This window comes from Vibrio sp. TH_r3 (assembly GCF_033101115.1).
Lineage (GTDB): Bacteria > Pseudomonadota > Gammaproteobacteria > Enterobacterales > Vibrionaceae > Vibrio.
Map to the genome: position 1 here is coordinate 173,015 of NZ_JAWMPW010000003.1, position 115,343 is coordinate 288,357.

99 protein-coding genes (2 of these 99 running past the window's edge) are annotated in these 115,343 nt (G+C 39.6%); 67 read left to right on the forward strand and 32 right to left on the reverse strand.

Features of this window, described 5'->3' with window-relative positions:
- Positions 1-1,056 carry the 5' portion of an MATE family efflux transporter gene (locus R3X26_RS04870; RefSeq protein ID WP_317716085.1) on the reverse strand. 315 nt of this gene lie to the left of the window's left edge, so 1,056 of the gene's 1,371 nt are visible here — the first part of the coding sequence; its start codon is at positions 1,054-1,056; the stop codon falls past the left edge of the window.
- Between the two features lie 100 nt (positions 1,057-1,156).
- Here R3X26_RS04870 and R3X26_RS04875 point away from each other — a divergent pair, with 100 nt between their 5' ends.
- The 4 genes from R3X26_RS04875 (at position 1,157) to R3X26_RS04890 (ending at position 7,187) form a co-directional block, all read left to right on the forward strand.
- A complete protein-coding gene (locus R3X26_RS04875; protein WP_317716086.1) occupies positions 1,157-2,107 on the forward strand; it encodes a LysR family transcriptional regulator in 951 nt (316 codons plus the stop codon).
- 148 nt (positions 2,108-2,255) lie between these two features.
- Positions 2,256-3,149: a PA4780 family RIO1-like protein kinase gene (locus R3X26_RS04880; protein ID WP_317716087.1), complete on the forward strand. Its 894-nt coding sequence runs from the start codon at positions 2,256-2,258 to the stop codon at positions 3,147-3,149.
- Positions 3,150-3,368: 219 nt separating this feature from the next.
- Positions 3,369-3,728 carry a ribosome hibernation-promoting factor, HPF/YfiA family gene (hpf, locus tag R3X26_RS04885; RefSeq protein ID WP_317716088.1) on the forward strand — a complete coding sequence of 120 codons (360 nt, stop codon included), beginning with the start codon at positions 3,369-3,371 and terminating at the stop codon, positions 3,726-3,728.
- 327 nt (positions 3,729-4,055) lie between these two features.
- The gene (locus R3X26_RS04890) at positions 4,056-7,187 is read left to right on the forward strand and encodes an EAL domain-containing protein (RefSeq protein WP_317716089.1); all 3,132 of its coding nucleotides are present in this window, start codon (positions 4,056-4,058) and stop codon (positions 7,185-7,187) included.
- A gap of 133 nt (positions 7,188-7,320) precedes the next feature.
- Here the strand turns inward: R3X26_RS04890 and R3X26_RS04895 are convergent, their stop codons facing one another.
- From R3X26_RS04895 to R3X26_RS04905, 3 genes are all read right to left on the reverse strand, one after another.
- Positions 7,321-8,400, reverse strand: coding sequence for a glycerol dehydrogenase (locus R3X26_RS04895; RefSeq protein ID WP_317716090.1), 1,080 nt, complete (start codon positions 8,398-8,400; stop codon positions 7,321-7,323).
- A 357-nt stretch (positions 8,401-8,757) separates the two neighbouring features.
- On the reverse strand, positions 8,758-9,141 hold the full coding sequence (locus R3X26_RS04900; protein WP_317716091.1) for a VOC family protein: 384 nt from the start codon (positions 9,139-9,141) through the stop codon (positions 8,758-8,760).
- A gap of 37 nt (positions 9,142-9,178) precedes the next feature.
- Positions 9,179-10,096, reverse strand: coding sequence for a LysR family transcriptional regulator (locus tag R3X26_RS04905; RefSeq protein ID WP_317716092.1), 918 nt, complete (start codon positions 10,094-10,096; stop codon positions 9,179-9,181).
- A 189-nt stretch (positions 10,097-10,285) separates the two neighbouring features.
- Here R3X26_RS04905 and R3X26_RS04910 point away from each other — a divergent pair, with 189 nt between their 5' ends.
- From R3X26_RS04910 to trpS, 4 genes are all read left to right on the forward strand, one after another.
- Complete coding sequence (locus R3X26_RS04910) at positions 10,286-11,479, forward strand: glycine C-acetyltransferase (protein WP_317716093.1); 1,194 nt, start codon at positions 10,286-10,288, stop codon at positions 11,477-11,479.
- Positions 11,479-12,510: an L-threonine 3-dehydrogenase gene (gene tdh / locus R3X26_RS04915; protein WP_317716094.1), complete on the forward strand. Its 1,032-nt coding sequence runs from the start codon at positions 11,479-11,481 to the stop codon at positions 12,508-12,510. Before R3X26_RS04910 ends, tdh begins: the two co-directional genes overlap by 1 nt.
- Before the next feature lie 192 nt (positions 12,511-12,702).
- Positions 12,703-12,948: a hypothetical protein gene (locus R3X26_RS04920; RefSeq protein ID WP_317716095.1), complete on the forward strand. Its 246-nt coding sequence runs from the start codon at positions 12,703-12,705 to the stop codon at positions 12,946-12,948.
- 310 nt (positions 12,949-13,258) lie between these two features.
- Entirely contained in the window at positions 13,259-14,281 is a 1,023-nt protein-coding gene (gene trpS / locus R3X26_RS04925; protein WP_317716096.1) for a tryptophan--tRNA ligase, read from the forward strand.
- 107 nt (positions 14,282-14,388) lie between these two features.
- Here trpS and R3X26_RS04930 read toward each other — a convergent pair whose 3' ends face one another.
- Positions 14,389-15,303, reverse strand: coding sequence for a LysR family transcriptional regulator (locus R3X26_RS04930; RefSeq protein ID WP_317716097.1), 915 nt, complete (start codon positions 15,301-15,303; stop codon positions 14,389-14,391).
- A gap of 117 nt (positions 15,304-15,420) precedes the next feature.
- Between R3X26_RS04930 and R3X26_RS04935 the strand changes: the two genes are divergently transcribed.
- Positions 15,421-16,332, forward strand: coding sequence for a DMT family transporter (locus R3X26_RS04935; protein WP_317716098.1), 912 nt, complete (start codon positions 15,421-15,423; stop codon positions 16,330-16,332).
- Positions 16,333-16,403: 71 nt separating this feature from the next.
- Here the strand turns inward: R3X26_RS04935 and R3X26_RS04940 are convergent, their stop codons facing one another.
- Complete coding sequence (locus R3X26_RS04940) at positions 16,404-17,297, reverse strand: LysR family transcriptional regulator (protein ID WP_317716099.1); 894 nt, start codon at positions 17,295-17,297, stop codon at positions 16,404-16,406.
- A 121-nt stretch (positions 17,298-17,418) separates the two neighbouring features.
- Between R3X26_RS04940 and R3X26_RS04945 the strand changes: the two genes are divergently transcribed.
- From R3X26_RS04945 to R3X26_RS04990, 10 genes are all read left to right on the forward strand, one after another.
- A complete protein-coding gene (locus R3X26_RS04945) occupies positions 17,419-19,443 on the forward strand; it encodes an alkyl/aryl-sulfatase (protein ID WP_317716100.1) in 2,025 nt (674 codons plus the stop codon).
- Positions 19,444-19,604: 161 nt separating this feature from the next.
- The gene (locus tag R3X26_RS04950) at positions 19,605-19,919 is read left to right on the forward strand and encodes a DUF4144 family protein (protein ID WP_317716101.1); all 315 of its coding nucleotides are present in this window, start codon (positions 19,605-19,607) and stop codon (positions 19,917-19,919) included.
- Positions 19,920-20,388: 469 nt separating this feature from the next.
- A complete protein-coding gene (locus R3X26_RS04955; protein ID WP_317716102.1) occupies positions 20,389-21,594 on the forward strand; it encodes an aromatic amino acid transporter in 1,206 nt (401 codons plus the stop codon).
- A 167-nt stretch (positions 21,595-21,761) separates the two neighbouring features.
- Positions 21,762-23,147, forward strand: a complete 1,386-nt coding sequence (gene dbpA / locus R3X26_RS04960; RefSeq protein ID WP_317716103.1) for an ATP-dependent RNA helicase DbpA — start codon at positions 21,762-21,764, stop codon at positions 23,145-23,147.
- 379 nt (positions 23,148-23,526) lie between these two features.
- Entirely contained in the window at positions 23,527-23,946 is a 420-nt protein-coding gene (gene rbsD / locus R3X26_RS04965; RefSeq protein ID WP_317716104.1) for a D-ribose pyranase, read from the forward strand.
- Positions 23,947-23,970: 24 nt separating this feature from the next.
- On the forward strand, positions 23,971-25,476 hold the full coding sequence (gene rbsA / locus R3X26_RS04970; protein ID WP_317716105.1) for a ribose ABC transporter ATP-binding protein RbsA: 1,506 nt from the start codon (positions 23,971-23,973) through the stop codon (positions 25,474-25,476).
- The gene (gene rbsC, locus R3X26_RS04975; RefSeq protein ID WP_317716106.1) at positions 25,473-26,459 is read left to right on the forward strand and encodes a ribose ABC transporter permease; all 987 of its coding nucleotides are present in this window, start codon (positions 25,473-25,475) and stop codon (positions 26,457-26,459) included. The genes rbsA and rbsC overlap by 4 nt, the downstream gene beginning before the upstream one ends.
- Positions 26,460-26,533: 74 nt before the next feature.
- Complete coding sequence (rbsB, locus tag R3X26_RS04980; protein ID WP_317716107.1) at positions 26,534-27,412, forward strand: ribose ABC transporter substrate-binding protein RbsB; 879 nt, start codon at positions 26,534-26,536, stop codon at positions 27,410-27,412.
- Between the two features lie 206 nt (positions 27,413-27,618).
- Positions 27,619-28,539 carry a ribokinase gene (gene rbsK, locus R3X26_RS04985; protein ID WP_317716108.1) on the forward strand — a complete coding sequence of 307 codons (921 nt, stop codon included), beginning with the start codon at positions 27,619-27,621 and terminating at the stop codon, positions 28,537-28,539.
- 101 nt (positions 28,540-28,640) lie between these two features.
- Entirely contained in the window at positions 28,641-29,645 is a 1,005-nt protein-coding gene (locus R3X26_RS04990) for a substrate-binding domain-containing protein (protein WP_317716109.1), read from the forward strand.
- Here R3X26_RS04990 and R3X26_RS04995 read toward each other — a convergent pair.
- The 4 genes from R3X26_RS04995 to R3X26_RS05010 form a co-directional block, all read right to left on the reverse strand.
- The gene (locus R3X26_RS04995; protein WP_411572394.1) at positions 29,634-30,560 is read right to left on the reverse strand and encodes an amino acid ABC transporter permease; all 927 of its coding nucleotides are present in this window, start codon (positions 30,558-30,560) and stop codon (positions 29,634-29,636) included. The two genes, R3X26_RS04990 and R3X26_RS04995, sit on opposite strands and share 12 nt — an antisense overlap.
- 5 nt (positions 30,561-30,565) lie before the next feature.
- Complete coding sequence (locus R3X26_RS05000) at positions 30,566-31,390, reverse strand: transporter substrate-binding domain-containing protein (RefSeq protein WP_317716110.1); 825 nt, start codon at positions 31,388-31,390, stop codon at positions 30,566-30,568.
- Positions 31,391-31,534: 144 nt separating this feature from the next.
- Entirely contained in the window at positions 31,535-32,329 is a 795-nt protein-coding gene (locus tag R3X26_RS05005; protein ID WP_411572395.1) for an amino acid ABC transporter permease, read from the reverse strand.
- 1 nt (position 32,330) lies between these two features.
- Positions 32,331-33,062, reverse strand: a complete 732-nt coding sequence (locus R3X26_RS05010; protein WP_317716111.1) for an amino acid ABC transporter ATP-binding protein — start codon at positions 33,060-33,062, stop codon at positions 32,331-32,333.
- Between the two features lie 303 nt (positions 33,063-33,365).
- Between R3X26_RS05010 and R3X26_RS05015 the strand changes: the two genes are divergently transcribed.
- From R3X26_RS05015 to R3X26_RS05025, 3 genes are all read left to right on the forward strand, one after another.
- Entirely contained in the window at positions 33,366-33,998 is a 633-nt protein-coding gene (locus R3X26_RS05015; RefSeq protein WP_317716112.1) for a DUF2760 domain-containing protein, read from the forward strand.
- Complete coding sequence (locus tag R3X26_RS05020; RefSeq protein WP_317716113.1) at positions 33,998-35,923, forward strand: Hsp70 family protein; 1,926 nt, start codon at positions 33,998-34,000, stop codon at positions 35,921-35,923. Before R3X26_RS05015 ends, R3X26_RS05020 begins: the two co-directional genes overlap by 1 nt.
- A gap of 71 nt (positions 35,924-35,994) precedes the next feature.
- Positions 35,995-38,859, forward strand: a complete 2,865-nt coding sequence (locus R3X26_RS05025; RefSeq protein WP_317716114.1) for an Hsp70 family protein — start codon at positions 35,995-35,997, stop codon at positions 38,857-38,859.
- Positions 38,860-38,871: 12 nt separating this feature from the next.
- Here the strand turns inward: R3X26_RS05025 and R3X26_RS05030 are convergent, their stop codons facing one another.
- The gene (locus tag R3X26_RS05030) at positions 38,872-39,072 is read right to left on the reverse strand and encodes a hypothetical protein (protein WP_317716115.1); all 201 of its coding nucleotides are present in this window, start codon (positions 39,070-39,072) and stop codon (positions 38,872-38,874) included.
- Between the two features lie 252 nt (positions 39,073-39,324).
- Here R3X26_RS05030 and R3X26_RS05035 point away from each other — a divergent pair, with 252 nt between their 5' ends.
- Positions 39,325-39,528: an EF-hand domain-containing protein gene (locus R3X26_RS05035; RefSeq protein ID WP_317716116.1), complete on the forward strand. Its 204-nt coding sequence runs from the start codon at positions 39,325-39,327 to the stop codon at positions 39,526-39,528.
- A 90-nt stretch (positions 39,529-39,618) separates the two neighbouring features.
- Here the strand turns inward: R3X26_RS05035 and R3X26_RS05040 are convergent, their stop codons facing one another.
- The 3 genes from R3X26_RS05040 to R3X26_RS05050 are packed head-to-tail and all read right to left on the reverse strand — an operon-like array spanning position 39,619 to position 42,497.
- Positions 39,619-40,518: a LysR family transcriptional regulator gene (locus R3X26_RS05040; protein WP_317716117.1), complete on the reverse strand. Its 900-nt coding sequence runs from the start codon at positions 40,516-40,518 to the stop codon at positions 39,619-39,621.
- A 21-nt stretch (positions 40,519-40,539) separates the two neighbouring features.
- Positions 40,540-41,544 carry a hypothetical protein gene (locus R3X26_RS05045; RefSeq protein ID WP_317716118.1) on the reverse strand — a complete coding sequence of 335 codons (1,005 nt, stop codon included), beginning with the start codon at positions 41,542-41,544 and terminating at the stop codon, positions 40,540-40,542.
- A 59-nt stretch (positions 41,545-41,603) separates the two neighbouring features.
- Positions 41,604-42,497, reverse strand: coding sequence for a DMT family transporter (locus R3X26_RS05050; RefSeq protein WP_317716119.1), 894 nt, complete (start codon positions 42,495-42,497; stop codon positions 41,604-41,606).
- A gap of 220 nt (positions 42,498-42,717) precedes the next feature.
- Here R3X26_RS05050 and R3X26_RS05055 point away from each other — a divergent pair, with 220 nt between their 5' ends.
- Positions 42,718-42,966 (forward strand): hypothetical protein, encoded by a 249-nt coding sequence (locus R3X26_RS05055; RefSeq protein WP_317716120.1) that lies wholly within the window; start codon positions 42,718-42,720, stop codon positions 42,964-42,966.
- A 234-nt stretch (positions 42,967-43,200) separates the two neighbouring features.
- Here the strand turns inward: R3X26_RS05055 and R3X26_RS05060 are convergent, their stop codons facing one another.
- The 4 genes from R3X26_RS05060 to dgcN form a co-directional block, all read right to left on the reverse strand.
- On the reverse strand, positions 43,201-44,622 hold the full coding sequence (locus tag R3X26_RS05060) for an alanine/glycine:cation symporter family protein (protein WP_317716121.1): 1,422 nt from the start codon (positions 44,620-44,622) through the stop codon (positions 43,201-43,203).
- A 252-nt stretch (positions 44,623-44,874) separates the two neighbouring features.
- Positions 44,875-45,732, reverse strand: a complete 858-nt coding sequence (locus R3X26_RS05065; protein WP_317716122.1) for a D-amino-acid transaminase — start codon at positions 45,730-45,732, stop codon at positions 44,875-44,877.
- 33 nt (positions 45,733-45,765) lie between these two features.
- Positions 45,766-46,746 carry an N-acetyl-D-Glu racemase DgcA gene (dgcA, locus tag R3X26_RS05070; RefSeq protein WP_317716123.1) on the reverse strand — a complete coding sequence of 327 codons (981 nt, stop codon included), beginning with the start codon at positions 46,744-46,746 and terminating at the stop codon, positions 45,766-45,768.
- Positions 46,746-47,750, reverse strand: a complete 1,005-nt coding sequence (dgcN, locus tag R3X26_RS05075; protein ID WP_317716124.1) for an N-acetyltransferase DgcN — start codon at positions 47,748-47,750, stop codon at positions 46,746-46,748. The genes dgcA and dgcN overlap by 1 nt, the downstream gene beginning before the upstream one ends.
- A gap of 914 nt (positions 47,751-48,664) precedes the next feature.
- Here dgcN and R3X26_RS05080 point away from each other — a divergent pair.
- The 3 genes from R3X26_RS05080 (at position 48,665) to R3X26_RS05090 (ending at position 51,420) form a co-directional block, all read left to right on the forward strand.
- Positions 48,665-50,005, forward strand: a complete 1,341-nt coding sequence (locus tag R3X26_RS05080; protein ID WP_317716125.1) for a sodium:alanine symporter family protein — start codon at positions 48,665-48,667, stop codon at positions 50,003-50,005.
- A 76-nt stretch (positions 50,006-50,081) separates the two neighbouring features.
- Positions 50,082-51,161, forward strand: a complete 1,080-nt coding sequence (gene alr / locus R3X26_RS05085; RefSeq protein WP_317716126.1) for an alanine racemase — start codon at positions 50,082-50,084, stop codon at positions 51,159-51,161.
- Positions 51,162-51,204: 43 nt separating this feature from the next.
- Entirely contained in the window at positions 51,205-51,420 is a 216-nt protein-coding gene (locus R3X26_RS05090) for a DUF3820 family protein (RefSeq protein WP_317716127.1), read from the forward strand.
- Between the two features lie 87 nt (positions 51,421-51,507).
- Here R3X26_RS05090 and R3X26_RS05095 read toward each other — a convergent pair whose 3' ends face one another.
- Together R3X26_RS05095 and R3X26_RS05100 are read right to left on the reverse strand one after the other, a co-directional pair.
- Entirely contained in the window at positions 51,508-51,852 is a 345-nt protein-coding gene (locus R3X26_RS05095; protein WP_317716128.1) for a rhodanese-like domain-containing protein, read from the reverse strand.
- 213 nt (positions 51,853-52,065) lie between these two features.
- Positions 52,066-53,052 carry a porin gene (locus R3X26_RS05100; protein WP_317716129.1) on the reverse strand — a complete coding sequence of 329 codons (987 nt, stop codon included), beginning with the start codon at positions 53,050-53,052 and terminating at the stop codon, positions 52,066-52,068.
- Between the two features lie 603 nt (positions 53,053-53,655).
- Here R3X26_RS05100 and R3X26_RS05105 point away from each other — a divergent pair.
- The 3 genes from R3X26_RS05105 (at position 53,656) to R3X26_RS05115 (ending at position 59,099) form a co-directional block, all read left to right on the forward strand.
- Positions 53,656-54,564, forward strand: coding sequence for an aldo/keto reductase family oxidoreductase (locus tag R3X26_RS05105; protein ID WP_317716130.1), 909 nt, complete (start codon positions 53,656-53,658; stop codon positions 54,562-54,564).
- Positions 54,565-54,801: 237 nt separating this feature from the next.
- Positions 54,802-55,947: an efflux RND transporter periplasmic adaptor subunit gene (locus R3X26_RS05110; protein WP_317716131.1), complete on the forward strand. Its 1,146-nt coding sequence runs from the start codon at positions 54,802-54,804 to the stop codon at positions 55,945-55,947.
- Between the two features lie 2 nt (positions 55,948-55,949).
- Positions 55,950-59,099 carry a multidrug efflux RND transporter permease subunit gene (locus R3X26_RS05115; RefSeq protein ID WP_317716132.1) on the forward strand — a complete coding sequence of 1,050 codons (3,150 nt, stop codon included), beginning with the start codon at positions 55,950-55,952 and terminating at the stop codon, positions 59,097-59,099.
- A gap of 151 nt (positions 59,100-59,250) precedes the next feature.
- Here the strand turns inward: R3X26_RS05115 and R3X26_RS05120 are convergent, their stop codons facing one another.
- Entirely contained in the window at positions 59,251-60,153 is a 903-nt protein-coding gene (locus R3X26_RS05120; protein ID WP_317716133.1) for a chemotaxis protein, read from the reverse strand.
- A gap of 193 nt (positions 60,154-60,346) precedes the next feature.
- Between R3X26_RS05120 and ppiC the strand changes: the two genes are divergently transcribed.
- The gene (gene ppiC / locus R3X26_RS05125; RefSeq protein ID WP_317716134.1) at positions 60,347-60,625 is read left to right on the forward strand and encodes a peptidylprolyl isomerase PpiC; all 279 of its coding nucleotides are present in this window, start codon (positions 60,347-60,349) and stop codon (positions 60,623-60,625) included.
- A gap of 184 nt (positions 60,626-60,809) precedes the next feature.
- Here the strand turns inward: ppiC and trmY are convergent, their stop codons facing one another.
- Entirely contained in the window at positions 60,810-61,406 is a 597-nt protein-coding gene (gene trmY / locus R3X26_RS05130; protein ID WP_317716135.1) for a tRNA (pseudouridine(54)-N(1))-methyltransferase TrmY, read from the reverse strand.
- 314 nt (positions 61,407-61,720) lie between these two features.
- Here trmY and R3X26_RS05135 point away from each other — a divergent pair, with 314 nt between their 5' ends.
- From R3X26_RS05135 to R3X26_RS05180, 10 genes are all read left to right on the forward strand, one after another.
- Complete coding sequence (locus tag R3X26_RS05135) at positions 61,721-63,709, forward strand: methyl-accepting chemotaxis protein (protein ID WP_317716136.1); 1,989 nt, start codon at positions 61,721-61,723, stop codon at positions 63,707-63,709.
- An 86-nt stretch (positions 63,710-63,795) separates the two neighbouring features.
- On the forward strand, positions 63,796-64,782 hold the full coding sequence (citG, locus tag R3X26_RS05140; protein WP_411572396.1) for a triphosphoribosyl-dephospho-CoA synthase CitG: 987 nt from the start codon (positions 63,796-63,798) through the stop codon (positions 64,780-64,782).
- A gap of 371 nt (positions 64,783-65,153) precedes the next feature.
- The gene (locus R3X26_RS05145) at positions 65,154-65,942 is read left to right on the forward strand and encodes a DUF3450 domain-containing protein (RefSeq protein ID WP_317716138.1); all 789 of its coding nucleotides are present in this window, start codon (positions 65,154-65,156) and stop codon (positions 65,940-65,942) included.
- Positions 65,929-67,260 (forward strand): MotA/TolQ/ExbB proton channel family protein, encoded by a 1,332-nt coding sequence (locus R3X26_RS05150; protein ID WP_317716139.1) that lies wholly within the window; start codon positions 65,929-65,931, stop codon positions 67,258-67,260. The genes R3X26_RS05145 and R3X26_RS05150 overlap by 14 nt, the downstream gene beginning before the upstream one ends.
- Before the next feature lie 49 nt (positions 67,261-67,309).
- The gene (locus R3X26_RS05155) at positions 67,310-67,807 is read left to right on the forward strand and encodes a MotA/TolQ/ExbB proton channel family protein (RefSeq protein ID WP_317716210.1); all 498 of its coding nucleotides are present in this window, start codon (positions 67,310-67,312) and stop codon (positions 67,805-67,807) included.
- Positions 67,804-68,208, forward strand: a complete 405-nt coding sequence (locus tag R3X26_RS05160; RefSeq protein ID WP_317716140.1) for a biopolymer transporter ExbD — start codon at positions 67,804-67,806, stop codon at positions 68,206-68,208. Before R3X26_RS05155 ends, R3X26_RS05160 begins: the two co-directional genes overlap by 4 nt.
- Positions 68,209-68,886, forward strand: coding sequence for an energy transducer TonB (locus R3X26_RS05165; protein WP_317716141.1), 678 nt, complete (start codon positions 68,209-68,211; stop codon positions 68,884-68,886).
- The gene (locus R3X26_RS05170; RefSeq protein WP_317716142.1) at positions 68,883-70,097 is read left to right on the forward strand and encodes a tetratricopeptide repeat protein; all 1,215 of its coding nucleotides are present in this window, start codon (positions 68,883-68,885) and stop codon (positions 70,095-70,097) included. The genes R3X26_RS05165 and R3X26_RS05170 overlap by 4 nt, the downstream gene beginning before the upstream one ends.
- A gap of 138 nt (positions 70,098-70,235) precedes the next feature.
- On the forward strand, positions 70,236-71,432 hold the full coding sequence (locus R3X26_RS05175; RefSeq protein ID WP_317716143.1) for a DEAD/DEAH box helicase: 1,197 nt from the start codon (positions 70,236-70,238) through the stop codon (positions 71,430-71,432).
- Between the two features lie 117 nt (positions 71,433-71,549).
- Complete coding sequence (locus R3X26_RS05180; RefSeq protein WP_317716144.1) at positions 71,550-73,145, forward strand: ABC-F family ATPase; 1,596 nt, start codon at positions 71,550-71,552, stop codon at positions 73,143-73,145.
- Positions 73,146-73,489: 344 nt separating this feature from the next.
- Here the strand turns inward: R3X26_RS05180 and R3X26_RS05185 are convergent, their stop codons facing one another.
- The 3 genes from R3X26_RS05185 to R3X26_RS05195 form a co-directional block, all read right to left on the reverse strand.
- Positions 73,490-74,449: a transposase gene (locus R3X26_RS05185; protein ID WP_317716145.1), complete on the reverse strand. Its 960-nt coding sequence runs from the start codon at positions 74,447-74,449 to the stop codon at positions 73,490-73,492.
- Between the two features lie 279 nt (positions 74,450-74,728).
- Complete coding sequence (locus tag R3X26_RS05190; RefSeq protein ID WP_317716146.1) at positions 74,729-74,872, reverse strand: hypothetical protein; 144 nt, start codon at positions 74,870-74,872, stop codon at positions 74,729-74,731.
- 283 nt (positions 74,873-75,155) lie between these two features.
- On the reverse strand, positions 75,156-76,529 hold the full coding sequence (locus R3X26_RS05195) for an amidohydrolase family protein (protein WP_317716147.1): 1,374 nt from the start codon (positions 76,527-76,529) through the stop codon (positions 75,156-75,158).
- A gap of 685 nt (positions 76,530-77,214) precedes the next feature.
- Here R3X26_RS05195 and R3X26_RS05200 point away from each other — a divergent pair.
- The 4 genes from R3X26_RS05200 to R3X26_RS05215 all read left to right on the forward strand — a co-directional run bounded on the left by R3X26_RS05200 (position 77,215) and on the right by R3X26_RS05215 (position 80,871).
- Positions 77,215-78,201, forward strand: coding sequence for an ABC transporter substrate-binding protein (locus R3X26_RS05200; protein WP_317716148.1), 987 nt, complete (start codon positions 77,215-77,217; stop codon positions 78,199-78,201).
- Positions 78,201-79,013 carry an ABC transporter ATP-binding protein gene (locus R3X26_RS05205; protein ID WP_317716149.1) on the forward strand — a complete coding sequence of 271 codons (813 nt, stop codon included), beginning with the start codon at positions 78,201-78,203 and terminating at the stop codon, positions 79,011-79,013. The genes R3X26_RS05200 and R3X26_RS05205 overlap by 1 nt, the downstream gene beginning before the upstream one ends.
- 9 nt (positions 79,014-79,022) lie before the next feature.
- The gene (locus R3X26_RS05210; RefSeq protein ID WP_317716150.1) at positions 79,023-79,778 is read left to right on the forward strand and encodes an ABC transporter permease; all 756 of its coding nucleotides are present in this window, start codon (positions 79,023-79,025) and stop codon (positions 79,776-79,778) included.
- Between the two features lie 88 nt (positions 79,779-79,866).
- Positions 79,867-80,871, forward strand: a complete 1,005-nt coding sequence (locus R3X26_RS05215; RefSeq protein WP_317716151.1) for an isopenicillin N synthase family dioxygenase — start codon at positions 79,867-79,869, stop codon at positions 80,869-80,871.
- 9 nt (positions 80,872-80,880) lie between these two features.
- Here the strand turns inward: R3X26_RS05215 and R3X26_RS05220 are convergent, their stop codons facing one another.
- On the reverse strand, positions 80,881-82,374 hold the full coding sequence (locus tag R3X26_RS05220; protein ID WP_317716152.1) for a diguanylate cyclase domain-containing protein: 1,494 nt from the start codon (positions 82,372-82,374) through the stop codon (positions 80,881-80,883).
- A gap of 1,104 nt (positions 82,375-83,478) precedes the next feature.
- Here R3X26_RS05220 and R3X26_RS05225 point away from each other — a divergent pair.
- Positions 83,479-83,697: a hypothetical protein gene (locus tag R3X26_RS05225; RefSeq protein WP_317716153.1), complete on the forward strand. Its 219-nt coding sequence runs from the start codon at positions 83,479-83,481 to the stop codon at positions 83,695-83,697.
- 39 nt (positions 83,698-83,736) lie between these two features.
- Here the strand turns inward: R3X26_RS05225 and R3X26_RS05230 are convergent, their stop codons facing one another.
- Positions 83,737-84,132 carry a DUF413 domain-containing protein gene (locus R3X26_RS05230; RefSeq protein ID WP_317716154.1) on the reverse strand — a complete coding sequence of 132 codons (396 nt, stop codon included), beginning with the start codon at positions 84,130-84,132 and terminating at the stop codon, positions 83,737-83,739.
- A gap of 366 nt (positions 84,133-84,498) precedes the next feature.
- Between R3X26_RS05230 and R3X26_RS05235 the strand changes: the two genes are divergently transcribed.
- A complete protein-coding gene (locus R3X26_RS05235) occupies positions 84,499-85,335 on the forward strand; it encodes a mechanosensitive ion channel family protein (protein ID WP_317716155.1) in 837 nt (278 codons plus the stop codon).
- A gap of 29 nt (positions 85,336-85,364) precedes the next feature.
- On the opposite strand, the gene R3X26_RS05240 is transcribed toward R3X26_RS05235, so the two are convergent.
- Together R3X26_RS05240 and R3X26_RS05245 are read right to left on the reverse strand one after the other, a co-directional pair.
- Positions 85,365-86,180, reverse strand: coding sequence for a RecX family transcriptional regulator (locus tag R3X26_RS05240; protein ID WP_317716156.1), 816 nt, complete (start codon positions 86,178-86,180; stop codon positions 85,365-85,367).
- 24 nt (positions 86,181-86,204) lie between these two features.
- On the reverse strand, positions 86,205-87,263 hold the full coding sequence (locus R3X26_RS05245; RefSeq protein ID WP_317716157.1) for a GGDEF domain-containing protein: 1,059 nt from the start codon (positions 87,261-87,263) through the stop codon (positions 86,205-86,207).
- A 326-nt stretch (positions 87,264-87,589) separates the two neighbouring features.
- Between R3X26_RS05245 and R3X26_RS05250 the strand changes: the two genes are divergently transcribed.
- From R3X26_RS05250 to R3X26_RS05315, 14 genes are all read left to right on the forward strand, one after another.
- The gene (locus R3X26_RS05250; RefSeq protein ID WP_317716158.1) at positions 87,590-88,837 is read left to right on the forward strand and encodes a M20/M25/M40 family metallo-hydrolase; all 1,248 of its coding nucleotides are present in this window, start codon (positions 87,590-87,592) and stop codon (positions 88,835-88,837) included.
- A 132-nt stretch (positions 88,838-88,969) separates the two neighbouring features.
- Positions 88,970-89,653, forward strand: coding sequence for a response regulator transcription factor (locus R3X26_RS05255; RefSeq protein ID WP_317716159.1), 684 nt, complete (start codon positions 88,970-88,972; stop codon positions 89,651-89,653).
- Between the two features lie 9 nt (positions 89,654-89,662).
- Complete coding sequence (locus tag R3X26_RS05260; protein WP_317716160.1) at positions 89,663-91,105, forward strand: ATP-binding protein; 1,443 nt, start codon at positions 89,663-89,665, stop codon at positions 91,103-91,105.
- Between the two features lie 253 nt (positions 91,106-91,358).
- Entirely contained in the window at positions 91,359-92,177 is an 819-nt protein-coding gene (locus tag R3X26_RS05265) for a YbhB/YbcL family Raf kinase inhibitor-like protein (protein WP_317716161.1), read from the forward strand.
- A 60-nt stretch (positions 92,178-92,237) separates the two neighbouring features.
- A complete protein-coding gene (locus R3X26_RS05270) occupies positions 92,238-93,470 on the forward strand; it encodes an efflux RND transporter periplasmic adaptor subunit (protein WP_317716162.1) in 1,233 nt (410 codons plus the stop codon).
- Between the two features lie 3 nt (positions 93,471-93,473).
- Positions 93,474-95,435, forward strand: a complete 1,962-nt coding sequence (locus R3X26_RS05275) for a MacB family efflux pump subunit (protein WP_317716163.1) — start codon at positions 93,474-93,476, stop codon at positions 95,433-95,435.
- A 15-nt stretch (positions 95,436-95,450) separates the two neighbouring features.
- Positions 95,451-96,890 carry a TolC family protein gene (locus tag R3X26_RS05280; RefSeq protein ID WP_317716164.1) on the forward strand — a complete coding sequence of 480 codons (1,440 nt, stop codon included), beginning with the start codon at positions 95,451-95,453 and terminating at the stop codon, positions 96,888-96,890.
- Positions 96,891-96,988: 98 nt separating this feature from the next.
- Positions 96,989-97,207 (forward strand): hypothetical protein, encoded by a 219-nt coding sequence (locus R3X26_RS05285; protein WP_317716165.1) that lies wholly within the window; start codon positions 96,989-96,991, stop codon positions 97,205-97,207.
- Between the two features lie 13 nt (positions 97,208-97,220).
- Positions 97,221-98,981 carry an ABC transporter ATP-binding protein gene (locus R3X26_RS05290; RefSeq protein ID WP_317716166.1) on the forward strand — a complete coding sequence of 587 codons (1,761 nt, stop codon included), beginning with the start codon at positions 97,221-97,223 and terminating at the stop codon, positions 98,979-98,981.
- Complete coding sequence (locus tag R3X26_RS05295; protein ID WP_317716167.1) at positions 98,978-100,738, forward strand: ABC transporter ATP-binding protein; 1,761 nt, start codon at positions 98,978-98,980, stop codon at positions 100,736-100,738. Before R3X26_RS05290 ends, R3X26_RS05295 begins: the two co-directional genes overlap by 4 nt.
- Entirely contained in the window at positions 100,738-101,244 is a 507-nt protein-coding gene (locus R3X26_RS05300) for a GNAT family protein (RefSeq protein WP_317716168.1), read from the forward strand. The genes R3X26_RS05295 and R3X26_RS05300 overlap by 1 nt, the downstream gene beginning before the upstream one ends.
- Complete coding sequence (locus R3X26_RS05305) at positions 101,241-101,750, forward strand: hypothetical protein (RefSeq protein WP_317716169.1); 510 nt, start codon at positions 101,241-101,243, stop codon at positions 101,748-101,750. The genes R3X26_RS05300 and R3X26_RS05305 overlap by 4 nt, the downstream gene beginning before the upstream one ends.
- Positions 101,750-102,490, forward strand: a complete 741-nt coding sequence (locus R3X26_RS05310) for a hypothetical protein (RefSeq protein WP_317716170.1) — start codon at positions 101,750-101,752, stop codon at positions 102,488-102,490. Before R3X26_RS05305 ends, R3X26_RS05310 begins: the two co-directional genes overlap by 1 nt.
- Before the next feature lies 1 nt (position 102,491).
- Positions 102,492-102,830 (forward strand): hypothetical protein, encoded by a 339-nt coding sequence (locus R3X26_RS05315; RefSeq protein WP_317716171.1) that lies wholly within the window; start codon positions 102,492-102,494, stop codon positions 102,828-102,830.
- Positions 102,831-102,962: 132 nt separating this feature from the next.
- Here the strand turns inward: R3X26_RS05315 and gcvP are convergent, their stop codons facing one another.
- Positions 102,963-105,824 carry an aminomethyl-transferring glycine dehydrogenase gene (gene gcvP, locus R3X26_RS05320; protein WP_317716172.1) on the reverse strand — a complete coding sequence of 954 codons (2,862 nt, stop codon included), beginning with the start codon at positions 105,822-105,824 and terminating at the stop codon, positions 102,963-102,965.
- Positions 105,825-105,908: 84 nt separating this feature from the next.
- Positions 105,909-106,289, reverse strand: a complete 381-nt coding sequence (gene gcvH, locus R3X26_RS05325) for a glycine cleavage system protein GcvH (protein WP_317716173.1) — start codon at positions 106,287-106,289, stop codon at positions 105,909-105,911.
- 289 nt (positions 106,290-106,578) lie between these two features.
- On the opposite strand from gcvH, the gene R3X26_RS05330 reads away from it, so the two are divergent.
- From R3X26_RS05330 to R3X26_RS05340, 3 genes are all read left to right on the forward strand, one after another.
- Positions 106,579-107,202, forward strand: coding sequence for an XRE family transcriptional regulator (locus R3X26_RS05330; RefSeq protein WP_317716174.1), 624 nt, complete (start codon positions 106,579-106,581; stop codon positions 107,200-107,202).
- Between the two features lie 178 nt (positions 107,203-107,380).
- On the forward strand, positions 107,381-108,496 hold the full coding sequence (gcvT, locus tag R3X26_RS05335; protein WP_317716175.1) for a glycine cleavage system aminomethyltransferase GcvT: 1,116 nt from the start codon (positions 107,381-107,383) through the stop codon (positions 108,494-108,496).
- A gap of 370 nt (positions 108,497-108,866) precedes the next feature.
- On the forward strand, positions 108,867-109,859 hold the full coding sequence (locus tag R3X26_RS05340) for a serine protease (protein ID WP_317716176.1): 993 nt from the start codon (positions 108,867-108,869) through the stop codon (positions 109,857-109,859).
- Positions 109,860-109,985: 126 nt separating this feature from the next.
- Here R3X26_RS05340 and R3X26_RS05345 read toward each other — a convergent pair whose 3' ends face one another.
- Positions 109,986-111,356, reverse strand: a complete 1,371-nt coding sequence (locus R3X26_RS05345; protein WP_317716177.1) for a YjiH family protein — start codon at positions 111,354-111,356, stop codon at positions 109,986-109,988.
- A 466-nt stretch (positions 111,357-111,822) separates the two neighbouring features.
- Between R3X26_RS05345 and R3X26_RS05350 the strand changes: the two genes are divergently transcribed.
- From R3X26_RS05350 to R3X26_RS05360, 3 genes are all read left to right on the forward strand, one after another.
- On the forward strand, positions 111,823-113,121 hold the full coding sequence (locus tag R3X26_RS05350; RefSeq protein ID WP_411572398.1) for a peptidoglycan DD-metalloendopeptidase family protein: 1,299 nt from the start codon (positions 111,823-111,825) through the stop codon (positions 113,119-113,121).
- Between the two features lie 88 nt (positions 113,122-113,209).
- A complete protein-coding gene (locus tag R3X26_RS05355; protein ID WP_317716179.1) occupies positions 113,210-113,560 on the forward strand; it encodes a hypothetical protein in 351 nt (116 codons plus the stop codon).
- Positions 113,561-113,859: 299 nt separating this feature from the next.
- A protein-coding gene (locus R3X26_RS05360; RefSeq protein ID WP_317716180.1) for a PAS domain-containing methyl-accepting chemotaxis protein crosses the window boundary here: on the forward strand, positions 113,860-115,343 show its 5' portion. It continues 61 nt past the right edge of the window; the window shows 1,484 of its 1,545 coding nt (coding positions 1-1,484); it begins with the start codon at positions 113,860-113,862; the stop codon falls past the right edge of the window.

The window sequence follows — 115,343 nt, forward strand, 5'->3', positions numbered from 1 at the left end:
AGTCAGCTCTATATTAGCGAGTTGGTTATTTTGTTCTAAGCGGAATAATTGGGCGATAGCTTCCGGCCAAAGAATAAATAATGCGGAAAGTATCAAACTGATCGCTGTAACTAATATAAAGCTTTTAAGACAAGTTTGTTTTATTCCGGCTATATTGTTTGAACCGTAGTCTTTACCCACTAAAATTGCCGCAGCTTGAGAGAAACCAAAATTAATATTCCAAGTGAAACTTAAACATTGCAAAAGAATCTGATGTGTTGCTAATGATGCAATACTGATCATTCCTGCCATTAGTGTCCCTCCATAAATTAGTCCGTGTTCTAAAACACTGGCTAAAGCAATCGGTATGCCCATACTCAGTAAAGGTAAAATGAGTTTTAATGAATAGTCGTGCAAATATAGCCAAGGAGCAAAACGTTGGTATTTTTTGCGCTTAAATACCCAATACCCATAACCAAATAAGGCAATAAATGCCGCGAATGACGTCCCTGCACCAAGACCCGCTATTCCATAATCTAAGGTAAAAGCGAGAAAATAACTGATAGGGACGTTCAGCCAAACCGTTGCAATAGACATGACCATTACCGAACGTGCGTCGCCAAAAGTACTGGTTAACCCACGTAAAACTAATAATAAAAGTGTTGGAAGCATTGCCCATTTTAAAGTATGTAAATATTGCATAGCGATTGAAATAACCGCGTCTGATTGGTTGGTATCACGTAAAAAACTTGGGACATAGTAGAAACTAACAGAGAGTAATATGGTGAATAATATTGACAGAATAACGGCACCTTTTACCGCATTTTTTATTTGCTGAGTGCCAAATTCTGGGCGAGATAAACTTTGTCCATAAGCAATAGCAATAAGGTTAGCGCTGCACCCCACTGTACTCGCAGCAATAAGAAAAACAAACGAATACACTGATGCACCCAACCCACCCGCTGCAAGAGATGTCATACTTATACGCGACATCATCCAAATATCGGTCAGTACCAAAGCCATAGAGATAAGCTGAGAAATAATGAGCGGTAGCGCGAGTGAGAATATTTTTTGCATAGCAACCTCTGTGATTTTGAGCTCAAAATATCGATTTTTCTTCTGGAGTTCAATTTACATTTATGTCAATCTGTCATTACATAAACTCATGTGGATGAAAATGAAACCTTATCCAAATTTACCGTATTCTCATAAAGGTCTAAAAGTATTCGAATCAGTCGCAAGGTTGATGAGCTTTACCTCAGCCGCAAAAGAGTTGCATGTAACACAAAGTGCAGTCAGCCGACAGATAAAGCAATTAGAAGATGATCTCAAGGAATCTTTAATTATTCGAAATAATCGTTCGATAGAATTGACCTTAAAAGGACAGTCACTGTTTGCAACGCTACAAAAAAACTATCAGGCTCTAGAGTCGCTCATTGCTATGTGGCAACAAGAACAACCGAAAAAAATAGTCATAAAAGCGGCACTAAGTTATGCAACCCGTTCTCTTATTCCTAAAATCCATCAGTTACACGAAAAATACCCAAACTATGAAATAGTTGTGATCCCAACTATTGATGAAGATGAAAGTATTAACTCTAATGATTATGATCTATTGATATTCAATTCTCGTCGCGGCAGTTTTTACAGCAACCAACCGGATGTTATGTATTTGCGTGACGAATATATGGCGCCAGTTTGCGCGCAGCAGCTAATAACCAGTCAAGCAACAATCGAAACTATCATCCAGTTGCCGAGATTACATCCTACAATGGATCACCATGATTGGAGCACTTGGCTGAATGCCACAGAATATGACACAACTTCTCATGCGCGTAATACCACATTTCTAACACTAGATATGGCCTTAAGTGCCTGTTTATCCGGTCAAGGCGTTACGGTGACTGATTTACTGCTTGTGTTACCTGAGCTAGAGCGTGGTTATTTGGTTTGTCCAGAATTTGCATCCGTTCAGTTCAGTGCATGGAAATATTTTTGTCATTATAGAAATCAATCACCAATCGTAGATGAGCTTATTAATTGGCTAAAAGATGAAACCGACAAAGAAAAACAGATGATTTATCGACTAGCGGAAAAGTATCACTGGCAAGGAGTCGTTTGTGAGTAAGTTAATCAATAGTTATTTTTACCAAATGACATATTGGAATTGAGAATAGTAATTATATTTAGATAGATTATGAATCTAATTCCAACAATATTGGTTCAATTAACGGCTGAATATTACATCTTTCCGTTAACTAAGGTATAACGTTGTTATGAAAATACCCAAGAGAATACAGCCTTTAGTCGACGATGGTCTGGTTGACGAGGTACAAAGCCAACTTATGAGTGGCAAAGAAGCTTCTGTTTACATAGTGCGCTGCGGAGAGAGTATCCGTTGTGCTAAGGTTTACAAAGAGTCGAATCAACGAAGCTTTAAACAAGCGGTCGCTTATCGCGAAGGTCGCAAAGTCCGCAACAGTCGTCGAGCTCGAGCAATGGAAAAAGGTTCGGGGTTTGGTCGCCAACAGCAAGAAAAAGTCTGGCAAAATGCAGAAGTCGATGCGTTGTATAAACTCGCTGCGGCAGGCGTAAGAGTACCAGAACCGTATGGCTGTGTTGATGGCGTACTGTTAATGGAATTGATCACGGATGATGAAGGTTACGTCGCGCCTAGACTTAATGATGTCATGATGTCTGCGGAACAGGCGATTGAAGATCACCAAGAGATGATGTCTTACGTCGTAAAAATGTTATGCGAAGGCATTATTCACGGCGATTTATCTGAGTTTAATGTGCTAGTGGATGAGTATGGGCCGGTTATTATTGACCTACCACAAGCTGTCGATGCTGCGGCAAATAATAATGCAGAGTGGATGCTAGCGCGAGATATTAACAACATTCGTGACTACTATGGCCAGTTTGCTCCAGAATTATTGGCGACAGAATACGCCAAAGAAATATGGGCGCTATACGAGAAAGGTGATTTGAAACCGGATAGCGAACTGACTGGACAATTTGTCGAAGGGGATACTGAAGCAGATATTGCCGCCATCATGCAAGAGATTGATGCTGCTCGTGATGAAGAAAAATTTAGACGAGAGCGAATAAAAGAAGCTAAAGAAGGCATAGATAAAAGTAAATTTAACTGGGCAGATGAAAATAGCTAAGTTTTGTTGCATCTGTAAATCAATGGGTTATATTTAATTTATAAATGAAATAAACATTAAGGAGTAGGTCGCAATTTAACCGTTTTGTGTATTCAAGTGCTCAGAGTCATAAAATTTGATAATACGGAACTCAATCACACATGTGCAAATCTATACTTGGTCAAGGTTCTCTACCTTTGCTAAGTTTAACGAACACAGTAATTGAAAAGGTACAACTATATGAAAGTAAATGTTCAAACACATCATGTATCAATTAATGACGACTCACGTAAAGAAATTGAAAGTAAATTTGAAAAGATATCTGCTCACTTTCCTCAACTCATCAGTAGTGACATCATCATCACCAAAGAACACGGACAACATGAAGTAGAAATATTTACTAATTATGAGGGCGTAAGAGTATCAGCCAAGTCATCCAACGCAATCATGTATCCTGCCATTTCAGCTGCATTGAAAAAATTAGAAGCAGGGTTAAGCAATCGTAAAGGTCAGCTTAAATCGGATCTTCATGCCAAACCAACTAGCACCAAACCAGAGATTGCCTCAGAAATTATTCAAGAAATGAAGTTGGTTAAGTAAAAAGTAACATTATTCTACACTGCTAGCAGGAACGTCCTGCTAGCTTTTTAATATGATATTAGTTGTATTTCTTATGGTTGCTAGAATTCTCAAGTATATAAAACCGTTATATTTAGTCCTTTATATAATTTAATCAGTACGCTATATTGATATTTCTGAAATTAATTATTTCACTTAAACTACAATAATATTTAGTTAGAAGTGCAGCATCAGGATGTCATTGTTTTGGTAAAAATAAACCACACTTCTTCTAAAGAATATTCAATTTTCTTGGCTGTTTTACATGTGGTTAGATTTAAATTTTCCAAAAAAAACAACGTATTGATAATGTTAATTCGTTGCCTTTCGTACTTGTTCCCTATTATCAGTACTTTTAATGTTTCTGCTTCATTTGCCACTGAATCTGAGCAGTTAGACACAGTGAATTTACAGCTACGCTGGCATCATCAATTTCAGTTTGCCGGTTATTATGCTGCATTAGAAAAAGGCTTTTATAGAGATGAAGGCTTGGATGTTAAGATTAGAAGTGGCGATCCTGCACATCAACCGACGAAAGAAGTATTATCAGGAAGAGCACAATATGCCGAAGGCAATAGCGAGATCCTTTATCAAAGATTACTCGGTAAACCATTAGTTGCTTTAGCACCTATTTTCCAACATTCACCATCGGTATTAATTACCCTACAAAGCTCAGGTATTCGTACTGTGCATGATCTTGTTGGTAAGAAGGTCATGTTAACCAGTAAGTCTGAAGATGCTGATTTCCTTACCATGTTTCTTAATGAAGGCATTTCTTTCTCACAGCTCGATATTGTCGCGAGTAGTTATGAGTTGGACGATCTTATTTCTGGCAAAGTAGCGGCGTTTAATTCTTATACAACCAATGAGCCTTATTTATTAGAGCAGAATAATATTGCCTATAATATTATTGATCCGATTTCTTATAGTGTAGATTTCTATAGTGATATATTTTTCACTTCGGAGCATGAAGTAAAAAATAATCCTGAACGTGTTGAAGCAATGTTGCGTGCTACTCTAAAAGGGTGGCGCTACGCATTAGATAATCCCGAAGAAATAATAGAGCTTTTAAAAACCAAATATCACGTGAATAAAACACGTGACCATCTTCGATTTGAAGCGCAACAAATACGTAAGTTGATTATTCCGGACCTTATTCAAATTGGACACACTAATCCAGAACGCTGGCAACACATGGCAGATACATTTATCAAAACAGGTTTGGTTGTTGATGATAAGTATCTTGATGGGTTTATCTATGAAAAAGCATCGAGCCATTTACCTGTTTGGGTGCTTCCTGCACTATTTATGGCGTCTATTTTGGTTATTGTTACTAGTTCGATTACTTTTTATTTGCACCGTTTTAATAAACGAATTGGCGTTGCTCAGAAAACTCTATCTGAGAGCGAAGAACGATTCAAAGCACTCAGTGCTGCAACGTATGGTGGGATACTCATTCATGATAATGGGCAAATTTTAGAATGTAATAGCGGCTTAACCGATATTACCGGATTTAACTATTTTGAATTGATTAGCATGAATGATCTTAGGTTTATTGCCCCAGAATACCTTGAGATTATTTTACATAAAATACCAACACAGAATGAAGATAGTTATGAAATAGAGGGCATTCGTAAAGATGGTTCACGCTTCCCGATTGCCGTAAAGGGCAAACATATTACCTATAAAGGGATTGATGCTCAGGTACTAGAGATTAGAGATATTACTGAGCGGAAAAAAACTGAGGAGCAACTAGAATTAGCGGCGAGTGTATTTACACATGCTAGAGAAGGTATCATCATCACTGACCCATTAGGGCTGATTATTGATGTTAATGACACGTTTAGCCGCATAACAGGTTACAGCAGAGAAGAAGCATTAGGACAGAATCCAAGTTTTTTGAGTTCTAATTTACAGGATAAAGCCTTTTATTCTCAAATGTGGGCCTCTTTAGTCACCGATAAGCAGTGGTCCGGTGAAATTTGGAATAAACGCAAAGACGGTGAATTATTTGCCGAACTCGTTACTATTAGTGCTGTGTTAGACGTTCGTGGAAAAATTAAAAATTACGTGGCACTGTTTTCAGATATTACTCCAATGAAGAAACACCAAAAGCAACTGGAACATATTGCTCTTTATGACACATTAACCAATTTACCTAATAGAATATTGTTGGCTGAGCGATTAAATTTAGCAATGGAAGAAGCAGAAGTAACGGGCCTGTCAACGGCAGTTGCTTATCTTGATTTGGATGGTTTTAAAATTATTAATGATACCTACGGGCATAATGTAGGTGATGATCTTTTGATTCAGCTGTCGACTTCAATGAATGGCTGTTTACGCGAGGGAGATACTTTAGCTCGCATTGGTGGTGATGAATTTGTTGCTGTGCTAACTGGTATTGAAAATATGAAGCAATGCCAAGCAGTTTTAAATCGTTTATTAAAAGCGGCAATGAGCTCGGTGAACATTGGTAATCAAACATTACAGGTTTCAACTAGTATTGGAATTACGTTGTACCCTCAAGACGGTGTCGACGCAGACCAATTATTACGACACGCCGATCATGCAATGTACATCGCTAAGCAATCAGGTAAGAACAAGTACCATTTATTTGATGTACATAAAGATAAGTCAATAAAAACTCAACGCCAAATGATTGAATATATAGAAAACGGCTTAGAATGTTCCGAGTTCGAATTATTTTATCAGCCTAAAGTTAACATGCGCACTGGTGAGGTTGTTGGGGTTGAAGCTTTGATAAGGTGGCACCATCCTGAATTAGGTTTGCTTCTTCCAGATGATTTTTTGCCATTTATAGATTGTCATCAATTAAGTATCACTATAGGCGAATGGGTACTCGACTCGGCATTGTCTCAAATTGAAGCATGGCAGGCTCAAGGCTACGATATTCCTATCAGCGCCAATATTGATGCTTTTCAGATCCAACAGACAGATTTTGTTGATAACCTTTCTGCGTTGCTTGCTAAGTATCCAAAGGTAAAACCGCACTCATTGCAAATTGAAATTTTAGAAACCAGTGCGTTAGGAGATCTAGCTGACGTTATGTCGACGATGAAACAATGTATGGATATAGGTGTTAACTTTGCGTTGGATGATTTTGGCACAGGGTTTTCTTCGTTAACGTACCTTAAACGCTTACCTGCGGACGTACTAAAAATAGATCAAAGTTTTGTCAGAGATATGCTGATTGATCCTGATGATAGAGCGATAGTTAAAGGGGTTATTAATTTAGCAGCAGCCTTTAATCGTGAAGTCACTGCAGAGGGAGTAGAGAGTATTGATCATGGCACTCAGCTTTTATCAATGGGATGCGATTTAGCACAAGGTTATGGTATTGCAAGGCCAATGCCTGCAGGGCAATTTATTGGATGGTTACAGAGTTGGCGTCCAGACAAAGCTTGGCTACCAAAGATTTAAGTAAACGGGCTATGAATGAACGATATCCATATGCCCGTTTGTAAGTTTAAAATTGAGTTCAATTTATTCAAAATAAATTAAAGTTAACCACTTGCTAGCTTGATCATTCTACCGATTGTGGCTTTTGATCTAACTAGTCTAAAGAACCTATTTTATCTGCGGTCAATATTGCTGCTAAGACGCTTTCTGCTGTCACAATAAATGGCATATTGTGAATTGTCTCACCTTCCGCCGTCGCGAGTTTTGCTACTTCGTATAGTTTGTCTTTATCAATTTGTTTTACTCCCATATCCGCAAGACACGTCGGTAATCCCACACTATGGCAGAAGTTCAGCACTTCTTCGATCTCGTCAGTCGGTGCATTTTCTAATATGAGTTGGGTAATAGTACCAAATGCTACTTTTTCGCCATGATAAAGATGGTGGCATTCCTCTAATAAGGTTAAACCATTATGAATCGCATGAGCAGCGGCTAAACCACCACTTTCGAACCCAACTCCACTTAAATAGGTATTGGCTTCAACAATATTTTCTAGAGCTTTAGTTGATACGTCGGCATCTGCTGCTGCTTTAGCAAGATAACCTTGTTCAATTAGAGTGTCATAACATAGACGAGCGAGTGTGAGTGCGGCATTAGTAGTTAAACCACCTAACATGTTCGTTGCTTGAGCTGTTTTTGCTGCTCTTGCTTCAAAATACGTCGCTAGCGCATCGCCCATTCCAGCAACCAATAAACGAGTAGGGGCGTTGGAGATAATATCGGTATCCATTAACACCACATTAGGGTTACTGGGTAATAGAAGATATTGATCAAATACACCATCTTCGGTGTACAAGACAGATAACGCGCTGCATGGCGCATCGGTAGAAGCGATAGTTGGTACAATGACTACTGGAAGACCTTGATAATGAGCCATAGCTTTGGCTGTGTCTAGAGTCTTTCCTCCTCCTATACCGACAATCATTTCGCTGCCGTATTGAGATATTTTGCTTGTTAATCGGTCGATTTCGATTTTTGAACATTCTCCATTGAATAATTCAAAATCAACGTTTACCTGCTGTGACGTATAGCTTTCTAATACCAAATCTTTGGTTATCCCCATAACGAACTCATCAGCGATGACTAGCGAACGCTTATTGGCATATTTTGCAATATTTTTGATTGAACCACTGCCTTGTATGTATTTTCCAGGAGAAACAATAATACTGTCCATGGCACATTCCTTATCTAATAAACGGAGTTGATAATTTACGCATGTGCAGCGGTGTTGTACTTTTGACACATGCCATTGTATTGCTATGAATATAACAACAATGGATATTAAATTTTCATTAGATTAAAGAGAGGCGGATAAGACAAATTTAACCTAAACCAGACTTTTTAACTGATCATGATAAGGCGTAGGCATTACAAGATACAAATATAGGGCGCTGTAACAGTAAAAACATGCTGCACGTACACCATCAAAATGGTATTTATTTGCTGTCAATTTACCCAGATAATGTGATTAAAAGCAGATTGTTGCTGAAAGAGCGACCAATTAAGAACAAATGGAACGGTTGTGTATAAACTACTGCTGATAAATTTCTAATGGCAAATCGTCTGGATCTTTAAAAAAAGTAAACATTTTACCGGTATATTCGTCAACTCGAATTGGCTCTACTTCTACTCCTTTGGCTTCTAATTCTGCTTTGACTTTTTCAACCGAATCAACAACAAAAGCAAGATGCCTTAATCCTTGGGCCTCTGGTGTTGTAGGCCGTTCTGGAGCATTTGGAAAAGAAAATAATTCAATTTGTCCGCCGTCTGGCAGAGCAAGATCCAGTTTGTAGGAATCCCGATGTGTACGATAGTTTTCTGCCACCAGTTTCAAGCCTAGTATTTCGATATAAAACTGCTTTGAAACTTGATAATCGGAACAGATAATCGCGGCATGATGAATTCGTTTCAACATATAATCAATCCTTATACATTTATTTGTTGTAGATAAGTTATTTGCTAATAGATAAATTGTCCATCATGTAGTCAATAAATACCCGAAAACGGGCTGGCATATAGTTAGTTTGTGCAAATTGTAATGCCACCATACCGTGATAGTTGCCTTTGATGGTCCAATCACTAAGGACTTCTTCTACTTGTCCTGATTGTATTGCCTCTTGTACGACAAAATCATGAAATATTCCAATGCCTAACCCATTTTTCACGCCATTTAACCGCATTTGCGAATGGTTTACTGCGTAGCGGCCTGAAACGGTTATTTGATGTAGCTGATCATCTTTAACCAAATTCCATCTGTTGTCGCCTTCTGTTTCTGCCAAATAGAGACAATCGTGATCAAGTAAATGCTTTGGATGAGTAGGATTTCCTCGTTTGCGTAAATATTCAGGGCTAGCACAAAGCATCAATTTTGTTTCACCAATCTCTTTCAATACTAAGTTTTCATCTGGTTTGTCGGTAAGGCGAAAAACAATATCTATGCCGTTTTTAAAAATATCTACCGACCCATCGGCGGCGCGCAGTTTCAACTGAATATCGGGATAACGCTTTAAAAAAGGAATAACAAACGGTTGCAATACTGAGTTTAAAAACGCTTCCGGTGCGGCTACAGTTATGGAACCGCTAGGTTGATTATGATCTTCGTTAGAAATTTCTATTGCTTGCTGTGCCGAATTAACCATGATGATGCATTCATCGTAAATTTTCTTTCCAGCATCAGTAATGATCAAGGTTCGTGTCGTACGTTCAAACAGTTTGACTGATAACGCTTTTTCTAGCCGTGTGATCGTTTTACTTAACGCTGACGGGGTGACATTGAGTTTTTTTGCCGCAGCGGTAAAGCTTTTTTCTTGTTCAACAAGAATAAAAGCCGCTAGATCGGGCAGCAAAGAGAGTAATTGGCTAGAAATCATACTTATTTGTGCCTAAGATTCATTAATGGTTTTCCATAACAGGGGATAATAGTCTTTATCTAGATCAATTAAAATAACTTTACACTGTAAATAGATAAGGCGTGCACATTGTGAACGGTGTAATCGCCTTCTGACAAAACGTCGAGTAGCATTGTAGGCGAATAACCACCTCTTATAAGGAATACAAGCATGTCTTCTGCATTTTATGAGCAAATTAGTCAACAGATTGAACAAGTAAAAGAAGAAGGGCTTTATAAATCTGAACGTATTATTACTTCAGCACAAAAGGCCGCCGTCTCTATTTCAACTGGAGAACAAGTGCTTAATTTTTGTGCAAATAACTATTTGGGGTTGGCTAATCATCCAGCACTAATTCAAGCAGCAAAAGACGGTATGGACCAACACGGTTTTGGTATGGCATCAGTTCGCTTTATTTGTGGAACACAAAATACCCATAAACTGTTAGAACAGAAATTATCCGAATTTTTAGGCAAAGAAGATACTATTCTGTACACGTCGTGCTTTGACGCTAATGCTGGTTTATTCGAAACGATTTTAGGCAAAGAAGACGCCATTATCTCCGATGCTTTAAACCATGCTTCAATTATTGATGGGGTTCGCTTATGCAAAGCCATGCGTTTTCGTTATGCCAATAATAATATGCAACAGCTAGAACAACAGCTGATCGACGCTGACAACGCAGGGGCTCGCCATAAACTGATTGTTACCGACGGTGTATTTTCAATGGATGGCGTGGTGGCCAACCTTCCGGCTATTTGTGATTTGGCGGATAAATACAATGCACTTGTTATGGTTGATGATTCTCATGCTGTTGGTTTTATGGGAGAAAATGGCGCGGGCACACATGAGTATCATGACGTGATCGATCGTATTGATATTATTACTGGTACGCTTGGTAAAGCCATGGGCGGAGCATCAGGTGGTTATACCTCTGGTAAAAAAGAAGTTATCGATTGGTTACGCCAACGTTCTCGTCCGTATTTATTCTCGAACTCTGTTGCGCCGGCCATTGTGTCTGCGTCTATCCGTGTATTGGATTTGTTGAAAGAAAGCGGCGAGTTACGTGATCGTTTATGGGAAAATGCCGCTCATTTCCGTACTCGTATGGAAAGTGCTGGCTTTAATATGGGTGGCGCCGACCATGCGATCATTCCTATTATGTTAGGCGATGCTAAAGTTGCTGCTGAATTTGCCGAACGCGCATTAGAAAAAGGCATTTATGTGGTTGGTTTCTCTTTTCCTGTTGTTCCTAAAGGGCAAGCTCGCATTCGTACGCAAATGTCTGCGGCTCACACTCGTGAAGAACTTGATAAAGCGATTGATGTGTTCATTCAAGTTGGCAAAGATATGGGTATTATTTAATGAAAATCAAAGCACTAGCAAAATTAAAAGCAAAAGAAGGTATTTGGCTCACTGAGGTAGACAAACCTGAAATTGGCCACAATGATCTGTTAATCCGTATCAAAAAAACTGCGATTTGTGGTACAGATATCCATATCTATAATTGGGATGAGTGGGCACAAAATACTATTCCAGTACCAATGGTCGTTGGGCATGAATATGTTGGAGAAGTTGTCGGTATAGGCCAAGAAGTTCGAGGTTTCGAACTTGGGGATCGAGTTTCAGGTGAAGGTCATATAACCTGTGGGCACTGTCGAAACTGTAGAGGGGGTCGAACCCATCTGTGCCGGAATACTGTTGGTGTTGGCGTTAACCGTACTGGTGCATTTTCTGAGTTTTTGGTGATTCCTGCATTTAATGCCTTTAAGATCCCAGACAGTATTTCCGACGATCTAGCTTCTATATTTGACCCATTTGGCAACGCAGTACATACCGCGCTATCGTTTGACCTTGTTGGCGAAGATGTGCTAATTACTGGCGCTGGACCTATCGGTATTATGGCTGCGGCGGTTGCAAAACATGTTGGTGCTCGTAATGTTGTGATAACCGATGTAAATGAGTATCGGCTAGAATTGGCCAAAAAAATGGGCGTTACCCGAGCAGTCAATGTCTCCAATCAGAGCCTTGAACAAGTAATGAACGAATTGCAAATGACAGAAGGCTTTGATGTAGGCTTAGAAATGTCAGGTAATCCGATGGCATTTAACAGCATGCTTAACGCAATGAATCATGGTAGCCGAGTGGCTCTGCTAGGTATTCCGCCTAAAGATATGGGAATTGACTGGAATCAAGTGATATTTAAAGGCATGGTCATCAAAGGTATTTACGGACGTGAAATGTTCGAAACTTGGTATAAAATGGCTAGCCTCATCCAATCGGGCTTAGATCTTACCCCAATTATCACCCATCACTACAAGATTGACGACTTCCAAAAAGGCTTCGACACCATGCGTAGCGGGCAGTCTGGCAAGGTGATCTTGGATTGGGAGTAGAGTATAAGACCGATCTAAACTAGAAATTGTACCACTGGCTAAATACTGTTTTTATTCATAGTGAAATGGAAAATAAAGCCGTATTTAGCCTCACAGAAAGCCCTAGAAATGCTTTATGATACAGGCTGATAAATTATAAAAGCTTGTGGCTTTTGCTATAAAAATTCTCCATTTTAAACGAAAAGACTGATTATGAATTTTGATATTAATGCACTGAGACACCACCAACTGGTTGAAGATGGTCAACTAGAAGGGTGCTATATTCATCAGCCTGTACAAGGCAGTCAACAAAATGATAGGGCGGTTTTAGTTGAACGCCAAGCGTTGGAAAACATGGGATATAAAGTGATACAGGTTCAAGCTAAAGGTGGAACAACAACGTTTGCCGAGGCGATGCAAAAACTTGCGAAGAAGACGGGTTACCAACCCAAGGAGTAACTTACAGATATATCTTCTAGTCAATGTAGGTAACTATTTGAAATTAAATATAAATAGTATTTGTATTGTCATGCTGTTGTAGATTTTAAGTTTTTCTTTAAACCAACACTCAGCAGAGTTGAATTTCAAAAGAATTGTTGCTAGATTATCCCGATGAAATACATTTCAATGCCTACATCATTCTTCTTCTGGTGGCGCTCTAATTAGAGCGGCGCGGAATTTTTACATTCTTAAGCTGCTGGAAGGTAGCTAAGACTGTTATTTCTTTTATATCTCCAGTAGTGATCTATTTTAACCCGGAGATATACTCATGAATACAAAGCAAACTTTTGATAAACCAGAAATTATTTTAACCGGTGATAGAGCGACAGGGCCGTTGCATTTAGGTCATTATGTCGGTTCTTTAAAGCAGCGCGTTGTTTTACAAGCGCGGCATGAACAAACAATTCTTGTTGCTGACATGCAAGGCCTTACTGACAACGCTCATAATCCGAAAAAGGTATCATCCAACATTTTAAATGTCGTTGCAGATTATTTAGCGGTTGGCATCGACCCTTCTAAAACAACTATTTGCCTTCAATCACAACTGCCCGCTCTGGCTGAATTGACAATGTATTACAGTAACCTTGTAACCATCAGTCGATTAGAGCGCAATCCAACCGTTAAAAGTGAAATCCAAAACAAAGGATTTGAACGATCTATTCCAGCTGGTTTTCTTACTTACCCTATATCACAGGCTGCAGATATCACGGGGTTCAAGGCGTCTTTAGTTCCTGTTGGTGATGACCAGTTACCAATGCTTGAACAAACTAATGAGATAGTGAGAAAGATTAACGCACTTGCAGGGCATAATGTTTTGAATGAATGTAGGCCTTTATTGAGTACAGCATCACGCTTACCTAGCACAGATGGCAAAAGTAAGATGTCCAAGTCGATGGGCAACGCCATTAATCTTGGTGCCACTGAGAAGGAAATCTCCGCAGCGGTTAAATCGATGTATACCGACCCTAATCACCTGAGGGTTGACGATCCCGGCAATATCCAAGGAAATATTGTGTTTACCTATCTTGATGCTTTTCATTCAGATAAAGGCTATATCAGTCAACTAAAACAACATTATCAACATGGAGGACTTGGTGACGGAACAACGAAAAAAATACTGGAAGAGTGTTTGCAGGACATGCTCAGGCCAATAAGAGATAGAAGAGCAGAATTTCTAAACGATAAGGCTCAACTTGTTGATATTTTAGTAAAGGGAAGCCGGGTTTCTAGAGAAAAAACAGCGCAAGTACTGTTTGACGTAAAAGGTATTTTTGGACTGAATATTTTCTGATTAACTTATTTTCAACAACCAGCTTCGACAAGCTCATTGGAAGCGTCTGTTGAAGCTGGTTAGGTATTGAATGTTCCAATTTTTAATCATTTTTTGTCGTAGAAATTTTAGAGTAGTAATTGTTCTGCAGCTAGGAAATCAATAAAAGCTTTAAGTTGATTTGGAATGTACCTTGATTGTGGATATTGCGCCATAATGCTGCCTTGATAACCCCCTTTAATGTGCCATTCAGGTAGGACTTGAATTAGATCACCTGACGCGAGGTATTTAGCGACGGTGAAATCTGGAAAAATTGAAATACCTAATCCTTGTAATACCGCTTCTCGTCTTATTTCACTGTGGTTAACTGCCAGAGGGCCTTTAATTTTTAAGGTGTGCTTTTTTGCGCCCAATGTAAGAGTCCATGAATCATCAGCTGGTGTTTCACCATAGCCTATACATTGATGTGAAATGAGATCGCTAGGGTGGGTGGGTAAGCCATATTTATTAATATATTCGGGAGTGGCGCAAGCAATTCGCTTTACTGTACCGAGTGTTTTGGCAACTAAACGCTCAACAGGGTGCGTGGTAATATGAATAACAATATCAACCTCGCCACCTATCGGATCAATGTAATGGTCTGTTACTTTCCATTTTAACTGAACATTTGGATACGCTTTTACAAAGGCAAGAGTTCGTGGCATCAAAATTTGTCGAGCCAGTGCTTTAGGCGCAGCAACGGTAAGTTCACCTACGGCTTCATTTTGACTAGCTTGCGCTGCGTGAACCGCTTGTTTTGCCGATTGAAGCATCGCTAAACAAAGCTGAAAGACTTCTTCCCCAACACTGGTTAAACGAAGACTTCGAGTGGTTCTTTCGATTAACTTTTGTTGTAACGCATTTTCAAGTTTACTGATTGAACGACTGACTGATGAAGGCATTACACCTAACTTTTGTGCAGCTTTAGAAAAACTGCCTTCTTCTATAACACTAACGAATGTGGCCATTTCAGGCATCAAATTCATAATTTTATTTGTGTCCACAGCGCAATTATCCTTTGCATAATCACCTAATTGTTACGTTAAAGTTACTGATTTATATTATGTATGTCAAAGCAGTGAAATCATTCTCTGGCTACATCAGTAAAATAGAGGGACGGTATGAGTAATATTACGCCAGCAAGAAATACTAACAGTACAATTTATTTTCCTACTTTAGAGGCCGCACTTTTACTAGTGGCAATTTTTTGGGGTACAAGTTATGGGCTTACAAAACAATCGCTTATCTACACGTCCGTTATGATGTTTATAGCCATACGATTTTCACTAACTTGTTTAGTGCTGCTGCCAATGACAGTGAGAGACTTAAAAACAGCAAGGAGTTCAGATTGGAAAGTGGCGTTGCCAACAGGATTAATTTTGGCGGCTATTTTCGCATTTGAGGTGATGGGTGTATTTAAAACCACGGCCAGTAATGCTGCATTCTTGATCAGCCTATCTGTCATTTTTACTTTATTTGTTGAAGCGCTCATCAATAAAAGTGCGATTAACAAAACAATGTTGATACTCGTGTTAGCAAGTATTGTTGGGGTTTTCTTATTAACCCGTTCCACTCGATTTGAGATGGAATTAAATTACGGTGATTATTTTATTCTTTCTGCTGCTGTGTTGCGTGCATTGATGGTGACGACAACCAAAAAGCTGACCGATGGTAAAAAAATCACCAATGGAACATTAACTTGTATTCAATCATTTGTAGTTGCAATGTGCGCGTTAGGGATCGTGTTGATTGATTCTGACTTAAATTTTGAGCTTCCAACACATTATCTGTTTTGGGGAATGATGTGTTACTTGGTGGTTTGCTGTACTTTGTACGCGTTTTTTGTACAGAATCATGCAGTAAGGAAGTTATCACCAACCAAGGTTTCATTACTTATGGGCAGTGAACCTCTGTTTGGCGCACTGTTTGCGGTAGTTTGGTTAAATGAGAGCTTATCTATTATACAAATTATCGGTGGTTGTATAATTTTTGTTTGTGTGATTATGGCTTCATTGCTTAAAACAACCGATTGACCTGAACTGGCAGTAGAATTGGCCATCTTCAATTAACAAAACATGTTCCGCTTATTCTTCCAATAACCGCTCTACTTAAAATAGGATTTAATTTTGTTTCTTAACCATATACTTGACGGACTTTTCTTATCGCGATTGTGCACCATGAGACGGTGATTAATGGGGATAGAGGTAAATGGACTCGGTAGAATCAGAATATCGAGTTTATCGGCAAACATATGAGCAATGCTTTTGGTCATAATGGCGATACAATCACTGGTTGAGACCATCGACATTTGTGAAAGTAATGAGGTACATTCGGCGGCGACAGTCCTCTCCTGTAGTTTTTCTGTAGTGAAGTAATCGGCTAAATAGATCTGTTCTCTACGAAGCTTCAAGGTAATATGTCGCTCTTTATAAAAATCTTGTTCTGAGATTGAATCGATTATTCTTGGATGGCCTTTGCGTACAATTACACACATCTCATCTTCAAATAACATTTCTGTAAAAAAAGAGCTGGAAGCATGGTTAGAGAACTCAATAGCTAAGTCTGCCTGACGTTGCTGAAGGTCACTAATTAATTGATCTTCGTTTGAACGTGTAGGGTGCAATTCGATACGGACCTGACCAAGCTCAGTATCGGCCTCTATCATAGGTAACAGCATTAGCATGATCGGTTCCGAAGTGTACACCACAAATCGGTGTGGATATTCGGTATTAAAACCATCCAAGTTTTCTAACGCGTTATTAATTTGAATCAGGGCAGGCTCGATTTGACGGATCAACTCTCGAGCATGACGAGTTGGTGCGATACCTCGACCAGAGCGAATAAAAAGTTCGCTCCCTAGCTGCGCTTTCAGGCGTTTTAATAAACCACTCACACCTGGTTGCGTCATTCCCATTTCTTCTGCTGCAAGGGTGATGGATTGGTGACGATATACGGTTGCAAATACTTGAAGAAGATTTAAGTCGATTTTATCTATCATGAGCCATGAACCTATTCATAACAATATGTGATGTTTCAAATATAGTTTCATTTATATATTGTGATGTGTCAATTGGTTAAATTAGTCGCATACAAACTTGAGACACAAAATGAGGCTCAGCATGAAAACCAATTTAAATCCTTCAGTATTATCTTTAGCCGTTGTTATGTCATTTAGCGTTACTGCAAATGACTATGCTTCAATCGATACCTATGAAGGTAAACCAGCGACACCACATACGGTAAAAGCGAATGCGTTAATGTCTAAAACTCTGCCTTGGGACGATACATCCGCATTCGATAGAACAACACGCGGTTTGATTGCTGAGTTTGGTACACATGAAGCAGGAGAATTAAAAAATAGGTTTGAATACATGACAGATATGTCGGTTGAGGATTTACCGCCAACGGTTAATCCATCTATTTGGCGTCAAGGTATGTTGAATTACGCTGCTGGTGGCCTCTATCAAGTGACCGATGGTGTGTACCAAATTCGTGGGGCAGACCTTTCAAATATGACCATCTATCGAACAGAAAATGGTTATGTGATCCATGATCCTTTGCTTTCTAAAGAAGCAGCAGACGCCTCATGGAAATTTGCCAAACAACATCTTCCAGCAATTAATGGACAACACAAGATCACCGGTATGATTTACTCTCATATGCATGCGGATCATTTCGGTGGCTCTCGAGGGATCATCGAGTCTGGCGATTTTGATGAAAACGCAAAAATTTACGCGCCAAAAGACTTCCTTAAAGAACTCGCGGATGAAAACGTGATTGCAGGGGCAGCGATGAGTCGACGTGGAAACTATCAATACGGAACCACGTTAGATAACAACACCAAAGGTATTGTTGATAACGCATTAGGCTTGGGGACATCGCGTGGCGTTGTAACCCTTGTTGCGCCGACAGATGAAATTCAAGAACGTGAAAAAATAATCACAATTGATGGGTTAGATTTTCACACAATTAATATGCCCGGCGCAGAAGCACCAGCAGAGATTGTGGTTTATGTACCGGCTTATCGCTCGCTAAATACGGCTGAGTTAACTTACGATGGCATGCACAATATATATACTTTCCGAGGGGCAAAAGTGCGTGATTCTTTGGTTTGGACTAAGTACTTGACTGAACTCAAAGTACGCTTCGTAGATAGTGGCCTAGTTGATAATATTCATGCGGCACACTCCGCTCCGGTATGGAATGAACCAAGTACTGATATTAATGAAGTCTCTGAATATATGACGTTACAACGTGATAACTATGGCTTTATTCATAATCAAGCGATGCGTTTAGCCAATCATGGTGTCACTATCAATGATGTGGGTAGAGAGATTGAGAAAATCGTCCCTAAAACGCAACTAGATACATGGCACACTAACGGTTACCACGGTTCATACAGTCACAATGCACGTGGGGTAGTGAATCTATATCTTGGTTATCACGATATGAATCCGGTCAATACTAACCCGCTTCAATCGATTGATAAGTCTTGTGTCTATGTGAATGCCGCTGGTGCTGACGTTCTGTATAATGCGGGTCAACAGCACTTTGATAACGGTGAATACCAAGAGGCATCTCAGTTATTTAATGATTTAGTGTTATGCAGTCCCCAGAATATTGACTATCGTTTTGCATTGGCGGACAGTTTTGAACAACAAGGCTACCAATCGGAAACGATGGCATGGCGTAATAGTTATTTGCAAGCCGCTGCAGAACTCCGAACGGGTGAAATTTTACCTTCGATTAAATTGGGCTCTCCTGATGTTATTGCCAACACACCAACAGGCATGTTCTTAGATTTCGTTGCGGTAAGCCTTAATGCGCCGAAAGTAGAGGCCGCGGGACTAGATTTTACCTTTGGTGTGCGCCATCCAGATATTGATGAGCAATACTATGGTGAAGTATCTAACGCCAATATGGCCAACATTCAAGTTGCGACGATGCCAGCAGTCGATTTTGAACTAATTATTAACAAAACGGACTTTACCAAGGTAGTATTAGGAGAGACAACACTGGATACGTTACTTGAATCTGGCCAAGCAGGCATTAAGGGTAATGGGGCATTATTAGACCAATTGAGCGAAACACTGGACACTTTTGATGGCTTGTTTGAAATTCTGCCAATGCCGACGGAATCTTAGTTTGGGCTAGTATCAATAGAAATGTCGATACAAGTATTGACCAGAAAATAAATGATTAATTAAGCGGTTTCAGACATATTCTGAAGCCGTTTTGTATTATTGGTACCTTAACAGCGATTGATGTTAATTGGGTGCGTGAAAGAGGTTGGGAGAGGTATTATATGGTTAACTGGCCTTGTGTCTTAAAATTAGAAGGTGACAATGAGCTCGAGTATTTTAAATCAGAAGTAGAGTTTATGAGAGAGTGTAACTCGCTGATTTTGAGTGAAGATGATCATCTAATCGATTCAGTTGGTCAATGTTATTCATTAAACTACAGCAGCTACAAGAATATAATGTTGGAGCCGCTTAGTCGCACTTACTCAACGGACGAAGTGACACTTTTAATACAGGCTCACGAGTTCTCTAAAGCTGAAATGTGCTTAACAAAAATTCAGTTTGCGAGTGTGTTCGATGCAATAAATTCGTTATCGTGAAATGAGGAAATCTAATAAGTGGTATATTGTCAGAAAAAATGGATGATTAGGGAAACCACAAAATTAAATTTTTGTCGTTCTATAAATTCAATACTTACTTAAACTTTGTGGATGGTTTAGCGATATTTTCTTTAGCTTCTGCCTGTTTAAATTTCGAGTACCCACGAATAATTGCTATGTTTTTTTACCCAATTATATTTGGTTGTGCGTTAAGGCTTCAGTCTAGATAAATAACAGTTGAAACAAACGGCTGTAAATTTTTATTCGATTGCTAATAAACCCAAACGGTAATTTTTAAATTCATGTAAATATTTCGATACACATTGTCGCTTGTGATTTTACGGGTTTTTTTGAAGTATGCTGTCACATACGACACAATTCAGCCTTAGTAGCCAATTATTACTGCATATAAACTAAAGGTTGATGGGGTAATTGATTCATTCACGCATACTGTAAAGAAAAATATACGATGACAAGATCGAAGATTTTAGGTAGTACCTTAATTATCGCTGGGACGACCATAGGCGCAGGTATGCTTGCGCTTCCATTAGCTTCCTCTGGAATTGGCTTCGTAGCGTCACTTAGCATAATGCTAGTCTTGTGGTTATTGATGACTTATACCGCACTACTTATGTTAGAGCTTCATCAGCATGCCCCTTCAAATGCAACTTTGCATACTTTGGCCGAGCAATTTTTAGGGGGTAAAGGGAAATGGGTTGCAAGTATTGCAATGCTCTTCTTGTTTTATGCGCTTTGTTCCGCGTATATCGCGGGTGGCGGTGCGCAGTTTGCCGGTAGGCTTACCCAGTTAACAGGGATAGAGGTGGGTGGTTCGATTGCCACGATTATCTTTACCGCTATTGTTGCCTTTATTGTTACGGTTGGAACACGAACGGTTGATCACATTAATCGCGTTCTTTTCAGTATGAAATTGGTGGCGATGGTGGTTGTGTTATTTTTTCTCGCTCCCAATGTGACACAATCTTATCTACTTAACATGCCTTTGCAACAAGGACTTATTGTCGCTTCTATTCCAGTCATATTTACCTCTTTTGGTTTTCATGGCAGTATCCCTGCCATTGTAAATTATCTGGATGGTGATACCAAAGCGCTGAAAAAAGCGGTGGTGATTGGATCGGCGATTCCTTTGGTGGTTTATCTGTTTTGGCAAGTCGTGACATTGGGCGTTATTAGTCAACAAGAATTAGTCGAAAGCAAAGGGTTAACGGCTCTAATTTCTGCTTTGGCCACAAAAATCCACTTCAGCCAGCTTGAGCAAATTATCGGTATTTTTGCTGATCTTGCACTGCTTACTTCATTTTTAGGGGTTAGCCTAGGCTTGTTTGAGTATCTTGGTGATTCACTAAATAAAAATGCAGATAAACAGAACCGTATTATTTCGGCGTTGGTCACATTTTTGCCGCCAATGTGTTTTGCGCTGTTTTATCCGCAAGGTTTTATTATGGCACTTGGGTACGCAGCTATCGCTTTAGCGGTGTTAGCGCTCTTTCTTCCAGTCGCGATGATCGTAAAATCAAGGAACGATAGCCGCTATCAAGCCACTTATAGAGTGAAAGGTGGCGCAGTTCCGTTAGTAGTCGTTCTGTCTTTTGGCGTAATGATCGTTTCAGCCCAGTTTTTAATTACTGTCGGTTATTTACCGTCACTTGGCTAATTGTAATAACACAGAGTCCAAATTCACGCTTATCTGCTAGAATTCTTGAATAAAGACGTTAAGACCAATTTATCAGTAGCGCAAACATAACTAATGGTTGTAATAGACATACGATACAGTTATCTTGCGCTTCGCAATTTGTCACTCTCTAACTGAAGGATACTCTTTTGAGCCAGCTTCCATTTTCTACCCTCACTTTATCGCCTGCATTACTGCAAAACTTGGACACTCTTGGTTATACATCAATGACTCCAATACAAGCTAAAGCATTACCCTTAATGCTAAAAGGTGTTGATGTTATTGGACAAGGGAAAACCGGCTCGGGTAAAACGGCGGCATTTGGGCTGAGTTTGTTAACCAATCTTAATGTAAAACGTTTTAGAGTTCAGTCGTTGGTACTTTGTCCAACAAGAGAGTTGGCCGATCAGGTTGCAAAAGAGATTAGAACACTGGCTCGTGCCATCCACAATATTAAAGTTCTGACCTTGTGTGGTGGTATGCCAATGGGGCCGCAAATTGGCTCACTTGAACACGGTGCCCATATTTTAGTTGGTACGCCGGGACGTATTTTAGATCATCTTGAAAGAGACCGAATTGATCTTTCCGAGTTGAATACTTTAGTGCTCGATGAAGCAGACCGAATGTTGGATATGGGCTTTCAAGATGCACTTGACGCGATAATTAACCAAGCACCGTCTCAGCGTCAAACATTGCTGTTTAGTGCCACCTTCCCACAACAAATCAAAGCGGTTGCCGATCGTATAATGCAAAAGCCTGAATTAGTAAAAGTGGAAGCAACCCATGATGATTCAAGCATTAGCCAATTTTTTTACGAAGTGGGTGACAATACCGATCGTTTAAATGCGGTGAAAAAACTTCTGTTAAAACATCGTCCAGAATCTGCGGTTATTTTTTGTAACACCAAACGTGAAGTACAAGAAGTCGCAGAAGAGCTATACCAAGAAGGGTTTGATGTTATTGATTTGCATGGTGATTTAGAACAACGTGATCGTAATCAATCATTAGTCCAGTTTTCCAATAAAAGTATCTCTATACTCATTGCCACCGATGTTGCTGCTCGTGGATTAGATGTCGATAATTTAGATATGGTTATTAATTATCAACTTTCTAGAGACCCAGAAGTTCACGTACACCGTATCGGTCGTACTGGTCGAGCGGGTAGCAAGGGAATGGCATGCAGTTTATTTAGCAACAACGAAATGCATCGCGTCGCCTTAATCGATGAGTATATGGATATGCCGATTACTCCGGTTTCTTTGCCAAATGAAGCGGTGTTAAGCGAGCCAACTTACCAAGCGGAAATGATTACCATAGAAATTTCTGGCGGTAAAAAACAGAAAGTGCGTGCTGGTGATATTTTAGGGGCATTAACCGGACAAGATGGTATTGATGGTAAGAAAGTAGGCAAAATCAACTTATTTGATATGCGTTCTTATGTTGCTGTGCATAAAAATGTGGCGAAAGCGGCACTTAAAAAATTAGAAAATGGCAAACTGAAAGGGCGCAAATTTAGAGCTCGTATTTTAAAGTAGTACTTAATATTTATATTGCTGAGCCGTATTTTCCAGTAATGACATAAACAATATCAACCACCTTGCTGTCGCAAGGTGGTTTTTTTAATTCTACTTCCTAATTTTAGTGCCCGTAAAACTTTGCTTATTACTCGCTAAACTCTCTCTACTAAGTGATGGACCTCTGTTTTTTATCGACTGTTCTGTTGATTTTAACGATCTTTATCACACATTGTTTTTTGTTAAGGTGTATTTTTTTTGTTAGCCGTTATATTTCATCGAAACGTATCGATGGCTTTATTTTTATATCGAAACGTTTCGATGGAAATTAATGACTTCGCTTGTTGCAGAAAATAAAGCAACAATAATGAATTTGGTTGCACACACTTAGGTTATCGATATGAAAAAGACACGCCTGCTAAACTCGCAACTTTCTTACCTTGTTGCCACATTGGGACACACAGATGAAATTACCATAGCGGATGCGGGATTGCCTGTGCCAGATGGTGTTGAGCGCATCGATCTTGCGTTAACCCAAGGTATGCCTAGTTTTCTTCATACTGTCGAAGTTCTACTCAGTGAATCTCAAATTGAAGGGGTAGTGATAGCAGAAGAAACGAAACACAATAACCCTCTGGTTCATGAGCAACTTCTCATTTTATTGGAAAAAGATAGCGAGCTAACAGGCAAAAAAATCAGCGTCAGCTATGTTTCTCATGAAACGTTTAAAGAACGGTCTTTTGGCAGTAAAGCGGTAGTACGGACGGGAGAGTGCACTCCTTACGCTAACGTTATTTTTCAAACCGGTGTGACGTTTTAATGACCAGTAAAGTGGGGAATAACAATGACTAAAGCGATATTAGAGTTGAATGGAATTGATAAATCCTTTCCTGGCGTGAAAGCACTCGATAACGCATGCCTTACAGTTTACCCAGGTCGCGTGATGGCGTTGCTTGGTGAAAATGGAGCCGGTAAATCGACTTTGATGAAAGTATTAACCGGCATTTATTCGCTAGATGCGGGTGAAATTCGTTATCAAGGTAGTAACGCTCAGTTTAATGGGCCGAAACATTCTCAGGAAGCGGGTATTAGTATTATTCATCAAGAATTAAATCTTATTCCTGAGCTGACCATTGCGGAAAACATCTTTTTAGGACGTGAAATAGTATCGCAATTCGGTCGGATTAACTGGCCTGAAATGTTTAAGCAAGCGGATGCGTTACTGGCGCGATTGAATGTAAAACACAGTTCTAAAAAGCTACTGGGCGAATTGAGTCTTGGCGAACAACAGATGGTAGAGATTGCCAAAGCACTGTCATTCGATTCTAAAGTGATCATTATGGATGAACCGACTGATGCGCTTACTGATACCGAGACGGAATCATTATTCAGCGTTATCAATGAACTGCGTCAGCAAGGATGTGGCATTGTTTATATTTCGCATCGACTCAAAGAAATTTTCCAGATCTGCGATGACATTACCGTTTTGCGCGATGGCAAGTTTATTAAGCAATGTAAGGTTTCAGAAACCAACGAAGATCAACTGATTGAATCGATGGTTGGACGCAAACTTGAAGAGCAATACCCCAGAATTAATGCTGGACACGGAGCACCGTGTTTGCAAGTACAAAATTTGGTTGCAGTAGGTGTTGATGGCGTCAGCTTTTCGTTAGATAGAGGCGAAATTCTGGGTATTTCTGGCCTGATGGGCGCGGGACGTACTGAGTTAATGAAAGCGATTTATGGTGCCTGTCCTAAACAAGCGGGCCAAGTAATGTTAGATGGCCAAGTCATTAATCCACGAAGCGCCCAAGAAGGTTTAGCGAAAGGCATTGCGTATATATCGGAAGATAGAAAAGGCGATGGCTTGGTACTGAGTTTGTCGGTAAAAGAAAATATGTCATTGAGTTGCCTAGATAAATTGAGCAAAGGTATTCAAATACAGCATAAAGATGAAGTTAAATCGGTCGAGAACTTTATCAACTTGTTCAACATAAAAACGCCGACTCGCGATCAAATTATCGGTAATTTATCAGGTGGTAATCAGCAAAAAGTTGCGATTGCTAAGGGGTTAATGACCAATCCTAAGGTACTAATTTTAGATGAACCAACTCGCGGTGTTGATGTGGGAGCAAAGAAGGAAATCTATCAACTTATTAATAAATTTAAAGCCGAAGGGATGAGCATTATTTTAGTGTCGTCAGAAATGCCAGAAGTATTAGGAATGAGCGATCGTATTATTGTGATGCATGAAGGGCGCATCAGCGGTGAATTTGCTGCAAAAGATGCTAACCAAGAACAACTTATGGCTTGTGCCGTTGGTAAGAACGCCAGTGAGGTAGCAGCATGACGAACCATACAACAACGAAAAAGATAGAGCCAATGCAAGATAAAAAATTGTTTACAAAAGAGTGGTTAATAGAACAGAAATCCTTGATAGCTTTGTTGTTCTTAATTGCGGTAGTGTCATTTCTTAACCCGTATTTTTTTACAGTCGATAACATCTTGAATATTTTACGCCAAACCTCGGTGAATGCCATTATTGCCGTGGGGATGACATTAGTGATCCTTACCGCTGGTATTGATTTAAGTGTTGGTTCCGTTCTCGCTCTTAGCGGTGCTTTTGCCGCCAGTTTAGTGGCGATGGAAGTGTCGGTGTTTATTGCTGTTCCTACAGCGTTATTGGCTGGTGCGGCTCTAGGTGCAATCAGTGGCATTATTATCGCTAAAGGTAAGGTACAAGCCTTTATTGCGACATTAGTGACGATGACCTTATTGCGCGGGGTCACAATGGTTTATACCGACGGACGACCAATATCAACAGGCTTTACCGATACTGCCGATGCGTTCGCATGGTTTGGAACGGGTTATACGCTAGGTATTCCAGTACCAGTTTGGATTATGGTCATCGTGTTTGCAGCGGGTTGGTATGTACTAAACCACACTCGATTTGGACGTTATGTGTATGCGCTTGGTGGTAATGAGTCGGCCACTCGTCTCTCTGGTATAGATGTTGACCGTGTAAAAATTGGTGTTTATGCCATTTGTGGCCTACTTGCCGCTTTGGCTGGAATTATCGTGACTTCACGTTTGTCTTCCGCTCAGCCAACCGCGGGAATGGCTTATGAACTAGACGCTATTGCGGCGGTGGTATTGGGAGGGACCAGTTTAGCCGGTGGACGTGGGCGTATCATGGGCACTCTAATTGGTGCATTGATCATTGGTTTTTTAAACAACGCATTAAATTTATTAGATGTATCTTCTTACTATCAGATGATTGCAAAAGCCGTTGTGATTCTTCTGGCAGTGTTAGTAGACAATAAAAATAAGTAACTGTAACAACTTTAACGTAAACAACATGAGCTAAGTTAGCCTTTAGCTCCCCTACGAAACAAAGGACTATAACAATGAAAAAGATCGCAACTATTTTATCAGCTGCCGTTCTGTCAGCCTCTATGAGTGCCAGTGCATTCGCTGAAGATACATTAGCCGTAGTGGTATCGACGCTCAATAATCCATTCTTCGTCTCTATGAAAGATGGTGCCGAGAAAAAAGCGCAAGAGCTAGGTTATAAACTTATTGTGCTTGATTCACAGAATGATCCAAGTAAAGAACTTTCAAATATCGAAGATTTAACCGTTAGAGGAGTGAAAGCGATTCTCATTAATCCAACCGATTCAGACGCAGTTTCTAATGCTATTCGTATGGTTAACCGGACTGATATTCCAGTGTTAACATTAGACCGTGGAGCAAGTCGCGGTGAAGTTGCGAGCCATATTGCCTCTGATAACGTAGTGGGTGGTGAACTTGCCGGTAACTTTATTGTTGAAGCCATCGGTAATAATGCAAAAGTCATTCAGTTAGAAGGTATTGCCGGCACCTCGGCAGCACGTGAACGTGGTGAAGGCTTTATGAAAGCGGTTAACAATAGCAAGTTACAGCTGCTAGCAACCCAGCCTGCCGATTTTGACCGCACTAAAGGTTTGAATGTTATGGAAAACTTATTAGCGGCAAATCCAGATGTGCAAGCTGTATTTGCACAAAACGATGAAATGGCACTAGGAGCCCTACGTGCGGTACAAGCATCTGGAAAAGAGGTGATGATTGTTGGTTTTGATGGCACGGATGATGGTGTTGCTGCTGTTCAGCGTGGAGATTTAGCGGCGACAGTTGCTCAGCAACCAGAGCTGATCGGTGCGCTAGGGATTGAAACCGCTGATAAAATTCTAAAAGGTGAAAAAGTAGAAGCTTACATTCCTGTCCCTTTAAAATTGGTTCTTAAATAATCGTATAACTCACAGAGGTCATTCGGTTCGTCACTCTCTGTACCCTTGACAGTGAGTGACGGTATTCGGTCAATTTTTTATACAAGTCTAACGGTTGTACCTTTAATTGCTTTGTAAATACGCTTTTGACTTAAACAGCCAGTAGATACTGAAGCGATACTTACCTTAAAATTAATAAGTAAACTTTCACATAATAGGTTGAATCTATGAGTAGACTGATTGTTGTTGGTAGCGTGAATGCAGACCATGTTTTAAAAGTCCCCTCTTTTCCAAGGCCCGGCGAAACCCTCCATGGTAATGGATATCGCGTTATAGCAGGCGGTAAAGGAGCCAATCAAGCTATCGCATCAGTACGTTTAGGTGCCGATATTGCTTTTATTGCTAGTGTTGGCGATGATGATTTTGGTATTGGTATCAAACAGAGTTTTGCCCAAGAAGGCATTAATACCGACGCAGTATTGGTTGAGCAACACACTCCAACCGGCATAGCGATGATCCAAGTGGCTGAAACAGGAGAAAATAGTATTTGTTTATCAGCTGAAGCAAATGCCAAATTAGATTCGGAGCGTATTCAACCTTATTTACCGTCAATACAGCAAGCAGAATTGGTATTAATGCAGTTAGAAACACCGCTTGATGGTATTGAACTTGTGGCTAGAACGGCCAAATCGGCGCAAACTAAAGTGGTGCTAAACCCCGCTCCCGCCAAACCATTGACAGATGAACTGCTTAGTTGCATTGATATTATTACTCCCAATGAAACCGAGGCGGAAGTACTGACTGGGGTGGTTGTCGTTGACGAACTATCTGCAAGGCGAGCCTCGAACGTCCTACATGCAAAAGGCATTGCTACCGTATTGATTACCCTCGGCGAGAAAGGGGTATGGTTGAGTCAGGCAACCGGTGAAGGCGAGATCATTCCCGGTTTTAAAGTCGCCGTTACCGATACTACTGCTGCTGGCGATACATTTAATGGTGCATTAGTAACAGGATTGTTAGAAGGTAAAAACTTGCATGATTCAATTCAGTTCGCGCATGCTGCCGCGGCAATATCAGTGACGCGTTTTGGCGCACAAACATCAATTCCTACTCGACAAGAGGTAAACGATTTTATTGAAGCTTGTTAGCAAAGAGAGTGTCAATATAATCAAAGCGTTAATATAAAATGAGCATTAATATGAAAACAACGTTAAGCTGACGACGTTTTTAAATTGAATAAGGTAGTGACATGGCATCGATGAAGGATATTGCGAAATTAGCAGGGGTATCAACCTCAACGGTGAGTCACGTAGTCAATAAAAGCCGTTATGTAAGCGAAGCAATAACCGAACGCGTGGAAAAGGCAGCCATCGAGCTTAATTATTCGCCTTCGGCTTTGGCGAGAAGTTTGAAGATGAACCGAACACGTACCATCGGTTTGTTAGTGACCACCTCGACGAATCCTTTTTTTGGCGAAGTGGTAAAAGGAGTAGAGCGGCGTTGTTACCAGCAAGGCTACAATCTTATTCTGTGTAACACTGAAGGGGATCAGGCTCGAATGAAGGATTCGATAAATACTCTACTGGAAAAGCGAGTGGATGGTTTGTTACTGCTTTGTTCGACCCTAGAAGGGCAACATTTAGATGTTTTTGATCGCTATAAAAATATCCCAACAGTGGTGATGGATTGGGGTGAAACCCATTTTCCTAGCGATAAAATAAAAGATAACTCAGAGCTTGGTGGCTACATGGCCGCCAAGCATCTGATCGAGAATGGACATACAAAAATCGGTTGTATCACCGGGCCATTAGAACGTTATCAAGCTAAAATACGTTTCGCAGGATTTAAACAAGCATTGCAAGATCAAGGCCTAGAGCTAAACAAAAATTGGGTAATACCGTCCAACTTTGAGTGCGATGGTGGCTACGATGCTTTTAATACTCTATTTGATAAAGGCCCGCTGCCAACGGCCATTTTTGTTTGTAATGATATGATGGCGATGGGGTTGATTAATGCAGCCCATGCAAAAGGCATTCGAATTCCACAAGATATATCGGTAATTGGTTATGATGATGTTGATATTGCCCAATTTATGGTGCCGGCACTGACGACTATTCATCAACCAAAGTTCCGCTTAGGTAAAACGGCCGTTGATACCTTGTTAAACCGTATTGATAAAAGCAATAAAGAGGTTACACAGGTTCAGTTAGAACCAACTTTAGTGGTTAGAAACAGCGTTAAATCACTTAGCTAAGTGCTTACGGCTGGCGGTCTCAAAGTGAGAAAACAGCAGTGATAAACTAAAGCATAAACCAAAGTAAGCTAAGCCAACTAATAACCATATTTCAAAAATAAGTCCTGATGAGTTGGCTATTTCGGTACCAACAAAGGTTAACTCTTGTATTGAAATAAGGGAAACAATAGAAGAATCTTTTACTAATGAAATAGCCTGTCCCGCAAGAGGAGGAGCGATTGCACTGATAACTTGAGGCGCGATAACGTATCTATATTTGGCCCAAATTGATAATCCAAGTGCATCTGCTGCCTCCCATTGGCCTTTCTCTATTCCTTCTAATCCTGCTCGTACTACTTCAGCAATATAAGCGGCAGAAAGTAAGCCAACACAAAAAACACCAGAAAACAGGTTTTCCCATAAACTCGCTTGGCCAAAAAGAATGGTCCAAATAGTCGCGTGATCAGTTGAAGCATTTCTAAATATTTGATCCATGCCGAGTAACGGAATGAGTTGATTAGAGATAAAAAAGTAGAAGATAAAGACAAAAACTAAAGGCGGTATATTGCGAATTAATTGAATATACGCCGTTGCCAACATGCGAAAAATAGCGTTGTTGGCATGCCTAGCAATACCTAAAATCACGCCTAAAACAACAGAGAAAATCACGCCCCAAATGCTCAGGCGTAAAGTGTACATCAAGCCTTGAAAAAAATACGGCATATCGCCATTGGCTCGCGGAGTAAAAATAAGCTCAATAGCATTTGCCCAGTTCCATTGATAATTAATACCAATGGATGAGCGGTAATATAACCAGCCAATCGTCAATGCGATTAGGCCAATTAGGATATAATCTAATCGACCTAATCTACGCGATGGACGCAACGGTGTTGGCTTTTTTCTCCTGGTTGTACTCAAGGTACCTGTCGTGCTCAATGTGTTTATTGTCCTTGTGCTATCTGGTTTTGCCAATCTAACGTAGCGAACCAATATTCATAGCGTTCTTGTAACCAACCATCTTCGGTTCTCGCTTTGATCCATTGATCAAAATAGGCTTTTTTATCTTCTTCGCCTAAACGCACTGCAAACGCTTCATTGCCTTTTGATAATCGTTCACTGAAAGGTAAGAACAGCACTTGTGAATTTTTAATCACTTCTTGTTCTGGTTTTGGACTAGAAGCGATTACGGCGTGTGCATTGCCATTCAACACTTCTTGAAAGGCTTGTGCGTCATCATCAAATTGTAAAATTTTCGCTTTGGGAAAGGTTTCGCGTGCAACTTGAACGGTGAAGGCACCGCGACGCGCCGCTATTTTAATTTTGCGAGAATTAAAATCACTAAATTGACTAAATCCGGCAGCGAGTTCTTTATTGGCGGCTACTTGAACCCCTGAATGAGAATAAGGAGTACTAAATAGAACGCTTTTGGCGCGTTCTGGAGTAATAGACATTCCACCAATGATAACATCGAACTTCTTGCCAAGAAGCGCAGGAATAATACCGTCCCATGCGGTGGGAACAAATTCAATCTTCCAGCCTGAATCCTCAGCTAATCGTTTTGCTACATCGATTTCAAAACCAATCAATTCGCCTTGTTTATCTCGCATAGCCCAAGGAACAAAAGTAGACATTCCGACTCTTAAAGTCCCACGCTGATTGATTTCGTCTAAGTTTAAGGTATCGTCTAAATTAGTCGTATTCGCTACAGTGGGCAGCGATAATAGTGACGCTAATAGGCCAATACACGCATTTTTAATTAATTTCATGCAGATTCTCCATTTTTGCTTATTATCCGTATTTATATCTTTAAGTATTAAGTATTAAGTATTAAGTATTAAGTATTAAGTATTAAGTATTAAGTATGGGCTGGTAATAACTTTTTGTTACTGTGAATAAATGCTGTTCTTCTATTATTGAGTTCGCCATTGCGCACCCAGTCTATGTTCAAGTAGTGCCGCAAAAGCGGATAGCGACAGAGTTAATAGAAGATAAATACCTGCAACAGTAAACCAGACCTCAAATGGCATCGCTGTTTCAGAGACAATATTACGCCCCTGAGTAGTCAAATCAAAAATAGCCATTACACTAACAATAGATGAATTTTTGACTAAGGAAACCACTTCATTGGTAAGAGGCGGTAACGTTTTTTGAATTACTTGCGGCAATATGACATCGCGATACGTGTTAAAGCCTGACAGTCCAAGAGAACGAGACGCTTCAAATTGACCTGCAGGAATACTGTTTAAACCGGAGCGAATTATTTCTGCTGTATAAGCGCCTTGAAATAATGCCAATGCTAATACGGCGGTAGAAAATCTATCCAGTCCAATTACAGGGCCAAAAACAAAATAAAGTAAGTAAATTTGCACCAATAGCGGTGTGTTTCTGATCAACTCTATGTAACTTCTGGCAAGCATTCTGCCAACAATTGAATCGGATAATCTAAGTAAAGCAGTAACTAATCCTATGATTAAGGTCGCGATCAGGCTTAACAATGAAATATGTATGGTTACGAGTAGGCCGTCAATCAATTCACCTGACCACCATTCTCCATCTTCAAAGATCAAAATATACTCGCCAACTCTATCCCATTGCCAAGTGTAACCCATTGCCTCTGCACCGTGGCTGAGTAACCAATATACGCCGATCAGTAACAAGACAATTTGACTTATGGCGGACAAAACGGGTTTAAATACACGTTTCATATTAATGGCTTAATATTTGATTTAAAAAAGCACGAGTGCGTTGATGTTGTGGATGAGTGAACAATTGTGTTGGTGGGGCGGTTTCTATTATTTTTCCTTGATCCATAAAAATAACTCGGTCGGCTACTTTCTTAGCAAAGCCCATCTCATGAGTAACACAAATCATGGTCATACCCTCTTTGGCTAACTCAACCATCACATCAAGCACTTCATTTATCATTTCTGGGTCAAGAGCCGAAGTCGGCTCGTCGAACAACATAATAGAAGGTTTCATACAAAGGGAGCGGGCAATAGCGACACGCTGTTGCTGACCACCTGACAATTGTATTGGATATTTGTCGGCCTGTTGGACAATATCAACGCACTCAAGAAAATGCATTGCACGGCTGTTGGCTTCGTCTTGGGACAGTTTTAATGTTCGTATTGGTGCTAAGGTTAGATTTTGCAATACGGTTAGGTGTGGAAAAAGATGGAAATGTTGGAATACCATACCGACTTTACCTCTCTGTTTAGAGAGATTGCCGCTATCGAGTACGGTGATATTACCAGCGTCGTATTGCTCAAGACCATTAATACAGCGGATTAGTGTCGATTTCCCTGAGCCAGAAGGACCACAAATAACGACAATTTCGCCCTGCATTACTGAAAGACTGATTTGGTCTAAGGCTTGAAAATCGCCGAACCACTTGTCAACATTACTTAACTCTAACGCTTTGTGGAATGATTTGCTCAATTTTTATCCGTTGTTTTTATTGGTAATTTAATTTTTATAATGGATATAGCCAGTTTTATATCATAGTCATTACGTTAACTATACAAATCAAAGTGAAATATTACATTTTTATATTCGTGATTGCTAATAGTTGACAGTGTTTAATTAATTATAGTCGCAAGAATCGACTAAGCAGACAAATTTTGTCACCCAAACAATCTTGAATTATGGGACAATACGCCCAATTATTTGTTGATACTTTACAGGTTGCTGTACGACAATGTGTAAAGCACCCTTAGAAACTCCATTTGAAGAGAGCGTAAAATGATTTTTGACTTAAATTTGATCCCTACTACTTTTGATATGCTTCATGGTGGCCTTGCGGCGTCATCGCTTTTACTACTGATTATTGCTGTTGCACGTAAATCTAAAGTCATTGAGAAAACGGTTGAAGTGCCAGTAGAAAAAATTGTTGAAGTGGAAAAACCAGTAGAGAAGATTGTTGAAGTAGAAAAAGTGGTTGAGGTTGAAAAAGTCGTAGAGAAAGTGGTTGAAGTTGAATCCAAATTAAAGACCGCAACTACCGACTCGGCAATGCAGTTGTTGGCGATTATGCAACAAGAAGCGAGATTGGTCGACTTTCTAAAAGAAGATTTAGGCGGATTCTCTGATGATGAAGTGGGCGCGGCTGCACGAGTTATCCATGCAGGTGGTCAGAAAGTGCTGTCAGAATACGTTTCTTTATCGCCTATTAAAGAGCAAGAAGAAGAGTCTCGAGTGACGATTGAAGAAGGTTTCAACCCTCAATTAGTTCGTTTGATTGGTAACGTAACAGGCAATGCTCCATTCAGTGGTACTTTGATTCATCGCGGTTGGAAGGCTGATAAAATAACCTTGCCAAAATTATCAGAAAACTATGATGCTTCGGTTATTGCACCAGCTGAGGTTGAGCTTTAATGGAAAACATTTGTTCTGCGAATAATGAGACAAAATACAGCATTGGTATTGATTTAGGTACCACCCATTGCGTTCTATCTTATGCGGAAATTGACGCGGAAAATTCCGTGGTCAAAACCTTTAAAGTACCTCAGCTCGTTGGTCCGGGTCAGGTAAAAGAACTCTCTCAACTGGGTTCATTTTTGTATCAAGCCTCTGACTATGAAATGGGTGAAGGCTCTAGAGTACTGCCTTGGACCACTGAACCAAATGCTTTAGTCGGTGCCGTTGCTCGCAACTTAGGTGCAAAAACACCGATCAGACTTGTCGCGAGTGCAAAGTCTTGGCTATGCCATGCTGGCGTAGATCGCCGCAGCGCATTTCTTCCTCAAGGTAGTCCTGAAGAAGTTGCCAAAGTTTCGCCTCTTACGGCGACCAAAACGTATCTAGACCATTTAAAAAGTGCTTGGAATCATAGCCATCCGCAACATTTACTTGAAAACCAAGAGATAACGATTACGGTTCCGGCCTCTTTTGATCCTGCTGCTCGAGATTTAACCGCGGAAGCCGCGAGAAATATTGGTTTAAAGCATCTTACATTATTAGAAGAGCCACAAGCTGCTCTATACAGTTGGATCAACAACAATGAAGACCAATGGCGAAATGAAGTAGAAGTTGGTGATGTAGTATTAGTGGTCGATATTGGAGGCGGAACAACCGATTTATCTTTAGTTGCTGTGACTGAAGAAGAAGGGAATCTCAATCTAAATAGAGTGGCGGTTGGTGAGCATATTTTGCTCGGCGGCGACAACATGGATCTTGCGCTTGCTTATCGTATCAAAATGAAGATGTCTCAACAGGGTAAAGAGATGCAACCATGGCAAATTCAGGCCATAACGCAAGCGTGTCGAGACGCAAAAGAGATCTTATTGGAAGATTCTGATGTGCAATCAGTGCCGATTGTTATTCCAAGTCGCGGATCCAAACTGTTAGGTACCACACTGAAAACAGAATTGACTAAACAAGAAGTTGAACAGACGTTAGTGGAAGGTTTTTTTCCTCAAGTGACGATAGATCAACACCCAATAGAGAAAGCGCGTAGTGCTTTAACGCAAATAGGTTTACCCTATGCACAAGATGCAGCCATAACGCGTCATATTGCGGCGTTTTTGTGCAAACAAAATAACGCAACACAGGATGTGTTCGCAGGAATGTTTGGTCAGCCTCAAGCCTTAGAATTTATCAAACCAACTGCTATTTTATTTAATGGTGGAGTACTGAAATCGAGCTTACTAGAAACGCGTCTTACTGACACGATTAATTCCTGGCTTGCACAAGCGGCCAGTTCTGAAAAAGCGAACGGTCCTGCACACACGAACAGTCCTGAACAAGCAAATACCCCTGAACAAGCAAATAATCCTGTAGCGAAAAAGTTAACCGGTTTAGATCTAGACCTGGCAGTGGCTAGTGGTGCTTGTTATTACGGTGCGGTTAGGCAAGGTGACGGCGTGCGTATTCGCGGCGGTATTGCCAGCAGCTATTACGTAGGGATTGAGAGCGCAATGCCGGCTATACCAGGTTTCCCTGCGCCAATGGAAGCGATTTGTGTTGCGCCATTTGGAATGGAAGAGGGCTCTCATTGCCAAGTTGAAAACAAAGAGTTTGGTTTGATTATCGGTCAACCGGTCCAGTTTCAATTTTATGGCTCAACGACTCGGCGTGAAGATCAAGCCGGAACGCATTTGGATTTTTGGCAACCTGATGAACTGGAAGAATTACCAGAAATACAAGTTACATTGCAAGCCACTGATGGACGAAACAGTGGGGACATTGTTCCCGTTACTTTGGCTTCGCGCGTGAGCGAATTAGGGACGCTTTATCTCGAAGCGATTGCTACTGACAACGGTCAGAAATGGCATGTTGAATTTGATGTTCGAGAAAATTAACGAGCGGTAGGTTTAGTACCATGAGCAAAACACGATTTTGCTCAATAAAATCGGTTTAAAAAGGAAGTGTCATGGCTACTCCGCGTTATTTGGTCGGTATAGATTTAGGTACCACTAATATTGTTGTCGCGTACTGTGAAATTACTCAGCAGCTTAAAGATTCGCCAATTTCGATATTCGAAATAGATCAATTAATCGCACCGGGTGAAGTGAGCCGTAAACCGTTATTGCCTTCATTTCGTTTTCATCCTGCTCAAGGTCAAGTGTCGCAGAGCGACATGATATTACCGTGGGAAAATCAACGAGTTGAAGGCGATGTTGACTTTGCTATTATCGGCGAGTGGGCTAGAGAACTAGGCGCTAAAGTTGAAGGACGTCAGGTTTCAAGCGCAAAAAGTTGGCTGTCTCATCAAAGTGTTGATCGAGAGTCTGATATTTTGCCTTGGGTTGCCAGTCAAGATGTTGATAAAGTTTCTCCTCTAGTGGCGACCGCCAGTTATCTTAACCATGTTAAGCAAGCATGGAATTATCATAATCCAATTAATGTGTTGGAAAACCAAGAAGTTGTGATAACTGTACCAGCATCGTTTGATGAAAGTGCGCGTAAACTCACCGTAAAAGCGGCTAAGTTAGCCGGCTTGACCAATGTGGTTCTATTAGAAGAGCCACAAGCGGTTTGTTATGACTGGTACGCTCGCCATGCTGATTCTGCTAACACAGAGTTACAAGAAATACCTTTAATTCTGGTTTGTGATGTTGGTGGCGGAACCACCGATTTAAGCTTAATTGAAGCTAAGTTTAATAACAGTGAACTTGCGTTAAATCGTATTGGCGTTGGTGAGCACTTGATGTTGGGGGGAGATAATCTCGATCTTGCATTGGCTCATCTCGCGGAGCAAAGATTTAGTAATCAAAAAAAGCTCAATGCCTCAAGTCTGTCTAAACTTATTCAGCAAACTCGTAAAGCGAAAGAAAGTCTGTTGAGTCGAAATGATCAACAGCAGGTAAAAATCACCATGTTAGGTAGTGGCTCGCGTTTGATTGGTGGGACAAAAAGTGTCGATTTATCTAAACAAGAAGTCCATCAAATTGTGCTTGAGGGATTTTTTCCTAGTAGTAGTCTTACTGATTTACCAGACAAAAGACGCAGCGCGGTTATTGAGTTTGGTCTGCCTTACGTGGCTGATCCTGCGGTTACCAAGCATATTGCTGAATTTATCACTCAACACCAATCGGTAGCAAAAAATGCTTTAGGTTGGCAAGTTGATAATTCGAAACAGAATGACGGTTCTGTTCATGACCTAAAAGCCGAACAACCCATTGTTCCTGCTGGTTTACTGCTTAATGGTGGTGTGTTTAACAGTGAATTAGTAACCGATAAACTGACTGATATTTTGACTCAATGGCGTGGTGCGCCTGTCACCGTGCTAGATAATCCGCATCCAGATCTCGCGGTTGCATTGGGTGCGGTTGCTTTTGCTAAAGCTCGCCGAGGTGCGCAGTTAAAAATTGGTGGCGGTTCGGCTCGTTCTTACTTTCTTCATTTAGCGGAGAAAAAAGGTTTCGGTAATGCTTTGTGTCTATTGGCAAAAGGTATCGAAGAAGGGCAGGAAATTCGCCTGTCAGGGCGTAGGTTTTCTCTTACTCTTGATGAGCCAGTACGATTTAATTTACTAACCTCGATTCACAATGTATTAACGGACAATAAACCGCCAACCAACGGCGCTATTTATGCAGTCAATACCGATATTTTCACTCCTTTACCGCCTTATATCACCACATTAGACAGTACCGAAACACAGAAAAACAACACAGAATTACATGCTAACCAAAAACAGCGAGTAGAGGTTCAACTTGCCTGCAAGTTAACAGAAGTAGGTACATTACAGTTGGAATGCGTGAGCATAGAAAATGACCAACAACGCTGGGCAGTAGAGTTCGAAGTAAGAAAGCAACAAGCATCTGAACAAGAGCCAGACAGTCTATCACCAAATCTTCAATCTGCATTAGATCTGATTTCCGTAATTTACAGTGGCAATAAAAAAAGTGCTGATCCCAAAGCAATAAAAATGCTGGTTAAGCAACTAGAACATAAGTTAGGTAAACGAGCTGAGTGGGATTTTTCTATCTCTAGGCAACTATTCGATGCCTTTGCCAAAGGTAGAAAACGTAGACGACGGTCGGAGCAGCATGAACGTAACTGGCTTCGGCTATCTGGCTATGCGTTACGACCGGGTTTTGGTGATCCAACAGATACATGGCGTATTGAACAGGTTTGGGGTCTTTATCCGCAAGGCATTCAATATCAAAACCACCAGGGTTGGAGTGATTGGTGGGTATTTTGGCGACGTATTGCAGGTGGCTTAAATAAGCAGCAACAAGAGACTATTGCGACTGATATTGTCAAATATTTGCACCCGGGATCATTACGTAATCCGAAAGTAGCAAAAGAAGCCCAAGAAAAAAGTTATGAAGCAATGGTGCGTTTAGCCGCCTCTTTAGAGCATCTTGATGTTGAAGATAAGACATTGATGGCTAAGTGGTTTATGAATAAAGCTGTGAACGAATCTCAATTCGCACAAGCTCATTGGTGGGCGTTGGGTCGACTGGCTGCTCGTCAACTTATGTATGGTAGCCAGCATTCCGTGCTGCCTAGAGAGCAAGTTGAGCATTGGTTACCGACTCTGTTAGAGCAAAATTGGATTAAAGAACCGATTATTGCCTTCTCTGCCGTTATGATGTGTCGAAAAACCGGTGATCGTTTATTTGATATCTCGGATGACATCAGAACAAAAGTTATCGAGAAACTACATAAAAGTCGTTCCCCCAAGGCGTGGTTAGAATTAGTTCAGCAAGTCAAACAGATGGACGAAACTGAATCTAAGCGCGCATTTGGTGACGCGTTACCACACGGGTTACATTTAGTCCAAGACTAAACATGGCTGCTTTTAAGCAGCATGTTTAGCAAGTTCGTGTGGATAGATACGCATTCCGTTGACTGTATTTTCGTACACAGCTAATTCTGTAAGATACGACCAAGCGAAAGTATCAGTGCCTGTGCGTGCTGCAAGTCGCATTATAACCGCGTCAACATTACGGCCAGCATAGTCTTTTTGGGAGATAAATAGATTTTTGATTACAGATAACATAAGTAAACCTCTTTGTAATTAAATTACTTAATTTAGTATGTATACGATAAACTAAAGCTAAAGTGTGATCAATATCTATTTTTAAATAGTGAAAATGTTGTTATTTTGTAATTTAATTACAAAATTTGTGTTGATGCTAATCTGTTTCTCTTGCTTTTATATGAATAGTTTAACTATTTTCATTATTTCTCCTTATTTTCTGCATGTTTATAATCAATAGTAAAGCTTGGTTAAATAACGTGAGAATGGATCATGAGACGTACACTTACACAAATTTATTCTGTCGGAATATTAGCGGTTTTAACATTTAGCATTAGTGCTTGCGCGCCAAAGCCTAAGGGAGATAGAGATCACGGGCCTAAACCTCTGTCAGCCGATGAGCTTTTCGAGCGAGCAGATAGCAACGTAGATGGTGTTTTGACTAAAGAAGAACTTGAAAGTGCAATGCCAAGATAAATAATCGGTCTAGACAGTTTTACATAATTGAAAGGGGGATTCGCTGAATATTATTATTGCGATTCCCTCTGATTTAGGTTTGGTTAGTTGTTATACCGTAGTATTCCAGTATGGTGGATCACCATAATAATCGGCGAAGTAATCAATAAAGGCTCGCACTTTTGGCGCAAGTAATCGAGAACTTGGATAAACCGCCCAAATAGCCGAGTGTGAGATTAAAGGGTAATCTTTTAATATTTGAATGAGTTCACCACTTTGTAAATGCTTATAAACACTCCATTTAGCATTCATTGCGACTCCTATCCCTTGTACGCAAGCATCTCGAACTGCCTCACCATGATCTGTTCGGAAATGGCCTTTGGTTTTTATGTTGATTTCACCTGTTGGCGTTTTAAATAACCAGTGATCTAAGCCTCTTAAATTGATGCATTGATGTTGAAGTAAATCTTGCGGAGTCTTAGGTTCGCCAAAATTTGCTAGATAGTCTGGCGAAGCACAAATTATTCGGTTATCGGATGCTATCTTTTTTGCGATCAAACTTGAATCTTTCAGCTCCGCGTTTCTTAATGCAACATCAAAACCACCCTCAACTAGATCGACAATCGCGTCAGACAAACGTAAGTCAATAGAAAGGGTGGGGTGAGCAAGCAAAAACTCTCTCAGAGCAGGTAAAAGATGCATTCGCCCAAAAGAAGCCGGAGCGGTAATTCGTAGCGTACCTTGAGGTAAAAGCTTACCTGCCCCTACCGATGCTCTGGCTGCATCAACTGTTGCGAGTACTTCTTCTGCATGAGGGAGAAAATCAATGCCTTCTTCGGTTAGAGAGACTTTCCGAGTGGTTCTGTGAATTAACCTTACTCCCAAACTTTCTTCTAACTTATTGACATGTGCACTCGCTACAGCAGGCGATAAACCAAGCTCTTGTCCTGCTTGGCTTATATTGTTGCTAGCAGCGATTCTAATAAACAGTTTTAAATGTTCAATATTCATTATAGATAATATCTTAATTAATTATTTAGGAGTTGCTATCTTCAAAATAGGAGCAGGAAGTTTTTCTGAGGTAATATAAATATGTTGGCTGTCTGAGCTAAATGCAATTGATTCGGCTTGTTTAAGTGGAGAAAATTCAATTTGAGTTGGTGTAGACAGCATTATTTCTGCCCAGTTCGTTGATTGATGAGTGTGATATACAAAGGCACTGTTATAGGTGAGCACTGCGACAAACTGGCCATTCTTTGAGATATCCATTGCGGTTGGCATCGTTGAGTAACCAAATAAATCAATCAGGCTGAATTCTGGATTACTAGAATTAGGGAATGGATCAAGCAGTGCAACTTGCTTAGCTATTTGGTTATCAGTTTGCAGGTATATTGAAGAATCTGGATCGAGTTTTGAAACGTGGTTAGTGGTTAAAGCTTGATTGGATAATGAAACGTTATTGGTCAAAGGCAGTTCAAATAAAATTGGTTGCTCATCTCTTTTAGAAAGTAATAGTATTTTTTCATTAATTTGATCGACTGCGACGGATTCACAATCGTGTGCGCCATCTGGATAATTATAACGAATCGTCCATTCCGGACTAACCGTTAAGGTGGTTTGTTCGGTAATTTTGGGTTCACGGATAATATGAAGTTGGTACACATCTCTGTTTGCGTAGTTGTCACCAGTGTCGGCAATGAGTAAATAGTGCTGCCCTTTATATTCAAATGTCGCTAAATCTTCCCAGTCGTTATTTTCAACGCCGCTAATATGAATTTGAGTTTGAAATTGTCCATGTTGATCAAAAGCAATTAAAGAGGGCGTGTTGCCACTATCATTGTGACTCCAGAGTGTATTGGGATTAAGGCTCGATGCTGCTAATCCACTCGCCTCGGGCAATGTTTTTGTTGTAATAAAGCCGATAACATTATCGCTATCTGCAGAAAGGTTATTCTTTAGAGAGGAGCAAGCCACTAGTCCGATCGCAACAGTAAGTATTAAGCTGGTGCAAAATAATAATTTAGAGGGTCTTTTCATCAATCGTACCAATGCAATGTGTTAAAAAAATATATGTCGAATCATAGCGCGCCTAGCCGCTAAGATTGTCTAGCCTTTCGATTATTTATTAAGGCACTAAATGAGAAACCAGTTACGAGAGTGGTACCTGAGAGGACTAAAATAGTGCCAAATAGCGTATTCCATCCAACTTGCTCATCCAAGACTACATATCCCCAGAATAGACCAAAAGCGGGAATTAGAAAGGTAACAGAAAGCGCAGACGCCGCACCTATATTGGCAACCAAGTTAAAATAAAGCAAATAAGCAACGCCAGTACACAAAACTCCGAGAGCCGCAACAGATAAACTGATGTCTAATGTTGGTGTTTCACGCATAGGGATAAAAAATACCAGCGGCAAAACAATTATTACCGCTGCCCACATACTGCCATGCGCGTTGTCAAATGAGGTGATTTGCCGAACCGTCCGCGAGTAGTTACTAGCTATCCCATAGCAAGCTGACGCTGAAATAGCGGCAATAATTGGTAGCGTCGAATCCATTCCTAACTGTTCGCTATTCCAGCCTACCAATACGATCACACCAATAACACCTAGTATAAGCCCCAGTATAGATTTTTTAGTTAATGCTGTTTTGGTCCAAAATACGCTAATCACGGCACCCCAAATTGCCGAGGTGGAGTTTAATATTGATAAGGTAGATGCGTTAAGTGTTTGCGCGGCATAAGCGAAAAATAAAAAGGGCAGAGCGGTATTAAAAAGCCCTAAGATAAAAAAGTGTTTTTTATGCTCCAATAACAATAATTTACGCTTTATGAAAATAGATACAATCAATAAAAATAACGCAGCGGATAATACGCGTGCTTCAATCAATACTGCTGGTCCGAGTGAATTTGCCGCGATTTTCATAAACAAGAATGAGCCACCCCACAAAGAGGCGAGTAACAGAAGCTGAAGTGCATTACGTAGTGACATGTATTGTGCCGTCGAAAGGATTAAGAAATTGAGCATATCTTGTTACTTCTTTGCAATAAGTACAACTAGATATTGAAATAAATGTTTGCATTTATTGATTTGTAACTGATGTTTTTGTTTAGGCATTTGGATTACAATGTATATAACGCGGTTTAAAGAGTGGTTTTGGTAAAATACGGCCATTTATATCGTCAAATATCATGTTTGGGAGGAAGGAATAATGCGTTATCAAATAAAAGAGGCGTTTGATAAATTTATTGATGTGACTAATGCAGATGCCAGCAAAGTATCAATCATCAGCGCTTATCCAAATGATATTCGATTGTCTTATACCGACCATGATTACAAAACCCACGAATTCAAATACGCGGATGGTAAACTCTACCTGCGAGATGAAGTTGAAAAAACATGGTTTGCTTTAGATGAGTTTAATTGCACGTGCCAAGGATTGTATTTCTTGAATTCGTAAGGAATTGTGCATTGATAGAGTAACTTATCAATGTAAAGAATAAAGCGGTATGTAAATTTTTTGTTCTAACCTTCACATCTCTCATTTCAATTTGTACTTGCTCATTTTTGCTAGAATCGCTGGCTGTAACTCCGAGAAATGTTTACTCAACTCAAATAGAATAAAAAGCCAGTCATTATATCAATGATCTGGCTTTAATATATTGATGTGCAAATAATTTTCTATACTAATGGCTTAGTTTTTCTTTACCCATGCAGTGGTATCGATATCTAAATCGGTGTACTCGCTAGGGTCAAGTACCGGATGTTCAATACCAGCTTTAAGTTGCTTTCTATAATCTTTAATTAAGCGTGTTGCAGTCGGGAACAACATGATTAGAGCAAGTAAGTTTACGATAGCCAACACACCCATTAATGGATCTGAGAAGAAGAATACCGCTGTTGCGCCCGGTGCAACAGCACCAACAAATACGATAGCAATAACCAGTAAACGTAATATATGTACCGCCATTGGCTTCTTCGTCATAAATGTTAGTGCGTTTTCACCTAAATAGTAGTTATAAATAACTGAACTAAAAGAGAACAATAAAATAGCAAAAGTCAGATAATATTGCGTCCATGCACCGAAGTGAGAAACTAAAGATTGTTGAGTCAGAACAACGCCATCAATTCCTTCAGCACCTGGTACGTAAACGTCACCAAGTAAAATAACAAAAGCGGTACAGCTACAAACCACAATAGTATCAATAAATACTGATAAAGATTGAGTGATACCTTGGCTTACAGGGTGGGTTACGTCAGCGGTTGCGGCTACGTTAGGAGCTGAACCAAGACCGGCTTCGTTAGAAAATAAGCCACGGCGTAGCCCTTGCGCTAAAGCGGCTCCCATACCACCACCAACCGCTTCTTCAATACCAAATGCATTGGATACGATATTAACGATAATTGCTGGAATCTCAGTAATGTTAGTAATAATAACAACCAAGGCCATAGCAACATAAGCAATCGCCATAACAGGAACAACTAAGTCAGCGGCTTTGGCAATACGCTTAATACCACCGTAGATAATAAAGCCAACGACGATAGCCAAGAAAACGCCCGTGTACATGCGATCAATACCTAAGCTATCCTGTACCGCACCTGCTACAGTGTTGCCTTGGAATGCGTTAAATCCGAAAGCAAACGAAGCGATAAGGCAAACCGCTAAAACATAGGCTAACCAACGGTAGTCTTCGCCTAAGCCATGAATAATTGTGCGAGCGGGACCACCACGGAACTCGTTACCTTCTTTACGCTTGTATAGTTGAGCTAGAGAACATTCAACTAGACTGGTTGCCATGCCTACTAATGCTATTGCCCACATCCAAAATACGGCACCGGGGCCACCAAGGGTAATTGCCACGGCTACACCAGCGATGTTACCGCCACCAACACGACCACCTACAGACAATAAAAGTGCTTCACGACCAGAAATTTTGTCTTTGCTTGCAGTTTGGTTTTTAGTTAATAGTACTTTGAACATACGTCCGAAAAATCGAAACTGCACAAAGTCAGTTACTATGGTAAAAAACAACCCAAAAATAACCAAGAAGGGCACTAATGACCACCCCCATGTGAGATCACCAATGACCCCGAAAAAACTTTCTAACATTTCCATTTTCTCTCCTTGGAATAATTCTCTGTCTAAAAAATATTCAATTTGGCTAGTTTTAATGTAATAGATGCCAAATGACCGCACAGTATACTGAGTTTGGCGAATCAGAAAAGAGTACTAGGCAAAAAATTTGCTATGAGTCAGTTTAACGACATTAAAAAAGGAGCCTAGAAGGCTCCTGCAATACAATGTGTTGTAAAATTTCATTTACTTGGCATTAACATGTGATTAATAAATCTTTATGCTAATCACCATTTAGCAAGCTGATGCTCTCGCTAGTTCGAGGTAAATTTCTCTCAACTGTAACGCGACAGGACCCGGTGTTCCATCGCCAATCGGTTTGTGATCAATTTCCACAACAGGCCAAACAAAGGTAGAAGCAGAACTAATAAAGGCTTCTTTCGCTGCATAAGCTTCTTCAATGGTGAACAATCTTTCTTCGATCACTAGGTTTGCTTTGGATGCCATTTTCATGAGCGACGCTCGAGTAATACCATGTAGAATATCATTACTTAATGGCCGAGTTACGATAGTATTGTCTTGCGTCACAATATAGGCATTGCTTGATCCGCCCTCAGTAACAAAACCGTCTTCGATTAACCAAACATCATCGCAACCTTGTAATTTTGCAGCTTGTTTTCCCATACAGGCAGCGAGAAGTGATGTTGTTTTAACGTCGCGACGTCTCCAGCGAATATCTGGTATTGAAATGACTTTAATGCCTTTTTTGACTTTAGGAGAATCAACTACCGAACGTGCTTGTGAAAATAGAACAACCGTTGGCTCTGCATCTTCTGGATAACCGAAATCACGATCGCCAGTAGAGCCGCGCGTAACTTGAAGATAAATGCCGCCTTCTTGCACATCATTAAGACGAATAAGCTCTTTTTGAATATTGACCAGTTCATCGGCAGTCAGTGGGTTCTTCATATCTAGTTCATTGCATGAACGAGCTAATCTAGCCACGTGTCCATCGTTGTCTAATAGTTTGCCATCGACAACTGCTGTCACTTCATAAATAGCGTCAGCGAATAAAAAACCTCGGTCGAAAATAGACACTTTCGCTTCAGATTCAGGTAAATATTCACCATTTAAGTAAACCGTACGTTGCATAATTTTTTCCTAATCTATTTATTCTGGATCCCATTAACCCCAGAGTTCTGTTGAAAACGGTAGCATGAAACTATCTTCAAATGTGAAACCATGCTCAATGTCTTCACTCAACAGTAGTGGCCCATCGAGATCAACAATGTCAACACCTTGTGCTACAACAAAGGCTGGAGCCATGCTTAATGAACTTGAAAGCATACAGCCGACCATCACCTGTAACCCTGCTTCTTGAGCCTGCTGCTTGAGGGCTAGTGCCTCAGTTAGTCCACCCGTTTTGTCGATTTTGATGTTGATCATATCGTAGCGACCAATGATCTGTTCAAGACTTGCTCTGTCATGGCATGATTCATCTGCACAAATCGGAATAGGTCTTGGTAGTGATTCTAACGCTTGGTCTTCTCCAGCAGCAAAAGGCTGCTCTATCATTGCAACATCTAATTTAACCAATTCTGGTATCAGTTGTTGGTAAAGTTCTGGCGTCCACGCTTCATTGGCATCTAGGATGATGGTTGCATTAGGAGAACCTTCGCGAACCGCTGCCACTCGAGCCAAATCTTCTCCACCACCGAGTTTCAACTTTAATAAAGGGCGAAAAGCATTGTCGATTGCTACCTGTTTCATTTTCTCAGGTGTATCTAAAGATAATGTAAAAGCAGTAACCAAGCGCTCAGGAGAAGATGTTGCGCCTGTTCTCTCCCATATACTTTGGCTGTTCTGCTTACATTCTAAATCCCATAAAGCGCAATCAACTGCATTTCTTGCGGCTCCAGAAGGCAGTAATGACTGAAGTGCTGAACGGCTAATGCCTTGTTTTAGAGTTGGAAGAACGTTTTCAAGTTCCGTTAACGTGCTGTCAATTGATTCGTTGTAACGTGCATATGGAACACATTCTCCTCGTCCCACGACGCCATTATCAACAATCGTAACTTGGATAACGTCAACTTGAGTTTTGCTTCCCCTAGATATGGTAAAGCTTCCTCTAATTGGCCAACTTTTAACTTTAAAGCTGATTTGCATTAAACCTCCTCGAGCGCACTCACTATTCGGCTAACACCCTGACGGAATGGATCAACCACTGGAATATCAAATTCTGATTCTACTTTAGCCATAAATTCAAGTGCTGCATCTTCTTCAAGTTGAGAGGTGTTGACTGAAATACCCACAAACTTAACGTTTGGATTAGTCAGTCGAGCAGTGGCTAGATTAGCTTCCATGCAAGTTTTAATCTCAGGCACTGAGTAATCCGGTAACCCACGCATGTGAGTTCGAGTTGGTTCATGGCATAAAACTAATGCATCTGGTTGTGCACCATGTATTAATCCAGTAGTGACACCGGCAAATGAAGGATGGAAAAGTGAACCTTGTCCTTCGATAACATCCCAGTGATCGGCACTGTTTTCAGGTGAAATAGTCTCAATGGCACCAGCAATGAAGTCGGCTACTACACAATCAACACTCACTCCGTCACCAACGATTAGGATACCGGTTTGACCTGTAGCGCGGAAATCAGCATTTAAACCTTGTTCTTTCATCTCTTTTTCGATGGCAAGAGAGGTGTACATTTTACCGCATGAGCAATCGGTACCAACGGTTAGTAGACGTTTGCCTTGGCGGTTTTTGCCGTTTGCGACTGGATAGCTTTGAGTTGGATAACGAACATCGAAAAGTGAACGGTTATGTTTCTCTGCTGTAGACACAAGCACAGCAATGTCACTTAACTTGTTGTGTAGACCTGATGCGATATCTAAGCCAGCTTCAAGTGCTTCAATAAGAATACTAATCCACTCTTCAGAGATAACGCCGCCACGGTTTGCAACGCCAATCACTAAAGTTTGTGCGCCTGCTTTAACGGCTTCTTGAATCGATAAATCTTCAAGTCCACAGTCAGCATTACAGGTTGGTAAGCGATATTGACCTACGCAATATTCTGGGTGCCAGGTTTTAATGCCTTGAGCGACCTTTGCTGCTAGTGGATCTGCTGCGTCACCAAGAAAAAGTAGATAAGGTTTTTTCAGTTCCATTTGAATACTCCGTGTTTACGTAATTAAGTTTATATCCGTTATCTTTGAAGTTACTTCGTTGCTGATGCGCTCGTACACTCCAATTTTATAGTCAATCTATGGTAATGGGCTGCGTATTTTGCTTGTCGATTCAACACGACTCACTCCCATGATTTTGGATATCTTTGGGTTTGTAGTGATTACCACTGCAAAATTCGTGACAACAATGCAGATAAAAGTAAATTTATTTTGATTTGTTACCTCTATAGTCGTGACGAGTATGAAAATAGTAAAAATTTTTATTTCTGTCGGTAAAAATGCAAGTTGGCAATAATTCCAAATAATATTCGGATTTTAGTTTTAAATTCCAATTTTGGTTTTCGTGTAGAGAAATGAATCAAAATCAAAGTTATTTCAGAAACATATAATTTTACTTATTTACCTATATTGCAACATATTCCCCTGATCTAAGTTTGAGGGTGTTTAGTCGAATACATGATATAAATAACAATTTCAAAGCTAAGTTAAAATTAACAGAACAGCATAATTCGTTATTTCTTGCACGTTATTGGATCATATTTGTGCACTATATGCACCATATTGATCCAATGATAGGTTTTTAGCAAGCTAAATAGTGATTAAATCTGTATGTTAAATTAAATATCTAATTTGATTTTTTAACTATTTTGTTATTTGTTAATAAAATATTAATAGATATTAATTCTGTTATTCGAGCTTTAAATGGTTTTATTAACTAACAAATAAATACCTATTGGTTGCAATTTGACTTGCAGGCTGAGTTTATTGTTGGTTCACTGCGACGGCTAACCCTTTCTAAGGAAAAATGAGTTTAATCATTTCTTATGCTTGGTCTGCAAATTGCTTTGTGACTGAAAGGAACAATTTTAAAAAGTGTCATAACGGGAGAACACAAGATGGAATTTATTTCCGAACTGATAGGTCAGGTCAACGGTATCGTTTGGGGGGTACCTATGTTGGTACTTATTTTAGGTGTCGGTATTTACTTGACCGTTGGCTTGAAGTTTATGCCTATTCTTAATATAGGAAGAGCATTTAAGTTAATGTGGAATGGTCGAGCGTCAAACGGTGAAGGTGAAATACCGCCTTTTCAAGCATTAATGACTGCGATGTCCGCCACAGTAGGTACAGGTAATATTGCTGGTGTAGCAACAGCAGTATTTATTGGCGGTCCAGGTGCATTATTTTGGATGTGGATCACAGCACTTTTGGGTATGGCAACCAAATATGCTGAAGCAGTATTAGCAGTAAAATATAGAGAGAAAGACGACAAAGGAACCTATGTTGGTGGCCCTATGTATTACATCACTAACGGTATGGGGCAAAAATGGTCTTGGTTGGGTACGTTATTTGCTATTTTCGGTGCGGTTGCATGTTTTGGTATCGGTAATGCGGTACAGTCAAACTCGATTGCTCAAGTTTTAGAATCTAATTTTTCCTTTTCGCCACTTGTTGTTGGCTTCATTATAATGGTTCTAGCTGGAGGAGTAATACTTGGTGGCTTAAAGCGTGTTGGACGATTTGCTGGCGCATTAGTTCCGGTCATGGCAGTGGCGTATATTTTGTGCGGTGTTGCGATATTACTTATGAACACCAGTGCTATCATTCCTGCTTTTGCATTGGTAATTGAACATGCCTTTACACCAGCTTCTGCAGAAGGTGGTTTTGCAGGCGCGACGGTTTGGATGGCAATTCGTTTTGGTGTTGCTCGTGGTGTTTTCTCTAATGAGGCAGGTTTGGGCTCTGCTCCTATTGCGCATGCAAGTGCACAAACCGATGATCCCGTTCGCCAAGGGTTAATCGCGATGTTAGGAACATTTCTCGATACATTAGTTATATGTAGCATTACAGGTTTAGTTATTATCATCTCTGGTGCTTGGACGAGTGGAGAGTCTGGTGCGGCACTGACGTCAACAGCTTTTGGTCAGGTTATTCCTGGCGGTAGTTATCTGGTTGCGGTTAGTTTGGCTGTATTTGCTTTCACAACTATCGTTGGCTGGTCTGTTTATGGCGAACGTTGTGCGGAATACTTATTTGGCGCAAAAGCGGTTTTACCGTTCCGTATTATCTTTATTGTTGCCTTACCTATTGGTGCGCTAATGGAATTGAATTTTGTATGGTTATTGGGTGATACACTCAATGCAATGATGGCTATTCCAAACTTGATTGCTCTTGCGGTATTGAGCCCAGTGGTATTTAAACTAACAAAGAGTTATTTCAGTAAAAACCGAACTTAACTAACTAAACTACTTCCTTCGGAATATCAGTTGGCCTCTGAAGGACGTAGGCTTTTGTCTAAAATTGGAGTTTTTTATGCTTACTGCCGAAGCAATTATCAATTTATCTGCATTACAATACAATTATCGCCATCTCAAATCTTTGTGTCGCAATAAACCATTAGTTGCGGTGGTAAAAGGCGACGCTTATGGTCATAGTGCTAAGCATGTAGCGCTAACCTTGTCAGATGTTGATATGTTAGCGGTTGCTAGGATAGAAGAAGCAATCGAATTACGTAATCTAGGCGTTAAAAGCCAAATATTGTTGTTAGAAGGGTGTTTTAATTGTGAGGATTTGCTCGATGCGTCTCGCTATCAATTTCAAACCGTGATCCATCATCAACAACAGCTTGAACATTTCCAATCTCTCGAACTAAGTCAACCAATTAAAGTATGGTTGAAGCTTGATACTGGAATGCATAGAGTTGGCGTGACCCCTGAGCAATTACCTCACTTTATTCAATCTTTACAGACGTCGAATAACCTTGAGGGTGAGCTGAATTTTATTAGTCATTTTAGTTGCGCTGATGATTTAGATTCCTCTTCTACTCCCACGCAGATTAGTGCATTTTCTTCATTACTTACGGGTTATAAAGGTTTAAAGTCGATTGCTAATTCAGCTGGAATTTTATTTTGGCCTCACGCTCATTTTGATGTGGTACGAGCTGGAATAGCACTTTATGGCATATCACCCGTTGATAATAAAACGGGAAAAGAATTAGATCTTCAGCCAGTAATGACATTGAAGTCAAAGTTAATTTCAGTTCGAGAACATAAAGCTAATCAACCTGTTGGTTATGGAGAGAATTGGTTTTCGAAGCATGATACTAACATTGGTGTTGTTGCTTTAGGTTATGGTGATGGATACCCACGTCTTGCTCCAGAGGGAACGCCTGTTTGGATTAATGGACGAATAGTGCCAATTGTTGGTCGAGTATCTATGGATATGATCACGGTAGATTTGGGAGCAAACAGCGAAGATATAGTGGGTGATGAGGTTGAGTTTTGGGGCAACCAGTTACCGATTGAATTAGTCGCAAATGCGGTTGGGACCATTCCGTATGAACTTACAATAAAGTTGACCAAGCGAGTTGCTAAACGTTACATCGAAATTTAGTTATAATTCTTTTTATAATTTCCTAAAGTGGATGAGTAATATCGTGTTACAGAAAGAAAACTTGATCAAACTAGCACGGACTCAAATGCCGTTTGGTAAGTATGCTGGTCGAGTATTGATAGATTTACCTGAAGAATACCTACTATGGTTTGCTAATAAATCCCAATTTCCATCAGGAGAATTAGGAGAGCTTATGCAGCTATGTTTGGCGCTTAAAATCGAAGGTTTGGATTCGTTGGTAAAACCACTTAAACGCTAACATATTTAAACCTTATAAGATAAACGTTTCAAGGTTAATCGGTAAGACGATTTAGAGAAAATCTAATTAGTTAATCACAAAATATCATTACTTAGCTTGTAATAACTCGCTTAGCCCACCTGCATTGTGCACATTTTTAAAGCCTAAAGAGGTTAAAATCCTCTTTGCTTGCCCAGAACGGTTGCCGCTCCTACAGTACACAACAATGGGTTGATTTTTGTCGATATCATTAAACGCGAAATTTATGTTATTGAGTGGCTGATTTATAGCACCTTTTATGTGCTGTTGCTTGAATTCTTCAGCAGTCCTAACATCAATAAGCATGGCACCTTGCTCTATTTGTTGCCATCCAATATCTGCTCGAGTCGACGCTAGGCTTGAAAAGGCTATAAGCAATAAGGTAACAAATAAGGCTAACGGTTTAGTTAACATGGCTATCTCCTTAGTGGATACATCAAAAAAATATGCAATACATCGAGCATCGGATTGCTTCGCGATAAAACTTATAATGATAATAAAGTATTTACAGGTTTAGCACCTGTGCTTGTGGAGAATAATATGATCTAGCGGGAATATTTCGTGATTAATAAAAAACGCTTACCATGGAGGTAAGCGTTCGGTACTACAATGCCTTCTAATAATCTATTAGAAAGTGAAGTAAACACCAGCTACAGACTGCGAGTATTCAGCATTGTCTTCATAGTCGTTGTTATCAGCGGCAGAGTATTCAACGAAGCCTAAAAGGTTTTCAGAGAACGCGTAATCTGCACCTAATGTATAGGTAGTAATTTCGTCAGAAGACCCGTCAGCGTCAGCTACGTATGCTGAAGTATAAAGTCTTACGTCTTCAATAGTATAGTCAGCAGCAACACCTACTACTTCATAGTCCACACTGTTTACTTGCTCAACAACATAATGAGATGCAATAGAGAAGTCGCTGAAGCTATATCCTAGTTTGATACCGTAAACGTCGTTATCACCAGTATTGGTTGTGTCATAAGTACCGCGGTTACCGCGGTCTTGGTAAGAAGCACCAATGTTGAAACCAGCAATATCATAAGAAGCGGATAAACCGTAAACTGCGTCTTGATTTTGCTCTGCTGATAGATAAGTATCTGCAATCAGTGTTAGGTTATCTGTATCGTATTTAAAAGATATACCATGGCTTTTTGATTCAAAACGACCGGCAACATCGTCTACATAACCTACACCTTCGTTAGTGTTATCGATAATGATTGCGTCAAGAGAATCGCCGAAGTCACCAATTTCACCAACAGCAAAACCGAAGTTTTCACCCAGTGTAGCACCAATGTATTCATCATCAGTAGTAACATCTTTATCTTCGCTACTATCAAATCCAAATCCAACGCCGTTTTCAATTTCAAATGAACCAAACACCGTTACTGAGTCATTTAACTTGTGAGTAGCATCTACTTGAATTTTTGCCCAAACGTCTACATCTGGATCATTTTTGTAGTTACCTATCGATGCGTTTTTAAGCTCAGAAGTGCTTAAATATGCATCGATTTCACCTTTTAAGTCGAGTGAATTTTGGTCGTCACTATAGATATTTGCTGCGTTAGCACCTGTAGTTATCGTTGCGATAGCGAAAGCAAGCAGTGTCTTTTTCATTTTATTCATCCTATGAATTACATGTTTTAGTTATATTTCAGGGAAGTCAAATAGTGATGTCAGCAATAACGACTTCATTAATGCCTATTCAGATCAACTAATAGATTTAGCATTAATATGTTGATGCAATGACATATTGACTTTCGTTATTGATTTAACGCTGATGTGATTTTCTAGGCTAGTAAAACGAAATAAAACTGAAGATAAATGCATTTATTTTATTTTTATTATTTGTAAGTCATTGTAATATATGGGTTAAATAGTGTTATGCAAATTTAAAAATAGTTCAAATTAAATTTTAAATTATTTGTTTTTAACTCTTATTTATATAAAAACGTGACTTGCGTCACTAAATTTCTATTTTGTTAATAACATAGAATATCCATGGTTTAACTATCGGTAGACTCATTATTTTTTGATGTGCATTTAATTGATCATGTTTGTCAGTTCGGATGAGGTATAGAATTGCCAACAATATGATTTACTTAACGATTACTCCATTGGGCTTTGGACAATAGCGCAGTGCTTCAGTTAAGATTTGAGATCTCATAGTAACAAATGCATTTTTATTTATATTTTGTATTAATTTAAGGAGGCAACTTAATGGTTGCTAAAGTGTGTATTGCGCCACAAGGGCCGGAGTTTTCTGAGTTAGTTCAGGGCTATTGGCGTCTCGCTGAATGGGAAATGTCTCCACAACAAAGGTTAACATTTTTAAAACAGCATATTGAATTAGGAGTGACCACGGTAGACCATGCGGATATTTATGGCGATTATCAATGTGAAAGGCTGTTTGGTGAAGCGTTAGCATTGGACAAGTCGGTACGTAATAGTATTCAATTGGTGACTAAGTGTGATGTCAAGCTTTGTAGTACGAGCGTACCTGAGAGAAAAATTAATCACTACGATACAAGCAAAACCCACATTCTTGAGTCTGTCGATAACTCATTACGGCGCCTCAATGTTGAAAATATAGATGTATTGCTGATCCATCGACAAGACGCACTGATGGATGCCGATGAGGTAGCAGAAGCATTTCATACATTAAAGCAGTCAGGTAAAGTGAAGAATTTTGGTGTGTCTAACCATTCTCCTCGTCAATTTGAACTTTTACAGTCTCGATTAGATGTACCATTGGTCACCAATCAAGTAGAAATTAATCCTATTAATTTTGATGTAGTTGATGATGGAACGCTTGATCTGTTGCAGCTTAAACGTATTAGACCAATGGCTTGGTCTTGTTTGGCAGGTGGACGACTTTTCTCAGGAGAATCGGATCAAGATAAACGTGTTCGAAACGAGCTGAATGCGATTAAAATAGAAGTTGGCGCTCAAAGCATTGACCAAGTTGTTTATGCATGGGTTTGCCAATTACCTTCAAAACCCATTCCAATTATTGGCTCGGGTAAAATAGAGCGGGTGCAAACCGCAATTGACGGAATCAAAATTAAACTCACCCGAGAGCAATGGTACAGAATTTGGGTAGCTTCGAAAGGTCATGGTGTACCTTAGATTGAACAGCGTTATCTGTTTTTATTAAAAACAGATAACGATTGGATGTAAATCATCGGTAACAGAACGCTGATAGGTGTCGTCCGAAAGCAATTAAATAATCTTAATTGATCAACTTAGACATATTTTGAAACACATAGCTATAATTTCTGATATAGCTCGGACATTTTGTTTACATGAGTAACTTATTGTTCGCCCCTGCGATGTGCAGTTTAAAATTATATAGTTGGTTATTCTATGAGTAATAAAGCATTTCTACTGGTAATAACCAGTTTAACTATACTGTCGGGTTGCGATGGGCAACCTACAGGACAGTCCCAATCTTTTGCTCCATTAGTCTCGGCAGAAAATGTAAAAGTCATTTCTTATCATCGAAATCAAGATTACGTTGGTAGAATTAATGCCGTCGAAGATGTCACGATTACCGCTCAGGTTTCCGGTTATCTTAGATCACGACATTTTGTTGAAGGACAAATGGTTGAACAAGGACAGCTATTATTTGAAATTGAGCCATCGTCTTATCAAGCACAAGTCGCGAGCGCAAATGCGTCAGTTGCATTGGCACAGGCAAACGTAAAAAAAACCACTTTAGATTATGAACGCGGAAAAAACTTATTACCCAAAGGCAATATATCTCAATCTGAATATGATGCCTTAACCAGTGCTAAGTTAGGTGCAGAAGCACAACTACAAGCTGCAAAAGCAGAACTTAACGCGGCAGAGGTCAATCTTTCCTATACCAGCATTCGTGCGCCTTTTGATGGCAGGGTGAGCGAAAGCTACGTGAGTATAGGTGACTTAGTTTCACCATCAACTGGGACGTTGACCAACATTGTTAGTTTAGACCCAATTCATGCCAGTTTTACTGTCAGTGAAAGACAGCGTTTATTGATGGGTATGGAAGAGATAGATGGCAGCGGGACAGGCGCGGCAGACAAAGTAGAAGTGCAATTGATTTTTGAAAATGGAGAATCATATGGTGAGATGGGCCACATTGACTTTATAGATAATCGTATTAACACTACTACTGGAACTCTCGCGATGCGTGCGCAGTTTAAAAACCCGAAAGAAGTACTGCTACCCGGTCAGCACGTTAAGGTTAATATTCAAGAAAAAACGACTGTCGAGTTAGATACTATTCCAAGAAGGGCGGTTCAAAGTGACTTGCAAGGTGACTTTGTTATGCTGCTAACGGAAGACAATATAGCCGAACGTCGCAACGTGAAGCTAGGTAAACAGACAGAGACGGGAGCGATTATTGTCGATGGTCTCAATTCAGATGATCGTGTCATTACCAAAGGGCTTCAGCGGATTAGAAATGGTGTCGAAGTACGAGTTGAGCAAGATAGCAAAACCATAAACGTAGCTGGTGAGGAAATGTAATCATGCTCAGTCGATTTTTTATTCAAAGACCAAAATTCGCTCTGGTCATTTCTATTATACTTACGCTTGCAGGTGTCATCTCATTAACTCAATTGCCTGTGGCTGAATATCCAAAGATTAGTCCACCTTCAGTGAGTGTCACTGCGTTTTATACTGGTGCAAGCGCTGAAACAGTGGAGCAAGCGGTTGCTGATCCAATAGAGTCTTCCGTTAATGGTGTTGAAGATATGATCTACATGTCTTCCAAGAGTGCCAATGATGGCTCTTATTCTTTGAATGTAACGTTTGATGTCGGGACAGATCCAGATATGGCGCAAGTTAACGTTCAAAACAGAGTGACTCAAATTGAATCCAAGTTGCCACAAGAAGTACGCATGGTCGGTGTTACGGTAAAAAAACGGTCACCTGATATCTTAATGGTGCTGAATTTTTATTCTCCTGATGGCCGCTATGACGATCAATTCCTCATCAATTACATAAACTTAAATGTAAAAGACCAATTGGCACGCGTTAAAGGTATTAGTGAAGTTGGCGTGATTGGGGGCGGAGAGTTTGCTATGCGTGTGTGGTTAGACCCAGACAAAATGGCTAACCTTAACCTAACTACCTCCGATGTTAGCGCCGCGCTTGCCGAACAAAACGTGCAAGTAGCTGCAGGACGAGTTGGTGCACCTCCTTTCAATAATGCACAAGAAGTACAATTTAACCTTGTTACTAAAGGTCGACTTGAGACGGTTGAAGAATTTGAGCAGGTTATATTGAGATCAAATAATGACGGCTCAACGATTTACTTAAAAGATGTGGCTAGGTTAGAACTTGGTAAAAAATCTTATGATGGTCAAGGTAAGTTTAGAGGGAAAGATGCTTCGATAATCACTTTATCATTACAATCCGATGCTAATGCATTAGAAAGTGGCGAAGCAGTTATTGAACTGCTAGACAAAATGAGTGTTAATTTCCCCAAAGGAATGGAGTATGAAACCAGTTATGACACGACCGTATTTGTTGCTGAGTCGATTAAAGGTGTCGTTAAAACCTTAATCGAGGCGATTTTATTAGTTATCGCTGTGACTTATATGTTTTTAGGTAGCGCTCGTGCTACTTTGATCCCGGTGGTCGCGATTCCCGTATCTTTGATAGGTACATTTGCCGTAATGCTAATCGCTGGTTTTACCATTAATACTGTCACTTTATTTGGTCTGATTCTCGCCATTGGTATTGTGGTGGATGATGCGATTTTAGTGATAGAAAATGTTGATACATTAATGAAGAAAGATCCGTCGCTTACTCCGGCAAAAGCGACACTCTTGGCTATGAAAGAAGTAACAGGGCCTATTATTACTTCAACATTAGTCTTATTAGCTGTATTTGTACCAGTAGCGATGCTGCCAGGAATTACTGGCATCATGTATCGACAGTTTGCGTTAACTATTTGTATTTCGGTAGTAATATCCTCTGTTAATGCACTAACGTTGTCGCCAGCAGTGTGTTCTTTGGTCTTAAAGCAGGGAGGTGATAATACCTCTAGTTGGTTTAAAGCCTTTAACAGAGGGTTAGATAAAGTTACCACTCGATATGGAAAAATAGCCGGATTTTTAGTGAAGAAAACTGTAATACTAGGCGGTGCTTTTATCATTGCTTTAGCTGCTTTAAGCTATTTCACTTCCAGCACGTCTACCGCTTTTGTTCCGCAAGAAGATAAAGGTATTTTGTTAGTGAATGTGCAGTTACCTGACTCAGCATCAATGTCTAGAACTGAAGATACCACCGCAAAATTGATGGAAATTGTACAGCAAGAACCAGGAATTGAAGCGGTAACAGTTGCAAATGGTTATGCATTATTAACAGGAGCTGCAGCCTCTAATGGCGCGACTTTATTTGTAAAACTTAAAACATGGCAAGAGAGAAAATCGTTGTCTGGAGACCATTCTTCGTTTGCTATTGCCGATCGAATTAACATGACTTCAGCGGAAAAGTTACCAGAGGCTATCGTTTTTGCGCTCGGTCCTCCTGCTGTTCCGGGAATGGGAGCTGCATCTGGCTTCGAGTTTGTTCTAGAAGATACATTAGGTCGCAGCCGTACTGAACTCGCTCAGGTCATGGGGCAAATTATACAAGAAGCTAACCAACAGCCTGAAATTCAGCATACATTTAGTACCTTCAGAGCTAATGTCCCTCATTTTAATGTCGAAATTGATAGGGAAAAAGCCAAACAACTTGGTATTTCACTAGGTGAAATATTTCAAACGTTACAAGGTAACTTGGGCTCTTTGTACGTTAACGACTTTACCATGTTTGGTAAAAATTTTCGGGTAACGCTGCAAGCTGATAGCGATTATAGAAGTAGTATGGATGATCTTAATCGATTCCATGTTCGTTCTGCTAAAGGCGATATGATCCCGCTTAGTACGCTTGTTTCTTACCAGCAAGTGTTTGAGCCGGATGTGGCTTGGCGTTATAACATGTATCGAGCGGCAATTATTCAAGGGCAACCAGCCGATGGCTATTCGAGTGGTGATGCAATAGCTGCAATGGATAGAGTGGCTCAGCAAGTCTTACCTTATGGTTATCAATATGAGTGGACAGGAATGGCCTATCAAGAGGTTAAAGCAGGCAATCAGGCAATTTATGCCTTTGCTTTAGCGTTGATTTTTATCTATTTATTTATGGTAGCGCAATATGAAAGTTGGACGATTCCAATTGCGATTATTTTGGTCGTGCCAGTAGCCACATTAGGATCTTTCCTTGGTTTGAATTTAGTAGGGCTTCCGCTAAATTTATACGCCCAAATAGGCTTGGTTTTACTTATTGCTCTGGCAGCAAAGAACGCAATACTTATCGTAGAGTTTGCTAAACAACAGCGAGAAGACAAGTTAGTGGAACTTGACCAAGCGGCGGTCAATGGCGGTAAGTTGCGCTTTAGAGCGGTCAACATGACGTCGTGGTCATTTATTCTTGGTATTACACCGTTAATCTTTGCGTCTGGAGCGGGCCATATTAGCCAAAATTCATTAGGGGTATCTTTGGTAGGTGGTTTACTTTGTGTATTGTTGGCAGGAACATTTCTAATTCCTGGTTTCTATGCCGTTATACAGCGAAAACGCGAAAAAGCACACGGCGGCAGTACTAAACTGCTCGATCTCGATGAATAAGATTCAGATTAAGTTATAGCCGTTATCCTGCAAGATGCAGATTTGTTGACGAAGCTTATTATCCCTAAGGACATAGTAAATCTATGTTTTTAGGGTTTTACTTCGCTTGTTGCTTTAATGCAACTGCAATCATTTTGTGAGAAAGGAAAAATCAGCTTTCTATAGCTTGAATTTGTTCTGCGCCTCGCAACATCGCTTGTATTAGTTCTGTTGCATCAAACTTAGTTAATGCTTCATGCGCGCCAACTTGATGTGCTCTATCTGCGCTCATTTCACTGGATAACGAGGTATGCAGTATCCGGTAAGCTTTATTGAGTAATGGATCATTTTGTACTTCAAAGGCTAATTCATAGCCATCGAGTCCCGGCATTTCTATATCGCTGACTAATAATTCGACAGGTTTACCTTCACTTGCATAATTCTTCATTAGATCTAGTGCATCAATTCCATTGTTACATACAGAATAGCTAATATTGATACTGTCTAATGCATCGGACAGTTGTTTCCTTGCAACACTAGAATCGTCCACTAGTAATATATTTAAAGGCTTTAAACGCTCGCGTTCTACGTCAGTCAAAATAGGTATGCGAGCAGAAGCGTCTTGTGGATAAATTTTAGATAGCAATAATTCTACGTCGAGCATTTGCACGATTTTATCTTCAAAACGCGTGATGCCGGTAACAAAAACATTAGGGCCAGTCGATTCTGGTGAGGGTTCGATGTTGTGCCAATCGCAATCGATAATTTTTTCAATAGTTCGAACCATAAAAGCGACCACAGTTCGCAGACAATCGGTCACGATTAAGTAACAGTTATCGTACTCTTGTTTGGCTATTGGTCGGAAGCCTATTGCTGCTGCCATATCAATAACAGGCACAGTAATGTCGCGGATCGTAACGGTTCCTATCACATGATGATGAGAGTAAGGAATTTTGGTGGTGGGCGAATAAGGAACAATTTCACGTACTTTTAATGTTCCAATAGCAAAGCTCTGTTGTTGTACTGAGAGTTTGAACAATAACATCCCTTGAGATTGATTGGCTTTGCTTTTCATGTATTTTCCTACCGTACGACAGTGGCTAGATTTATTCCAATGGTCAAATGTATTACCATGCTGGCACTTATCATAGTGAATAAGTGGACGCGACTCAGTAACTATTTTTGTTAATCTGCAATTATAAACACAATAACATTCACTTTTTTCCTTATTTGAGTAAAATTAAGCGCTATTTTTTAAGGAATCACTTATGGCTAGAACGGCAGCTGCGTTGCACATATTAGTTAAACATGAATCGATGGCGAAAGACATTTTGGCCCAGATAAACAAAGGCGCTAAATTTCATGTGTTAGCAAAAAAACATTCTACTTGTCCATCAGGAAAAAAAGGCGGCGATTTAGGCGAATTTCGTCAAGGTTCAATGGTGCCTCCCTTTGATAAAGCGGTATTTAAAAATGAAGTACTCAACCCTTTCATTGTTAAAACCAAGTTTGGCTGGCATGTGGTTAAAGTACTGTACCGAACCTAGAATCCGAAATTAAAAGTTAAAAATTAGAACCTCACTTCAACGTAAATTCGATGGTAAGTTTATGTTGAAGTGAGTTTTTTTTATCTAGCAGATTATGTGGATTGGTTAGTGAGTATTAAACATCTATATATTAAATAGCCACTAATCTTTTTATAACAATAAGTTAAGCTGAACTTTATTGCTTTTATTGTTGTAGATCCAGTTCATTGTGGATCAATACCACGCATTGAGAAGCAAATAACATTTTTGGGCCTAGACTGATTTTTTGGGCACCTAACCGTTTTAGGCTATTAAAGCTCTTTTTAGGCATTGGAATATGGTCGGTTAATAAGAAACAGCTGTTTTCTGGAAAAGTTTGCTCTCTTATTGCCGTACCTTTTTTATCCATCATAAACAGCTGATAGTCGAGCGAGAGTTCTTGAACTAATCTCTCAAAACTAATGGTGCGAACGGTTACCCCTTCATCAACCTGTCGTTGCTGTTCTTTAGCCATTCCTTTTGATACATCTAGTGCTTGAGCTATTTTTGTTAGCAAAGCTTGCTCATGAAAACCACCAATATTAGTAATGTCGTTCGCACTAAAGCAAATGGTACGCGAGAAGTCTTGAGTACTTTCCAATACCAAATATACGACCACATCTTCTCGGTGAGATTGTGCGACGAATATAGCGTTCATTAGAGTATGAGCTAAAATTTCAGTGTGAGCTTCATTACCAACAGCAGCGAGAAGTTGTTGACTGTCAGTCGGAGCAGATCGAGCTCGTAAAACAAAGGCGCGCATAGACAAAGATCCTAGTGAATGGGTTAAGTTACATTCACTATTATTACAGTTTTAATGGTTGATGTAACAAGATAATTTTATAGATTAAGGATGAAATCGGACTAAGTACTCATTGATTGATTTACCAATGTGCAACTTACTGGTAACGAAGCAAACAAAAGAACTTATGTCGTGCTTATTTGTATGATTAATTCAAGTGACTTCACACTTCTTAACTAAATGAGATACAGAAATTATATTAAACCGAGTGCTATTCGATATAGTGACTAATATTAGTTTGAATATTGTTAATTTTATTGAGAGTCTAATTGGTTATGCATTTATCTGTGATTAAAAGAATTCTTATTGGCTTTGTTGTTCTGTTTCTCTTGATCGTCACGACTGCACTGATCGGGCAAAAAAATATTAGGCAGCTAGAAGCGCATTTAGACGAAACGGTTGATCAACTGGCACCAATGGCAGAAAAAACCAACCAGTTATCTGGGGTGGTCCTGAATATATCTCGTTTGGTGAGTTTACATAGCGCCTCTTTAGATGAGCAAGCTAGAACGAATTTATATCAAAAAACGCAAAAATTACTCGATACTTATCAACAAACAACGCTGGCACTACAAGCCAATGTTGTTGGCTACCAAGATGTTGAACAGGTTCTAGCTGAGGTAGATTCGGCGTCGCACTTATTACTTCAAGCGGTAAGCGACCAATTTGAAATTCGAGAGCAGTGGATTGCTGCGGATACGTTGCAAAAAGAAAAAGTTGATGATTTTGTTAATGAATGGGAGTTCTTTACCGATGACAGCAAAATGTTTATTGAGTCTGTCAGTCCTGACATAGTGTGGCTAGCAGAAGGATTACAAAGTGCAGGCAACATGCTAGGTCGGTCGCTTGAGAAAGCATTTTTTGCTAAGTCTCAACAGCAGCAAGAAGGTTATTTATCAGAAGTTAAAATTCATCATCAAGCCATGCTATCCAAACGTGAGCAAATTACCGCAATTATTCCAGAGAGTAATTTTTCGTTGGTGGGATATTATGATTTGATTGACCAAGCTTTTGAGAAGCAGGGCCTGTTTGCTACTTTGTCTACCAGTATCACGTTGTTAGAAAAACAAAATCAGCAATTAGCTACCATAAATGAAAGAACCGATAATGTACTCGTGTTATTGGAAGAGGCCAGTGCGCTAGTTGGTAGCAAAATTAATCATGCCAAAGTTACCGCGCAAAACAGCAGTAATAATGCGTCTTTGCAAATGGTATTGGTATTGGGTGTCTCGGTAATTATTTCCATAATCGTTATTTGGAGTGTAATAAAAAGCATCAATGGCCCATTAAAACAGACATTGGCTCATTTGAATAAACTAGTTAGTGGTGATTTTTCTGAAAATATAGAGATAAAGTCGCAAGATGAATTTGGCCAAATTGCTCAGCAAATTAACGCATTAACAATACAGCTGAATTCAATTATTGGTGAAGTGGTAAGCAATGCAACGCAATTGGCGAGTGGAGCCGATGCGGGTTTATCATCTAGTGAAACGACTCGTGCATTAATTCGAGATCAAAAGTCTCAAGTTGAGTCGGTTGCCGATTCGGTTGAAGAGATGGAAGCTGGCATCAAAGAAGTGTCAGTTCTTGCTAATAATACTCGAGATGAGATAGATGGAATGTCGCGCTTGGTTAGTTCGGGTCGTGAAGATGTTAAAATTACCCACGATATTGTGATTTCGTTGCAAAAAGCGATGAGAGAGTCAGTTGAAAAAGGTATTCAATTAAAACAGCAGTCGGATGATATCGGTTCAATTCTAGACGTGATTAAGGGCATTGCAGAACAAACTAAGTTACTAGCCTTGAACGCTGCTATCGAAGCGGCAAGAGCCGGTGAACAAGGGCGAGGCTTCGCTGTAGTTGCTGATGAAGTGGGGGCATTGGCGAGTAGCACTCAAGATTCTACTGTTAAAATACGAGAAGTGATTCAAATGTTGCAAGTTTCTTCTGATGAAACCGTCACTATTTTAACTCAAGGAGAGGAGATGGCGTCCACTTGTTTCTCTCAGACTGAAAAAAATGAACAGCAATTGATGCAGATAGATGATGTGTTACAACAAATATTGGATAGTAGCCAGCAAATAGCTAATACTGCTGAAGATCGCTTGAGTATCGCGGCGTTAATTAATTCAAGTATGCATAATATTGTTGATCTAGGTGAAGCCACCAGTAACGAAGCGCTACAAAATCAACAAGCCAGCCAGCAATTAAAAGCGCAGTCAGAACAACAAAAACACAATGTTTCGCAATTTAAGTTGGCATAAACACAAGCTAGACTAAGTTGATATAATCGGCCATGATAACCGTTTAACGCACTGGCTAGAGATTGTTGATGAATACAAATGATTCCATGGAAGCGCTGTTAGATGGCGATGGCAGCTATGTAACTAACAAACGAAATAATCATCAGCAAAATAAATTGCAACCAAGCAATGTATTCGACATTTGCCAAGTGACTGGCGATTTAGCCTATCAAGCTATGATGTTAGAAGCGCATTTGACACCGAAACCCGGATTAGTGGACTGCGATTCTAGTGGTGCGCACAGCGATATGGATATTACAACTTTTGTTGCCAGCTCAAATGCGTTAAAGCCTTTCATGCATCAATTCGTGCAGCGTGGTTACGCTAGCCACAATCTATGCGCAAATCAATTGTTGGCTCAACTACGACCTATCGGAATTGCAGCAGAGCAAGCTATGTTTGCCGCAACGAATAATGTTAATACTCATAAAGGAATGATATTCACACTGGGAGTCATTTGTGGTTCGATAGGTTGGTTGGCTGGTAATGATCGTTCATATAATGTTCAGGAAATAAGGAAAATAATAATACAGTGCTGTGCGAATTTGGTGGCCGATGAATTAACAGAAACGACTAACGTTCCCGTTACCGCTGGTGAGAAGCTATTTCAGAAATACGGTTTAACCGGTATTAGAGGTGAGGCTTCACTCGGATACCCAACTATTTTTGAGTATGGGTTACCCGTTTATCTGCAAAGTTTGTCGCAACAACAAAGCCAACAACAAGCCATGACTCACACCTTGTTTTCGCTAATGGCCAATAATGTTGATACGAATCTCGTTAGTAGAGGTGGATTGCAGGCAATAGAATTGGTTCAAAGTGAATCACGAGCTATTTTGTCTGCCTTACTTAATGGCCACTATGATGTTGATATTTTGCTTTCGCAACTTGAAGATAAATTAGTTGAGCTTAATTTAAGTCCCGGAGGCAGCGCTGACCTATTGGCCGCAACGTGGTTACTGGCTCAATTTACTTCGAATAATCCTACACCTGTAACATGTGATTTAGCTTTATCGCTCTCTGTTCCAATCTAATCGATAATAAATAGTATTTCTCTGTATTGTGTAGGTAGATTGCCGCGGACATTAATACGCGGCTTAATCAAATTAAAGTGCGATTCTGTGTTTTTGCACTTAATCGTTAACTTTTTTCGTTGATTTACCTTATCATACGTATGATAATAATTCTCATTACTGTTATGGGAATTATTATCCAATGTGTTGTAAGCTGGCTATGCGTTATTAATAAGGTAAGTCTTTAACAATAGAGCAGTTTAATAGGGTAGGAAATTTATATTTCTTAAGTGAATATAGACCCTAAAACATTTTCAGTTTAGTTGATCATAGTTGAAGGAATGCGATTATGTTCCTTCTCGCTAAAGGACGAAAAGAAAGTTAATTTTATTATGTATAAATATAAAAATAAAATGCGTTCATATTGCATTGTTGCAAGCTTGTGCGTGTTAACGACGCATCATTTGGCGAATGCGAGCTCTTTAGCTGCGTCAGAAAAGATTGAACAATCTATTGTTAAAAATGCACAAAAAAATCAAATAGTGATCGATGAGAGAGCAGAACATTCGGCTCAGCTTCAATTTGAAATTGATGCACTCAAAGCCGAGATTAAAGGGTTAGAAACTTATCAAACTCATTTAAATAATTTGCTAGACAATCAGAATCAAGAGATGAGTAGTATCGATCGACAGTTAACCGATATTACCGAAACAAGGCAAAGTATTGTGCCGCTAATGTATGAGATGTTAGCGGGTTTAGGTCAGCTAATACAACAAGGTATGCCGATCCAATTCGACGTCAGACAAGCTCGTTTAAATAGTTTGTCTGAACTGATGGTACAAGCCAATGTTAGTGATGCAGAAAAATTTCGACGCATTCTAGAGGCATATCAAATCGAACTTGATTATGTGCAAAAGTTGGATAGTTACGTAAGCAATATCGAAATAGAGGGAGTGATGCGTGAAGTTGAACAACTCTATCTTGGCCATGTTTCTTTTATTGCGCGCAGTTTAGATAAACAAAAATACTGGTTGTGGGTCGATCAGAAACAACAATGGATAGCGTTAGAAGAACCTGTGTTTAGTCAGTTGGATGATGCTTTTTTATTGGCGAATAAGAGAGTGTCTCCGAGCATTCTAACTTTGCCTCTGTCTATACAGGAGGTAAATGATGTTCAATAAATTTATGAGTTCTTTGTTGGTATTTATTCTATTTACTATGACATGCCAAGCAGAAAATAGTGTATTACAAGTAACTAAAGAAGCCAAAAAACAATCACTTATCGATAATAAAGCCAGAGAAACGAGTTTTATAACTAAACAACAACAACTCACGGAATTACGTGACAAACTCTCCGCTCAAAGGGACAGTTTACAAGCCGCGATTGATGAATCTACCGTACGTTTTAGTGACAATGAGCAATTATTAGCAGATAAAGAGAAACAACTTCACTTAGAGTCGGGCAGCCTAGGTGAACTGTTCGGTGTCGTTCGGCAAGAGGCTAAAGCACTGCAAGTTAGCCTGCAAGATAGCGTTCTAAGTATCGATGAATCGAAAGTGTTGGCAGATGTTGACGCCATTATTCAAGCAAAAACGTTGCCCTCTAAACACCAGCTATATTCATTTTGGTCTGCATTTGTTGACCATATTAACAACGGATCGACTATTAGCTCAGTTGATGTCGATGCAGTAAAAGATGACGGTCGATTAGAAAATAAAACGGTTTTACGCATTGGAGCATTTGGTTTAGTTGATGAAACAGGGTATCTAATGTGGTCAGAAGGACACGGTGTTAGACCTTATCTAGTACAACCTCCACTTGCGCCTACCTCTGACACATTCAGTAATGCATCTATTGCTCCTAATGTTATTTCAGTTGACCCTACTGCGGGTCAGTTACTGGATCAATTAGCTCTAACCCCAACGATTTGGCAGAGAGTTGAGCAAGGTGGTGTGATTGGTCAAGTCATTCTTGGACTATTAGTGGTTGGTTTGCTGATTGGTTTGGTGCAAGGTGGCTTTTTGTTTATTAATCGTTACAAAATTAATGCGCAATTGAAAGATAAGCAAACAATTGGCAACAATGCATTGGGTCGAATTCTGGGTGTGTATAAATATGACGAGTCACCAAATGTTGAAGCGCTAGAATTGCGTTTGTATGAAACAATACTAGATGAACAATTGAAGCTTGATCGTGGTCTTTCAATGTTGAAACTATTAGCAGCATTAGCACCTATGTTAGGTTTACTCGGCACGGTTACCGGTATGATAGAAACTTTCCAAGTTATTACCCAGTATGGCAATGCTGATCCTCGTATGATGGCTTTCGGTATTTCTACTGCGTTAGTGACAACTGTATTAGGTTTAGTCTCGGCTATGCCATTGTTATTCATTCATAATGTTCTGACTTCTCAAGCCGAAAGTGTCAGGTCATTATTAGAGAAACAGGGTATTGGTTTGGTTGCAGAGCGCGCAGAACAACAATTGGAGTTGGTGTAACGTGGAACAGTGGGTGAGCTATTTTATCGACTTTTTGCGTAATGATGCTATGGCGCTATTCATGTCTCAGGGCGGTCCCGTTCTTTGGTGGTTAGCTGGGCTCAACATACTATTTTGGTTAATTGCTATTGAACGAGGTTTGTATGTGCTGGTTAGTTTTCCACGTAGACAAAAATTATGGCTCGAAACTTGGTCTTCTCGGCAAGATCATCAATCGTGGTTTGCTCAAAAACAACGAGACTCATGGTTAAATCAAGCACATATGGAACTTTTCCAAAATATAAATTTACTTAGATTAATTATCAGCCTTTTTCCTATGCTTGGTTTACTCGGTACGGTTACTGGTATGATCTCGGTATTTGATGTGCTTGCTGAACAAGGAACATCTCAACCTCGATTAATGGCGGCAGGGATCTCAATGGCAACGTTACCAACTATGGCTGGTATGGTTGCCGCTCTTGCGGGCATGTTTTTTTACTCTCAATTACTGTCAGCAATAGAGAAAAAAGAAGTACATTTAGAAAAATTAATGAGGAGCCGTTTATGAGACTTGGGCACCGAAGAAAAACTCAAGATGAAGCACAGATAGACATGACTTCTATGTTAGATATTGTATTTATCATGTTGATATTTTTTATTGTTACTAGTTCATTTGTTAATGAATCTGGTGTTGAGGTCAATAGGCCACAAGCCACTAATTCGGTCAGTAAAAAAGAGGCCAGTATTTTTGTTGCTATTACCGAGAACAACGACATTTATATTGACAAACGGCTAGTGGATAAAGAAAGAGTACAAGCAACGTTAGAGCAGTTATTGACTGAAACAAACAGTCCTTCATTAGTTGTGCAAGCCGACGAACTGGCATTTAACGGTACAGTTGTTTCCGTGTTAGATGCCGCTAAAGGGGCGGGTATTGTCAATATTGCATTAGCAACAGAGAATAATTAGATGCGTCGTTTTATCATCGCTTTTCCATTCGCCGTGGTGATAAGTTATTGCCTTGTTGGCATTATGGTGTGGATTGTTGATTTAAATGCTACTGCACAACAACCTAAATCGGAGCCATTGCAGTTTGATATTTTTATGCACGAAGTGGAAGAGTCAAGTGAAAGAAAAAGCCGAACATTGCCATCGCCGCCAGAAGAAACGATGCAACCACCAGAGAAAGCCTTAGTTCAACCTGAGCCAAAGACCAGTATCGAAACACCGGCTATTGAACCTGTTCCAGATATAAAGTTGGATGTGTCTGTGGCCGAGATGAATTTGGCAGTCAGTATACCGACTAGCGTACCAACACCGGTAAGTGATGTGTCGACTCCTGTTCAAGGCACGGAGTTATCTAATGTAGGTGAGATTAAGCAGCTGACCCCGATTAAACGATCTGTACCTGTTTACCCAAGAAAAGCCTTACAGCGAAGAATAGAAGGGTTTGTATTGCTTTCGTTTGATATTGACCGTCAAGGTAAACCAACAAATATTAAAATAGAAGACGCGCAACCGCGAAATATATTTAACAGAGAAGCACTTAAAGCGTTACGAAAGTGGTCATATACCCCATTGATTATAAACGGAGAAGCGCAACAAAGGACTGGTCAACAAGTTAAGTTGGAGTTTAAAATTCAATGATTGATTCTAATACTGTCACACCTAATGTTTTTATGTATAGCCGAAAATTGGTGTTATGGTTTTTGTTGCTACTGTTGACGTCAGTTGCACAGGCGCAAGATTTGTCTTCATCTACTGTTCGCCAAGTTCAACGTGCTTATGAATTACAATTAGAAGAACAACTCCAACAAGCCATTGATATATTAACTGCTAGGCAGCCAAGTCGGCGCTACGATCAAGCTTATGTCTCTAGAATGTTAGGTGGCTTGTATTGGCAAACTCAGCAGGTTAAACAAGCAATAGTTTCACTTACTACAGCAATCGACTTAAAGCAACTTGACCCTGAACAGCAACGAGACACCGTACGTATGTTAGCTGATATTCTTCTCAGTAATGAGCAATACCAATCTGCAGAGCAACGTTATCAATCTTTACTTACTCAGTATCAGGAAGCTAACGATTTACAGTTAATCTGGTTGCGTTTGGCGCAAGCACAGTATCAACAAAAAAAATGGCCACAGGTAGAGAGTTCGATAACAAAACATCAAAAATATCTCAAAATGACGCAGTCAACTATTGCTATTAGTGCTTTAAATTTACTATTGGCCGCACAAATTGAACAGAGTAAATGGCAGGCTGCGATTGCAACTGTAAGAACGTTACGAGACCGTCAACCTACAAATAGTATGTGGTGGTATCAATTAATCTCTCTTAATTTACACATAAAAAATAATGCCAAAGCGTTGGTGATCATTCAACAAGCAGAACGTGCGGGAATCAAATTGAATGAACAATATTTCGTCATTTTAGCTCAATTGTACGCTGAAGCTGGTGCACCTTATAAGGCGGCACAAGTTTATGCAAGACTCGATAATCTTGATGGACGAGTCTCTCAATTGGAGCAACAAGCGCTTTACTGGCAAGCAGCAAAAGAGTGGTCACGTGCAGAGGACACTTGGTATAAAGCAGCACAATTAGACGCTAAATATTACTGGCAACATGCCTTGGTTCTGATAAAAGAACGAGAATATCAACAAGCAATTGCCAGCTTAAACAACATCGCTAAACCAACGGCTCAAGTACAATTAGCTAAAATTCAGGCTTTTGTTGGTTTAGATAATAATCAACAAGCTTTAAGCATTGCCAAGAATCTGCATAAAACCAACCCTAGTTCAGAAAGTTTAAACTGGATTAAATATTTGAGCGCCAATGAGTCTTTATCTAGTGAGTAAGTGGGTTAATCGGGTGTGTTTTTCAGTAAAAAACGCTAGACTGTAGCGCAAATAATTATCTGTACAATATAATTCACCGAATAAGCTCATAGTTGTTCATTCGGTGTTAGCAGTTGACTCACTTACTAGAGATGAACGATGTCATTTTCTAAGCTTGGATTAAGCGATCCTATTTTAAAAGCAGTAGCCGAACTCGGTTACAAAACGCCAACCACGATTCAAACACAATCGATACCAGTAGTCCTCGAGGGAAAAAGCTTAATTGCCGCCGCCCAGACTGGTACAGGTAAAACCGCAAGCTTTGTTTTGCCTATCTTAGATAGATTAAGCCAAGGGACGACACAAAAGAAAAAACGTTTTCGTGCGTTGATTCTAGTACCGACTAGAGAGCTAGCAATACAAGTACAGAAAAGTATCGTTCAATATGGTCAACATCTTGGTTTAACATCCCTTGCAATGTACGGTGGAGTTGATTACCAACCACAAAAACAAGCGTTAATTGATGGCGTCGATATTGTAGTCGCAACACCGGGACGATTGATCGATTTGTATGGCCAACATGCGATCTATTTTGAAGAAGCTGAAACGTTAGTATTGGATGAAGCAGATAGAATGTTGGATATGGGTTTTATTGAAGACATCAATAAAATTATCGCTCGTTTACCTAATGACATTCAAAACTTGTTATTTTCGGCGACTATGTCAAATCCAGTACGCGAATTAGCAAGAAGTGCAATTCACGACCCAGTAGAAATTTCGATTGCTAAGCACTCGGCTTCCAAAAGTAATATTAAGCAGTGGTTAGTAACAGTGGATAAAGATAAGAAATCGGCGTTACTTAGCCAACTTTTGACAGAAAATAGTTGGCCACAAGTGCTGATATTCATTGAAACCAAGCATGGGGCTGCAAAATTAGTGTCTCAATTAGAGAAACGAGGCATTGCTGCAGAAGCTTTTCATAGTGGGCGTAATCAAGCTTCTCGAGCACGCGTTTTTGAAGAATTTAAAAACGGTTCAGTTAAGTATCTTGTTGCTACCGGAGTGGCGGCTCGAGGCTTGGACATTGACGAATTACCATGCGTTATCAATTATGATTTACCGTATCCAGCGGATGAATATGTTCATAGAATAGGAAGGACAGGCCGCGCAGACGCACAAGGGGAAGCAGTTTCCCTTGTATCAAAGGACAATTTCAAAAATTTATGCATGATTGAAAGTCGTCTTGGCCATCTTATTGAAAGAAGAGTTATTGACGGTTTTGTGCCCAAAAAAGAAGTGCCAATTTCAGTTTTGAATTATGTTCCAAAACATAAAAGAGAGCAGACGGACCAGTGATTCAAGATGATTTTTACTAGTGATGTAGTTCACAAAATCTGTTAGAATTGGCTAAAATTTGGAAAGCTGGTTAATCACCAGCTTTTTTGTGTCCTTAAGAAAATAATTAGGTGTCCTGTGCTAACAACTGCAAATATCACCATGCAATTTGGCGATAAGCCTCTGTTTGAAAATATCTCCATTAAATTTGGTAACGGTAATCGCTATGGTTTAATTGGTGCCAATGGTTCTGGAAAATCGACTTTTATGAAGATTCTTGGTGGTGAGCTCGAACCATCAGCTGGTACCGTTTCTTGTGATCCAAATGAAAGAATGGCGAAGTTAGGTCAGGATCAATTTGCCTTTGAAGAGTTTACGGTTGTTGACACTGTCATTATGGGGCACAAAGAATTATGGGCGATTAAAGAAGAGCGTGACCGTATTTATTCTTTACCTGAAATGTCTGACGAAGATGGTATGAGAGTAGGCGACTTAGAAACAGAATTTGCTGAAATGGACGGTTATTCAGCTGAAGCACGAGCAGGCGAACTGCTATTAGGTTTGGGCATCTCAGAAGAACAACATTTTGGTTTGATGAGTGAAGTGGCTCCTGGTTTGAAAGTTCGAGTTTTGCTGGCGCAAGTTTTGTTCGCTGAACCTGAGATCATGCTACTTGATGAACCAACCAACAACTTGGACATGCACACTATTGCTTGGCTTGAAGAGATTTTGTTAGCCCGTAACTGCACCATGATTATTATCTCGCATGATCGCCATTTCTTAAATACAGTTTGTACTCACATGGCTGACTTAGATTACGGTGAACTGCGCATGTTCCATGGTAACTATGATGAATACATGATTGCAGCCGAGCAAGCTCGCGAACGTTTACAAGCTGATAATGCCAAGAAAAAAGCGCAGATGGCAGAGCTACAAACCTTTGTTAGCCGTTTTTCAGCCAATGCATCTAAAGCAAAACAAGCTACATCTCGTCAAAAGCAATTGGATAAAATTCAATTGGATGAAGTAAAACCGTCTAGCCGTCAATCCCCCTTCATTCGTTTTGAGCAAGAGAAAGAATTGTTCCGAAATGCATTAGAAGTAGACGGTTTAAAGCAAGGTTATGGCGATAACATCTTGTTTAATGGCATCGATTTAATGGTAGAGGTTGGGGAGCGCGTTGCGATTATTGGTGAAAATGGTATTGGTAAATCTACTTTACTTAATACATTAGCCAGTGCAATGGAACCGATGGACGGAATGATTAAGTGGTCTGAAAATCATAACATTGGTTATTATGCACAGGATCATGCGCATGACTTTGCCGAAGATCTTACCTTGTTAGATTGGATGAGTCAGTGGAAAAAAGAAGGTGATGATGAGCAAGTCGTTCGTGGCATCTTGGGACGTATGCTGTTTTCGCAAAATGACATCAAGAAATCGGTTAAGGTTATTTCTGGTGGTGAGCAAGGCCGCATGTTGTTTGGTAAGCTTATCATGCAAAAAGCCAATATTTTGCTAATGGATGAACCAACAAACCACATGGATATGGAGTCTATTGAGGCACTTAACCTTGCGCTAGAAAACTACAAAGGAACATTATTTTTCGTTTCTCATGACCGTCAGTTTGTTTCATCTATTGCTACCCGTATCATTGAAATTACTAAAGAAGGTGTTAGTGATTTCCATGGTAGCTACGAAGAGTATCTAAATAAGTTGGGCGTGAAAGGTTAATATTTCTGCCAGAGAAGGGCTGTAAGCTCTTCTCTTTAGCGGACACACACCACAACAGTGTATACAATGTCTACAAGGACCATGCTTACAAGGACAGTCCCGCATAACAAAGTCAGTGCACAACGGTTTTACGTAATCGTAAAAAGTGCTTACAAGGACAGTCCCGCATAACAAAGCCAGTGCACAACGGTTTTACTTAATCGTAAAAAGTGATTGTAGAAAAGTAGGTCATTTTTTTGTGTAAAAGGAGTGTATTTAGGAACTAGTAAGTGAGCAAAAGCGATAGTGAATAGAGTTGCACTTAATAAGAAGCATGATGATACAGATCGCCCTGAAAGATATATTTAATCTAGCCGAAGAAGGTGAATTCTTGTCTTTTTCATATGATATTTTGCATTTGAGACATGTCGATGACAACCAATCGCAGTTATACGTAATTGTTCCAATTGACTAATTGCTTTGTTCCATGTGTCTGAGTTTACATCTAAACGTTCTAAAATATTAGGTAAAATGGTTCTTAAGACTATCTTTCCAGGACGATATTGTCGTGCTGTCCAATCAATAAGATCAAGGTAATCCATTAATTTTATAGGGATTCCGTGAGATATTTTGTTGACTTGATTTCCGAGCAACGGATATAAAAACGGAGTATCTTGGTATTGTCGCTTTAATTCGACGATTCTGGTTTTGATGGAAGTGAATTCAGATTCTTCAGGCGTTTCAGCTTCTCCCACCCTCAGTGGATTAAGGTCGACATAGGCCATGGCTGCAACTAACGCTTTTTCGTCTAATAAGGCTTGGCTTTTAAAACGGCACTCCCAAAAGTGTCCTTTGCAGTCATCTTCTTTGTTAGCTCGCACAGCAATTTCGTAGTTTAGTTCTTTCATAAACCAACTTATATCCCAGAGTCGATTACGCCAAGAATCTATAATTTTTAAACATGATTTTTTTTCTGTATTGCTGATGGCTTGATTTGTTAGCCAACGTTGTATCAAAGCGGGTGGTTTATGATTTACTAGCCAGCGATGTGCAACTTCAATAGATGATAACGTTAAAGCTTTGTCTCTATTAATATGAAGAACCAAATGATAGTGATTACTCATAATTGCATAGGCGCAAACATCGATACAATAAAGCTGAGCGAGAGATTTAATTTTACCTTCTACCCAGGAGCGACGATGCTCATAACTCTTTTGACTATAGGGGTCGATACCACATAAAAAGCTACGTCTTACACATCGTGAAACACAGTGGTAATAAGGTGTTGATTCAATAGAAACCAATTGCTTACGTGCTGTTGTCATGTTTTTATTTATCTCCATTTTTATCGAGCAGAGATAGTTAAAGTATCGTATTGAATGTGGTTGGCTAGTGGGTGTAGATAGAATTTAGAAGAAGTAGCAATAAAATCATACTTTCTTCATACTTTGAGGTGTATGTCCCTTTAACTGTTCCCTTTAACTCTTGCGGTGTGTGTCCTTTTGGTTTTTTGTTTTGACAATCAAAAAGAGCCAAGGAAATAGGCATGCAATGCCCACTTTCTTGGCTCTTCTTTTGACGCTCTTTTGCAAGAGTATATGTATTTACATAACGATAGCTAAAACTGTTGAAACAGAAAGAACAACCAATCCCGCTAATCTAAATAAAAGAGGGGCTTCATTCATTTCAGTTAGTTCACTTTTTCTCCAAGTTTTTAGAGCGTCTCTTAAATCATTATTTACTGTCATGTTATTCACCTTTAAATGCATTGCCAATCTTGTTTAAATACATTGTATATACGTTGTATTTCGAATGCAACCCATTTATGTAACTTTTATTTTACTGTTGCGAACAAGATGATCTTTTGATCTGGCAATCTTCAATAAAGGATCTTTTTTTTCGGAAATAAATATCTAGCAAAAAAATAGCTATTTTAAATTCAATGAGTTAAGTAGAAGCTACAATTTGAGTGAAATAGTAGAGCACACGCTTTATGGTTTGTGCTCTGTTTTGTGCGGCAGAAACTTATTTTTAGCAAATCGTAGAAAGGAACAGCTTCATCTGGTTTTGTAAATCGTGAGATAAGGCCATTGTATCAATACTAGTAAATTCGCCTCTGTCTACAATAAGTTTACCGTTGATAAAACTAAAATGAACGTTCATTGGTTCACCGCAAATTACAGGGGACAGTCTACGGTCGTGAACAGTATTTACTCTTAAGTCATCAATACGATAAAGAACGATGTCCGCTGCGTAACCGACTTTAATTTGGCCTGTTTTGAGGCCGAGAATTTTTGCTCCATTCTCGCTACCCCATTTAATTACTTTTTCTACAGATAAGCTTTCCGCACCATGTTGCGAGCGTTGGAGTAGCCAAGCTAAGTTGAGCTCTTGTAGCATTGAACCAGATTCGGCTGAAGCAGAGCCATCTACGCCTAAAGAAACCACCATACCTGCGTTATCCATCTGGTGAGCTGGTGCAATACCACTGCCTAGTCGACAGTTTGAAGTGGGGCAGTGCGATATTCCAGTTTTGCTTTGTGCTAGAGTTTGTATCGCTTGTTCATCGGCTTTAACCAAATGGGCAAACCAAACATCTTCTCCCAACCAATTACAGCTTTCAGCGTAGTCGACCGCGCTTAATCCATGTTTTTGCTGTGCTTGCTGTTCATCAAAGCCAACTTCTAATAAGTGTGAATGCATTTTCAACTGATGACGACGAGCAAAATCTGCCAGAGCAATTAATTCATTTTTTGATGAAGAATGAATGAGACTAGTTGGTGCCACGCAAAGTCGTTTCATTGAGAAAAGGCTTGAATCATGTTGACGTTTAACGGTTTCTGTCATTCTAGTCATCACGCAATCTAACGACTCTGGTTGTAAATTTAGGCTTTTCATTCCTTTGTGGTTACCGGCTGAAGTCGCGCTCCCTCGGCATAAAGTAAAGCGAATACCTACATCCTCAGCAGCTTGCCATACCGCTTCTTCGATCTGTTTAGACACGTTAGCATGATACAAATAATGGTGGTCTGCGCAGGTGGTAGTACCAGACCGGATTAATTCATAAAAACCGAGTTTTGCGGATAAATACATTAACTCAGCAGGAATTTTGGGCCAAAAACGGTAGGGAACCGCTGCTAACCAATCACCTAAACCTTTATTCAATCCTTCGGGTACACCTTTTAAAATCGATTGCGCTAAATGGTGATGGGTATTTACAAAACCAGGGTAAGCCACACAATTCTTGGCATCTATAATTGTTTCATGCTTTACAGTTGATGGAATAAGGTTTTGACCTATTTCGCAAATAATCTCGTCATGAATGCGAATATCTTTTGCTGCTGTCTGTTGGTCTAATGGCTCGTTTACATAGATTGAATCGGCATTTTTAATCAGGTATTGCATGATAAGACTCCTTTTTGAGCAATGTCCTGGGAGTCCCTGACCGCTTATACTCACATTAAAATAATAAAAAATGATGCCTGAATAACTTAAAACATCGATGTTACAAACGTTAGTTCTAGTGCAATAACTAAGCCAAACAGAAATCAGAACACTGACGTTGACCACTATATCGATTAACAACCGATTTACAGAAGAAATACATTGGCATTAAAGTGCACTAAATTGGCATGTTATATTTTTGGTAGCACTACTATGGTGCAAATTAAAGGGATGATGAAGCTATTTAATTGGATCGGAGTAGTGAAAATGAAGTACGGAAACGCATTCATAATATTGCGTGGCTTATTAATAGTGGCGGACGACAGATGGAATCTATCGATGATGTAAACAAGATATTTCACGATGGCATACAGTTTGCTAAATAAATATTACCATTGTGAATGAATTGTTATTTATTTGTTCAAATACTGAACGATGGAAAAAGCTGTAATCATTACAACCTCAGATTAAAAAATACAGAGTAGAAGCGGTATCTTGATTTCAAGGACAAGAATTAAATCAAGAGAGACATTGCTCGCAACAGCCGGAAAGAAAGCTGCAAGTGCAGCCCGGATGGGCGTGAGAGCAAGCGTCACATTCGTTCTTTCCAATGTTTAGATATTAAATTGTGAAAGGAATCATCAATATGTTAAAGACTCTAAGCTCAAGTTTTCTATTAACCGCGTTAAGCTTTTCATCTTTCGCGGCAGATAAAGTCAATTTCCAGTTAGACTGGTTACCAGGCGGAGACAAAGCGCCGGTATATGTTGGAATTGATCGAGGCATGTTTGAAAAATATGACTTAGAAGTTTCAATCAATCAAGGACGTGGTTCAACCGAAGCTATAACCAAATTAGCCACTGGAATTTCTGATGTTGGCATTGCTGATATTTCCGCATTATTAGTAGCAAAAGCGACAAATGATGTGGCTGTCTCTGCTATTTTCTCTCAATTTAGTCAAGCTCCACACGCTTATTTTATTGTCGACGATGGTTCGGTAAATTCGTTTGCTGATGTTAAAGGCAAAAAAGTGGCCACTTCTCCATTTACTTCTTCAAACTTATATTTGCCTCTTATTCTTAATCAAAGCGGTTTGACTGAAGACGATATTCAATTAGTTAAAGCCGATCCTGGTGCGCTTGGGCCAATGCTAGTTACAGGGAATACCGATGTGGTGATCTCATGGTTAACCAGTAAAGACCGTCTTATCAGCCAAGCTCAACAAGCGGGAAAAACACTGAAAGTAATGCCTTGGCATGAGGCTGGCTTAGAGCAGTATGCTACTGCTGTTATTGCAAGTGACCGTTTTCTTGCTGAACGTCCCGATGTTGCAAAGCGCTTTCTAGCGGCTTACGCAGAAGCGGTTGAATACACATGGGCGAACCCAACAGAAAGTGCAGAATCAATACATAAAATAGTACCAGAAGTCGATGTACAAGTAGCAAAAGATACAATCTCATCGATTCATAACTTGGTTTATAACCCAATAAGTGATGCAAGTGGTGTTGGTCAATTCGATCCTAAACATCTTGCTTCTACTTGGAAATGGACGTCAGCAGCACAAGGAATTGATGAAAATAGTTTCGATCCAGAAACCGCACTTAATCGAGGCTTCGTATTGGAGGCTAAGTAATGACCAAATTTGTTGAATTCGAACAAGTTTCACATACGTACATCACGGATCAAGGCAAAGCGGTTCCCGCTTTGCAAGATGTGAATTTTAGTATTGATAAGAATCAGTTTATCGCTGTTGTTGGGCCTTCTGGTTGTGGCAAGTCAACGTTGTTGCGTTTGTTGTCTGGGCTTATTCCTGCTTCCGAAGGCAAGGTCTCTGTTTTTGGCCATCAAGTTGTTGAGCCTAGAGATGATGTTGGTATTGTTTTTCAAAAACCAACGTTACTACCGTGGCTCAGTATTCTCGATAACGTATTGTTTCCTCTTAAGCACAAATATAATTATGTCAGTGAGAAAGACACAGCTCGTGGTATAGAGCTGATTAATATGGTTGGATTAGGTGACTTTCTTACTCAACGACCCGACGAACTGTCAGGCGGAATGCAGCAGCGCATCGGTATCGCTCGAGCGTTACTGCTTGATCCTGAAATACTAATTATGGATGAACCTTTCTCAGCGTTAGATGCATTAAGTCGTGAAGAGATGGGGTTTGAGTTGCAGCGTATTTGGCAAGAGAAACCAAAAACAGTGCTATTCATTACTCACTCGATTTCTGAAGCAGTATTGCTCGCGGATAAAGTGTTAATAATGAGTTCAAGACCGGGAACTATAGCTGAAGAGTTGGATATTGAATTAGACCGACCAAGAAATATTGAGACTATCCATAATCCTAAGTTTGCTGACTATACCTCGATTATTCGTAAACACATTTACCAACCTCAACCAAAAAAAATGGGTGATTCTAGCTCTCATCTGAAAACGGTTGCGTAGGACGATTATATGAACAGATCAATACGTAAGTATATGCCAGCGCTTACATTAGCATTATTGTTGCCATTTTGGGAGCTGATATGTTTTGTGGCGAGTATTCCGGTCTATATTTTTCCAGCTCCAAGCGATATATATGAGGCCTTAGTTGGTGTGGAATTATCTCGTTGGTTAGGACATTTATGGGCGACGCTGCATATTGCTATAGCTGGGTTTATTATTGCTATTGTTGTGAGTATTCCTATTGCGATAGCTATGGTTCGTTCTGATTATTTAAAACGGACTATTTACCCATTATTAGTGATTATTCAGTCGACTCCAGTTGTGGCCATTGCACCGTTACTGATTGTCATATTAGGCACAGGAGACGCGCCGAGATTAGCTATTACTTTTTTAATTACTTTTTTCCCTCTGGTTGTCGCGGCAACGACTGGCATGGAAGCAACACCAAAAGAATTAATTGAGTTGTCTAAATCGTTGCGGGCGAAACCGAGCAGAGAGATATGGCAAATCCGATTACCTTACGCTATTCCTTATATTTTTAGCGGTTTGAAGGTGGCGATAACATTAGCGATTATCGGTGCGGTTATTGCCGAATTTGTGGCAGCAGAAAAAGGCCTGGGTTATTTTATTCAGTTTTCTACCTCGTATTTTAAAATACCACAAGCTTTTGCTTCACTATTCTTATTATCGATTATTAGTTTGCTTTTGTTCCAAAGCATAAAAGTGGTTCAAAAATTATTTTTTAGCTGGAGCATCGGGAAATGATTAGATAAACCTTTAGAGGAGTAGAAGCGGCAAATCGGATCGATTGGCATTGCTCCATTCAATTAGTATTTAATGAATTGGAGATATTATGAGTTATGGACTTGATGAACTAAATTTTGAAACAACAATTGGTGACTTTGGCGGTATTGATAATGATCGTGAAATACCTGTTATTGATCTTAGTGATTTTGATCATCGCCGAGAGGAGATAAAGGAAGCGTTGTGGGATGCAGCAACAAAAGTGGGATTCTTTCAATTAAGTAATCATGCCATACCCATTAGTCTGATACAAAACGCGTTTTCTCAATCTGCTCAGTTTTTTAGCCAAAAAATGGAGATTAAAGAGTCGGTGTCTTTACTCGAAGGGGAGAATGCAGGTTGGGAGTATAAAAGCCAAGTTCGCCCTTCAACGGGAACACCAGATGAAAAAGAATCCTATCAAATAACCCTACCGAAAATGGTAGGGTTATGGCCCGATCAAGCGTTGTTACCTATTTTTCAACCGGTTTTACTCCATATGGAGCAGCAAGCTTGGAAGTTAGGTATGGATATATTGTCATGTTTCGCTGAAAAACTGGGTATGGATAGTGATTTTTTTACTACTGCACACGATAGACAGTCGCAGCAATATCAATCGACTTTACGACTAATTCACTATTTACCATTACTAACCAATCAACCGCCAGCAAAAGGGATTTGGCGTGCAGGTGCGCATACGGATTTTGATTGTCTAACAATGGTTTTTCAACAAAATGGCGAAGGAGGCCTTCAGGTCTGTCCTGGTAAAGATACATCACTTAACACTGCCAGCTCAAATTCCATAAATGCTTGGACGGATGTTGAGCCTCGTATCGATCTCATTACATGTAATATTGGCGATATGTTGATGAGATGGAGTGATGATAAATTGAGGTCAACATTACACCGAGTGCGAATGCCAAATGAGATAGAAGGCAAAAAGGCTCGTTATAGTATGGCATTTTTTTGTCAAGCTAATAAAGATCAACTTATCCAAGGGCCACTCAAAAAGTATCAAGCGATAACAGCGAGTGATTATATAAAGCAAAGAATACAAGCAAATTTTAAAGAGTAACTATGCTCGTCATTTTTTGTTTAAAGTTGAATCAAATTGAAGTGCATGATTCTCTATTCTTTTATAGATCTCTGTAAGTGAAGCTAACACGATGCTTTCATCATCTTGAGGTAAACATAACTCTAGTTGTTGTAAAATGGTTTTGTGTTGCTCGATATGTTCAGCTGTCATATTAAGTTTAAATTGCTTACTTACATTTACTTCGTTTTGAAAATGTTGTCTGACCAACTCTATCAGTTTCGGTATTTCGGTTTTGATGTTTTGTGGGGCATCTACCATAGATTGAATCATTTGGTCAATTTTCTGGTGATCTTGATCAATTTCATCGATACCAATCGTTAGCAAACTGTACTTGGCATTGGAATATTCATCGGAAAAAGTGATGCTACCTCGCTTCACATTTTTCGAGTTATACATTGCATTATCTGCGGCCAGTAACACGGAGTGTGCGCTATGTAAATCGGCTTGAATAACATGAACACCAATACTGCAATCAACTTGCAAGGTAAGTCCGTGGGTTACAATTGGTTGTTTAATAACGTTTTGAATCTTAATAGCTATTTGTTTGGTCGTTAGTTTTGCATTGTCGATGGGACCAGACACATTAGTTGCTAACACTGCAAATTCATCACCGCCCAATCTAGCGACAGTGTCATCATTCCTGCACAGCTTATTTAAACGATCAGCAAGCTCAATTAAAACCTTATCGCCAATGTAATGGCCGTACTGATCATTAATCGGTTTAAATCCGTCAAGGTCAAGGTATATTAGTGCACCAAACTGATTGGTTGTCGCTAAATCTTCTACTAGTTCCTTTAATTTTGTATCAAACTTACGACGATTATATATATTGGTTAATTGATCGGTGTTAGATTCAATTTTGAGCTTCGTTTGGGCTTCTTCTGTGTAACTTAACAATACAAATACACCGATAATAGCCGAGAATGCTGGCCAGATAATCTGTGAATACATGCTCGAACGTGCAAATATTTCCGGTGATGCTTCCATTAATACAGAACGACCTATAATGACAAATGCCATTAAAACATATGTGTAAGCGATAATATAATCAGAAGGATGACGGTTCTTCTTTAGCTTTAAAAACATGAAGCTAATTGACCAAAAAGCGATCGGTACAAATAAGCTGCTGATATGCAGATATTGAATCAGGGTACCTTGAGTGATGAAATAGAGTTGTGCTGCACAATTTAAGCTAAAACAAGCAGCGATAATTGCCCATGGTGTTTGGGTTAACGTGCGGCTACAAGCAAACAGCACCATTCCCCATATAAAGGTTGTTGATGTGATTGCAGAAAGAATTTCTAGTAATTCAGTAACTTCAAAAACATAAATGAACCAACTTACAAAATTGGCAAAAAAAGAAACCACAAAATAGATGATAGATCGGGAGCTTTTATCTATTTTTTTTATTTGTGTGCCGGCGAAAGCGAACACCAAGTTAACTAGGGCAACGCTGCAAAAATAGGCTTGTTCTAAGTTCACTGCGATGTACTCCATGTACTGTGTAGAAGATACCCTGATTTACACCCCAAATTTTACAGAAATATGAAACAGAGATCAATTGCATATTGAACCAAGATCACAAAATTAGGAATTAATGTATATTAATTTATTTTTTGAGATGGTGGTCACGTCGGCTATCTATTGGTTAATATGAGGAGCTTACTTAGCATTTTAAGCATTCTGAGCTAAGAGAAGTTGAGGTTAGAAGTAAATAGAGGAGAGTAGTCGGTTGGTTATATAAAATAGTGATATTCTGTATCGAGTATATACCTTTACACTCGATTGCTAATAGCATGTTGTCATATGACGTATAGATATCACTATTGAATTTGAAGTAGTGGTGCTTGTTTCGCTAATTTAGTTACCGATGGGCTTGTTATAAATTCGTTCAGCTTTGGTATTATTTACTTTTGCTATTATTGTGAAGTTTTTCGGTGTTTGTTTCGCGGCACTGTTGGAACCAAAATCGCTTACGGCCAATTGATCGTGACATAGTAAATCCTTAAATATTTGTTAATTAAAGAGTAGTGCATACTTATCGTTAATATACTTACTTCTTAGTATTAGTTTGTGGTCTATTATTTATAATGAGATAAGAATAACAATCATGACACATTCAAACAAAGAAGTTTGGAATGTCTATTTATTCGGTTTTTCGATATAAATTAATATTTAATAGCAGCGAAAGCATGTATATGAGAACCAATCTCAAATTCTTATGCGTTTGAACTACTATAAAATTTCCTGTCATTTTAAAGACAGATCCGTTCTTGGCTCAATTCATGTTATTTTAGGTGCTTGAAAAATCACATAACAATGAATAATTGGAATTATTTAAGATGATGAAGTTAAGGGAAACACTGAGGATTACAACAATTATGCAGATATTCTAAGGTTTGACTTTTACTAAATTTCACTAATAACTCTGAGCAACAGAGTAGCGAGGAGAATACACTAATTTATTCGATTGTAAAGATTTATTCTAAATTTCTGTCCGAGCATCGTTGTTGTCTGATTGTTCAATCAATATGCTCGTATTCATGTTAGGCTGAGCTTACTATATATAATGTTTAAAGAGGGGCTATGAAAGAACATGAATTTTTCACGAAATTGAATGATGCTATCTTGTTTAATTTTGAACGTTTCAATCTATGGGAAAGAGCATTTCTTACCAATTTATTAGATAAAGTTATGTTTAAAGAAGACATCTCAATTAAACAAAAACAGAGAGCTATCACAATCATTGAAAAACGTTCAAATACTAAGCCTAAACAACGCAGTGTTAACCGAGATCCAAGATAGCAACACATGAGTTACTATCTTGATTTTGCTTGTCTGCGTTTATTCATAAGCCGCTTCTAAATGGTTTTCGCTTAATGAATTGTCATTATTTGTTATGCTTCCGACCAGATTGTCTGTAAAATTTTGTTGATGTTTGATATTGCTTGTTAATGTATAGAAATTTCGTCTATTTCTCGCTAGTCGAATGTATTTCAACCAAGTTCGTTCTAATTTAGTTTTGGCTTTAACCGGGTTTTTGATCACTTTTAGAAAGTGTTTTTCTTCTGCGTTTAATGGCTTAATATCACCTGATTCTAAAGCCAGTAATGTCTGCCCATAGGTCGTCAGTAAAAAATCTTCTTCTAACGTAAAGTCACCGGACTTACCGAAACCACGTGGAAATACCTTGTTATCGTTGAAGCGTTTTTCGCCGATTCTAATTTTTGTTTCAATCATTTTTCTATCCTCAAAAAGCGTAAGCAAGCTCTGTAGAATGAAAGGTATTTTGTATCTTGACAAAAATACAACAAATAATTTTAGTCTCAACCATAAATTATTTTTGTGTAATTTTTACTACATTTTTAATAACAATTTTTAATTGTTTCAATAAAAATTATTTCGTTGATTAAACAGAAAATGTCTTACATTATTGATGAGAGTCTCTATAATTCGTCTTCCTTTGTACGATAGATGTTTAACCCCAACGTAACTTAAGCCTCTGGGTATTGAGTTTGTAAGGTTTTATGTATTTAAAAATCATATGGCTAGAGGTTTTATTGTTCAAAATTCCACTCGTTTACTATTTAGTGAGTTAAATTGTTTATGCTTGAGATTCAAATACCACCTAAAGTGCTTGTTACGTTTATTTTAATATCTGTCGTATTGATATTTAAATACTTGTGGATTGCGGCCATTAGGCATAATAACTATCCATTGCAGGAGAAACATAAAAACTGGATTAGTGTTGCTAGAAACGTAAGTAATCTCATTTTAGTTATTGGCATTGCAGTGGTTTGGTTATCTGAATTACAAAATATTGCGATTTCGGTTGCCGCCTTTACCGTTGCAATTGTCATTGCAACAAAAGAGTTATTGCAATGTTTTCTCGGCTTCTTTGCATGGATGACCAATCGCCCTTTTCGTGTCGGAGATTGGATTCAAGTTAATGATCATTGTGGTGAAGTAGCGAGTGTCGATTGGGTGAAGTTTCGGTTACTAGAGGTGGATTTAGACAACGGATATGCCTATACAGGTAAGTCTATTACGATAATGAATAGCGTTTTACTTGCTCAACCGGTAACCAACTTAAACTTTATGCGGCGTTATGTTATGCATAGTTTTTCGATTGTAAGAGGTAATGAAGTAAACTTATTTGAGTTGAAGCAATCGATAATGGATACCATTGAAACATTGATTAGCCCTTTTCAAGAGGTAGCATCGAGGTATTCTAATTTGATCAGTAAACGTTTGGAAATTGAGGCAACTTCTAGCGAACCATTTATTGATATTCATACTACGGATGTGGGTAATCAGGTTATTTCAATTACGATTTTTTGTCCTACTGAAGAAGCTCATTCACTGGAGCAAGAGATCACTGAACGCTTTATGGGTTTTTGGTATCAGAAGAAACAACAGACTTCAAATAAGCCCACTGAGTGAACCAGCCTATTTAATTGGCAATATTGAATTTAATGGCTATCAGTGTTTTCAATTTCACTAAAAGCGAATTGAATTTGTTCGGAGGAAAATCCTTTACGACTTAACATTGCGTAAGCTTTTCCTCGTTCTTTGTGATCATTAATATTGTATTTTTTTCTAATTAGTTGTTGTAAACAGGTGTCAAAAAAGTCCACTTGTTCTGATTGAATTAGTGAATCGAGTATTGAATCAAACTCAGTGATATTCACTTTTTTTTGTTTGAGGGCTTGTTTGATAAACAAGACACCTTTGCCTTTACGCTGATACTTTAGTATTTCTTGTTCAAGATCGATTTTCTCTGCTTTAATCTCCAAGTTGGATTTAAGCTGTAAATAACAAGAGTGTTGTTTTATTGCTTTATCTATCTGAGCGTAACTAAATCCTCGTTTTTGTAGAGTGGAGGTAAGTCGCTCCTTACTAATAGTAAAAGTAGGGTAGTAATTATTAACACGATTATTTAGCAAAAGTTGTTCACAAATACGGTGTTGTTGTTTAATTTTATCAATAGCTTGGCGTATTATTGATTCTGTGATCCCTTTCTTTTTTAATTTTTCTACAATATAGCCACTGCCATATTCATTCATAAAAGCGCGCTCACAGAAATGTTCTGCAAACTGTTGATCGGACTTTAAATAGCCAAAACCTTTCAACTTTTCAATGGTGTTTGTTATCCACGCTTGGTTATCAGTTTTCATGCGTAATTTTGCCAATAGTTCATTTTCAGTCATGTCACGTTGTCCTAAATGCCACAATGCGGAATTCATGACACTTTCGATACGTTTGGCTGTTCTAATGGTTTTTTGCATTGGCGAGTTAACTTCTATATTAGATTAAGCGGTGGTTCCAGCAGATAGGCAGTCTTCAAGTTCAGCTGAGACGACTCTATTTTTGCCTAAGTTCTTAGCTTTATAGAGTTGTTGATCTGCACAATCTATTATCGATATTGGGCTTTGACCCGCCATAAGTGTCGACACGCCGAATGAAGCGGATATATTGCCCACTTGAATACCAGAACGTTTGTTTTTTATTGAAACTTTCTCAATTGATTGACGTAAAATTTCAGCAAAACGCTCAGCATCACCAATTGTTGTATTAGGCATTAATAACGCGAACTCTTCCCCGCCATACCGATAAGCAGCATAACCATCTTGGCAATTTGTCTGTAATTTATTAGCAATAGCTTTTATTACTAGATCACCAAAAACATGACCATAACTATCATTAAGATGCTTAAAATTGTCGATATCGATCAATATCAAGCTTACTGGATGGTGGTGTTCCGAGCTACAATAATTGAGTAAATCTTTATCAAAAGCGCCTCGATTGAACAAGCCAGATAAACTATCTTGCAGAGCATCGTTTTGCACTCTCTGTAGTTCTCTTTTTAGGTTGGTGATCTCAGTGCTAGCGGTATTCATTTGTTTATTAAAAAATTGAGCAGAATTTGCGACATCTTTTGAATTTTGCACAAATTTTTGTACCAACGATAGAAGATCGTCGAAGGAGATGGATTCACTATCTATTTGTGCCAAATCGGAAACGTTACTCTCAACTGATTTTTCAAACGTCTCAGTATCTAACAAGGTATCTTGCATGGAAAGGTAGACTTGATTGACTAATACTTCGAGGCTAGATTTTAACTCTCGAATATTCGATTCGCGCTTGCCGGTAATATGGTTTTGGTAGAGTGTTTCAGTGTGGCTAGGAGAGCAAAAACCATATTGTTCAATAATTTTATCCAATTCTCGATTCAATTCTGGTTTGGTTTTTTCGACGTAGGTGTACCATAACTCATAGTTTTTTGGAGTAGTCGGCGTTTGATATTTTATCATCAACGGAACGGTTGCTTTTAGCAGTTGCGCCGCTTTATTAAAATCTTTACTTGCCATGTCTTTACTCTAGTCCTTCCATTTTTTGAGCTCAATAAAGTAATCAAGTTTACTGAGTTTGCAAAAATTATATCCTTGCTACCTAAAATATCATAAATGTCATTGATAGAATAAATAATAAAGTGATTATTGAATTCAAACTGGAATATGGCATTCGAGTTTATTCATTTATAAGTAGCGTGACCTCATTCTTGCTCTAGACTCCCGATTTTATATTAAATATCAATATTTGTGTGATTAATTGAAGTTTTATTTGGTTGAAGCTTGAATTGAATAGCATAACTAATTAGCTTGTGAGTGATTTTTAGATGGATATAAGAGAGAGTATGAGTAATAAAGTTATTGATAAATCACAAATTAATGATGTTAACTTAGATCAAAAATGGCTAATGCCTATGAGCCAGAATCAATTTGATTTTATGTCAAAGGTATTATCTTCTCCGTCGCCAATAGGTTTTGAAGCAGCGATGAGCTATGGCGTAATTAAACCGGAGTTTGAATCGTTTATGCCTAAAACTTGGGGGATTCATCAGTTTAAATCTAATGCTAGTATCGTGTTCGATTCTCATCCTGGTCGCGATGATCTAACCAGTATCATGATCGTTGGTCATGCCGATAAAATTCGCATGCAAGTACGAAAAATTGATAGTGATGGAAAAGTGTGGATAAATACAGATTCATTTTTACCAACCACGTTAATAGGGCATGAAGTTAAGGTGTTCTGCCAAAACCCTGAAAAACTAGGAAGCTTTAAAGTTATTCAAGGTTGTACGGTAGAAGCTCTCGGTGCTATCCATTTTTCTACGCCTTCGCAACGGACTGGTGAACAGGGCATTAAACCAGAATCAATTTACTTGGAATTACATACTCACGGTGACGATCGTAAAGCTCAAGTGGAAGCGTTGGGATTACGAGCCGGTGACCCAATCTTACTGGATCGCCCAATCAAGCGGGGTGTTGCCCACAATACCTTTTATGGTGCATATCTAGATAATGGTTTAGGTTGTTTCTCGGTTACAGAAATAGCTCGTATTTTAGCGCAAGAAAAGTTAGATAATATCCGTGTATTTTATACTATTGCCACCCATGAAGAAATTGGCCGATTTGGGTCAACTCAAGTCGTTGGTGAACTTAAACCTGACATCTTAATTGCCACTGATGTAAACCATGATTACGAAGCAGCTCCCGGAATTGGGGCTCGTAATATGAACCCGTTGAAAATGGGCAAGGGTTTTACAATGACTCGTGGCTCCGTTGCGTCTGAATTTTTAGTTCAGACATTAGAACGTGTATGCCGTGAACAGAAAATACCTTATCAGCTTGATTTTGCTGGTCGCGATATGGGAACAGATGGAATGGCGGCAGCACTGGCTGGTGTTGATAGTGCTGCGATTTCTATCGGCTATCCGATTCGAAACATGCATACATCATCAGAATCTGCGCATACAGGGGATCTATTGGCATCAATTGAAGCCATTACCCAATTACTACGCCATTTTAATGGTGTAAATAATGGTGTGGGGATTACTCGCGATGATCTTAAAAATAGCCATGTTCGTCTAGATAACCTGTAATTTATTTTTGCTAATATATTCACAAACTATAGTTAGTATGCTTTAGCAACAAGTATGACAACTTTGTCATACTTGTTGCAGCTAATGATCAATAAGTGCAATACTTCAGTGGTGATTAAAGGAACCGCTTCTATGAAAATATTGCTAGTTGAAGATGAACAGAAAATTGCTGACTTTGTTTGTGAGGGGCTGCGTGCTAAAACGTTTGATGTCACTCATTGTTCAGACGGTAACCAAGGTTACGTAGCGGCAAAAAATAACGCCTATGATGCAATTATTTTAGATATTATGCTCCCAGGGCGTGATGGGTTAGATATCTTACGTTCGCTTCGACAAACTGGTATCGATACCCCGGTAATCCTTCTCACTGCGCGAAATGAGCTAGGAGACCGTGTTCAAGGATTAGAATTAGGCGCGGATGATTATTTAGCTAAACCCTTTTATGTTGAAGAGTTAATTGCACGAATTCACGCCGTATTAAGACGACATGACGGAGCTGTGCAACATGTAGTTGAAGTCGGTTCGTTGCAGCTTGATTGTATTAATCGCAGCATTCAATGCGGCCAACAGTCGGTAGAATTAACTAGTAGAGAATTTCGTCTTTTAGAATACTTAATGCGCTCACCGGAACAAATATTTACGCGAGGTCAGTTGCTGGAACATGTGTGGGGATACGATTTTGATCCTTGTACTAATGTGGTTGACGTCTGTATTAAGCGAATTCGTCGTAAACTAGCCAGTTTAGAGAGTGCCGGAAAAATGGTCGGGGCTATTGAATCTGTGCGTGGTAGTGGTTATCGCTTAATGGTTCGTTGAGGATAATAAATGTATTTTCGCACTCGTATTTTCTCTATTTCCATTTTAACGGTTTGTGTTGTTCTTGCGGTTATTATCACGCTCGGTTGGTCACGTATAAATAAGGTAGAACTTGAGCATCTCGATTCACGCCTTTGTATGGAAGCCAAACGTATTTTACCCCAGAATCAATCCAATGATAGTGGATTTAACGAAAACAACTTATCAAGCTCCGTACTTACCGGTGAAAAATTAATAAACGATCTAGTGGATAAGCTGCGCGTTGATTTGCCTAGTCAACTGATGATCTATCTGAAATCTGATCGAGAGAATATTCTTACTCAATCGGAAGGGGTTGATGTTGCAAATTTAATTCAGCAGTTTGACCAAACTTATACACCGCCACTTATTAGTGACAGTCAGAATCGTCGTCGCTCAAGTGCATGTCAGCTAATGTTTTTTCAGTATAACAAAACCCAATGGCGAGGCAGCTTTTATAACGTTTCTGATGCGCAAGGTTTTATCGCGGTTGATGTGGCCGCGACTACTAGTGAGCTACAAAGCACCTTAAAATCTGCACTTATTGTGGTTATTCCGTTTTCATTATTGCTTAGTATTTTGGGTGCATGGTTTATCTCTACTAATACAATGCGTCCTATCAATCGGTTACATAAATCGATGCAAATGGTGACACAGAAGGATCTGAGCCATCGTTTACCAGAGCATAAGGAAGACAAAGAGTTCAAAGTACTGATAGATACTTACAACACGATGCTTAATCGTCTGGAACAAAGCTTCCAACAAACCTCGCGTTTCACCGCAGATGCAGCGCACGAGCTTAAAACGCCATTAACCGTTTTAAGAGGCAAATTAGAACAAGCGGTTGTTTGTGATGACACCTCTCAACTTGATTTAAATACGGTTCTAGATGAAGTCGGTCATTTATCCGCCATTACTCGTAAACTACTGCTTTTGTCTCAAGCCGATTCAGGAACAATGGCATTACATATTGAAACGGTAGATTTAACAGATTTATTACAAGAGTTGATTGCTGATTTAGAATTATGGTCTGATGATTTATTGATTGACGAATTTAAGTTGCGATGTGTTATCGAACCAGAACTGATTATAAACGCCGACAGTGTGTTATTGCGCCAACTTTTTAACAACTTATTAGTTAATATGATGCGTTATAGTGTGCACGATAAGGATGTGAGTATCACAGCACATAAAACAGATGCCGGTATTAAGGTTGTGGTCACGAATTATTGTCATTCCATTTCAGTCCAAGTAAGAAGCCAACTGTTCGAACGTTTTTATCGAGGCGAGGCCACTTTTACACAAGGTATATCTGGCAGTGGCTTGGGCTTAAGTTTAGCTCGCGAAATTGCTCGAGCTCATGGCGGAAAGCTAATTCTTGCAGACACCGATAATGATGTGTTTCAGTTACATTTAACTTTACCATATAGTTAACTTTGCCACTTATCCTAGTTTGTGGCAGGTTAATCTCGCTACCTATTAACTTGCTACTTATTAAATAGTTACCTGCAATGGCAATAAAACATCAAAGTCCAATGTCCATATCTATCGACATTTAGTTATAAACGCCGTTAGCGGTACAAATACGAAAGTAAAATGACAGTATTGTCATCCATCTCCGATAAGTAATCGATACACTTAATATCATGCATTAATTGATCATTTACATCGCTCAGGAGATTGGATTTTGAACAAAACTGTTATGTTTTCTCTTGCAATGGTAATTTTGCCTTTTTCGGTTGTTTGTTGGGCAAACTCGACGATAACGCCTTCATTATCCGATAACGCTTCGGCCAATAATACAAGTTTACAGCTTAGCAGTTCGGCATTTATAGATGGTGGTGTTTTGCCGAGTCAATTTACCTGTGAAGGAGAAGGCATTTCTCCACCGTTAAATTGGCATGGTGTACCAGAAGGAACCCAATCATTAGTAGTTATCATGGATCATATTCCAAAACATGGAGTGTTAAGGGAACGAAAACTGCCAGCAGAAAAAGCTGCTCGGCCGAACGAATTGGATCAGCCTAGAGTGCTATCATCTAAATCATCTAAATCACCTAAACCACCTAAGCCAGAAAATGATCGATTACATTGGTATTGGGGAATGGTGAATATTCCGGCAGATGTGCTTTCGGTAGATGCTGGTCAGTTTGTTGGTTTACTTGGTAATAACTCTGTCAACAAATCGAATCAATACGCGCCACCATGTTCCAAAGGGCCGGGAGAGAAAAAATACACTTTTCATCTGTACGCGCTGTCAGATTTTTTAAGTTTTCCTAATCCCAGTATGATTTCTGCTGAAACTATTAGACAGAGTATGCGTGACCTTATCATTGATTCAGACTCATTAACGGTGAGTTTTACTCGTAGTTGTCGAACTCCCGAAAGACCTCAACCAAAGCCTAAAAACACCGAACAAATCGGGACTGTCCCTTTAAAAGAGCTTCAAAATAACGGGACTGTCCCCTTAAAACCGCGGCCAGAAACATTGCCTCCGTGTCAATAAGGTAGAAAAACTTGGTGTTTAAGATTTTTACAGTAATGGAAAACCATTTAAGAGATTTACATGAAAAATAAAACCAGAAATACGCTGATCGTTTTGCTCATTCTTGGTGGAATAGCTGCGACTCTAGGCTATAAGTACATGATGAATAACAAGGTCCAGCGGATCTTTACTACTGACTTTGTTCGGAGTGGCAATATTGAAGATGTGGTTCTAACTAATGGTGTGTTGTACCCATCTAAATTAGTGAGTGTCGGTGCGCAAGTTTCGGGCTTGATCGAAACCATTCCAGTACAGTTGGGTGACAAAATAAAACAGGGTGATCTAATTGCTCAAATTGATAACCTAACCCAGAAAAATGCGCTCAAAGAGGCAAAAGCGTCACTCAAAAGTATAGATGCTCAATATCGAGCCAAACAAGCGCAAATAAAAGGTGCATTAGCAGAATTTAATCGTAAGAAAAAGATGCTAAAAGATGGCGCTACCTCGCAGTCTGATTATGATACTGCTGAAGCGACATTAGCTGTTTATCAAGCTGAGTTGGATCAGTTAAGTGCCGACAAAGAGAAATCGGTTATTAGTGTCGATAATGCAGAACTGGATCTTGGTTATACCACCATTGCATCTCCGATTGATGGAACGGTTGTGTATGTGTCGGTGGAAGAGGGGCAAACGGTAAATACTAACCAAGGAACACCGAGCATAATAGAACTTGCTCAATTAGATGTAATGACAGTTAAAGCACAAGTTTCTGAAGCGGACATTATTCATGTTAAAGCGGGACAAAAAGTGTACTTCTCCATACTTGGTTCTACAGGTAAAAAATATTTTGCGACTTTACGAGCGATCGAACCTGGCCCTACATTACTTGATGGTGATGATAGCGACTTAGTGATAGGGGATGATGAAGCCATTTATTACAACGCGCTATTCGACGTAGATAATACCGATGGATTATTACGGATGGGTATGACCGCTCAAGTATCGATTGTTTTAGATAGTGCTGAGGACGCTTTATTAGTGCCTTCTCAAATTTTAATCCAGAAACCAGGCCGGAAACTGTCATATCAAGTACCAGTTAAGAACGGTGAAAAAGTAGAGTATCGAGATGTTGAAGTGGGCATTAATAATAAAATTTATGCTCAGATTCTATCTGGCTTAAATGAAGGCGAAGAGGTGATCATCGGTGAGTCTTCGGCTAGTGGCACAAATTCTTCTGCTATTTCTCTTGGACTTAGCCAACAAGGTGGCCCTCGCATGGGTAATGGTCGACCGGATATGGGAAGAGGACGATAATGTATGACTGAAGCATTATTAAAAGTAGTCGGTGTAGAGCGTTTCTTTGCTGCGGGTGATCAACAATTAACGGTCCTTAAAGATATTAATTTGGAGATTAATCGAGGGGAAATGATCGCGATTATTGGAACCTCAGGATCCGGTAAATCAACGTTGATGAATATCCTTGGTTGCCTCGATCAAGCGTCCAGTGGAAGCTACTTCATTAATGGGCAAGATACATCGACTATGAGTGCCGATCAATTGGCGAAACTCAGACGGGAATACTTTGGCTTTATATTTCAACGTTATCATCTATTAGGTGATTTAACGGCGTTAGGTAATGTCGAAGTGCCTGCACTTTATGCAAATGATGACAAACCCAGCCGTCAGGTTAAAGCTGAAAAATTGTTAACTCGTTTAGGTTTAAGTGATCGTCTAGATCACAAACCTAGCCAACTCAGTGGTGGTCAACAACAACGTGTCAGTGTTGCAAGAGCGTTAGTCAATGGTGGAGATGTCATTCTTGCCGATGAACCAACGGGCGCATTAGATAGTCGTAGTGGCGAAGAAATGATGAACCTACTGCGAGAGCTGCACAAGGATGGCCATACCATAATTTTAGTCACGCATGACCCTCACGTGGCTGAATTTGCTGATCGAATAATTGAAATTAAAGACGGCGAAATTATTAGTGATAAAAAATCGGCATCAGATGCGATTAAAAAACCACTGACTAACAAGGATCATCAACCAGAGAAAACCAATAAGTCATCGAAGTTAACGGTTAATTGGTCTGGTTATTTTGAGGCATTCAAGATGGCCCTGTTAGCCATGAGCAATCATAGGTTACGCACATTTCTTACCATGCTTGGCATTATTATTGGTATTGCCTCGGTGGTGTCAGTTGTAGCATTGGGTACAGGATCGCAGCAAGCTATTTTAGACAATATCGCGTCGATGGGAACCAATACGATAGAAATTAAACCGGGAACCGGTTTAGGCGATCGTCGCTCAGGACGAGTTCAGTCATTAACAGCAGATGATGCGATTGCACTGAAAACCTTGCCATTTGTCGATAGCGTAACGCCTACCGTAAGAGCCAACGTCGCTATTCGTTATTCTAGCGAAACGGTAACTGGCTCAGTACAAGGAGTAGGAACAGAGTATTTCCGAGTTAGAGGTTATTCTCTAGCGCAAGGACAATATTTTGATGATGATAGTGTCCAAGCCTTAGAGCAAGTTGCCATTATTGATCAAAATACCAAAGAAGAGTTGTTTGCGGATAGTGAAGCGTTAGGACAAGTCATTTTTCTTGGTCGTCTTCCTGTGCGTGTGATTGGGGTTACGGCGTCGATTGACAATGTAACGGGCAGCAGTGATGAATTGAATGTTTGGTTACCTTATACCACTGTTTCAGGTCGAATATTTCGGCAGAACTATGTGAGTGATATTACCGTCAGGGTGGTTGACGATGTTTCCAGTGATGCAGCAGAGCAAGGAATAATCAATTTGCTAACTATGCGCCATGGAGTGGTGGACTTTTTCACTATAAACACCGATACAGTGAGAAAAAGTATTGAGCAAACTTCGTCAGCTATGACATTACTGATCTCTTCTATTGCCTTTATTTCATTAGTCGTTGGTGGTATTGGGGTAATGAATATCATGCTAGTTTCTGTGACAGAGCGAACTCGAGAAATCGGCATTCGTATGGCGGTAGGCGCAAGGCAAATTGATATTATGCGTCAGTTCTTAATTGAAGCAGTATTAGTTTGCTTTTTGGGCGGAAGTTTAGGTATTGGTTTGGCTTACTTGTTGGGAGTGATTTTTGCCTATACCAGCAGTGATTTTAATATGGTTTATACCAGTTCTTCGGTAATTACTGCTTTTGCTTGTTCGACATTGATCGGTATTATTTTTGGTTATCTACCAGCGCGCAATGCAGCAAGACTTAATCCGGTTGATGCACTTTCTAGAGATTAGTGTGAGGAATATAAAATGAATAAAAAATTGCGTTACGCTATCTCATTAGCACTTTGCTCTGCTTGGCTAAGTGGTTGTAGTTCAATGCGTAGTGAATATGAATCTCCGCAGCTAGACATTCCTACTCATTGGACTGGTCAATCTGAGCTGAGTGATATGCCACAATCGTCATTTCAAGAGTTGTCCGGTGAAGGGACAGACCCATTAGCTAATGATATTACACAACATAAATGGTGGATGTTATTTGAAGATGAGCAGTTAAATAAATTAGTTGACCAAGTTCTAGCATCTAACAGCGAACTTGCATTGGCGACGCTTACCCTTAAAAAAGCACGTTTAGCAGCCGGATTAAGTGAAAACAACAAAATACCGAGTCTTGGATTTTCTCATAGCAGCTCATCGGAATATGATTTAGAAGAAAATAATACTGACACGAGCTTTAGCAGCAGCTTATCTTTAAGTTATGAACTTGATCTTTGGGGGAGAGTGGAGGCTGCAGCCGATGTAGACCAATGGTTAGCACAAGCAAGTTATCAAGATAGGGAAAGCACGGCACAAAGCTTGGTTGTAACCGCGGCCACACTGTATTGGAAGTTAGGTTATCTTAATCAAATGATTTCGCTAACGGAACAAAATATTAGCGGGACCGAACGTGTCGCTAAGGTTACGCAACTTAAATATGCTAGCGGTGGTACGACTCGTCTTGAAGTACTAGAATCAACTCAATCACTGTTCAATCAAAAAGTTCAGTTAAGCCAATTGCAGCAAGAGCTATTAGAAACGCAAAATGCGCTTGCAATATTAATCAATCAACCGTTACAAGACGTCGCGTTAACAATCGACCAATTGTCGTCTAAGTTTGTACCAGAGATAGAAGCGGGTGTCCCTTCGGACGTCTTACTGCGAAGACCTGATATTAAGGCATCGTTGTATTCGCTAAAATCCTCACTTGCTAACCAAGATGCGGTTTCAGCGAGCTATTTGCCTCAGGTATCCCTGACCGGTTCTCTAGGTACCTCATCAAGTTATTTATTAGGAATACTGCAAAATCCAGTAGCGACATTAGGCAGCGGTATTTCATTACCATTCCTTGAATGGAACGAGATGAAACTAAATAAAAACATATCTGAAATCGACTATGAAATGGCGGTGATCAATTATCGCGATACGATTTACCAAGCCTTTGAGGAAGTCGATAATTTACTAGCGATAAAAGCAAGTTACCGTTACCAAGGTGAGGTATATCAAGAACAATATTTCAATGCTAAAGAAATAGAGGCGATCTACTCTAGCAGATATCAATATGGTGCGAGTGATATGATTGATTGGATTAACGCCATGGAATCGAGACGTAGTATAGAATCCACTCTATTGGAAAACCAATTTAATCAACTGGTCACACAAATTAAGCTTTACCAATCACTTGGAGGAGCAGAAATTATAACGAAAGGTTGATGATTTATATTCATATGGCTGCTTTTGGCTAAATACACAATGCGATCTTAATTTGAAAAGTGTACACTAATCAAATTGAGAGAAAATGTGGATTTATTTTGAAAAAGTTTTCTGATGGCCGAGAGCGCTGTTGTAATAGAGGTGGTTCTAGACCGGGCTGTGGTCGTAAACCGGGCGTAAAAACACGCCCGGTACGATTACCCGAATGGTTGTTAGACGAGTTAGAACAAATTGATGATCCACGGCAGTGTATTGTGCAAGCCTGCATTGAGCATTTTGACCTCGAACACCTAACAAACAACAAACAGCAGCCATAAAAGAATATATCGCATGACCAAACGAGAATTTATCCTTCATTTTTTATATATGAATCGCAAGTCGTATTCGTTGGCGATTATTTTTATATTTTTAGTGAACTGGCTCCAAGTTGAAATTCCCCGTTACATACAACTGGCCATAGATTTAATAAATAACGCATCAGAAGCTGATTATCATCAGTTAGAGAACTATGTTCTAATTGTCGTGGTTATGGCTATCGCCATGATTGTTACTCGTATTTTTTCCCGCATTTATGCTCTCAATCCAGGTCGGATTACAGAAGCGGACTTAAAAAATACGCTGTTGAAAAAAATGAATAGGTTGCCTAATAGTTTTCATCAGCAGTTCGCTTCAGGAAAAATCATCTCTATCATGAACAATGACCTAAGCGGTGTGCGTTTATTGTTTGGTGCTGGCTTCTTGCAGTTCTTTAATGCTTTTTTAGCATTATCTTTAACTCCGTTATGGATGTGGCGTATTTCACCGGAACTAATGTTGTATTCTTTGGTTCCCATAGTCGCGGCATTTATTGTTTTTCGCATTGGTTTTAAGCGAATGAAAAAATTGCATATGGAACATATGCAGCGATTACAAAATTTCTCAGCACAATTAATGAGCTACTTGTCTGGTATTGATCTAATTAAAAATCAGCAAATGTCGCCTTGGGTCAAAGCAGAAGTAGAGAAACTTAATCAACAGTTACTAAACTGTAGGATGAAGATTACTCGTATTCAGGTGTTTTATATACCTATTCTAGATTACGCCAATAACTTGATGAAAATTCTTATTCTTGGACTTGGCGGTCATATGTTAATGAGTGAACAATTAACTCTTGGTGAAATCACCGCTTTTCTTACTTATTCGGTTTTACTCGCGATGCCATTGATGCAATTGGGGCGAATAGCGACGATTTATCAGCGTGGCATGGTCAGTATCGACAGTATACAGACTATCTTAAATGCGGAAATTCCGCTGCAAGATACGGTTACGCTATCAGATGTTGACGTGGAGCAACTACAAGGTAAAACGGTCTCTGTCAGGAACTTAAGTTTTGCCTATCAAGGTGAACAACGATTAGCTTTGGATAACATCAGTTTTGATATTCCTGCGGGCAAAAAATTAGGGGTGTTAGGTGGTATAGGGTCGGGCAAAACCACCTTGGTGAATTGTCTGAATCATCATTTGAATGTTCCGAAAAATTCGATCTTTTTGGATGGCAAGGATGTTACCACTTTCGCTCGACGCGATCTTCGCCGTTATATTAAGACAGTGACGCAAGATCCATACTTATTTTCTGCATCGATCCAAGACAATATTCGATTTGGTAGTCAGGAAAACCATATAAATAACAAACAAATTAATGAAGCCCTGGCCTTGAGTCAGTTGGCTAGCGATGTTTCCCGTTTTGAAAATGGTGAACAAACTCTGGTGGGTGAAAAAGGCATTATGTTGTCTGGCGGACAGAAACAGCGTTTGAGTATAGCGCGGGCGCTACTTCAGCCTGCCGATTTAATCATCATGGATAATGTCCTCTCGGCAGTTGACTACGATACCGAACGTAAAATTTTGCATGGTGTGTTTGATAAATTGATTCACCAATCGGTTTTAGTTGTGTCTCATCGAGTTAATGCGCTTGAGTATATGGATGAGATTATTGTGCTAGCAGAAGGTAAGATTATTGCCAAAGGCGATCATCATAGCTTACTTAAATCATGCCCTTATTATTATCAAACATGGCAGTTACAACAAAATGATATCGAGGCACAAGCATGATGAAAGGCACAGATATTCAATATCTAAAGCACTTCTTAAAGTACGCTAAAAAATACCAACGTTCCGCATGGCTTGGTATTGCGATGTTGCCGTTATCTATTATCACTAATCTGTTGTTTCCGTGGTTGATTATTCAAGTGATAGATGAGCATTTGGCGCATAGAAATTTGGATGGATTATTGCTGCATATTTTCTATCTGGTTTTGGTGCTGATAGCCAATTATATTGTCGATACCACTTATGCGTACAATTTGCGTAAGACGGGACAATATACCATTACCGATATACGTTCGGTGCTTTTTGATCGAGTGTTAAAACTGCCAAGACAGTATTTCGATAATAAGCCCACAGGTGTAACACTTTCTCGTTTAACCAGTGATCTAGAAACCATTGGCGAATCTTTTATCCAATCGATAGTTGGCTTGGTAAAAGATTCGTTGAATACCATCGCTTTGTTAGTAATGATGTGTGTTATCGACTGGAAGCTGACCCTGATAGTATTGGTTGTTATGCCGCCAGTAATGTACTTAACTGTTCACGTTCGTAACCGATTGCGAGCAATGCACCAGATCACTCGTTCGGTTTTAGCGCGCAGTACAGGGTTTCTTCAAGAAGCATTACTCGGGGTTAAAACGGTGCAGTTCTATCGTGCCGAAAACGAAGTTGAGCAAAAATATCAAGGTTATACCAACGAGTTTTTGCAAGCTCAGATGAAAGCAAATAAATATGATGCCATCTTATTTGCTTTCATTTCTGGCGCTACCTCTATCACTATGGCATTAATGATGTGGTATGGTTTTGGCTTAGTTATTGAAGGTGCGCTAACTGTTGGGGTTTTAATCGCATTTATTAATACCTTAGAAAAGGTCTTTGTACCGATTCGAGATTTCACATCTCAAATTGCTTCTATTCAAAGCTCATTCGCAGCCTTTGATCATATTGAAGAACTGTTCACTGAACCGTTAGAGGAGCAGGGACGAGATCTACTCCCTAGTGAACAAGTTAAACCATCGTTGGATGAGTTTGTTAGCCTTGAATTTAAGCAAGTGAGTTTTCGTTACAACGACCATTCTCCGTACGTACTAAAAGAGGTTTCTTTTGTATTAAAAAGAGGTCAGCAGATCGCTTTAGTTGGTTCAACGGGTTCTGGAAAGTCGACTATTTTACGTTTGATTGCCAAAACATACCAAGATTATCAAGGACAGATACTGTTAAACGGAATTGAGCTTTCTCAAATTGCAATAGAAGATGTAATGCATCTTTTTTCATTAATGATGCAAGACGTATATTTGTTTGAAGAAACGGTGCAATTTAATATTGGTTTAGGTAAACAACAGATATCGCGTCAGGATGTAGAGCAGGCAGCCAAGTACGTTTATGCGGACCGTTTTATTGAGCAATTACCGGGTGGATATGATTTTTGTTTGGATAAAAATGGCTCCAACCTTTCTGTTGGCCAAACTCAGTTAATTTCATTTGCTCGGGCGGTGGCACAAGGTGGACAAGTTATAATGTTAGATGAAGCCACCAGCTCAGTTGATTCAGTAACAGAAGATCTAATTCAGAGTGCAATGCAGCGTCTCTTTAAAGAAAAGACCGTGATCGCTATTGCGCACCGTTTGAGCACCATTCGTCATTCAGATACTATTTTGGTATTGGATAAAGGCAAAATAGTAGAACGAGGAAACCACCAACAATTGATGACACAAAACGGGCTTTATGCTGGGTTGTTAACTGAAGAAAAGTTGGATGAGTAATGCAAACGATTGAGGCCAAAACAATGAAAACGGACTTGATTCCATTTGAATCAGAGCATTTTCATTTATTGCTAAAGTGGATTGATTCTGATGCCCTGAATTATCTATGGGGTGGACCACAATTCAAATACCCACTTACCGAAAAACAGTTACATCAGCACTATAGTCAAGAGCAAGCTCTACCTTTTCTATTTGTGGTACAGGATAAACCGGTGGGCTTTATCGAGCTATATAAAATGTCATCATCTCAATATCGAATATGTCGCGTGTTTATACATCCAGAACACCAAGCAAAAGGCTATTCAATTATTATGCTAAAGTTAGTAATGAAGATGGCAATAAATCGATATAAGTTGAACGTTTTCACTCTTAGTGTATTTGCTCATAATAAAGCGGCGATTGCTTGTTATAAAAAACTTGGCTTCGAACAACAAGAGTTAATTAAAGGGTCGAGGTTTTTTAACGGACAGGCGTGGGATCTAATTAAAATGGTAAAGAATGTATGAGAAATTTAGCCGTTATTTTATGGTATTTTGTTAGCATCAGTTTTGCAGTGACTAGTCTGGGTGTTCATGCAAATACAGAAAAAGTACAGCATAATGGTTTGGGGGGCATTGTTTTTGGTCAACCGTTAAAGAGCGCTTCTGTAGAATTTAAACCATATGGACAGCAAGTAGAAGGTTGTCAATATGTGACAACTAATGCTTATCCTAGCATTAGCGTCATGGTAGTGGATGAGATTATTGTGCGTTTGGATAGCTCAGATATCCAATTAATTAAATCGGACAGTCCTTTTTATGGTTTATCAAAGGGTACGATGACTCTCTCTTCTTTTAAGCGACTGTATCCAGAAATTGAAGTCGCTCTACATGAATATGAAAATGGCGTGTACCTACGCTGGTACAATCAAGACGAATCTAAAGCAATAGTGGTTGACTATATCGGCGGGAAAATAGAACGGATAAAGGCTGGGATAGTGCCTGATGTATTATTTGTTGAAGGGTGTGCATAATGATATTACGTAGAGTACAGCACCGACTAATCATAGCGTTGAGCCTAATTTCAATGATAACCGCCTGTATTCCCATCATACGTACCGAATACATCTCACCTAACTGGCAAGGTACGCTGGTTGATCGAGAAACTGGTAAACCATTAATCGATGTTGAAATTCAGGATTTATATACCTTAAAAAAAGTTAAGACAGACCAAAATGGTTACTTTCAGCTTCCTGCTGAGACGAGTGAATTTAGTTTTAAATTACCAGTCGCCAATATGATGGGAATTTATCAAATTGAAGTGAGTCTGCCACAGTACACCCTGCACTTCACGGGAACTCGTAGAAGCAGTATTACAACACCATCAGATTTCAATTTAGGTATTGTTCCTATTGCACTGTCTAAAAATACTACGCCATTTTTTCTAGCAAACGATCAGGTAATGATTGAATTACCAGAATATTTTATTGAAACCTGTGGTGAGCCTCTTAAAGATGCAATACGTTTAACCAACGTAGCACGTTTATACAAACAACGAGCAACTAGCAACGTCGAGTTAGGTGAATTTCCCTCTGAGCAGCAAGACATTGAACGCAGTTACTATTGGGCGGGTCAAAGTTGGCAAGAAGTGAGCAAGGTCTGTTTTAGAGAAAATTATGAGCAAGTTTTGGCTTTCAGAGAATTTAGCGACCTTTTCTATCAAGAAGCAGAACCTTATTTGATCGAAAGAATAATTGACTTCGGTGACGAATAATATGCTTGCACGTGTTTGGCCATTAATAGTCAGGTCATTAATAGTCATAACAGTGGTTTTATTAAATGGCTGTTATTCACCCTCTAAGGTTGGTGGTACATGTCACTATGTTCAGCTAGCAGATATTGCCAAACTAACAGACATACAGCAATCAACGGCTTTATTAGTTAGTGAAAGTGAACAATACCAAGTTGAATTGGCGTTATTTACATCGCCACCAGTACTAGATGCCAACTATCGTATTACATTGAATAAGATCACCCAAGGCACCTGTACTCCAATACTGATTGAAACTGTTGAGCCTATAGCAAATATTGATAGTCACAGATCTAAAGATTAGCAGTTAACTTATCAGCAACCTATCAGAGCGGGTAACTGAAAAAATATAGGCTTGTTAAAAAATAAAAGCGAACTATGGAGTTCGCTTTTATGATTTTATTTGCTGTACGTAATATCGTTACGTCATCAGGAATTATTCATACTCACTAATGCTAGGGCAAGAGCAGACCAAATTACGATCACCAAACACGTTGTCGACACGGTTTACCGTTGGCCAATATTTAGAGGCTTTGGTTTGTTTGGTCGGGAAACAGGCGATTTCGCGTGAGTAAGGTCGGTCCCATTGATCAGCTGATAGGTCAACTTGAGTATGAGGCGCATTTACTAATGGGTTGTTATCTAGTGGCCACTTCCCATTTTTAACTTGATTCATCTCTTCACGAATGGCGATCATTGCGTCACAGAACCTATCCAATTCTTGCAAATCTTCTGACTCTGTCGGTTCAATCATTAGCGTGCCTGCGACGGGGAATGACATCGTTGGTGCATGGAAACCGTAATCCATTAAACGTTTTGAGATGTCTTCTTCACTAATACCTGTCGCCTCTTTTAGAGGACGAATATCAATAATACATTCGTGCGCAACACGCTCATTACTGCCGCGATAAAGAACAGGATAGTGCGGAGCCAAGCGTTCCATCACATAGTTTGCGTTCAAAATAGCCACTTTTGTTGCTTGAGTTAGACCCTGTTCGCCCATCATTGCAATATACGCCCAAGATATAGGCAAAATAGAAGCACTACCCATATCAGCAGCCGATACTGCAAAGTCATCACCTTCTAGGCCACCTTCAATATGTCCTGGAAGAAATGGTGCTAAATGCGATTTAACGCCAATAGGTCCTATACCAGGGCCACCACCACCGTGCGGAATACAGAACGTTTTATGTAGGTTCAAGTGTGATACATCCGAACCGATAAAGCCCGGTGTGGTTAAGCCCACTTGAGCATTCATGTTAGCACCATCAAGGTAAACTTGCCCGCCAGCGTCATGTACCATGTCGCAAACTAATTGTACCTGTTCTTCGTACACGCCATGAGTGGAAGGGTAAGTGATCATAATGCTAGACAGATTATCGCGATGTTTTTCAATTTTTTCAGCTAGATCTTGAATATCAATATTACCAGCTTCGTCGCACTTAACCACAACCACTTTCATAGAAACCATAGAGGCAGTGGCAGGGTTGGTTCCGTGCGCTGAGCTTGGGATAAGACAGACGTTACGGTGTGCATCGCCACGGCTTTGGTGATAACGTTGGATAGCGATTAATCCAGTATATTCGCCAGATGCACCGGAGTTAGGTTGGAGGGAAAACTCATCGTAACCAGTAATCTCACACAACATGGTTTTAAGCGATTCAGCCAGTTTACTGTACCCCTTAGTTTGCTCTTTAGGCGCAAATGGATGCAGTGAACCAAATTCTGGCCAAGTAACAGGAATCATCTCAGCAACTGCGTTGAGTTTCATGGTACAACTGCCCAATGGGATCATGCCATGGGTCAAGGAGAAATCTTTGTTTTCGAGTTGTTTGAGGTAACGCATCATTTGCGTTTCGCTATGGTATGTATTGAATACCGGATGGGTCAGAAAACTCGATTCACGACGACACGCTTCTGAAATCGCACCAAATTCATCCTCTGCAATTGAACCAGAAATCGCATTCACATCTTGTTTAATATCGAAGATAGCAAATAAATCGTTAATATCTTGAGTCGTTGTTGTTTCATCAAAGCTAACACCTAACTTGCTATCAAACTTACGTAAGTTGATGCCCATAGAAAGTGCTTGGTTATACAGCACGTCGGTTTTATCACCTGTTTCGATAGTAACGGTATCGAAAAAGCTCTGATTGCTAAGTTTGTAACCGACACTTTTTAAGCCTGATGCAAGAATAGCCGTTAGGTGATGAGTGCGGCGCGCGATGGTTTTTAGCCCTTCACTACCATGGAATACGGCGTAGAAAGAGGCCATATTGGCCAATAATGCTTGAGCGGTACAAATATTAGACGTCGCTTTTTCACGGCGAATATGTTGTTCACGAGTTTGCATTGCCATGCGCAATGCTTGATTGCCTTTTGAATCAATAGAAACACCAATAACTCGTCCAGGCATAGTTCGTTTATGCTTATCTTTGGTTGCCATAAACGCGGCATGAGGACCACCGTAACCCATTGGCACACCAAAGCGCTGTGCACTACCGATAACAACATCGGCGCCCATTTCACCAGCAGGCTTAATCAGGGTAGAGGCCAATAGATCAGTTGCAACAGTAACCAGTGTTTTATTGGCTTGTGCGGCTGAGATAACATCAGTTAAGTCAATGACTTCCCCAGTAGTCGAAGGGTATTGTAGTAGAGCACCAAATGCATCTTGCTCGGCAAGTGAATCAATTGAGCCTATTACCACGTCAAAACCAATAAACGCAGCACGAGTTTTTACCACTTCTATGGTTTGTGGGTGAACGTCATCTGCCACAAAGAAGGTTTTACTTTTGTTTTTTCCCGCTCGTTTACATAAGGTCATTGCTTCGCCAGCAGCGGTTGCTTCATCAAGTAATGATGCATTAGCAATTTCCATTGCAGTTAAATCCATCACCATTTGCTGATAATTTAACAAGGCTTCTAAACGACCTTGTGAAATTTCTGGTTGGTAAGGGGTATAAGCCGTATACCAACCTGGGTTTTCAAGTACATTACGTAAAATAACATTAGGTACAAAGGTGTTGTAATAGCCTTGGCCGATAAAGGTACGTTTAACCTGATTAAGTTGCGCGATCTGTTTTAGTTCAACCAACATATCAGATTCACTCATTGGCGCATCAAGTGACAAAGGGTTAGGCAAACGAATACTTTGTGGAACGGTTTGATCGATTAGCTGCTCTAGGCTGTCTAAACCCATTGTTTGCAGCATTTTTTGCTGATCAACGCTATTCGGACCGTTGTGGCGAGAAACGAATTCGTTTTGTGTGCTTAGCTTTTGAAGTAGTTGTGTCATTTCCTTTGTACCTTATGAAAAAGCTGCCCATGGCTGACAGCTTTTTGTTAAATTTTGCCTAATTACTTTATCTATACTTGCAAATTACTCGTCTTCAATACTGCTTAGGTATTCTTCAGCGTCGGTTAGCGCATCTAATTCTGCAGTATCAGACATCTTAATTTTTGCAATCCAACCGCCTTCATACGGTTCTTCGTTAATCAGTTCTGGGCTATCTTCCAGCTCTTCGTTTACTTCAACGATTTCACCAGTTATTGGAGTATAAATATCAGAAGCTGCTTTAACTGATTCTACTAAAGAAAAACTTTCACCCGCTTCAACTTCACTTTCAATTTCTGGTAAGTCAACGAAAACCACATCACCGAGCATTTGTTGTGCGTGGTCTGAGATACCAATAGTCACAGTACCGTCACCATTGTCTTTAACCCATTCATGGCTTTCTGTAAACTTGAGGGTGTTGTCCATTTCTTTGTCTCCAAATATGTTTGTGTCGATAATTATAAAACTGGTCTATACAAAATGTTGTCATTTATGACTGAGAATTTGATTGAAACGCAACCGTTTGCTTCGCTTGTGGCTATTGCGCTTGCATAGCCGTAACATAACCATTGTTTTTACAATAATCAATTAAAATTTCCAATAGGAAACATAATTTCGTATTGTTAGATAAATGGCCGTTAAAATTTGGCCATTTCCTTATTCGTAAGCGTCATGTAACAATAACGCAGCATATTAACCAGAGTATGAAGAAAAGATGTCAATAGAAAACTTAGATGAGTACCCGTCTATCAAGCTAGAAAAGCAAGGTGAGAAAGAGACAATCGAGCCATTAAAGCTGGGACAGAAGATCAAAGATATCCGTTCCAACTTAGGCATTACACTTGAAGAAGCCAGCCAGCGCACTGGTTTGGCGCGTTCTACTCTGTCTAAAATTGAAAACGAACAAATTTCTCCGACTTTTCAAGCAATGCAAAAGCTTGCATCTGGATTGCAAATTGATATGCCGCAACTGTTTGAGCCGCCAAAATCGAGCATGGCGACGGGGCGTAGAGATCTGACTAAACAAGGGCAAGGCAAACCTCACCCAACACCCACTTATGAACATGAGCTGTTAGCGACTCAGCTTACTCATAAAAAAATGATGCCGTTTAAAAGTAGAATTCGAACCAGAGAAATTACGGATTTTGCTGATTGGGTTAGACATGATGGTGAAGAATTTTTACTTATTCTAGAAGGCGAAGTGACGTTATTTACTGAATATTACGAACCTATAAACCTCAAGCAAGGTGATAGTGCTTATTATGATGCGAATATGGGCCATATGTTGACGTCGGTGAGTGAGGAAGACGCGTTAATCCTTTGGGTTACGGCAAAGTAAGCGGTGTAATGTTGCTCTGTAGGCTCGTTTTATTTGCGTGAGAGATGAAATTAACAGGTGATAAATCTGAAACAATCTGCTATTAATGCCCCATATAGTAAATAATGTTTATTATTGGAAACAGCTCGGTTTGTGACCATTTACCAATCTAACGATTAAAATCTTTATGGAGAAAGAAATGTCCGATTTACATAAGACCCCGCTATATGAATTGCATATTGAAGCGGGCGCGAAGATGGTTCCTTTTGCTGGCTATGAAATGCCAGTTCAGTATCCACTTGGTGTAAAAAAAGAACATTTACATACTCGAGCATCAGCGGGTCTTTTTGATGTTTCTCATATGGGACAACTCCGTTTAAAAGGTAATGATCGAGCTAAGGTGCTTGAATCATTAGTTCCTGTAGACATTATTGATCTACCTGCTGGAAAACAGCGTTATGCCTTTTTTACTAATGAGCAAGGCGGTATTTTAGATGACTTGATGGTGACTAATTTTTCTGATCATCTATTTGTGGTAGTTAATGCCGCATGCAAAGAACAAGATATTGCGCATCTACAAGCTCATTTGACCGATGAGGTTGAGTTAGAACTAATTGAAGATCGAGCACTCTTAGCCTTGCAAGGGCCGAAAGCCGCGCAAATTTTGGCATCTATTGAACCTTCTGTTGCTGATATGGTTTTTATGGATGCTAAAATAGTGCAATTAAATGGCGTTGAGTGCTATGTAAGCCGCTCGGGTTATACCGGCGAAGATGGCTACGAAATTTCGGTACCTGCGGATAAAGCTCCAGCTTTAGCGACACAATTGACCGAGATGGACGGTGTAGAGTGGATCGGATTGGGAGCACGTGATTCTTTGCGTCTAGAATGTGGTTTATGTCTATACGGGCATGATTTAGATACAACAACAACGCCTGTAGAAGCGAGTCTGCTTTGGGGTATTAGTAAATGTCGTCGCCAAGATGGTGAAAGGGCCGGTGGTTTTCCTGGTGCCAATATTATTCTTCAACAGATCGCAACCAAAGATGTACAGCGTAAACGTGTTGGTTTGGTTGGTCAAACCAAAGCACCTGTGCGTGAAGGTTGTAAACTGTTTGACGCGCAAGACAATGAAATTGGTATTGTAACCAGTGGCACAGCAGGTCCGAGTGCCGGAATGCCCGTATCTATGGGGTATGTACATATAGACTACACTGCTGTAGATACAGAAATTTTTGCTGAAGTTCGTGGTAAGAAGCTGCCGATGATGGTGAGTAAAATGCCATTTGTTGCGCAAAGTTATTACAGAGGCTAGTAGTAATATTATTCGTGTTATATTGGCAGAATGTAACCGCTATTGGTTACATTCTGTCGCTATAAATTTTGCAACGAGTAAACTGCATTTTCCCATTTTTCCCGCAAAAAGCCGTTTTAGCATGATATCACTATTCTCATCTTCTGCTTTTTAAGCTAGTGTCAATGTTGGTGCTGCTTATGTAAGATACAACACACGATAAGCTCTTTCTGTTTTATCTTAACAAAAGCGTAATATAGTCAATTAATTGTCTTTTATTCAATCACACTAGGCAGCAAAGTTTCTTAAACAAATATTAAGCCTACAAAGAATACTGGGGCGACACGTAATACTAGGCCTACAGGAACAATTGGTCTAAAAGGTAACGAAAATGCTTAAAAAATTATTTGTGAGTGCTTGGTTTATATTTGGTTCATTAATGGTAGGTGCAACTGACATTGCCACTTACATTGTTAATGGTACTAATACGTCAACGTCTAGCTATCCATCGTACGCACGCCTTTACTACAACGAATTTGGCAATTTTGGTTATTGTGGTGGAACGTTTATCGATGCTACGCATGTATTAACCGCGGCACACTGTGTTGACTTGAACGATGAGGATATATCTGAAGTAAATCTATTATTTACTGTTGCAGTTCCGAATTTAGATGATGAAGATGATATATCTAATGCGCAGTTACATTATATTGCCAAGTTTTATGTCCATGAAGAGTATGACTCTAATTATCTGATCAATGATATTGCTATTTTAAAGTTAGAGTCAGCAGTTAACATTGGTTCGTATGCAGAAATACTCGATGAGAGTAGTTATCGAAGTGATGGAGCTAATCAAACATTCGTTGCTGTTGGTCATGGCAATACTGAGACGAATGAAGACGCGACGACTGTGTTACAACAAGCAAAGCTAGACTATTTGGATAACTCTGCTTGTAATGATTATTATGGTTATGTCGGCGCACCGGATACGCAATTGTGTATGTCGGGTGCGATCAGTAATGGATTAAGAAAGGCTACCTGTAATGGCGATTCCGGCGGCCCGCTTTATTGGACCGATAGCAGTAATAATCGTCAGGTTGGCATAACGAGTTATGGGCCTGCCGATGGATGCGGCAATACTTCTGTAGTCGCTACTTCAGTTTTTACAGAGGTAGCAGATTACGCAACGTGGATCGCCAATGTACAAACAGGTTTGGTTGAACCTACTTACATAACCAGTGAAAGTGATAGAGAATATTATCGGCAATACGGTTTTGAAAACGCTACAGAAGACAGAAGTAAAACCAGTGGTGGTAGCGTTCCTTTTTGGTTTAGCATAGGTTTAGTGGTTTTGGCTGCTGGACGAATGAGAGCGAAAAAATAAGCCAATAAATAGATCACTAGCCTTGTTATTGCCACTAAATATAAAAAACCGCCTAATTTATTGTTCGGCGGTTTTTTTATATGTTAAGTCTCTATTTTTATTTATCTATCGAACTCTTTTTTTAGTTTAAAACACCATGTGAGCCACAGCAGCTATAACAGGCAGAGTAATCAGGGTTCTCAAAATAAAGATAAAGAAAAGCTCAACAAAATTTACTGGAATACGGCTTCCTAACAATAGAGCTCCGACTTCAGACATATAAATCAGCTGTGTAACCGACATTGCTGCGATAACAAATCGAGTGATTTCACTATCAACAGAAGAAATAATAATTGCTGGTAAAAACATATCAGCAAAACCGACCATCATTGTTTCCGATGCGGCCGTCGCTTCCGGAATAGCAAGTAGTTCAAGATAAGGAACAAAAGGCGCACCTAGAATTGAAAACAAAGAAGTGTACTCAGCAACAATCAGCGCCAATGTACCCAGCCCCATAACAACTGGTAGTACACCAAACACCATATCAACAGCATTTTCGAGTCCGTCGTACACGACTTTTCGAATGCTCTTAACTTGTGCCGCTTTATTAAGCGCTAATTCCATACCCCACGAAAAGGCGTTGTGATTATCTGGAACAAGGTCAATATCTTCTTTTGGCGCGCTGCCATCCACATAAAGATCGTGTTTATTTCTTAGTGGTGGTAGGCGAGGGATAATGATTGCTGCTACGATACCAGCAAGACATATAGAGCCGTAAAATGGTAAAAAATAGGCTTCTAGTTTGACTTGAGCCAATACAACTAAACTGAAAGTAATTGATACCGCCGAAAATGTAGTTCCGACAACCGCCGCTTCTCGTTGGGTATAAAACTTACTTTCGTATTGCTTGCTGGTGAGTAAAATACCGACACTGCCATCGCCTAACCAAGATGCTATACAGTCAATTGCGCTTCTTCCCGGTAAATTGAAAATAGGGCGCATAATTTTACTTAGCAACGTTCCGACTAATTCCAATAGCCCAAAATTAAGTAAGAGGGGTAGAAGCATGCCCGCAAAAATAAAGACTGAAAATAAGGTAGGTAACAATCCTTCTAATACTAATCCTCCAGTATTTTCTTCCCATATCGCTTTTGGTCCTAAATGGAAGTAAGTCATTATAACGGCGACTCCACCTATAACACGAACAATTAACCAAAGTAATGATGGTGTTAATAAACGGTCTAAGAAAGCGATATTTCGAATAAACGCCGGTTTAACTATACGGTAACATAGAGTGGCAATAGCCATTAAGGCAATAATTGCCGTCACTAAAGGAATAATCGAATCGCCTAGTAATACTGATAATCCTTTTGCAAGTATTGCAACGGGGATAGTTATGTCACCCTGATAGCTGATCGGCGCCATAAATAAAAATAGACCGATTAACGAGGGAATGATAAAAATCCAAAAAGGTTTTTCTCTAGGTTCAAGCAAGGTGGCTTGTTCATTTTTTGGCATCTGATTTCTCTAAATATCGAGTATAAGCCACACTTGTCCATGGCATAGTTATTCACTAAATATCCGTATTTAGTCAGTGGGCGCTAGGTTATCGTGTGTTATTGCTGATTGCAATAGTATTCACTAATTTTAGGGAGTTATTCAGCCGTGATAACCTATTTTTAAGATCCAATTGGAGGGTTGTATCGAAATAATGTTAAACGCCGCTATAACAGAAAATGATTAAGTAATTCGTACTCATAAAAATAGTTAATCAGTTTATCGCTAAATGCTATTGTTATAATGTAACAATTGTCATAATGTTGACGTTTGAGCAATGGTGGTTAAGTAGAACCTGCGTTAATATAGATAACCTTTATCGTTGATCTATCTGCATAGGTGTTTAGCTCAACCGTGTCAGTTAATTCATATTTATCAAGTAATGACAGTTGGATTTATTGTGTTTAGAAAATTTCTTTTCCCCTTTATGTATCTCTTTTCTAGTGATGTTGCGTTAAAAAATAAGTTGTTCGCGGTTATTTTTCCTTTATTCACGATGGTTGTGATTATTAACACTGTTCCTCATGCGCACTCAACTGAACGCAAATTTGTTCCTTTCGAATTAAAAGAAATGCCAAGTTACGAACAGAAAGCCAAACAAGTCGATCCGCTAGGTGTCGACTCTCCACCGCAATTTAGTTATATCATTAATCAAGGGGATAACCTCAGTTCTATATTCGAACAGCTTGGCTTTCCTTATAGCGATTTATTAAAAGTAATGGAAACCGACCTTAATTATTTGATGCTAGATACATTGCGTCCGGGCAATCAATTAATGTTTTGGGGAACAGAGGATGGTCAACATTTAGACAAGATGGTGCTGCAGTTTAATATAGCAGACAAGGTTATTTATACACGTCATGCCGATGGTAGTTTTCAGTTCAAAGATATATCCATACCGGGTGAATGGAAACTAGAGGCTATTGTGGGAGAAATACACGGTAGTTTTTCTCAATCTGCCAATAAATCAGGTGTTGGTAGCTATGAAATAGAGCAGATCAATACGTTGTTAAAAGAGAAAATTAATTTCTCCCGAGATCTACAAGCGGGTGATCTGTTTGAAATAGTACAAAGCAAACAGTACATAGGCTCAAATGCTACTGGTAAGAAAGAAGTACAAGCTATCCGTATTCATAATAAAGGCCGAATGATTACTGCATTTTTGCATACGGATGGGCAGTATTACGATAAAGATGGTAACAGCTTACAAAGAGCGTTTCAAAAATACCCTACCGGTTCTAGGTATAGAATTTCCTCATCTTTTAATCCAAATCGTAAGCATCCAGTAACAGGGCGTATTTCACCACACAATGGTACCGACTTTGCAACACCAATCGGAACGCCAGTTTATTCTACAGGTGATGGTAAAGTTATTTTAACTCGAAACCATCCATACGCGGGTAAATATATTGTTATTCAGCACGGTAACTCATATAAGACTCGTTACTTACATCTGAGTAAAATTTTGGTTAAGAAAGGACAGTCGATATCAAGAGGGCAACGAATAGCTTTATCTGGTAACACAGGGCGATCTACCGGTCCTCATTTACATTATGAGTTTATTATTCGTAATAGGCCAGTCAATGCTATGACGGCCAATATCCCTATGGCGAGTTCTGTTCCTAACAAAGAAATGAATGCGTTTAAAGCGAAAGTAGCAAAGTACGATAAAATGTTTGGTGAGCAACTATTAGCAAATAATACGTCAGACGACAGTAATTTATAACAGAGTACATTTGTGTAAAGTAACCTTGTTTTGCAAAGCTCCAAGATGAGGTCACTTTATTATGTGATTTAAACAATGAGAGAAAATAATGCTACAACAAGAATTTGAAAACGTAGTTAAGCAATTAAGTCAGTTAGAGAGTTTACCTCAAGTATTAGAGCAACTGACAAAAACTGATGATCAAGAAATCGCCAATGCTGCTCAGTCACTGAAAGGCCAGTTTGCATTAGCAGAAGTCGAGGGAGAGAAACGGATCTATCATGTTACTTTGCAACCGAATAGCGAAGGTGAGCAAGAAGAATTTGTCGAACATGTCATGAATGAAGGCGACGAAGTTATTCACTTTATTGCTTGGTTTTTTTATGTAATGTTCGAAGTAAAACATAAAGAGACTTTTCAAGCAGCAGGAAAAACGTACAAGCAGCCAAAACGAAGCTAATCGATTTCTTTTGAGTATATACCTTGCCAATATTAACCATCGGGATTAGGCGTATCAGGGCGTTGCTACATCCATAGTAAATGCTGTTACTGAGCTTTATGTTAGCAATAAGTGATGGCATTTTATGTTGGTAACACCGTGAAACCTGAGAGCGCAGAGAGTTTGCTTTTTTGTATATATCAATTTCATATATACAATTGATTTAAATATAATTTATATCAATAATTATTCATGTTGACTCAGGTAAAATCTTTCATATAGGACTATTTATCACCAAGACAGATAACTGAGAAAATTTTATGCTAGATCAACGAGTTAAATACTCAGATAAAGACAATTTAATATCGACGACAACAGCTGATAGCCATATAACTTATTGTAATGACGCATTTTGTCGGGTTTCCAACTACGATGAAGAAGAGTTATTAGGTAACCCTCATAATGTTATTCGGCATGTGGATATGCCTAAAGCGGCATTTGGTCAATTGTGGCAATACCTCCAGTCAGGAAAAAGCTGGATGGGATTGGTCAAAAATAGATGTAAGGACTCGGGGCATTATTGGGTGTCAGCATTCGTTACACCGATATTAGACGATAAAGGAGAAATTTTTGAATATCAATCAGTTAGGAGTCAGCCATCAGAGGCGCAACTAGAACGGGCCGAAACTCTGTATTCACACATGAACAATGGTTCCCAATCGCTTAGACGAATATGTTGGTCTAACATTAGCCTGTGTTTGATTTTACTCTTACTCTGCACGCTGTGCGCTCAATTGTTTGATATTATTACTGAATCTACCTCACTCTGCATACTTATCCCACTCATTATTTGTTTATTTCTGACTTCACTCCGTTTAAAAGCTCGAATAGATAAGGTTAATAATCTTGCAACAAGTAATTATGATAATCAGCTAATGGAGCGACCATATACAGGCTACTGTGATGACTTTTCTAGAATTGAGTTGTCAATGATCATGAAGAAAGCCGAATTGCGAGCGGTTACCGCCCGAGCAAGCGAGACATCGGACGAATTGGTTCAGTCCGCAGTTGAAGAAGAAAAAACAAGTCAGTTGATTAATGATGAGTTAGTGGAACAAGGTATTGCTACCGAAGCGATGGGACAATCTGCCATAGAGTTGCTTCATTCCATCGACCAGGTTGCGAAACAAGCGAAGCAAAGCGCCGAGTTTGCGCATTTAGCGCAAAATGAAGCAGAAATCGGTAATATCACAATAGGAGAAGCTGTAAGTAGTGTTAACTTACTTTGCGAGCGGTTAGCTGATTCAAAACAGTCTATAGCCCAGTTATATAAAGATGTTAATGGTATTGAAGTTATATTAGAAATTATTGAAAGCATTGCCGAACAAACAAATCTACTCGCGCTTAATGCTGCAATCGAAGCCGCTCGTGCAGGCGAGCATGGACGAGGCTTTGCCGTTGTCGCTGACGAAGTCCGTGCCTTGTCAGGTAAAACTCGTGCTTCTGTGGAAGAAATTAAAGCGAAAATAGAAATGCTGCAATCAACAGTGCAGCAAACTGGGCAATTGATGGAAGAAGGGATAACGGCTTCAGAGGTGAGTGTTGAGAAGTCTGAAAATAGTCAACAGGCTTTCCAAGCGATTGTTGAAGACTTAGCTGCTATTGATAGGCAAAGTACGGAAACGTCCAAGATAATCACGGAACAAGTCAAAGTAACTCAAGGTACAACGGAACATGTGACTAGAATGAAGGCCGCAATTAATAGAACGAAGCAGTTGTCGTCATATTCTGTTGCCCGAACCAC

Bases quoted from the DNA above. Each gene is read 5' to 3' on its own strand.
- R3X26_RS05155 (WP_317716210.1), top strand. From the start codon at position 67,310: ATGGCGCTATTCATGTCTCAGGGCGGTCCCGTTCTTTGGTGGTTAGCT.
- R3X26_RS05150 (WP_317716139.1), top strand. From the start codon at position 65,929: ATGATGTTCAATAAATTTATGAGTTCTTTGTTGGTATTTATTCTATTT.
- R3X26_RS05175 (WP_317716143.1), top strand. From the start codon at position 70,236: ATGTCATTTTCTAAGCTTGGATTAAGCGATCCTATTTTAAAAGCAGTA.
- R3X26_RS05345 (WP_317716177.1), bottom strand. From the start codon at position 111,356: ATGCCAAAAAATGAACAAGCCACCTTGCTTGAACCTAGAGAAAAACCT.
- hpf (WP_317716088.1), top strand. From the start codon at position 3,369: ATGAAAGTAAATGTTCAAACACATCATGTATCAATTAATGACGACTCA.
- R3X26_RS05300 (WP_317716168.1), top strand. From the start codon at position 100,738: ATGCAAACGATTGAGGCCAAAACAATGAAAACGGACTTGATTCCATTT.
- R3X26_RS05050 (WP_317716119.1), bottom strand. From the start codon at position 42,497: ATGTCACTACGTAATGCACTTCAGCTTCTGTTACTCGCCTCTTTGTGG.
- R3X26_RS05200 (WP_317716148.1), top strand. From the start codon at position 77,215: ATGTTAAAGACTCTAAGCTCAAGTTTTCTATTAACCGCGTTAAGCTTT.
- R3X26_RS05255 (WP_317716159.1), top strand. From the start codon at position 88,970: ATGAAAATATTGCTAGTTGAAGATGAACAGAAAATTGCTGACTTTGTT.
- R3X26_RS05005 (WP_411572395.1), bottom strand. From the start codon at position 32,329: ATGAAACGTGTATTTAAACCCGTTTTGTCCGCCATAAGTCAAATTGTC.
- R3X26_RS05205 (WP_317716149.1), top strand. From the start codon at position 78,201: ATGACCAAATTTGTTGAATTCGAACAAGTTTCACATACGTACATCACG.
- R3X26_RS05190 (WP_317716146.1), bottom strand. From the start codon at position 74,872: ATGACAGTAAATAATGATTTAAGAGACGCTCTAAAAACTTGGAGAAAA.
- gcvP (WP_317716172.1), bottom strand. From the start codon at position 105,824: ATGACACAACTACTTCAAAAGCTAAGCACACAAAACGAATTCGTTTCT.
- ppiC (WP_317716134.1), top strand. From the start codon at position 60,347: ATGGCTAGAACGGCAGCTGCGTTGCACATATTAGTTAAACATGAATCG.
- R3X26_RS05185 (WP_317716145.1), bottom strand. From the start codon at position 74,449: ATGACAACAGCACGTAAGCAATTGGTTTCTATTGAATCAACACCTTAT.
- tdh (WP_317716094.1), top strand. From the start codon at position 11,479: ATGAAAATCAAAGCACTAGCAAAATTAAAAGCAAAAGAAGGTATTTGG.
- R3X26_RS05245 (WP_317716157.1), bottom strand. From the start codon at position 87,263: ATGGCAAGTAAAGATTTTAATAAAGCGGCGCAACTGCTAAAAGCAACC.
- R3X26_RS05135 (WP_317716136.1), top strand. From the start codon at position 61,721: ATGCATTTATCTGTGATTAAAAGAATTCTTATTGGCTTTGTTGTTCTG.
- R3X26_RS05100 (WP_317716129.1), bottom strand. From the start codon at position 53,052: ATGAAAAAGACACTGCTTGCTTTCGCTATCGCAACGATAACTACAGGT.
- R3X26_RS04935 (WP_317716098.1), top strand. From the start codon at position 15,421: ATGAGTAATATTACGCCAGCAAGAAATACTAACAGTACAATTTATTTT.
- R3X26_RS05000 (WP_317716110.1), bottom strand. From the start codon at position 31,390: ATGAAATTAATTAAAAATGCGTGTATTGGCCTATTAGCGTCACTATTA.
- trmY (WP_317716135.1), bottom strand. From the start codon at position 61,406: ATGCGCGCCTTTGTTTTACGAGCTCGATCTGCTCCGACTGACAGTCAA.
- R3X26_RS04895 (WP_317716090.1), bottom strand. From the start codon at position 8,400: ATGGACAGTATTATTGTTTCTCCTGGAAAATACATACAAGGCAGTGGT.
- R3X26_RS05270 (WP_317716162.1), top strand. From the start codon at position 92,238: ATGAAAAATAAAACCAGAAATACGCTGATCGTTTTGCTCATTCTTGGT.
- R3X26_RS05040 (WP_317716117.1), bottom strand. From the start codon at position 40,518: ATGAATATTGAACATTTAAAACTGTTTATTAGAATCGCTGCTAGCAAC.
- R3X26_RS04900 (WP_317716091.1), bottom strand. From the start codon at position 9,141: ATGTTGAAACGAATTCATCATGCCGCGATTATCTGTTCCGATTATCAA.
- R3X26_RS05250 (WP_317716158.1), top strand. From the start codon at position 87,590: ATGAGTAATAAAGTTATTGATAAATCACAAATTAATGATGTTAACTTA.
- R3X26_RS05145 (WP_317716138.1), top strand. From the start codon at position 65,154: ATGTATAAATATAAAAATAAAATGCGTTCATATTGCATTGTTGCAAGC.
- R3X26_RS05065 (WP_317716122.1), bottom strand. From the start codon at position 45,732: ATGCAACGTACGGTTTACTTAAATGGTGAATATTTACCTGAATCTGAA.
- trpS (WP_317716096.1), top strand. From the start codon at position 13,259: ATGAATACAAAGCAAACTTTTGATAAACCAGAAATTATTTTAACCGGT.
- rbsC (WP_317716106.1), top strand. From the start codon at position 25,473: ATGACGAACCATACAACAACGAAAAAGATAGAGCCAATGCAAGATAAA.
- R3X26_RS05035 (WP_317716116.1), top strand. From the start codon at position 39,325: ATGAGACGTACACTTACACAAATTTATTCTGTCGGAATATTAGCGGTT.
- R3X26_RS04910 (WP_317716093.1), top strand. From the start codon at position 10,286: ATGTCTTCTGCATTTTATGAGCAAATTAGTCAACAGATTGAACAAGTA.
- gcvT (WP_317716175.1), top strand. From the start codon at position 107,381: ATGTCCGATTTACATAAGACCCCGCTATATGAATTGCATATTGAAGCG.
- R3X26_RS05195 (WP_317716147.1), bottom strand. From the start codon at position 76,529: ATGCAATACCTGATTAAAAATGCCGATTCAATCTATGTAAACGAGCCA.
- R3X26_RS05315 (WP_317716171.1), top strand. From the start codon at position 102,492: ATGCTTGCACGTGTTTGGCCATTAATAGTCAGGTCATTAATAGTCATA.
- dgcA (WP_317716123.1), bottom strand. From the start codon at position 46,746: ATGCAAATCAGCTTTAAAGTTAAAAGTTGGCCAATTAGAGGAAGCTTT.
- R3X26_RS05295 (WP_317716167.1), top strand. From the start codon at position 98,978: ATGATGAAAGGCACAGATATTCAATATCTAAAGCACTTCTTAAAGTAC.
- R3X26_RS05260 (WP_317716160.1), top strand. From the start codon at position 89,663: ATGTATTTTCGCACTCGTATTTTCTCTATTTCCATTTTAACGGTTTGT.
- R3X26_RS05060 (WP_317716121.1), bottom strand. From the start codon at position 44,622: ATGGAAATGTTAGAAAGTTTTTTCGGGGTCATTGGTGATCTCACATGG.
- R3X26_RS04880 (WP_317716087.1), top strand. From the start codon at position 2,256: ATGAAAATACCCAAGAGAATACAGCCTTTAGTCGACGATGGTCTGGTT.
- R3X26_RS04905 (WP_317716092.1), bottom strand. From the start codon at position 10,096: ATGATTTCTAGCCAATTACTCTCTTTGCTGCCCGATCTAGCGGCTTTT.
- R3X26_RS04940 (WP_317716099.1), bottom strand. From the start codon at position 17,297: ATGATAGATAAAATCGACTTAAATCTTCTTCAAGTATTTGCAACCGTA.
- R3X26_RS04990 (WP_317716109.1), top strand. From the start codon at position 28,641: ATGGCATCGATGAAGGATATTGCGAAATTAGCAGGGGTATCAACCTCA.
- R3X26_RS05110 (WP_317716131.1), top strand. From the start codon at position 54,802: ATGAGTAATAAAGCATTTCTACTGGTAATAACCAGTTTAACTATACTG.
- R3X26_RS05350 (WP_411572398.1), top strand. From the start codon at position 111,823: ATGTATCTCTTTTCTAGTGATGTTGCGTTAAAAAATAAGTTGTTCGCG.
- R3X26_RS05330 (WP_317716174.1), top strand. From the start codon at position 106,579: ATGTCAATAGAAAACTTAGATGAGTACCCGTCTATCAAGCTAGAAAAG.
- R3X26_RS05275 (WP_317716163.1), top strand. From the start codon at position 93,474: ATGACTGAAGCATTATTAAAAGTAGTCGGTGTAGAGCGTTTCTTTGCT.
- R3X26_RS05120 (WP_317716133.1), bottom strand. From the start codon at position 60,153: ATGAAAAGCAAAGCCAATCAATCTCAAGGGATGTTATTGTTCAAACTC.
- R3X26_RS05160 (WP_317716140.1), top strand. From the start codon at position 67,804: ATGAGACTTGGGCACCGAAGAAAAACTCAAGATGAAGCACAGATAGAC.
- R3X26_RS04955 (WP_317716102.1), top strand. From the start codon at position 20,389: ATGACAAGATCGAAGATTTTAGGTAGTACCTTAATTATCGCTGGGACG.
- R3X26_RS05045 (WP_317716118.1), bottom strand. From the start codon at position 41,544: ATGAAAAGACCCTCTAAATTATTATTTTGCACCAGCTTAATACTTACT.
- R3X26_RS05240 (WP_317716156.1), bottom strand. From the start codon at position 86,180: ATGCAAAAAACCATTAGAACAGCCAAACGTATCGAAAGTGTCATGAAT.
- R3X26_RS05055 (WP_317716120.1), top strand. From the start codon at position 42,718: ATGCGTTATCAAATAAAAGAGGCGTTTGATAAATTTATTGATGTGACT.
- R3X26_RS05355 (WP_317716179.1), top strand. From the start codon at position 113,210: ATGCTACAACAAGAATTTGAAAACGTAGTTAAGCAATTAAGTCAGTTA.
- R3X26_RS05290 (WP_317716166.1), top strand. From the start codon at position 97,221: ATGACCAAACGAGAATTTATCCTTCATTTTTTATATATGAATCGCAAG.
- R3X26_RS05030 (WP_317716115.1), bottom strand. From the start codon at position 39,072: ATGTTATCTGTAATCAAAAATCTATTTATCTCCCAAAAAGACTATGCT.
- dgcN (WP_317716124.1), bottom strand. From the start codon at position 47,750: ATGGAACTGAAAAAACCTTATCTACTTTTTCTTGGTGACGCAGCAGAT.
- R3X26_RS05235 (WP_317716155.1), top strand. From the start codon at position 84,499: ATGCTTGAGATTCAAATACCACCTAAAGTGCTTGTTACGTTTATTTTA.
- R3X26_RS05225 (WP_317716153.1), top strand. From the start codon at position 83,479: ATGAAAGAACATGAATTTTTCACGAAATTGAATGATGCTATCTTGTTT.
- R3X26_RS05165 (WP_317716141.1), top strand. From the start codon at position 68,209: ATGCGTCGTTTTATCATCGCTTTTCCATTCGCCGTGGTGATAAGTTAT.
- R3X26_RS05020 (WP_317716113.1), top strand. From the start codon at position 33,998: ATGGAAAACATTTGTTCTGCGAATAATGAGACAAAATACAGCATTGGT.
- rbsA (WP_317716105.1), top strand. From the start codon at position 23,971: ATGACTAAAGCGATATTAGAGTTGAATGGAATTGATAAATCCTTTCCT.
- R3X26_RS04920 (WP_317716095.1), top strand. From the start codon at position 12,703: ATGAATTTTGATATTAATGCACTGAGACACCACCAACTGGTTGAAGAT.
- citG (WP_411572396.1), top strand. From the start codon at position 63,796: ATGGAAGCGCTGTTAGATGGCGATGGCAGCTATGTAACTAACAAACGA.
- R3X26_RS05230 (WP_317716154.1), bottom strand. From the start codon at position 84,132: ATGATTGAAACAAAAATTAGAATCGGCGAAAAACGCTTCAACGATAAC.
- rbsB (WP_317716107.1), top strand. From the start codon at position 26,534: ATGAAAAAGATCGCAACTATTTTATCAGCTGCCGTTCTGTCAGCCTCT.
- R3X26_RS05280 (WP_317716164.1), top strand. From the start codon at position 95,451: ATGAATAAAAAATTGCGTTACGCTATCTCATTAGCACTTTGCTCTGCT.
- R3X26_RS05305 (WP_317716169.1), top strand. From the start codon at position 101,241: ATGAGAAATTTAGCCGTTATTTTATGGTATTTTGTTAGCATCAGTTTT.
- R3X26_RS05115 (WP_317716132.1), top strand. From the start codon at position 55,950: ATGCTCAGTCGATTTTTTATTCAAAGACCAAAATTCGCTCTGGTCATT.
- R3X26_RS05080 (WP_317716125.1), top strand. From the start codon at position 48,665: ATGGAATTTATTTCCGAACTGATAGGTCAGGTCAACGGTATCGTTTGG.
- R3X26_RS04890 (WP_317716089.1), top strand. From the start codon at position 4,056: ATGTTAATTCGTTGCCTTTCGTACTTGTTCCCTATTATCAGTACTTTT.
- R3X26_RS05105 (WP_317716130.1), top strand. From the start codon at position 53,656: ATGGTTGCTAAAGTGTGTATTGCGCCACAAGGGCCGGAGTTTTCTGAG.
- R3X26_RS04945 (WP_317716100.1), top strand. From the start codon at position 17,419: ATGAAAACCAATTTAAATCCTTCAGTATTATCTTTAGCCGTTGTTATG.
- rbsK (WP_317716108.1), top strand. From the start codon at position 27,619: ATGAGTAGACTGATTGTTGTTGGTAGCGTGAATGCAGACCATGTTTTA.
- R3X26_RS04950 (WP_317716101.1), top strand. From the start codon at position 19,605: ATGGTTAACTGGCCTTGTGTCTTAAAATTAGAAGGTGACAATGAGCTC.
- R3X26_RS04875 (WP_317716086.1), top strand. From the start codon at position 1,157: ATGAAACCTTATCCAAATTTACCGTATTCTCATAAAGGTCTAAAAGTA.
- R3X26_RS05210 (WP_317716150.1), top strand. From the start codon at position 79,023: ATGAACAGATCAATACGTAAGTATATGCCAGCGCTTACATTAGCATTA.
- gcvH (WP_317716173.1), bottom strand. From the start codon at position 106,289: ATGGACAACACCCTCAAGTTTACAGAAAGCCATGAATGGGTTAAAGAC.
- R3X26_RS05310 (WP_317716170.1), top strand. From the start codon at position 101,750: ATGATATTACGTAGAGTACAGCACCGACTAATCATAGCGTTGAGCCTA.
- R3X26_RS05025 (WP_317716114.1), top strand. From the start codon at position 35,995: ATGGCTACTCCGCGTTATTTGGTCGGTATAGATTTAGGTACCACTAAT.
- R3X26_RS05215 (WP_317716151.1), top strand. From the start codon at position 79,867: ATGAGTTATGGACTTGATGAACTAAATTTTGAAACAACAATTGGTGAC.
- R3X26_RS05340 (WP_317716176.1), top strand. From the start codon at position 108,867: ATGCTTAAAAAATTATTTGTGAGTGCTTGGTTTATATTTGGTTCATTA.
- R3X26_RS05095 (WP_317716128.1), bottom strand. From the start codon at position 51,852: ATGTTAACTAAACCGTTAGCCTTATTTGTTACCTTATTGCTTATAGCC.
- R3X26_RS05170 (WP_317716142.1), top strand. From the start codon at position 68,883: ATGATTGATTCTAATACTGTCACACCTAATGTTTTTATGTATAGCCGA.
- R3X26_RS05015 (WP_317716112.1), top strand. From the start codon at position 33,366: ATGATTTTTGACTTAAATTTGATCCCTACTACTTTTGATATGCTTCAT.
- rbsD (WP_317716104.1), top strand. From the start codon at position 23,527: ATGAAAAAGACACGCCTGCTAAACTCGCAACTTTCTTACCTTGTTGCC.
- alr (WP_317716126.1), top strand. From the start codon at position 50,082: ATGCTTACTGCCGAAGCAATTATCAATTTATCTGCATTACAATACAAT.